Genomic DNA, 114,689 nt, shown 5'->3' on the forward strand with positions numbered 1-114,689 from the left:
CCGCCACCCGCAGCACCACCCTTCATCCCGAAGTTCGGGCCAAGCGAGGCTTCGCGGATACAGATCATCGCGTTTTTGCCGATGCGGTTCAGGCCATCGCCCAAACCGACGGTGGTGGTGGTCTTACCCTCACCCGCAGGGGTCGGGTTGATCGCGGTCACCAGAATCAGTTTGCCGTCTTCACGACCTTGAACCGAGTTGATGAAGTCCTGGCTGACCTTCGCCTTGTCGTGGCCGTAAGGCAGCAGATCGTCACTGGAGATGCCAATTTTCGCACCGATTTCCTGAATCGGCTTCTTGTTCGCCTCACGGGCAATTTCGATGTCGGATTTGTAGCTCATTGGGCAGGGTCCCTGATTGAATGCCGTGCGTGCCGACGCAATACGTCGGTGCTGATCAATCCATACCGTCGTGTACAATCGCAATGGATATGAATTCCGACATAATCATGGCGTGAAACGGCGTTGACCCAGTTCTGGCGCTGTTAGCGCAACATTCCGAGGCATATAAGGGTTCCCACGCGCGCTGATCCGGCACAAAAAGCGAGACGGAGTCGTTCAGCTTCAACGTTCCCGGACGTTCGATCCAGGCCGTGACGCCGCGACGGCCCCTGGCGGCGGGTTTGAACATCTTGCCATAGCCTGGAATGTCAGATTCGATTTCTTTCCCTGGATAGATGCAAGGGCGGTTCTCCATATCTACGGTCATCGTAAGCCCATCGGGGGCCTGCAGCCGCGATGAGGGCGGAATATGGGTAAAATCCGGTATTCCCTTTAGCACGATCGACGCCCCCAAATAGGCGGGGTCGAGCGTTTCCAGCCCCATTTCACTTGCGATCTCGTCCAGTTCTTCGGACGACAGAATCGTCAACTGACGCACATTTCGAATTTCAGTATCTTCGGGGTACAGGTTCTTCATACGCATACATGAGGCGCGATTGATCCCTGCGTGACGGGCGCCTGTTTCCCCGGCAAAATCAAGATCCAAACGATCGACCGGACGGGCGCGCAGCGAGCCACCTGACGGGACATGCCCCAACCAGACAACCTGCGCCGAATACTCGGTTTTTCGCATCACCGGCATGTGGGGCCTCGCTCCAAATTCCTGACAACGGCTCTTCGCACCGTACGTATCCCGACTGTGAAGTGAAGCAAAAAAGACCCGGGACAATGCCCGGGTCTGATGTACTTAAGCTGAAGGTTCCGGCTCCATCCCACCATCGGGCGGAGACTTCTTGACCTTTGTCTTGGGAATCGCCGTCACGCTGGGCGCGCTGCCCTCGTCGGGATTGTCACCATCATCATCACCCTCGCTGGGCGATTCACCGTTCATGACGCGCTTAATCTCGTCCCCGGTCAGCGTCTCATATTCCAGAAGACCCTGTGCCAGACGCTCCCATTCCTCGTTCTGTTCGGTCAGAATCTGGTGGGCGCGCTCGTAACCCTGCTGGATCAGACGCTTCACCTCTTCCTCGATCAGCTCTTTGGTATGGGCCGAAACCGAGAACCCGGCGGTATTGCCAGAGTATCCATCATGCGCCTCGGCATAGTCGATATTGCCGACCTTGTCCGACATGCCCCAGCGCATCACCATGGCGCGCGCCAATTGGCTGGCTTGCATGATGTCACCGGCTGGGCCGTTCGAAACATGGTCTTCGCCGTATTTGATCACCTCTGCGGCCTTGCCCGCCATGGTCATGGCCAACTTTTGCTCACATTCGTCACGGTGATAGTTCAGGCGATCCATTTCCGGCAGCGAAACAACCATGCCCAGCGCACCACCGCGTGGAATGATCGTCGCCTTGTAGACCGGATCACACAGCGGCAGGGTCAGGCCGACAACGGCGTGACCTGCTTCGTGATAGGCGGTCTTTTCCTTCTGATCCTGGGTCAGCACCATCGAGCGACGCTCGGCCCCCATCATCACCTTGTCCTTTGCATTCTCAAAATCTTCCATGGTGACAAAGCGACGGCCCACGCGCGCGGCCATCAGCGCGGCCTCGTTCACGAGGTTCGCCAAATCCGCACCCGAGAAGCCCGGTGTACCACGCGCGATGATGCGCAGATCGACATCGGGGCCCAGAGGTGTCTTGCGTGCGTGAACGCCCAAAATCTTTTCGCGGCCTTTGATGTCGGGGTTGCCGACGGTCACGTTGCGATCAAACCGGCCCGGACGCAGCAGCGCAGGGTCCAGAACATCCTTACGGTTGGTTGCAGCCAGAATGATCACGCCCTCGTTGGCCTCGAACCCGTCCATCTCGACCAGCAACTGGTTGAGGGTCTGTTCGCGTTCGTCATTACCACCGCCATAACCGGCACCACGATGGCGACCCACGGCGTCGATCTCGTCGATGAAGACAATACAGGGCGCGTTCTTCTTGGCCTGTTCGAACATGTCGCGGACACGGGATGCACCGACACCAACGAACATCTCGACAAAGTCGGACCCCGAGATGGTGAAGAACGGCACACCTGCCTCACCCGCAATGGCACGAGCCAGCAGCGTTTTACCGGTACCCGGAGGGCCAACCAGCAGCGCGCCCTTCGGAATCTTACCACCCAGACGGCTGAATTTCTGCGGGTTACGCAGGAATTCCACGATCTCTTCCAGCTCTTCCTTGGCCTCATCAATGCCCGCGACATCGTCAAAGGTGACGCGGCCATGCTTTTCGGTCAGCATCTTCGCCTTGGACTTGCCAAAGCCCATCGCGCCGCCTTTGCCACCGCCCTGCATCCGGTTCATGAAGTAAATCCAGACACCGATCAGCAGCAGGAAAGGCAGCAACGTGATCAGGAAGGACTGAAACCCGGATTGCTGCTGTTTCACCGCCTGAACGGGAATGTTCTCATCAATCAGCAGCTTGGTGACTTCGGCATCGGCGGGTTTGATGGTGACATAGGTCGCGCCGCTTTGCGTGGAATAGCGAATCTGTTCACCGTCCAGCGTCACATTTTTGACTTCGCCGCTTTCAACTGCGCTGACAAAATCGGAATAGGTTCTTTCATTGCTCTGAAGCGTTCCGCCCTGACCACTGAAGAAATTGAACAGTGCAAGGATCAGCAGAAACAGAACGACCCAGAAGGCGATGTTACGAGCGTTGCCCAAGGAATATCTCCCAAAAGATTTCGGCAGGTGCGGGTCTGCCGGTTTGCCCTATAAAATAGAGATGATTCAAGCATGTTCAATGCGATAAAAGCGAAGAGTAAAACTCGGGCCTTTGTGGGGCCATTTCGGCTGTCCAACCGTTGGAATAATCAACTAGGGGTGCAGCAAGCAGGTTTTCACCGCTCCACACGGCAGGCGAGGCCAAAAGCGCCATACGTGGTTTGCCCAATGCGCGCCATTCCGGCACCTGCGGCAAACCAGTCTCACCCAGCGCACGCACCTCGGCGCCCACGGCCCGAGGGCCGGACAGAACCCAGCGGTCATCCCAAAGCTTTTCCGGGGCGGTGATTTCTGTCGCCACGGCGTTTAGCTCTCTGCAAAACCACATTTTATCGCCGTGTGGGATCAACAAACAGCCCGCCAGAGTCAGGGTCTTTGCATCCCGAACGGCTGCCACAGCCTGATCCACCGCAGCCCCGCGCGGCGGATAGCCTGGTCCTGCGATCCACACGGTGATTCCAATGACCAGCCGCCGTTGAATCTCTGCCGGAAGCAGTTCAAAGCCGTTGCGGTCCACGCAAATGTCCCCGCTATCCACATCAGTAACTCGTCGTGCGGATTCCTGCGTATAATGCGCCAGTGCTTCACGCGCTTGTGCAAGATTTTCGGCCACGCGCGACAGCGATTGTGCAGAAATCCCCAGCGGTTCCAGCCCTGTCAGGGCTTCACGCGCTTTGATCCGGTCGAATTTGGTGTCTTGATTCGACGGATCCTCGATCCAACTTGCGCCGATCCGCGACAGGTAGCCGCGCAGGGTTTGCCGAGTGATTCCCAACATCGGGCGCAGCAGCGACACGCCGTTTTGGTCCCGCACCCAAGGCATCCCTGACAATCCTGTCACACCGGCCGCCCGACCCAACCGCATCAAAACAGTCTCGGCCTGATCATCGGCTGTATGTCCCAAAGCAATCGCCGATATGTCATTCCGGCTCGCCCAATCGGTCAACAATCGATACCGCGCCTGACGGGCCTGATCCTGCAGATTGCCTGTGCCATCCCACCCCTGCCACCGCAGCGTTTCGTGCGGGATATTCAATCCAGCGGCCTGTTCGGCCACGCAAATAGCCTCAGATGCCGATTCGGGGCGCAATCCATGATCCACGGTGGCAGCGAACAGATCGACCTGCTCGGCCTGAGCGATTTCATGCAACAGATGCATCAGCGCCACCGAATCCCCGCCACCAGACACGGCGATACCCAAACGTGGCGGCAGTCGGTCAGGCAGCCGCGTGCGGAGTTCAGATCGAAGTGTTTCGGCCTCGCCCGTCAAGAACAGCCCAGCGAAGCCATTTCCTGAGTGGCGGCGGATACTGTGGCCGAGGCCGGGAACCGCACGCCAACCTCTGTCAGGGTGATACAAGCCTGTTCGGTTTGTCCCAGACGCCCCAACGCGGCACCCAGTTCAAACAGGGCCTCGGGGGCAAACGCACCCTCGGAATCGCCGGTAAAGCTGGCCAGGAACGCCCGTGCGGCCTCTCGCGTGTCGCCCAATCCGTCCAGCGCCTGCCCGCGCTTCAAATGTGCTTCGGGCGCAAGCGGGCTGCCTGGATACGACGAATCGAACTGCGCGAACTGGTCGGCTGCGGCCTGAAAATCCCCTTCGGACAGGGCCAGCGCAGCAGCTTCGAAGTCTGATTGTTCGCCTATCGCCAGTTCCCCCTGCTCACTTACCGAAGAGGGCGTTGGTGAAATGGGTACCGCAGAACCGGCCGTAGCTCCTGAATCACCACCCAAGGTCGAGGTTTCGCCAAGCGTACTCAGATCTCCGCCTTCCAGTTCGACCAGACGGAACTCCAGGTCGCCGATCCGGTTGGTGCCATCGGTCACGACGTTCTGAACCCGCTGATTTAGCTGCTCGGTCTGGCTCGTGAGGCGTTGCAACTCGGCCTCGATCGCGTCGACCCGTTCCAGAATGGAACTGCCAGACAGGTTCGGCGCCGGAGATCCGGTCGTCGAAAACTCACGCTTTAGGCGTTGAATCTCCACGTGCAGCACTGTCAATTCCTGACGGATATCCGCCAGCGTCTGCTGATCCTGTGCTTGTGCCACACCGGCGGTCGCAATAACTGCGGCCAGAACCCATCCTGCAAGTCTCATCGTTTTACCCCAAGGTTGAACCGGTCAGCACCGTAACCGCGCGGCGGTTCTTGGAATAGCATTCCTCGGTGCTGCAAATCTCAATCGGGCGTTCCTTGCCGTAGCTGACTGTTGTCAGGCGGTTCCCTGCCACCCCGCGCGAGATCAAATAGTCGCGGGCCGCATTCGCCCGTTTCGCGCCCAGACCAAGGTTATACTCGCGTGTGCCTTGTTCATCTGCATGACCCTCGATAGTAGCCACGAAATCCGGGTTGGCCAAAAGCCAGTCTGCCTGCCCCTGCAAGACCGTTTGCGCCTGTGGCGTCAGTGTGGACTGATCCACTGCAAACAATACCCGGTCGCCAACAGTTTGCTGGAAATAGGCGGGCGAGCGCGGATCGCTGGGCGAGCCCGGCGCAATGGCACCATTTGCGCCATTTCCAAAACCGCCACCCAGTGCCGATGGATCGTTGTTGGTACAGGCGGCGATTACACTCAGCGCGCCTATAGCCAGAACTTTGCCCAATACGTTCATTTCAAGTGCCTCGTTGTTTTATCGGTTTATTGCCGTCTCTGTATCACAGTGCAGGATTTTTGTGAACTTTTCCAACCGCCTGCCCCGATCAATTCTGCAATGGCCCCCAAGACGGATCGCTGCCGCCATCCGGAGTGCGCACCGGATGCAAGTTCCGCCCCGAAATATCCACCGAATACAGCGTCGCCCGCCCGCTGGCCCCCTGCGTTTCGCGGGTGAACATGATGACGCGGCCATTGGGGGACCAGGTCGGCCCCTCATCAAGGAAGGATGAGGTCAGCAGTCGTTCTTCACTGCCATCCGTACGCATGACACCGATATGAAAACGGCCCTTGTTCTGCTTGGTAAACGCAATCAAATCGCCACGCGGCGACCAGACCGGGGTGCCATAGCGGCCTTGACCAAAGCTGATCCGTGTTGCCTCACCCCCATTGGCGGGCATGATATACAGCTGCGGTGTGCCCGAGCGGTCGCTTTCAAACACGATCTGCGAACCGTCCGGGGAATAGCTGGGCGCGGTTTCAATGGCCGTCGTATTCGTCAGTCGAACGCTTTGGCCCGAGGCCAGGTCCATCTTCCACAGGTCGGTATTGCCGCCCTGAATCAGCGAATAAACAATCGAGCGGCCATCGGGCGAAAAGCGTGGGGAAAAGCTCATCGTGCCTTCTTGCGTTTGCAATTCAGTTCTTTTCACTCGGTCGACGTCCAGAACATAGATGCGTGGCTGACCGGTTTCATAACTGGTATAGAGCAACCGATCGCCCGACGGCGAAAAGCGCGGGGCAAGGACGATGGCGGCACTGTCAGTCAGGTACTGCACGTTGGCTCCGTCATAATCCATGATCGCCAGACGTTTCAGGCGCTGATCCTTGGGCCCGCTTTCCGAAACAAAGGCCACGCGGCTGTCGAAATATCCGCCTTCTCCCGTGATGCGGCTGTAAACCTGATCGGCCACTTTATGCGCCATGCGCCGCCACCCTTCGGTAGTGCCTGCAAATTGCAGACCGTTGCCCAGTTCCTGACCCGAAAACACATCCCACACCCGGAATCGCACAGTCAGCCGGTTGCCCGAGACGTTCACAGCACCCGTCACCAGCGCATCGGCATTGATGGCTTTCCAGTCGGCAAACTGGACCGGCGCATCAAAACTACTGACCCGGCTGATGAATGCGTCCGATGAGATTTCGCGGAACAGCCCCGTACCGGTCAGGTCGGCGGCAACGACTCGAGAGATGTCGTTGGCATATTGCGCCGCGGCTGGCCCGTCAGGCACAAAATTCGGAACCGCAAAAGGCAAGGGTTCAATGATCCCCTGATCCAGTTCCAGACGCAGCGGTCCGCTCTGTGCGTATACCGGCGCTGTCATAATCGTCAGGCCAAGCAATAGGCTGGTCAGAAATCTCATCATTTGATCCGCATCCTCTCGGGATTGAATGTAATCTCAATATCTTGCCACTGAGCATATTTGTCAGCAGGCAGGTCGTAACCTTTGGCACCACAGCGCAATATTGCCCGTCTGGCGGCTTCGTAAGCTTGTTTGGCAGACGCCGTTGTTCCGCCCGAGCTATCGATCATACGCAGGCTACCGCCTTCCACCTTCCCTTCACGGGTCAATGAAAATCCAACGACTACAACCGTTTGCAAGGCATCCGTGGACAATGACCCAACGTTCCAACACTGTGACACAGCCAGACGCATTGCATCTTTCTCACCGCTTGTCAGTGGAGGACCAGAAGGCTCACTACTCTCCTGCAAAGCCTCGGCCAAAGCATCTTCAACGGCGCTTTCGTCAACTTGTGTTGGTGGCGTCGACTCCTGCTCCTCAGGTTCTGCCACTACCGGATCTGCCGGTGGCGCGGGTCGGTTTGGCCGCACCTGCGGTCGCGGGGACGTACGCGGAGCGTTCTCTTTGGTTTCCTCGGCTTCGGTCACGATCTGATCCGTGGCCTCTTCCGGAGCGGTTTGATCCTGCTGTTCCTGCTGGGTATCCGCACCCTCATCCAGCGACACAGCGGGCGTTTCCACTTCGTCCGGTTCCGCCTCGGGCGGTGGTGGCGCAATGGGTTCCGGTGCAACCTTGTCAGCGGGGCGCGGCTGCGCCTCGGGGCCCGGAGCCACGGGCAGCACTTCGGTCACTGGCTCGGGCTGATCCAGTGTCGGCGCTTCGTCGACCACTTCGGGTTCTGGCGGGGCCTCGACCGGTTCGGGTACGGGATCGGGCTCGGGTTCAGCTGGGGTCACAACCTCGGGTGGGGTTTGTTCTTCTTCAACCGGTGCGGGCGGTGTCACATCTTCGGTGGGCACTTCGGGCGGTTGCAGGGCAACGGGTGTCGACACCTCAGGCGCGGTGCGCTGTGCGGTCAAAGCATCGAACTGATCAACCGAGACCACCGACACCTCCTGCACAGCCATAGGCAGGGGTTCGGACCGGAACGTACCGCCGAAAAAAGCCCATCCAATCAAGACGACATGGGCAACAGCCGAGATCTTGGTGCCGGTATCCACCGCGCGGCCTCACTCTCCACCTTCGTCCAGGGCCGGCCCGCCGCTATCGGTCACAAGACCCACATTGGAAAACCCACCCGCATTCAACGCACCCATTACCTGCATCACCTGCGCGTAAGGAATCGCCCCGTCGGCCCGCAGGAACACACGGTCACTGCTGCGTTCTGCCGCAATGGCGCGCAGTTTGCCAATCAACTCTTCGCGCACCACGTCCGTCGTCTGGATCTGCACTCGTCCATCCGCGGTCAGTGTTACGGTCAGTGGTTCTTCGTTATCGCCGGGCAAGGCACTGGCCGCCGTTTTCGGCAGGTCTACAGGCACCCCCACGGTCAACAATGGGGCCGCGACCATGAAGATGATCAGCAACACCAGCATAACGTCCACAAACGGCGTCACGTTGATTTCGGCCATTGGCTGCGCCCGGCCGCGACGCCGCCCGCGTCTGCGCCCGTTCCCACCACCGTTTTGCTGAACTGCCGCGCCCATCGTTAGCTGTCCAATTGTCGCGACAGGATGGTGGCGAACTCGTCAGCAAAGGCTTCATACCCGCCAACGATCCGGTCACTATCCGCACTGAGCTTGTTGTAGAAAATGACCGCCGGGATCGCCGCCAGCAGGCCGAGACCCGTGGCCAGCAACGCCTCGGCAATACCCGGCGCCACAACGGCGAGGTTTGTGTTCTGTTGCTCGGCAATCTCGATAAAGGCGTTCATGATGCCCCAAACGGTTCCAAACAGACCAATAAACGGCGCGGTCGAGCCGACGGTCGCCAGAATAGGAAGGCCCTTTTGCAGCGTCTCAGCCTCTTTCGCGATGGCAACGTCCATGGATCGGTCGATCCGCGCCGTGGCCCCGGCGATCAGCCCGCCATCAGTGCGATGAGACCGCCGCCATTCGATCATACCGGCGGCAAAAATCTTTTCCGAACTGCCATCAGGCTGCGTTCCAATCTGTTCGAACAGCTCATCAAGGGGGTTCCCTGACCAGAAGCTTTCATCAAACACCTGGGCCTCACGTCGTGCCGCGCGGTAGTTGATCAGCTTTTGAATGATGATGCCCCAAGACCAGATAGATGCGCCGATCAGCATCAGCATCACCAGTTTGACGATAAAGGTCGCGCGGGCATACAGCCCCCACATGGAGAAATCGATCTCCTGCGCCAGCGCCAGCGTTTCAGCTTCCATGAACCTGCTCTTTGTTTTGCCTGTTGGCCGTTCGTTTGGCCTTGTTTTGCCAAACGCTAACCCAGATGGTGCTGAAAAGCCAACAGAACCACCCCAACGCCGCAATTTGTTACAGCAATGCGCGAATCTCTGCCGGAAGCCGCACCGGTTTGCCCTGTGCATTCATGCAAACGGCGGTGACAGTGGCACGAAAAATCTCGGTTTCGCCCCTTTTTACCAACTGCCCCATCGTAAGCCGAACGCCCGAGCGTGAAATGAAATGAGTTTCGATGGTCAACTCATCGTCGAACTTGGCCGGGGCCAGGTAATCCGCCTCAATCCGCCGGATGACCCAAACGATCCCATCATCGCGCATCGCATTTTGGTCATTGCCCAACCGGCGCACATAGTCCGACCGGGCGCGCTCGATGTATTTCAGGTAATTCGCGTGATAGACCACGCCGCCCATGTCGGTGTCTTCATAATAAACCCGAACCGAATAGATGTGCTTTTGCGGGTCGGTCATACTGGCATTCCATCCTGTTGAAATCTTTGGAACGGGGCAGGACATGCCTCACACAGATGCAGGCCAACGCGCAATCCCTATAAGGTTACAAAAAATCAGGTCACCCAACACTTGGTATCGAAATTTATCCCCTAGCTGGCTAGGCTGACCAAATAGAGGTTTGAATTTAAAGGGGATCCCATGGCCACCCCCCACCGAGAAGAGGGCAAATTCCCACTGCCCATCCTGCAGGGTATCGTGCCGATCAAACGGTCGTCCCTGCCGACTGAGGTTCTTGCCGGACTGACCTTTGCCTGTCTCGCGATCCCCGAGGTGATGGGCTACACCAAAATCGCAGGCACCCCTGTGGTGACGGGACTGTACACGATCCTGATACCGATGGCGCTGTTCGCCCTGTTCGGATCATCGCGACATCTTGTCGTGGGGGCGGATTCCGCCACGGCGGCCATAACTGCGTCTGCTCTGGCGGGTATGGCGGTGTCAGGATCTTCGGAATATCTGGCGCTGGCCTCTCTGCTGGCGCTGATGGCAGCAGTACTGTTGATTGCCGCGCGCCTGATCGGCCTTGGCTTTCTAGCCGATTTCTTATCTCGGACAGTACTGGTTGGCTTTCTGACTGGCGTAGGCATTCAGGTGGCCACGGGAGAGGTGCCCGGAATGCTGGGGATCGAGGCGTCGGGCCACGGAACGCTGGCCAAACTTCAGGGCTTGGTACAGCACTATGACCAGACAAGCTGGCCAACGATCGCGGTATCCTTGTCCGTTCTGGTCGTCGTCATTGGGTGCAAAAGTTTATCGCCCAAAATACCCGGCCCGCTGATCGCAATTTTGGGCATCATCCTTTGCAGTTGGACTTTCCAGTTCAGCGCGGCGGGCGTCACCGTGCTGGGCGCGGTTCCAGGCGGCCTGCCCGCCCTTTCAATCCCGGATGTGGATTGGAACTGGCCTCTGTTCAAGCAACTGACCCCTACCGCCCTGTCGATCTTTGTGGTGATCCTTGCCCAGAGCGCCGCAACCTCGCGCGCTTATGCGGCCCGGTACGAGGACAAGTTCAGCGAAAACACCGATCTTGTCGGGTTGGGTTTGGCCAATCTCGGCGCGGCCTTTACTGGCACTTTCGTCGTCAACGGCAGCCCCACCAAAACCGAGATGGTGGCCAGCGCCGGAGGCCGCAATCAAATCGCGCAACTGACGACGGTGGCGATTGTTCTGGTGGTAATCCTGTTTCTGACCGGGCCGCTTGCGTTCCTGCCAAATGCCGCGCTGTCCGCGGTAGTCTTCCTGATCGGTGTAAAGCTAATCGATTTGAAGGGCCTTGCTGCCATTTATCGGCAGGCACGGTCAGAATTCTGGATCGCGGTGGCCACAGCAGGTGTTGTGGTTCTGATCGGGGTCGAGCAAGGGATCATCTTTGCCATGGTTCTGTCGCTGATCGACCACACGCGCCGGGGGTACCACCCCAAGAACGCGATCATCGCCCAAAGCCCTGATGGCGGCTGGCATATAAGTCCCGTCACCACGTCAAACCAGTTCAAACCCGGCCTGGTGATCTATCGCTTTTCCCACAGCCTCTATTACGCCAACACGCAACGGCTGTCGGACGAGGTCGCTTCAATCGTAAAGGGGGCCGACCCCAAGTTGCGGTGGTTTTGCATCGAAGCTTCTGCCATTGATGATGTGGATTTCACCGCAGGTTACTCATTGCGAAATATCCACGGCTTGCTGCAGTCCAAAAACATTCGACTGGCTTTTCTGCTGGTCGAACCAGATGTCCGCAAAGAACTGGATCGCTACGGTGTCACCGATCTGGTCGGGCCTGACGCATACTTTGACACCGGCAGCGATCTAATTAAGGCGTTTCAGCACCAGAGCAAACCACCTGCCTAGGCTTTATTGCGGCGCTTGTAGCCGCGCAAACAGCCTCAGCGCGTGTGACGCATCCTGCGCAGCCCCGGGCAGGATCGGGTCATAGGCCGCGCGGATCACCTCGGCGATTTCGGGTCGCAGAACGGTTGTTTCCCCGGCAACAGCCAATGGGGATTGGGTCCGAAATGCGGTGTCCGACCAAAGCAAGATGGTCTGCACCACCTGGCTAAGCGCGAGTGTTTCCGCCGGAACCTTGGACAGTTCCTTGTCCATTCTCAGAAAAACAAAAGCCGCGCGGATCGCTCCGTCTTCTTCAAAGCGGAAAATCCGGTACTGGTTGGCATCCGCAGCCATCAGACGATCCACCAGGGGTGCCAGATCGGGGATCAGCCGATCCAGATCGGGAACCTCCAGCAGCTCTTGCCAGTCGCGGAAAAAGAACACCATGCAATTGGCACCTAGTTCCGGATCCGTTTCGGCCATCTTGTGCCCGGCCAATGCCACCACGGCCTCGATCGCGCCTTTGACGGTTGCCAGTGTTTCATCCTCAACACCAAAGACAATCGGCACGATGGGGCGCCCCCAACGGGCAAACAGAAACTCACCACTTTCGCGCGTAAACAGCGCCTCGATCTGATCGGGTGTCACGCCCTGCCCCTTTTCTGAATCAAATACGGCCGCCGGTGGCATAAAATCTAATGGTGCGTACTTCAACCAAACAGATCGCTCTGTCCCTTCGGCGCGGCCATGCCCAGATGCGTCCATGCCTTTTGCGCCAACATCCGGCCGCGCGGGGTGCGTTGGATTAGACCCTGTTGCAACAAGAAGGGCTCGATCACCTCTTCCAGCGAGTCGCGGCTTTCCGACAGCGCCGCCGACAGGGTCTCAATCCCCACCGGACCACCTGCGTAATTCTCGGCAATCAGCTTCAGATAGCGCCGGTCTGCGCCATCCAGCCCCAGATGATCCACGCTCAGCCGCGTCAAGGCCCCGTCCGCCAGTTCGCGCGTGATCCGGCCGTCGCCTTCGACAATGGCGAAATCGACAACTCGCCGCAGCAGCCGCCCAGCAATCCGCGGTGTTCCGCGCGAACGTCGCGCAATCTCGCGCGCACCGTCATCATCCGCAGGTGCCCCCAGTTTTCGGGCGTTGCGGGTGACAATCTCATGTAACTCGTCGACCGTATAAAACTGCAGCCGGGTCGGTATCCCGAAGCGGTCGCGCAGCGGCGTGGTCAGCAGACCCATCCGCGTGGTCGCACCGACCAGCGTAAAGGGCTGCAATTCAATCCGAACAGTCCGGGCAGCAGGGCCTTCGCCGATCACCAGATCCAGTTCGAAATCCTCCATCGCCGGATACAGCACTTCTTCGACCGCAGGGTTCAGACGGTGAATTTCGTCGATAAACAGCACGTCCCGCGATTCAAGATTGGTCAGGATCGCCGCCAGATCCCCCGCCTTGGCCAGCACCGGCCCCGAGGTCATGCGGAAATTCACACCCAACTCACGCGCCATAATCTGCGCCAGCGTGGTTTTCCCCAGCCCCGGAGGGCCGTGAAACAACGTGTGATCCATTGCCTCGCCCCGCTGACGGGCGGATTGGATGAAGATACGCAGATTGGCGCGTGCCTCGGCCTGACCGATGAATTCGTCCAGACCCTGCGGACGCAGGGCGCGGTCATTATCCTCGGGCATCGGCTCGGGCCGCAGGGTGGGATCTGCATCTACCATTCAATCACCCCTTCGGAGCAAGCAGTTTCAGCGCTGCTCGGATCAGATCAGCCTCACCCGCGTCAGGCAGGTTGGCTGCCGCTTCGGCCACGGCGGATGCCGCGTCAGACGGCCCATACCCCAGATTTGACAGCGCCGACAACGCCCCTGCCGAGGCCGCCGCAGCCCCCGAAGCCTGCTTCACCGCTCGCTTCGGCGCGGGTGCCGGTTCCGCCAGCTCGACAACCTCTAGCTCTGGGCCGTCCATTGCCTCGGTCACGGTTCCGCCCATGGCCATCACACCCGGCGCCTTGTCCTTGAGGTCCAGCACAATGCGCTGCGCGGTCTTTGGTCCGACACCCTTGGCCGCCTTAACCGCGCCCCAGTCGCCCAGAGCAATTGCACGGCTGACCCCATCGGGGCCCAAGGCCGAAAGGATAGCCAAAGAAACCTTGGCCCCAACCCCCTGCACCGAGCACAGCAGCCGGTGCCATTCCTTTTCGACCAATGACAGAAAACCATAAAGCTGCATAAGGTCCTCTCGCACCACCATGTCGGTGTAGATCGAGACCGCCTCACCCACCCCCGGCAGCGCCGCCATCGTCCGGTCCGAGCAATAGACGAGGTAACCCACGCCGCGCACGTCGATCAGCACGTGATCCGCCGCGCGATAATCTAGCCGCCCCGTCAGTTTCCCAATCATGCCCGCACCTCTTTCATGCGCGCCTGTGGCGCTGTGCCGTAATACGAATGACAGATGGCAATCGCCAGCGCATCCGCCGCATCCGCCCCTTTGGGCTGACACCCAGGCAGCTGTAGTTTGACCATGTGAAGTACCTGCTCTTTTTCGGCATGACCGACACCCACAACCGTTTTCTTGACCCGGTTGGGTGCATATTCCCCCACCGGCAATCCGGCCTGCGCCAGTGTCAGCAAGGCCACTCCGCGCGCCTGACCCAGCTTTAGCGTTCCGGCCCCGTCTTTGTTGACGAAGGTCTGTTCGATAGCTGCCTGATCAGGTTGATGCTCGGCGATGACCTCGACGATCTGATTGTGCAGCGACAACAACCGCTCGCCCAAATCGTCGCCGTCTGATTTGCACAAACCGTTGGCAACATGGGTCAGGCGGCTGCCATGTGATTCGATGACGCCCCATCCCAGGGTCCTTAGCCCCGGATCAATGCCCAGAATTCGCATGTCGTGCCTCGGCCTGCTCGGGTTTTTTGTGATCTTTGTTTCCGATTAGCACGAAGCGTGAACATTTTCCAAGCGAATTGACGCGAAGTCTGAAAACGACACACCTAACCCACCCGCGACAGCGCGGCCTGTTTGCGACAGCGAAATGCCTGAATTCGACACGTTTCATGACCGTTAAATGGCTAATAAATTAAGGCTTTTTTAGAAAGAACCACCCTTGCAAAAATTGCATAGGACACATGCAATTTCTGCTCTTGCGCGGCCAAATCCACGTCACTAGATGCCCGCTTAGTATCAAAACTGTAACACCAACCAGAAGGAAACAGGATATGGCTGCATTGGACACCACCCGCGCCACCACTGGCTCATTCGGCCTCGTCGGCCGTATCGGCGCAACTTTCGCATCGGTCGTAAACGCCGTCGCAGAATGGAATGACGCCCGTGTAACCCGCAACACGCTGAGCGGTCTGACTGATCGCGAGCTGGAAGATATCGGCCTGTGCCGCGGCGATATTGACGTCGTGGTGGAAGGTCGTCGGTAAGACGCAACCATCACTCATTCGCCCCTTTCCTCCCTTAGGGGCACAAAAGAACGCCGCGCATTTCACGATGCGCGGCGTTTCTTTTCAAAGCTGACCGAATTCAGCGAATGAGGCTATTGATATTCGTCGCCAAAAACTCTGACACGGGGTCAATCTGCATGACCCAGGCGCCGGCCTGTTCAACCGACGTACCCTGCGCCAGACTATCAACGCGATATTGATAGGCTGAAGCGCCAAGGCTGGTTAGCAAAAAGGTCTTGAATGCAAACAGCCCAGCAAGACAGATCAAAAGCAGCTTAGCCGGAACCGCAGATTTGACTCGCTGCGGTTTCATCACCACCAGGCCATCTTTGCGCATCGTGGCGCGATAGCCTCGGCTGAGCTTGGCGTGTTTCTTGTTCAGGCGATGAACGCGCTGACCAAATTCCAGTTGTTTTCCCGTCATGGCAGCCTCCAATAAACCGCCCCCGTAACCACGTCCTGACGGTAGTTACAGATTGCGACAAAAAAGAGGCAAGAATCCATGAAACTCCTGAAAATGGTCTAAATTACGCCCTGTTTGCTTAAGATTAGCGTTGTCCATTCACCAATCTCATCTCTTTTAGTCAAATTGAACCCGTTTTGTAGATAAACCGAGATCACATCATCGGCCTGCTCATTGAGGATTCCCGAAAGAATTGCATATCCTCCGGCCCGCAGATTCGCTCCGATTTCGGGGGACAAGGCAACCAATGGACCTTTAAGAATATTGGCAAAAATCAGGTCGTAAGGGGCGTGCGACTGCAGATCCGGGTGATCGAATCCAGCGGCTTCGATGCATTGAACCCTACCGGCCATATCGTTGGCTTTCAGATTGGCTTCGGCCACATCTACCGCAACCTGATCTATGTCGCTGGCGATGATATCACCGTCCCAAACCCGCGCGGCGGCCATGGCCAAAACGGCAGTCCCGCAGCCGATATCGGCAATTTTGGATGCCGTGAATCCATCGTCCAGCAGGAAATCCAGCGCCTTGAGACAACCCAAGGTCGTGCCATGGTGACCGGTGCCAAAGGCCATCGCGGCCTCAATCAATAGCGGGATGCGCCCTTCGGGCAGCTTATCGGCATCGTGGCTGCCATAGACGAAGAACCGCCCTGCCTCGACCGGGGCGAGTTCGCGGCGCACATGGGCAACCCAATCGGTTTCGGGCAGTTCCGAAACCACAAACGGCTTGGCCTCGAAGGCCGCGGCCAGAACGGCCAATGCGGTGTCATCGGGGGCTTCGGTGAAATAACCGCCAACTTCCCACAGGCCCGAGCCGTCCTCGACCTCGAACACGCCAACGCCCGTGGGTTCCGGGTCTAGCCGCTCCATCGCTTCGCCCAGACCTTCGGCGGCTTTCCTGCCGGTCAGAGTGGTAAGCGCAGTGAATGTGGGCATGGGGGCCTCCTGTCTCAGTTGAAACAGCGCCTAGGGCGTGGGCCCGCCAAGGTCAAGCAGTTGCACTTATTCTGCTGGGGCCGGGGCGTATTTCGACAGGATGGTTTCGTTGCCAGCCTCAGGATGGCGCGGGATCAGCAGCGATAAGCCCAGCGACACCATCGCCATCGCGGCGGCCAGTGCAAAGACCGCTCCAGGCGAGGCCACCCAAAGCAGGCCCAGCAACGCAGGCAGGAACACTGCCGCGATGTGGTTGATGGTAAAGGCCACAGCCGCCGTGGGCGCGATATCGGCCGGATCGGCGATCTTCTGGAAATAGGTCTTCAGCGCCAAAGCCAACGCAAACAAAACGTGGTCGATCACATAGAGGGTTGCGGCCAGTATGACGCCCCAGCCAAACCAGTAGATGCCGCCATATGCGGCGAACACGATGGCCAGACCGGCATATTCAAAGATCAGCGTACGCCGTTCACCGAACCGTGCCACCGCCTTGCCCAGCAACGGGGCGGCCATCATGTTGATCATCAGATTGATCAGATAGAGGCTGGTCAGTTCATGCACTTCAAATCCGAACTTCTCGACCATCATAAAGCCTGCGAAGACGACGAAAATCTGCCGCCGAGCGCCAGCCATGAACTGCAAGGCATAATACAACCAGTACCGGCGACGCAGGACCAGTTTCTTGGTCTGCGGCGTAGGCGCATCAAATTGTGGGAAAGCGAACAAGCAAAACAGCGCCAGCAGGGCCGTTGCTCCACCTGCCGCCATAAACACGAAGTTATAGGACAGATCGAACCGTTCCCAGGTCAGCACGATCAAACCATACACAACCGCCGTAGCTGCCGAGCCCATTGCAACCAGCCAACCCAGTACCTGCGGTGCGCAGTCCTTAGGCAACCATTGCAGTTGCAGCGATTGGTTGACGGTTTCGTAGTAGTGAAAGCCTATCGAGCTGAACAGGGTAACGAACAGCAGCCCGCCCAAACTTGGGAACCACGCCGTCACCGCCGTTGCCACACCCAGCATCATCAGCGAGATCATCGCCAGCACTTGTTCGCGGATAAAGATGATCACCGCGATCACGCCGATGGCAAGAAAGCCAGGAATCTCACGAACCGTGTGCAACAGGCCGATATCTGCACCGTCGAAATTGGCAACCTCGATCACGAAGTTGTTCAACAACGCGCTCCACGCGTTGAAGGCAATGGGCATGGTCAGCGCCATCACGAACAAAAGCGTGATGGGGCGGCGCCAGAACGGCAGGCTCTGTGCCTCAGCAAGGGGCATGGGTTTCAGCATGAGACCCCTCTACGCCCATTTATGCTGCTTGGCGAGAGGAAAGCTGCACATGCACAATCGCTCTGCGCCAGTGCAGAGTCAGTAAAAGCTCTGCGGGTCGATATCCACAGTCAGTCGGATGTCGCCTTTCAGGCGCAATGGGGCGATCCAACGGACGATAGCGTCTTGAATAGGCGCACCTTTCGGGGCTTTGACCAGCAGGCGTACACGGTGTCTGCCCCGGATACGCGCGATGGGCGCGGGGGCCGGGCCGAACACCTGCGCCCCGATCTCGCGCAGCGGTGCATCGTTTCGGGCCATGGTATTGCCGATGTCAAAGACAGGGCCGACCTCGGGGCCAGACAAAACGATCCCGGCCATGCGCCCGTAAGGCGGCACGCCAGCCGCCTGCCGCCCAGCGGCCTCGGCCTTCCAGAAACCTTCCTCGTCACCCGACAGGATGGCGCGGATCACCGGATGTTCTGGCTGAAACGTCTGTAACAACGCCTGCCCCGGCTTGTCCGCGCGCCCAGCCCGACCTGCGACTTGTCGCATCAACTGGAACGTGCGTTCGGCGGCGCGCAGGTCGGCGCCATGCAGGCTGAGATCGGCATCAATAACTCCCACCAAGGTCAGTTTGGGAAAGTTATGTCCCTTGGCTACCAACTGCGTGCCGATAATGAGGTCGGCATCCCCCTCGGCGATCTCCTCGATCTTGGCCTTCAACGCCCGCGCCGATCCGAACAGATCAGAGCTGAGCATCTCGATCTTAGCTTCGGGGAATGTCGCCTCGGCCTCTTCTGCCAACCGTTCGATCCCGGGCCCGACAGGGGCCAGCTTGCCTTCGACACCGCAAGAGGGGCAGGCGTCAGGCATCGGTTTGGTCTCACCACATTGATGGCACATCAGACGCTTGAGAAACCGGTGTTCAACCATCCGCGCATCACAGTGATCGCAGGCAATCTGTTCGCCGCACGCCCGACACAACGTCACCGGCGCATAACCGCGGCGGTTGATGAACAAAAGCGACTGCTCGCCCCTTTCGATCCGCTGCCGCACGGCCTGCCGCAAGCTTGGAGAAATCCACGTGCCCGGCTGCATCTGCTCAGCCCGCATGTCGATCGGCTTCATCTCGGGCAGTACTGCCGCCCCAAACCGCGATGTCAGGTCGAGCCGCTCATACTTCCCCGCCTCGGCATTGGCCCAGCTTTCCAGCGACGGCGTGGCGCTGGCCAGAATCACCCGTCCTCCGCAAATGGCTGACCGCAGAACCGCCATGTCACGGGCACTGTAATGTACTCCGTCTTCCTGTTTGTACGAGGTGTCGTGTTCTTCATCGACCACAACCAAACCCAAATCCCGAAACGGCAGGAACAACGCTGAACGCGCGCCCACGACCAGTTGCGCGTCACCCTGCCCGACCATCCGCCAAACCCGGCGGCGTTCGGTCATTGTCGCACCCGAGTGCCACTCGGCCGGGCGCGCGCCAAACCGCGCCTCAACCCGCGTCAGGAATTCGGCGGTAAGGGCAATCTCGGGCAACAACACCAGCGCCTGCCGACCCATCCGCAACGCCTCGGCCACAGCTTCCAGATAGACCTCGGTCTTGCCTGAGCCGGTCACCCCCTTCAGCAGTGTCGTGCCATAGTCGCCGGTTCGCTGACCGATCTGCAACTTTTCAACCGCTGCCGCCTGATCCTCGGTCAGGGTCTTGCCCGGCAGATCCGGATCCAAATGTGGATAGGGCAAATCGCGCGGGCTGTCCTCCTCGCGCACGGCACCCTGTTTCACCAAGCCTTTGACTACTGACGATGTCACACCAGCCTGTTCCGCCAATTCCTTCAGCGTAAATGCCAACCCGCCATAGTCCCGCAGAACCTCCAGAACACGGGTCCGCGCGTCGGTCATCCGGTCTGGCTCACCTTGTCCAAGGCGGTAAATCTTGCGCATTGACGGTGGATCACCCAGTCCCGGCGCGCGCGTCGCCAACCGCAGCATTGATGGCATCGGCGTCAGCGTGTAGTCTGCCACGCGCCCCAGAAACACGTGCATCTCTTCGCGCATCGGCGCAACCTCAAGCACGCGGATCACCGATCGGGCCTTGCTTAGATCAAAGCCGCCCTGCCCTGGCCCCCACACCACGCCTAGAACCTTGCGCGGGCCCAGCGGCACCTCGACAAACGCGCCCAGAAAACACCCGCCCTCGGGCGCCTTGTAATCCAGCGTCCGGTCCAGCGGCTGTGCGGTCAGCACGGCCACCAGCTCACCTTGGTCGAAATACTCCTGAGTGCTCAATGCATATCCTTGGGCCAGGGGGTTTCAGCATGGGTCTCTTTGAGGTAAAGGCATCCGCGACCAAGGCCAACCCATCAAAGGACTGCCCTCATGAAATTCTTCGTAGACACCGCCGAGATCGACGCCATCGCCGAACTGAACGATCTGGGCATGGTGGACGGCGTAACCACCAACCCCTCGCTGATCCTGAAATCGGGCCGCGACATTCTGGAAGTGACCAAAGAGATCTGCGACCTGGTCGACGGCCCCGTGTCCGCCGAAGTTGTTGCGACCGAAGCCGACGATATGATCGCCGAAGGCCGCAAGCTGGCCAAGATCGCGTCAAACATTGCCGTCAAAGTCCCGCTGACATGGGCCGGTCTGAAAGCGTGTAAAACGCTGACCGACGAAGGCCAGATGGTTAACGTGACTCTGTGCTTCTCAACCAATCAGGCGATTCTGGCTGCCAAGGCGGGTGCAACATTTATCTCGCCCTTTATTGGCCGTTTGGATGACATCAACCTCGACGGCATGGACCTGATTGCCGACATCCGTCAGGTCTATGACAATTATGGGTACGAGACCGAGATTCTGGCGGCTTCGATCCGCACCGTGAACCACGTGACAGATAGCGCCCGTATTGGCGCAGACGTGATCACCGCACCACCCGCCGTGATCAAAAAACTGGCCGATCACCCACTGACAGACAAGGGTCTTGAAACCTTTCTGGCCGACTGGGCCAAGACCGGTCAGAAAATCCTCTGATCCTGTAACGCACCCGCGCGGCGCCTTCTGGCGTCGCGCCCGGCCCAACTGCAGAATCTGATCTTCTGATCAGTGTATTGCAGGCGGGAGCTTTTCCGACACAGCCCAAGTTTAATTCTACTTTTGCCTGTATTTTTTCCAAGGCAAATGCACCAACCCGTGTTATAAGCCGCTCAACAAAAAAAGACCGGACGGGACATGAGCAGCAACACCAAACTCAAGGATAATCTCCGCGCCGCGATTCTGGCTGAACCGGACGCTGTGCTGGACGACAAGGATCTGATGCAGGCGCTGGTCGCAGCCAACGAACAGGCGCGCGGTGACAATGTCATCGACCTGCGCGGCATCGCCATGCAACGGCTTGAGGCGCGGCTGGACCGGCTTGAGGACACGCACCGTTCGGTCATCGCAGCGGCCTATGAGAATCTCGCTGGCACCAATCAGGTACACCGCGCCATCCTGCGCCTGCTGGAACCGGTCGAGTTCGAAGATTTTCTGCGCGCGCTAGGCAGCGACGTGGCCGAGATTCTGCGCGTCGATCACATCACGTTGGTTCTGGAAACAACAGTGATGCAGGAAGATCAGGCAATCGAAAAACTGGGTGGCGTGCTGACCGTGGTCGAACCAGGCGCGATCAACGCCTATCTCAGCCAAGACCGCGGCGGCCCCGCACGCGAGGTTGTTCTACGTCAGGTTCCAAATCCAAATCCCCGGATTTTTGGGGCTACGGCCAATCAGTTCAGGTCCGAGGCCTGTCTGAAATTGGATTTGGGCGATGGGCGCTTGCCCGGCATGATTGTCATGGCATCCAAAGACGCCAACCATTTCACTCCGCAACTGGGCACCGATCTGCTGTCGTTTTTTGCCAGTGTGTTCGAACGATCAATGCGCCACTGGTTGTCATGAGCCTGATCTCTCCGGCCTGTCGCGATGCGTTGCAGCATTGGCTGGACAGTCTGGGGGCGTTGGCCGGACGGTCTGAGAATACGCAGACCGCTTATCGCGGCGATATTACAGATTTCCTGTCCTTCATGACCCTGCACCACAGCGAGCGGCAGGGTCTGGCGGCGTTGGCGCGGATCACGGTATCCGACATGCGCGCCTGGATGGCCGATCAACGCGCGTCTGGCGTGGGCGCACGCTCGCTTGCCCGCAAACTTTCAGCCGTCAAAAGCTTTTATCGCTGGCTGTCCGAACGTGAGGGGTTTGAACCCACGGCCGTGCTGTCGACCCGCGCGCCAAAGTTTACCAAGAAACTGCCCCGGCCACTGGCCGAAGACGCCGCCCGCGCCATGATCGAAACGGTCGAGCTGCAATCGACAAGCGATTGGGTCTCCGCCCGTGACGTGGCGGTGGTCACGCTGCTCTATGGCTGCGGCCTGCGCATTTCCGAGGCGCTCTCACTGACCGGCGCAGATGCCCCCCTGCCGGAGACCCTGCGCATCATCGGTAAAGGCGACAAAGAGAGAATCGTCCCGGTTCTGCCCGCGGCCCGCGCAGCGGTGGACCATTACCTGCGACTTTGTCCGCACCTGCAGGCCAAGGACAAAGCACTGTTTCGTGGCGTGCGCGGCGGCCCACTGAATCCACGCGCGATACAGGGGGTAATGGCCAAGGCGCGAATGCAACTCGGCCTGCCTGCAACAGCCACACCGCACGCGATGCGACACAGCTTTGCCACACATCTTCTGGCCGCCGGAGGAGACCTGCGCGCCATTCAGGAATTGCTTGGACACGCATCGCTTTCGACCACACAGACATACACTGCTGTGGATACAGCGCGGTTGATGGAGGTCTACAACCGCGCCCATCCCAAAGCGTGATGTCTCTACATCGTAACGTTGGGTACTCACTCTAATCTTGCTTTTGGTTTGCATCTGCCGAATGCATCGTACATGAACCCTCCATGACTCTTAGATTCAAAGCCCTTTCCGTCCATCTGTTCACTGCCACAGGTGCTGTTTTCGCAATGCTGGCCATGTTGGCGGCCGTCGAAGAAAAATGGAGCCTGATGTATCTATGGCTGGTGGTCTCGTTCATCGTGGACGGCATCGACGGCCCACTGGCACGGCACTACCACGTCAAAAAGAACGCACCCGAATTTGACGGGGTGCTGTTGGATCTGATCATCGACTATCTGACCTATGTGTTCATCCCGGCCTTCGCGCTGTTCAAATCCGGTTTGATGGACGGCTGGACGGGTTGGTTCGCCATTATCGTTATCACCTTTGCCAGCGCGATGTATTTTGCCGACACACGGATGAAAACAAAGGACAACTCCTTTTCCGGCTTCCCGGGTTGCTGGAACATGTTCGTGATTGTCATCTTCGCGCTAGAGCCCAATTTCTGGGTTATCTTGCTGCTTGTGTCGCTGCTTTCGCTGGCGATGTTCCTGCCGCTGAAATTCATCCACCCAGTCCGGACCGAGCGCTGGCGCACAGTGTCGCTGCCGATGGCGTTTGCCTGGACCTTCTTTGCAGGTTGGGCGGCCTGGGTCGACTTTCACCCCGAAAGCTGGGCGCATTGGGGTTTGGTGATTACTAGCCTGTACCTGGTGTTCGCAGGAATTGCGCAGCAGATCATTCCACAGCGCAAGAGCGCAGATTACAAGACTTCCTGAACCTCAAACTCGGTCCCATTGTGGGTGAACACGTCACCCTCTTGCAGGCCAACCATGGCCAGATAAATCGGGCTTTGTGTTGAGATGCCCATGTAGGTTTTGCCGTCCACGTCGAACCGTGTGGTTGAAACGCAGACCACGAACCGGCGGTTGTTGAACTTGACGACAGCCCCGGGCTGTACCCTATCGGTGATGCTAAAATCGGTGTTTTCAATCACATCAATCTTGGCGTGATGGGCATGCACAGGGGCATCAAAAGCCGCCGCCAGATCCGCGTTCTCGCGCGAGGCCGCGATATCGTCCTTGTCATGCCCTTCCCGGTCATCCAGCTGAGAATCCTTCAGGAAAGCGTCGTAATGGGCCTGTGCCGTCGCCAATTCCTGTGCTTCCAATGACATCAGTTTATCAATGATGGCCTTTTTTCGGACGGCCGGGTCTGTTGAGGCAGTCATGCAATGCGATCCCTTGAATTCTCTATCTGATACAAGTTGAGCCTCAACCAGCCGGATTGCAACAGATTTCCGTGATCAGATCAGCAAGCCCGCCGCCCGTTCATGGCGCAGCAGGGCAACCTTGGTCTCTACCCCACCCTTGGCCGAGAACCCACCCAGACCGCCGGCCGACAGAACCCTGTGGCAGGGGATGATCACAGGGATGGGGTTACCGCCACAGGCCTGCCCAACAGGTTGTGGGGGCTGTCCAACTTCTTTGGCAATGTCACCATACGTTCGAGTTTCGCCGAACGGGATGGCATACATCACGTCGCAAATCTGCTTTTGAAAGGCTGATCCGGCGACGAAATATGGAAGATCAAACTGCTCTAACTGCCCAGCATCATAGGCTTCCATCTGTGCGGCTGCTTCTTGCAACAAAGCGGAGTCTGGTTGGTCGTCGTCACCGTCCCAGACAACGCGTGTGATTGCACCATCTGTCTCTTCAATTCCAAGGCGACCAAACTGGGTATCTACAGCAATCATAGGCATTACCGCAGCGTTTCAGATCGCCAGGCTGGGCGCAAGAAGAGAAAACCCCCGGCGTGTGGCCGGGGGTTCTAAGGTTAGCTCAGCGCCTCGTCGCAGCGTCCGCAGACGCCTTCATGGGCGTGGCGGCCCACATCAGGCAGGATTTTCCAGCAGCGCTGACACTTGTCACCCTCGGCCTTTTCGAACAGCACCGCGACGCCTTCGATTTCCGGCACGCGGAACGCCTCGGCCGGGGCCGGGTCGCCGGTGACGGTCAATCCGGACGTGATGCACATGTCATCCACGTCGAAGGTCGCCAGCAGGTCACGGGTGTCGTCATCCTCGACATGTACGATCGGGGCCGCTTCGAGGCTAGAACCGATCACCTTGTCCTGACGTTGGATTTCCAGCGCGGCGGTTACAGCTCGGCGCACACGGCGAACCTTGGCCATGTTGGTTTCCAGCTCCGTATCGCGCCACTCGGTGGGAGTATCCGGGAAATCCACCAGATGAACTGAACTGTCGTCGCCGGGGAACCGCTCCAGCCAAACCTCTTCCATGGTGAAGACCAGAACCGGGGCCAGCCATGTGGTCAGGCGGTGGAACAGGATATCCAACACGGTGCGCGCAGCGCGGCGGCGCAGGGTGTCGCCGTCGCAGTACAGCGCATCCTTACGGACGTCGAAATAGAACGATGACAGGTCAACGGTGGCAAAAGTGAAGACCGCGCTGAACACGCCCTGGAAATCGAAGGACGCATAGCCCTTGCGAACCTGCTCATCCAGATCGGCCAGACGGCTGAGAACCCAGCGTTCCAAACGTGGCATATCCGCCGGATCAACCCGATCCGCTTCGGTGAAGTCAGCCAGCGAGCCCAGCATGAACCGCATGGTGTTGCGCAGGCGGCGATAGCTGTCGGCGGTGCCTTTCAGGATTTCCGGCCCGATCCGCTGGTCAGCGGTATAGTCGGTCTGAGCCACCCACAGGCGCAGGATATCGGCACCGTATTGTTTGACGACCTCTTCCGGCACGATGGTATTGCCCAGCGACTTGGACATCTTGTTGCCTTTGGCGTCCAGCGTGAAGCCATGGGTTACCACATTGCGATAGGGCGCACGGCCCTTGGTGCCGCAGGCCTGCAGCATTGACGAATGGAACCACCCACGGTGCTGGTCAGTGCCTTCCATATAGACATCGGCGATACCGTCCTCGGTCCCATCTTCACGGTCTCGCAGAACGAAAGCGTGGGTTGAGCCGGAGTCAAACCACACGTCCAGCACGTCGAACACCTGATCGTAGTCGTCGGGGTTGGCGATACCGTCGAGGATTTTCTCTTTGAACCCGTCGGTGTACCAGATATCCGCGCCGTCTTTCTCGAACGCTGCTTTGATGCGGGCGTTCAGGTCATCGTTACGCAGCAGATAGTCCGCGTCAGTCGGTAGCGCGCCCTTCTTGGTGAAACATGTCAGCGGTACGCCCCAAGCACGCTGGCGAGACAAAACCCAATCCGGGCGCGCTTCGATCATGGAATACAGGCGGTTGCGACCGGTCTGCGGCGTCCATTTCACCAGTTCGTCGATGGACCGCAAGGCACGTTCGCGGATGGTGTCGCCCATCTCGCCCATGCCGTCATCCAGCTTGCGGTCGACCGAGGCAAACCACTGCGGCGTGTTGCGATAGATGATCGGAGCTTTCGAGCGCCACGAATGCGGATAGCTGTGCTTGATCTTGCCGCGTGCCAGCAGACCACCGACTTCGACCAGCTTGTCGATCACGGCCTTATTGGCGTCACCTTCGCCACCCTTGCGGGACAGGATGTATTTTCCACCAAAGAACGGTAGATCGGCGCGGAACGAGCCGTCATCCATTACATTGTAGGTGATGACCTGCTCAAGCATGCCCAGATCGCGGTAAAGCTCGAATTCCTCCATCCCATGCGACGGCGCGCAGTGGACGAAGCCTGTACCCTCGGTATCGGTCACGAATTCAGCGGCACGGAAGTCGCGGATGTCATCCCATTCGCCGTCGCCACCTTCGGCACCGGCCAGCGGGTGGGTCAGTTGAACATTGGCCAACTCATCCGTCGTCACGTCGCGAACGCGGGTCCACTGATCGTCGTTCAGACGGGCGCGGCCCAACACGTCAGCGGCAAGGTTGTCTGCCAGCAAGAACTTGTCGCCGACACTGGCCCAGCATTCCTCAGGTGCGCCGGTGACTTCGTACAGGCCGTAGGAGATATCCTTACCGTACACGACCGCCTTGTTCGACGGCATGGTCCATGGAGTCGTCGTCCAGATCACGACAAAAGCATCATCCAAGTCGCCTGCATTCACGACTTTGAACTTCACCCAGATGGTGAAGCTTTCCTTGTCGTGATACTCGACCTCAGCTTCGGCCAGCGCAGTCTTTTCGATGGGCGACCACATCACGGGTTTCGAGCCCTGATAGAGCGTGCCGTTCATCAGGAACTTCATGAACTCGTCCGCGATCACGGCTTCGGCATGGTAATCCATGGTGATGTAGGGATCGGGCCAGTTGCCGGTGATGCCCAGACGCTTGAACTCTTCACGCTGGATATCGATCCAGCCTTCGGCAAACTTGCGGCATTCCTGGCGGAAATCGACGATGTTCACCTCATCCTTGTTCTTGCCCTTCTTGCGGTATTGTTCCTCGATCTTCCACTCGATCGGCAGGCCGTGGCAATCCCAGCCGGGCACATAGCGCGCATCATGACCCATCATCTGATGGGACCGGACGATCATATCCTTGATCGTCTTATTCAGCGCGTGGCCGATATGCAGGTGGCCGTTGGCGTAGGGGGGGCCGTCATGCAGGGTAAAGGGCGTGCGGTTTTCTTTTTCACGCAAGCGGTCATAGACGCCGATGGTCTCCCACCGCTCCAGCCATGCGGGCTCGCGTTTGGGCAGGCCGGCGCGCATGGGGAAGTCGGTTTTGGGCAGGTTCAGCGTGTCTTTGTAATCAGGTGTCTGGATCGTGTCGGCGCACATTGGGGGCGTCCTTTGGATGATCTGGTCGTCTTATGGCTCGAAGCGGTCGGTGCGAAGTCTCAAACACCTTTGCCCGGCGTCTCAATGGGTCAGAGCGCCGGGGATATAATTCGAATAATGATGGCCATCCGGTCATACATGGCCGCGCTTATAGGACGCCCGCCCTCAATGGTCCAGAGGTTCCGGGTCCTGCGGCGAATGGCGCAGCTTGGCCCATCGGTTCAGCCATGCCAGCCCTGCCAATGCCAGGCCCAGCGCCAGCAGCGAGAACACCCGGATCAGCCCACCCAGGCCAGCGATATCGATCAGGAACACCTTGGCCACGGCCAGTCCGATCACCACCAGACCCGCCTTGCGCATCAGGTCGGATCGGCGCGCCAGCGATTGGTAGAACAGCACCGCACCAATCGCCAGCAGAGCCATGGTGTAGGTGTAAAGTTCGGGCTGTGTCACGCCGTTGCCTTCATACATCCCAGCGGCGCCCTGCCAAACATGGCGGATCATCAACCCCAGCCAAAGGGCGGCAAGTACACTGGTCAATCCCCAACTGGCACGCTTTAGCCAAAGCGGGGTTGCGTAAATGCGCCAGACCGAGAAACCGATAATCAGCGCAGGCAGCAGATAGGCCACCGCCAGCGTATTCAGAACCGGCGGTCCCAGAACCGGTGGCACGGCTGTGCCGAGCAGCGGGTTCGCCTCGACCACCGCCTGCGCCAGACGCAACAAGCCGTGGCTGGCAAAGAACGCGGCCAGCAGATAGCGGACGTAGTTCAGCTTACCCCCCAGCTCCAACCGCTGGACTTGCGCGAAGGCCAGAAGCAGCCAGATGATCGCCAGCAAGCCCAACCCCCAGTGGCTGTTGGTGGCGTTGCCTTCGCCAAAGCTTTGCAGCCAGCGCTCCAAAAGCAAGGACAGCAGAATGCCCCCGGTTGCCCAAGCCGCGCTTTCCAACAACAGGCCCGCCACCGGGCGATGCATCGGCCGCAGTAGCAACCACCCGATCACAAATCCCAAAGTGGCCCCGCCATACACTAGCGCCATCTCAGGCACCGGTGCATAGCTGGCCCAGGCAAGGCCCGGTGTCAGAACCAACCGAACGGTGACTGTAAATACGCCTGCCCAGATGAACCAAGTCATCGGTGGCAGATTGAATTGGCGATCCAGCGCCGCTGCCACCACGACCATCACAACCAGCGCAATGGTTAACGCGGCCGAGCTGAGAACAATGATGCAGGCAAAACTCAGGCAGGACAGGGCTGATATCGTAGCCAGCGCCGGACGCATCCGGTCCTCGCCATCCGCGCGTGCAAAGCGTTCCGCCAAAACGACCATCAGCACGCCCAGCGCAATTGCGTGCAAGGCCCAAGGGTATGCCCCGATGACGTGGGCCGGATGCCAGCCGACCTCAAGCGCGATGGCCAACGCGGGGGCAAACACCGCCGCTGCTCCGGCCCAGATTGCCGCGTATCTTTGCGCATTCATCGATCGCCATGCCGCAGTGATCGAAATCACCACGCCAAGGGCGATGAGAATGGTTACCACCCAAGGAAAGTCAGCCTCGGGCGTTTCTGCAAAGGTCTCGGCAAACTGGCGCAAAACGATCCCGTTGTCCAAGCCATGCATCAGGACAAACCAGACGAGACCAAGCGCAGGCAGTGCCGTAGCATCCTGCAACGCTTCCGCCCGCTGTGCCCACAACATCAATCCAAGGGTCATCCCGGATAGCAGAACAACGCCCAACCAGAACTCATCAACACTGTCCGCCCAGTGCAGCGACACAATCGCCGAGCTGACAGCGACCGCACCAAAGCCCAGTCGCGTCGGGAATTCCGGCCATGCATCGCCCTTTTTCCGGCTAACGATTTCGCAGATCATCGACCCGCCATGATTGGGCCAAACGCGCCGGACCGGAATTGCGATGGAGATCACAGCCAATGCCGTCACGCAAATCAAGTATGCGGCCTCGGTCAGGGGCGAAGACAACACCAGCAGTAGGCAGGTTGTGTAGGCCCCAAACAAGGTCAGGACCGAAATCCATACCCATCGCCGCACCGTGTCGATTCCCAGACCCAGAACAGCGATGACAACGAAATAGGCATACAGCCAGCTTGGGTTCTCTGACGTGCCACCAACCACGAAGGGGGCAGAAAACGCACCCGTTAATCCGACAGCGGCCAGCAAAGGGCCGTGAAACCAGCCCAAAACCAATCCCACCAGCGCAACCGCGACCATTGCGGTCAAAGCGACCTCGGGGCCGATCAGGTCATAAAGCTGCCGCGCGGCCAGAACGCCTCCGAACAGCGTGACCAGCCCAGCACCGGAAAAGACCGACGGCAGATAGGCAGTCGCTGTGCTTTCGTCATCACCATATCTGCGCCGAATGACCTCGCCAGCAACAATCAGCACTGCACCGAAAAGCAACGCCGCGATCACCCGAGCGAATGGCGGCAACAGCCCGCTTTCAACGCCGTACTGCACCAGAAATATCCCCGCCAGCGCCAGCGACAGGGCCGAGACCGCATAGAACCAGTTCTCGCGCAGCCAGATTGTCAGCGCGGCCAGACGATCCCCGCGGGAGACAACGGCTGCGGGTGGCGTTTGCTCGGCCACAGGTTTGACCGATTGCGCCTTGGCTGCAGACCATGGGGCAGGTTTTGATGCCCTGTCCGGCTTTTCGGTCGGTTTGCGCGGCTCAACCTGCTGCGGTTCCGGCGCATCGCTGCCAAGGGACAGTATTTGGCGCTCCAGATGCTCAACCCGACGACGCAGGCGTGTATGGTTGACTAACAGCACAATGATGGTGACCGGAATGGCCAGCACGATCAATCCGACAAGGACAAGAAGAGATTCCAATGGGTTCTCCGGGCGGTTTCGATGTCAGGCTACCCGAGGCGCACAGTCAGCAACAGCCAGAATTCCCGATAAATTGCTTGTCGGTCTTAATGGCTACACCCAACCAATCGACGGGCGGGCGATCATCAGCCAGATGATAATCAAAACCGACGCAAAGGCAGGAAATCCGCAAGCGAACCAGATGCGGAACAGACGGTGATAAGCCCAAGGCAGCGGCGCGTCCGCATCTGCAGAGGCCTGCGCCAACCTGCGCATTCGAACCTGAATCCACACCACCGGCAACCAAAACACCCCCGCAACCGCATAGAGCACCAGCGAGGCCAAAACCCAACCTTCGGTCAAAGGCCAGCCCAACCGCCATGCCAGCAATCCGCCTGTCACCGGTTGCAGTACAACCGCCGTTGCCGTGAACAGCAGATCGGCCAGCACCACGGTTCCTGCGGTCTGCGCGATGAACCTGGCGTCACCAGAACGATGCGCGATCAGCATGAAAAACGCGATGCCTGCCCCCGTGCCCAACAGGACGCAGGCGCCGATAGCGTGTAACCAACGCAGGATCAGGTCAGGGTCCATCAGCGGCTCTGCAACAGGGGCCAGGCGATAAGCGACAAGGTCATCGCCGGCAGGATTTTGATCAACGGGCCAAGCGGGTCCAGCCACAGGTCGGGTACGGTGAAACTGGCCGCCAGCAAATAGAACAAGGCCACCGCGACCTGCGCCAGACAGGCGCGCGCAGCCCAGGGTCGCCACAGGATCGCAAGCCCCAGAAAAATGTCGACCAATGACCAGAACAAAACGCTGGCAACGGCCATTCCGGTGCTCCACCCGGCCCCGGTCAGAACCGATGTAGCCTTAGGCAGACCAATCAGCCCGAAAAAGCCGGACAGCAGCCAGAACAGGCTGAGCGCGGCGACGACCAGTGGCATCAGCAAGGACATTCGCGCAACCAGCCGATGTTCACGGGCGCAAGTCAGGTCTGCATAAACCTGGGGCAAGGGTGCCAGTGACCGGCCTGTTGCGGCGCGATACGGTTCCGGATCACCAACCACACCCTCGCCCATCACGGTCATCGCATTGCTGCGCAAAGGCGAGCGCCAACCCAAATGGCCCAACGCATCAGCGCCGCGTGCGATTATGGCTGTAACAACCGCCGGCATTCTCACAGTGAATCGCGCTGCGGGAAAACCCATCCAGCGCCGTGTCTCGGCCAGGACCTCAGATAGTGAGGCGGGCGTGTCTTCGACCAGATCGTAAGTGCCCTGTGGGACCTCATCGGCCACGGCTGCGGTCACAGCACGGCACAGGTCCGACATGCCGACGCATTGAACCAAAACATGCGGATACGCGATGGGTTGTATCAAAGGAACCGCTGCCAGCATGCGCAGCAGCGCTGTTCCGCCATAATCGGATTGCCCGATCACCAGACCGGGTTTGAAAATCCAAAGCGGCACATCACAGGCCCGCAGCGCAGCGTCCCCAGCCGCCTTGGTGCGCATGAAATCCGTTTCTGCATCGAGGTCGGCACCAATGGCCGAGATTTGAACCACCGCAATGCCCCTTTGCGCGCAGGCTTGCCCCAAGGCCGCAATGGCGGTGTGATGCACAGCCTCGAGATCATCGGCGGGACCATCCTGTAATGCTCCTGCACAGTTCACGACACAGTCAACGTGCTCCAGATGCGCGACCCAGTCCTTGGGCTGCAGACAAGCCCGCAAATCGCCTTGCACCTGCGTGACATCCGGCAGAACCTGCACCCCGGTTTTCAAGTTACGCACAAAGGCCGCCACATGCGCGCCCTCGGCTTGCAGAGATCGCGCCACCGCAGCGCCGATAAAGCCATAAGCTCCTAAAACCAAGACATTTTTATTCTCAATCCGCAATGATTGCTCAACCCGATGAACCTGTTTGCGGCAGCGTAACCGTTGGCCAGCAATTAACCAGCCCTATGGGACCCACTGCGACAATCTTGGCCGTCAGGGGTGAAACAGCGAGCCGACAAGGTAAGCGATCAAGGCCGCTGCACCGCCGATCAAAAAGGTCTCGAGCCCGGACCGCCACCACGGGGACAGCGACCAATGGGCTTTGAAGGCCCCAATGGCAAAAAAAACTCCCATCGTCATGCAGGCCGAGATGGCAAAGGCATGATCGACCGATAAAAGGAATGGCAGCAATGGCACCATGCCCGCGACAAGAAAGGCGATGAAGGTCGCCATGGCAGCTTTGAACGGATGGGGGTCAACGCTGCCCAACCCGTATTCGCCTTCGACCATCAGGTTGATCCAATTGTCGTGGTTGGCGGTGATTGCATCGGTGGCGTCATCCAGAACGTCGCCCGACAGGCCCTTTTGGGCTAGTATCTCGCGCACCTCGCGGCGCTCGCCCTCCGGGTAAAGGCTGATGTGGCGTTCCTCGATGGCGCGGATGCGGCGGATGTTGTCCAACTCGGCCTTGGTGCCCGAGTAATTCCCGGCAGCCATGGAAAACCCGTCGGCCAGAACATTGGCAAGCCCCAGCGCCACGATGATGAACGGCGAAAGCCCCGCTCCGGCAACCCCGGCCACGATGGCAAAGGTGGTGACCGATCCGTCGATACCGCCATACACCACGTCCCGCAGCACCCCTCGCCCCGGAGGCGCATTGATCCGCGCGGCGATTTCCTGCTGGCTGTGTCCGTGATCGGTCATGGCTGGCTCCGGCTTTGTTATGCACACCAGCGGGCCACAGGACTTTGCGTCAGGTCAAGTTTTGGAAAACAACCCGCTGAGCGCGCGTTTGATCATCCCGCGCGTAGATGGCTTGTGCCGGTCGGAAAACGGCAGTGGTCGGCAAACCTCCATCGCAGCCACACCAACCCGCGCGCTGAGCGCGCCGTTCACCAGCCCCTCGCCAAACCGGCGCGACAGTTTACTAAGGACCGATCCGCCCAGAATAGGTTCCAGCAGATCATCACCCACGGCCACGGCCCCGGTCGCCACCAGATGCACGAACACTGCACGGGTCAGGCGCCAACTGCCCAGAAATCCAGCGCGTCCGCCATAAATCTCAGCAACCCGACGGATCATCCGTAATGAGGCCGCAAGCGCCGTCACAACATCGGCCAACGCTAAGGGCACCAGTGCGGTCACCGTGGCAACCTGACGGGCGGCGGCCTCGACCTCACGGCTGGCGGCAGCGTCCAGAGGGGCCAGCAATTCGTCCTCGGCCAAGGTCAGCAGGGTTGTGGCGTCGAATTGCTCTTCCATCCGTTCAGCCAGACGGTCACGGCCCCACCGGGTTTCTTCGCGCCCTTTGTAAAACGCGATCAGGCGGTTGGTGACTGCACGGGCCTGTGCCAAATCCGCCTCAGCCAACGCGGCATCTGCGGCGCGGCGCATCCCATCCACGCGGGACAAGCGCCCGATGGCTGCCAGCTCCCGTAGGGCGATGATCAGGGCGACCAGAACCAACGCACCGATCAGACCAGTTACAACCCAGCCCAATATCGGTGAGCGCAACAACAGCGAGGTGGCGAAATCCCATGCGGCAACAGAAACCACCGCGCCAATCACGGCCAGCGCCAGACCCCAAAACCATCGTGACAAAACCGAGGGTTTCCGCGCAGCCAAGCGGGCTGCCGCTTGCATCGCCTGACCTTGAGGTGGCTCAATATCGGGGACCGGCGGAGCCTGTGCTACGTCGGCGGCAGGTTCTTCCGTATCGAGATCAATCAGTACCGGACCTTTAGCCATCCGCCACCCCTTTCCGCCGCCAGACATATTTGATGTCTGGCAGATTTTCATCGTTATCGGCCCCGTCGCTGCGGGCAACTTCGGCAAAACCGTTGCGCTCATAGAACCGGCACGCCCCGTGGTTGGCCTGAAACGCAAAAAGGGACAGTTCGATCTGATCGGACTTGGCGTGGTCCAACAAGCGCTGTCCAATGCCTTGTCCACATTCTGGCGGTGTCAAATACAGGGAATGAACTTCTGTTTCATTGAGCGCAAGAAATCCCACAACGCCAGTATCGGTTTCAGCCACCGTGACCCACCCTAGATCGATCATCCAACCGCAAAAGGCGATGGTTTCAGCGCAGGTATGTAGCTCGGGCATCCAGTCGTTTTCGCGCGAAAAGCCGTGCAGGATCTCTCCGATCTTTCCGGCATCCGTGGTACGAGCGGGGCGGAGGGTCACGGTCACAGGCGGTCTCCGATCAGGAACTGCGTGGCGCGGTCCAGCCGGATATGGGGCGGGCCATCGCCCGGACGCAAGGTCAGATGCGCTGGGGCAAAGGCCATAAACCCAAAATCCTTATCCAACCAGTTTTCAGCCCCGTTTCGGGCCGGACCCAATAAATGCGCTGGGTCATCAGGCAGATCACCGGGATAAAAGGCCGCCTGTTTGCCGTTCAGCAACGTCCCACGCACACAGGGCAGGTCCGCCCCGTTATGCGTCCGGATTTCCTCGGTCGTGGCACGCAGGGCGGCCAGCGACAGCGCCGCCGTCTCGGCCCCGGCAAAGCTGGCCCGGTCGCGGGCATCGCGGGTCAGAGCCTCCATGATATGGGTTAGGCGAGGATGCTGCGTGTGGTGCAGGTGATCGGCCTTGGTGGCTGCGAACAGGATACGTTCAACCCGCTTGCCCAACAGCAACTGGCTGAGCCACGCATTGCGCCCCGGTCGAAAGGCCGACAGGATATCGGCCATCGCGCGACGCATATCCTCAACCGCTTGCGGCCCCTTGTGGATTGCGCCCAGCGCATCGACCAGAACCACCTGACGGTCGATCCGCGAGAAATGATCGCGAAAGAAGGGTTTCACCACTTGCGATTTATACGCCTCATACCGCCGCGCCATTTCGCGGTGCAGGCTGCGGCGCGGCGCGTGGCCCTCCACCGGCAATGGCGCAAAGGTCAGCACCGGAGAACCCGCCAGATCGCCGGGCAGTAGAAACCGCCCCGGCGTACAGTCGTAAAAGCCTGCATCCCGTGCGGCGTTCAAATACGCAGCAAAGGCTTTGGCCAACGCCTGAGCCGTGGGTTCGTCATGAACATCCGCAGGGTTTGCCACCCTGGCCTGCGTCAAATACGCGGCCGCTTCGGTCCGCGTTTCGATACGGTTTAAGGTTTCGGCTGACCAGGCCTCGTATGATTTATCCAGCAGGGCCAGATCCAGCAGCCACTCACCCGGATAGTCCACAATATCCAGATGAACCGTGCGCGGCCCCTGCAGACCCGCAAGCAACCCTGCCGGACGGGCCTTGAAGGAAAGGCGCAGCTCGGACACGGCGCGCGTGCTATCTGGCCAATGAGGCTGCGGCCCGATCAGCGCAGCCAAGTGGTTTTCATAATCAAAGCGCGGCACCGTATCGTCCGGCTGGGGTTGTAAGTAGACCGAATTGATGCGGCCCTCCTGCTGCGCGACCAATCCTGGCATACGCCCCCGGTCCAGCAGATTCGCAACCAGGGATGTGATGAACACCGTCTTTCCCGACCGCGCCAACCCGGTAACGCCCAGACGGATGACCGGTTCAAACAGAGTTTCAGACACGCGGTCGCCCACGGATTCAACACCGCGCACAAGACTGTCTGCCAGGGATGAGATGACCAAACTGTCGCCCCGCTTTTATCGTTTCGCTCAAGATAGGTAGAGGGCGTCGTACATACCAGCGCTTTCCAACCCTTGCCCCGTTTTGCAGGGCGGGTTACCAGCGGCCCATGCCTAGATACGCGCTGAAAGTCGAATACCAAGGGGAACCGTTTGCCGGGTGGCAGCGGCAAAAGGAATTGCCGTCTGTGCAGGGAGCAATCGAACAGGCCTTGTCGCGAATTCAACCCGGTGATCACACCATTGCTGCAGCAGGCCGCACCGATGCGGGCGTTCATGCGCTGGGTCAAGTCGCCCATTGCGATCTGGTCAAGGATTGGGACCCGTTCCGCCTGTCTGAAGCGCTGAACTATCATCTCAAGCCGCAACCGGTGGCCATCGTCAAAGCCGCACAGGTTGACGAAGACTGGCACGCCAGGTTTTCCGCGTTAGAGAGGCAATACCTGTTCCGCATCCTGATGCGTCGTGCGCCTGCGACCCATGACGCCGGGCAGGTCTGGCAGATCAATCACCAGCTGGATGTCGATGCCATGCAAGCCGGGGCGGATATGTTGATCGGGCAGCATGACTTCACCACCTTCCGCTCATCCATCTGTCAGGCCGCCAGCCCGGTCAAAACGCTGGATGAGTTGCGGGTTGAACAGGTCGATGGTTTCTCGGGACCTGAGATACATTTCCACGTCCGCGCCAGGTCGTTCCTGCACAATCAGGTGCGCAGCTTTGTCGGAACGCTGGAGCGTGTCGGTGCGGGCGCGTGGACGCCCGAAGATGTGTGTGACGCGCTGCAGGCCGCTGATCGCGCCGCCTGTGGGCCGGTATGCCCGCCGCAGGGCTTGTACCTAGCGCGGGTCGGGTATCCGGAACCGGTCTTCGGTTAAATCGTGCGCAGAAGCAAACCGCTGGCAATCACCGCTATCGTCAGCCCCGCCACCAATTCAATTGTCGGGGCCAGCACAGATGCAAACCTTGTGGCCGAGGCAGAGGCCAGCAATCCCCCGCGCAACCCGAACGACGTCCACCCGACCAGGGTCGTGACCATCGCCGTACCCAACGCCATGGCAAACGCCCCAGCGATGCCAACCATCGCGATCCCCATCTGCCATGTCAGGATCAGCACAAACAGCGCCCCAGTACAGGGTCGGGCCGCGATACCGGCAATCAACAACAACGCCTCGCGCAGGCTGCCGACCTGAGCAACCTCTTCCACTGAGGGGCCGTGGCGATGGCCGCAATCTGAACAGACATCGTGGTCGTGATGATGGTCGTGACCATGGTGATGACCTTGGTCTTGATGCGCTTGCGCTGTGTTACTGCGGTGTCTGCGGGCAAAGCTGCGAATGGCGCGAAACACCAGCCACAGACCGATCGCGGCGATGGCACCATAGCTGATCGGGGCCATGACCTGTTCGGTTGTTCCCACAAGGCTTTCGCGTGACATCTGAAACACCAAAACGCCAGCGTAAACCAGCACGACTGCTGTCACTGCCTGCCCCAGACTGGACAGCACGCTGATTGCGGATAACCGCCAAAAGGCGACCCGACGACCCAGCCCGTACCCGCCGATCAGCACCTTGCCATGACCTGGACCGATGGCATGAAAGAACCCATAGGCGAAACAAACCGTCAGCAGGGTGGCGACGGCCTCGGGCTGTTCTGCCCGTGCGGCGCGTAAGGATCGGGCGATCTGGTTCTGAAACTCGCGCTGCTCACCCGCCGCCCACGCGGCCAGACTGTCAAACCCACCGCTGCCCCAAAACCACAGAAGCAACGTAATGGCGATGGCAACCGGAACAATCAGGTATTTGGACATGAAACGAAAATCTCGGTCGCAAAGTTTTCCCCGACCAGCGGGATATCGTTTTCCTCAAGGTCGTAATCGGCGTCCAGTGTCAACAAAAAGGCCTGCATCTGCGCCAGCTGACCATCGATATCGGGGTCGATCCGATCCATCTGACAGGACGCAGGGCCACTCACCGTCACCGGGCGGGTCAGTTCATAGGCAATGTAGAACGTCTCATCAAAAGCCTTCGCCGTCAGCGAAGATGCAGACACCGCGTCTCCATCAACCGCGCGCAAATGGGTTGTCACGATACGACCATCTTCGGTGGTTGCTGTCGGTTCCAATGGGCCGGACAGCGACACGGGCACGCCATCTGCAAAGACAACCAGATCGCCATTGTACCCTTCGATCCACTGTGCGTCGAAACCGGCCAGGAATTTCTCTTCATTTTCAGTGAGAACTCCGTCGAAATCCTGATCCAATTTCATGTCTTCAAGTTGATACAACGAGTAAAGTTCATCATAAGCCCAGGTCACCCGCACATGGGTCAGTTGGCCGGCGTCATCCACAATGAACTCTAGCCCGGTGTCGATAAAGACATGCGGATGCGCCATGGCCGGAATCGGCAGGCAGCAAGTCAACAGGGTTACAATCCAACGCATGCGTGAAAGATAGGGCCTGCGTCCGCGCGCGGCAATGCGATTCAATCAGCGCCCGCAGAAACCGGCCAAAGGGTCATTTTGGCGGGAACAGAACCAGTGTTTGCAAGGCCGTACCGACAGGACCTTGCGTGTCATACAATACGGACTGGGACATTCCGATCCCCGACGGCTGCCAATGGCACAGTGATTCTGAGGCCAGCCAATCCGACCCCGGCTCGCGATGGATTTGCACGGTCAGATCGGTGTTCATGAACCCCATCTCGGTCGTCGGTGCGTTCCACGAGATGCCGTTGCCACAATCGGCCAGCGGGCACAGTACCTGAATCGGCGAAGGGTCCTCGCCCTCAATCAAAGCCGGGGTGCGCATCCAGACCGTCTTGGGACCGGCGCCCTGATTACCGTCTTTCGGGTACAGCACTTCTGAGTGGTTGGCGAAGCCCGGCAGACCGTGGCGTATCTCACCGATCGGAAATGGCCCCGTCACCGCATCTTCCAGCCGGGGTGGAGCAACCGTGACATTCGGGACCGGTCCCAGGTTACGGTGGGCCAAGTGCATCGTGGTCGCAGTGGCGCAGAGCGTGTCATCCAGATCGTGAACCGTTACCCGCGTGGTCGCCAGCGTCTTGGTGTGGCGCGTAGTCTCGGCAGCAACGCGCAGCCCTGCCAAGGGTTGTGGGCGCAGCAGATCGACCGTCAGGCGGGTCAGCATCTTTTCCGGTCCCACCTCGGTTTCCGCGGCACGCACGATCAGACCGCTGACAGGCCCGGCGTGGCAGTGATCGGCCGACCACGGCCCCCGGGCGGGGTCATTGCCCACAAAAGCGCCATCAGGGCGCAGATGAAAATAGGCCTGTTGGCTCAGGTCTTGTGTCCCGTTCATACGCTGCCTCAAAAGTTTTCTGTGCGTGTCTGGTCATCCGATCCGATGACCGGGCTTTACCTTGGGACAAAGAATGACTTAGCTGCGGCAACGATGTCCAGTTCAGTGACGGCACGTCATCACTGGCAAATTGAAGCAGAGGGGGGCGCGACATGGCGTTGCTGATCGAAACCGGGTTGTCCGACTGGATAAGCGACAACGACATCGCCCAAGACATTCGGCGGCTGCACCCGGACATAGATGTACGCACGCCTGAAACCCTTGGTGATCCGACCGAAATCACGATGGTCGCCGTCGTCGTGCTGTGCAACGATCACCCCAAGCGGCTGCCCAACCTGAAACTGGTGCAAAAACTGGGCGCCGGGGTCGAAACCATCGTCAGCAATCCGCACCTGCCCACGCATGTGCGTATAACACGGCTGAAACCGGACGCCCCCGCGCAGGGTATTGCCGAATGGTTCGTCGCTTATGTTCTGCGCCATCAACGACACATGACCTTTCATGAAAAGGCGCAAAACCGCGCGGAATGGACCCCCAGAGCACCACTCTATTCGCCAGACACCGTGGTAGGTGTGCTGGGTCTGGGCCATATCGGTGCCCGCAGCGCCAAAATGCTACGCGCCGTCGGGTTTCAGGTGATGGGTTGGAGCCGCTCAGCCAAGCAGATCGATGGGGTTACCTGCCTGCATGGCGACGCGGCTCTGCCAGAACTGCTGGGTCAGTGCGACCATGTCTGCGCGATCCTGCCTTCGACCCCGCAGACAATCGGTTTGTTCGATGCAGGGATGCTGGCGGCAATGAAGCCAGGTAGCCAGTTACTGAACGCGGGTCGCGGGGATCTGATTGAAGAAACCGCCCTGATCGTCGCGCTGGATCATGGTACACCCGGTCATGCGGTGCTGGACGTGACTTCGACCGAACCACTTCCGTCCGACAGCCCGCTCTGGACACATCCCAGTGTCACCATCACGCCGCACGTGTCGGGCTGGCATCTGGGAGAAGCGCTGGCTGATGTGGGCGAGAATTTCCGCCGCCTGAGCGCCGGAGGCCTTTTGCTGCACGAAGTCGACAGGACCCGCGGTTACTAGACCCAGATCAGGGTGTCAGGATCCAGTTTCCGCCTGCGTCGCGACACCGGCGGGTTCTGACCTCGCGAGTCTGATCCGATCCTTCGGGTCGAATGAAATGCTGCAGGTGTACGCAGTTGTCACGTACGTCGCGGACGCGAATCGTGCCTTTCGAACCGGTGGCTTCGTTCACCCAGGAACTTTCCTCACCCACCCGGGGTGTCGCGCCTGACAGCATCGCGTCAGCGGCTGTGTTCACAACCTCGAAATCTGCAGGTGTCAGCCCCATTTCTGCGATGATTCGGGAAAGCGGCTTGGCCTGCACGGTCGGGATTGCCGCCAGAACAACAACAGCTACAAATGTAGAAGAAATCCAGGCTTTCATGATCGCCTCACCTTGCTGAAATAGATTTGCATTCAAGACTATACCGGCAGCGAACGGGGGCCAAGCCCTGTTGGGCAAACGCTAAAACTATCCAGAACAATTCTTTTGACAGTCTAAGGCCGCTACTCGCATGGCATTCCATTCGTGGCGTTCGCCCGGCACAACTGAGTTACCCCGCACGAGTGCCCCTTATGGTGCGTGGGCGGACCGAAACAACCACGATCAACTGTGCAAAGACGCGAACCAGCAACCACCCCGCAACTGGCTAACCACTTACGCCGATTCAGTTTTTCCCGCGCAGGGGTTCACAGAAGCGCTTGAATCTGGTGAAATAGCACCGTTTTTAGCACTGGAGATTGTTCAATGGTACTGCGCGGATCCCTGCTGGCACTGGCAGCTGTAATTGGCCTGACGGCCTTAGAGGCGACCCCTGTAGTCGCCAAAGAGGAAACCAAATCGGTCTTCGTCATGAGCCGCACATGGGCCGTTACGCAGGTTTCGGATGCTCCGGTCGTGTACCGCGCCACGCGTGACAACAACAATCTGAACCCGTTCGGTCCGCCACCGCGCCTGCGCACCATTCAAGCTATGGCCGCCATTCAGGCAGCCACCGGATGCAAGCCTATCCGGGCCAGCATGTATCAAAACATCTCAGGCCAGTTCTTTTCGCAGGTCAGCTGCAATTGATCTTGCCGCGAAACGGGCATTGAGGTCAGCGCGGCCCACTGCCATAGCTTGCGCATGAAACTCGCAATCAATGGATTCGGTCGTATTGGCCGCACGATCCTGCGGCAGCTGCTGGCTTTGCCGTGGGGCAAGGATATTGAGCTGGTGCTGATCAACGATATCGCACCGCTGGAAACCTGTGCCTACCTGTTCAAATACGACAGCACGTTCGGCCCCTACTCTGGGCCTGTCGATACCGGCGACGGAACCGTTGTCATCGACGGTCACACAATCCCGGTGACCCACAGCCCCGACCTGTCACGAGTCGACCTGAGCGGCGTGGATGTCCTGATGGATTGCACCGGCGTCGCCCGTACCTCGGATGTTGCCAGCCAGGGGCTGACCGCCGGGGCGGGCAAAGTGCTGATCTCGGGCCCCTCGCCCGCAACCGAAGTCACGATCGTTCTGGGTGCCAATGAAGCGCAGTTGGGCAACGCCCGGATCGTTTCGAACGCGTCCTGCACCACCAATGGGCTGGCCCCACTGATCAAGGTGCTGGATGGAATCGGCGGCATCGCCTCGGCCCATATGACAACCATCCATTGTTATACCAACAGCCAACCCATGATTGACGCCCCGCGCGGCGATCTGGCCCGGTCACGCGCCGGCGCGTTGTCCATGGTGCCCACCACCACAAGCGCCACGCACTTGATTGATGAGGTCATGCCGCATCTCGCGGGTCGCATCTCGGGCGCGGCGGTGCGTGTCCCCACAGCCAGCGTGTCTGCGGTGGATCTGGTGGCGACGCTTGAACGCGGTATGTCCGCCACTGACTTTGAAGCCGAGCTGCGCAAGACGGTCGCGCAGTCTCCCATTCTGGGATGGACCGATCACCCGCTGGTGTCGTCAGATTTGCGTACACGACCGGAATCTTTGGTCATTGCAGGCCCCGAGACGCGGATGGTCGGCGACCGGCAGGTTCGCATTTTCGGCTGGTATGACAATGAATGGGGCTTTTCAGCACGTATGCTCGACGTCGCCCGCCTGATGGCACAGCCTTGAATTCGCGGAACCGCAGCGCGCGGGCCTGCCCGGGCGCTGCCCGGCCTAACGGATCACAAGAATCTTTGATGCGATGGGATCGGGCGGGAGGAGCCCGTCAATGCGTTCATGGGTTGGCGCCACATTACCACCCCGCAAACGGGGCTGACGGGGCACACAAACCGGTAATTTGGCATCTCATTCGATAAGTTCTTTCCCTGTGTGTAAACTGATGCTCTAACATGAACGGTATCAGCCGTTGTTTTTCATAAGACGGTGAAATTGATTTCGACTTGGGGCAGTTGGAGCCATTCGATGCGGGGAAGCAGGCCACAGGCCTTTGTGAAATATTGTCTGCTTGGCGTTATTGCCGCCGCTCTGCCCTCATCTCTGGCCGCGCTGGAAACATCCCTGTCCGCGCCCGGTGCGCCACAGGACGTGGTTGAACGTATCGAAGAAACCTCCTCGGTCCTGACGGCAGATGAACGTGGCTTGGATACCCCGCTCGAGGTTCTGTCTGCCGCCCTGTCAGATTACCGCACACTCGTTCAGATTCTGTATGACGAAGGCTACTTCAGCCCCGTCGTCAGTATCAAGCTGGATGGCCGGGAAGCGGCTGACATCAGCTCGCTAACCGTACCCAACACGATCAACCGAGCGGTTATCACGGTAAATACCGGACCGACCTTCACTTTTGGAACGGCTATCGTCGCCCCTGTTACGCCGGAGACAATCCTGCCAGAGGAGTTCGCTCCTGGAAAACTGGCCACGACCGGTGCCATCCAACAGGCGGCCTCGGCCGGGGTACAGGGCTGGCGGGACGCCGGTCACGCCAAAGCCCAACTTGAAGACCAAACCGTTATCGCTCGCCATGCGCAGAGAAAGCTGGATGCTGAAATCGACCTTGAACCCGGTCCGCGCCTGACCTTCGGCAAGATGTTCATCAAAGGCGATACAGATGTACGCCACCACTCGATCAACAAGATCGCCGGCTTTCCCTCGGGCGAGGTTTATTCGCCAGCGGATATACAGAAGGTCGGCACCCGCTTGCGTCGGACAGGCACGTTCAGCATCGTTTCGATCGAAGAACATGAAACGCCCAATCCCGATGGCACGTTGGATTTCGATGCAACTTTTGAGGACATGCCCAAACGCCGCCTGACCTTCGGGGTAGAGCTGGCCTCGAATGCTGGGCTGGATGTCACCGCGACCTGGACCCATCGCAACGTCTTCCGCCGCGCGGAACGGCTGCGGTTCGAAGCTGCTCTGCGCAATATCGGCGGAACCGAGGATTTGGACGGCCGCATTGGTTTGCGCCTTGATCAACCCGACCGGCTGGGCCCGGACGACAACACCTTTTGGAGCGCCCTGCTGGAGCGCCGCAACACTGACAACTACAACGTCTCAATTGCGTCGCTGGCTTACGGTGCAAGGCGCACCTTCTCTGATCGGCTTTATGCCGAAGCTTCAGCCGGGTTTCAGTGGTCGGATGCAGATGACGCCTATGGCAGCGGCCGCAAGTTCCGCTATTTCATTATCCCAACCCGGTCTGAATGGGACGAGCGTGACAGCAAGGTCAGCGCGACTCGCGGATTCTATCTGGATGCGCAAATCATGCCCTTTGTAGGTTTTTCCGGCACAGACACGGGCATCAGGCTGTTCGCCGACACACGCGCCTATACCAGCCTGGGCACGGGCGGGCGGCTCGTTTTGGCTGGTCGGGCTCAGATAGGATCGATCATCGGACCCTCGCCAAGCAATGTTACACCGGACTTCTTGTTCTTCTCGGGCGGGGCCGGAACCGTGCGCGGGCAGCCGTTCGAAAGCCTCGGCATTCCAGTCAACGGTGGTGAAGCAGGCGGCAAGTCCTTCCTCGGTCTGTCGGGAGAAGTCCGTGGCAAGATCACCGACACGATATCGCTTGTCGGGTTCTATGATTTCGGTACTGTGGACACTTCTTCTTTCATCGGCAGCGGTGCAGAATACCATTCCGGTGCCGGGCTTGGGGTGCGGTATGATCTTGGGGGGTTCGGCCCTCTACGCGTTGACTTAGCCCTGCCGGTTCAGGGCGACACTGGCGATGGTCTGCAATTCTATATCGGGATCGGACAAGCGTTTTGATACGGCAGTTTTCATATCCGGTTGTGACAACTGTGCTGATCCTGACAGCGCCGCCCGTACTCGCGCAAGAGGATGATGGCGGCGGCAGCATGCTGGAACGTTTCCTGCAGGACACTTTGTCAGGAGATGATCAGAACGTCACCGTCAAAGGGCTGCAAGGCGCGTTGAGCGCCCGCGCCACGATTGAAGAGATTACCGTGTCGGACGACGAAGGCGTCTGGTTGACCATCAAGGATGCCGAGCTGGACTGGAACCGGCTGGCTCTTATACGCGGTCGGTTTTCCGTCAATGCCCTGACCGCGCAGGAAATCGATATCGCCCGCGCGCCGGGCACAACCACCAAGGACACGCCTGCGCCGACAGCCGAGACCAAACCTTTCGAACTACCGGAACTGCCCGTTTCCATCGAGATCGGTGAAATCAGGATTGATGAGCTGTCACTGGGTAAACCTCTGATCGGGGTTGCCGCCGATCTGGCGGTGACGGGGAACCTGTCACTGGCCGATGGTACATTGGACACCAACCTGGATGTCACCCGCCTGGACCGCGGAGGGGATGAGGTGACACTGACCGCCGGGTTCCAGAACACCTCGCGCGAGATCAATCTGGACCTGCAGGTGAAAGAAGCCGCAGGCGGCGTGATATCAACTGCGCTGAATATTCCCAACAGCCCACCGATCGGCCTGTCGGTCACAGGCTCGGGCCCAGTGACCGATTTCACTGCTGATATCGCCCTGAGCAGCGACAATCAGCAACAGGTCACAGGGCAGATACAGCTGCGCGCCGCTGAAACCGGTGCGGCAGACGGGATCGCCTTTACCGCCGATCTGGGTGGCGACCTGACCCCCTTTATGGCCGAGGATCTGGACCCATTCTTTGGCCCGAAGACACGCTTGTTCGTGGACGGCCAAACCAAACCGCAAGGCGCGCTGGACATCCCCGATCTGGAATTGACCACCCAAGCCTTGGACCTAAAGGGTGAGTTGCAATTGGCCGAAGGCGGCACGTTGCAATTGGCGGCCTTGCAAGGCCGGATCACCCCGCCCGACGGAACAACGGTGGTTTTGCCTGTCAAAGGCGGCGAAACCTCGATTGAAGCGGCGCAGATTTCCGCATTGTTCGATCAGAAAAACGGCAATTTGTGGGATCTGAGTCTGACGGCGAATGCGTTTCAATCTCCGCAAGCGAAACTGGACACGGCCCGCATCACCGCGCAGGGTACGTTGGAACAGGGCACTTCATTCAGTGTAACGGGAGACCTTCAGGCCATCGTCGACGGGATCGATCTGAATGATCAGGCCCTGAACACGGCCTTGGGAGAGAACATCACGCTGGATGGGCAGTTCGATTACGGCAGCGATCAGTCGCTGAACCTGTCGGGGTTCGAACTGGTGGGAACCGACTATACCCTTGGGCTGGATGCGTTGATCGACGGATTGAATAGTGGCCTGACGGTTGACGGTTCGGCCACGCTCGAGGCATCGGACCTGTCGCGTTTTTCGGACCTGGCGCAGCTGGATCTGGGCGGTAGTGCCGCGGCCCGCGTTGACGGCACAGGCTCACCATTAGAGCGTAGCTTTGACGGCAAACTGGTGCTTGAGGGCAGCAAGCTGGTCACCGGGCGCGACGATATCGATCCCGTCATCAAAGGCGAAACCACCATCACATTGGATGCCAGCCGAGGCAGCGACGGCATCACCATTCGCGAGTTTGACCTGAACAGCGAAGCTGCGCAGGCAAAGGCCAGCGGCGAGGTCACGACACCTGACGGCAACCTGACCATTGACGGCAAGGCCCGCGTGAATGCGTCTGACCTGTCGGTCTTTTCCGGTCTGGCCAAGCGTGAACTGGGTGGCGCCCTGCGGGCGGAAATGGACGGCAAAGGCACCGTGCAGACTTTGGAATTCGACGGCACGGCCAGCGTGATCGGACAGGATATACAAACCGGCATGTCCGACATCGATCCGTTGCTGACCGGCAAGACCACGATAACCTGGGACGGGGCACGCACGACCGATCGGATTGAAATCCGCGAAGCGACGGTCAACGGTACCGCCTTAACTGCAAAAGTCGCCGCAACGGTGGATGACCCTACCGGAGAGCTTTCGGTTGACGGCACCGCCCGTGTGAACGCCCCAAATCTGTCGCTGTTCTCGGGGTTGGCCAAGCGGGATCTGGGCGGCTCGGTCACCGCGAATGTGCAGGGCAACGGAAATCTCGCCAATCGTGTCTTTGACGTTCAGGGCAATGTGGACGCTGACGACCTTCAGACCGGGATTGATTTGGTCGATAAATTGATCCAGGGCCGCACGACCCTGAACATTGATGCCGACAAAGACAACGACGGCATGGAAGTCCGTACATTTAGCCTGAGGGGCACTGCCCTATCGGCTACAGCATCGGGCAAACTGGACCGAGAGGCGGGTGGCCTGACCTTCTCGGCCCAGCTTGACGACCTGTCCCGTGTCATGACGTCGATGTCCGGCCCGCTGACGTTGGACGGGAATGTTGCCCCAACAGGATCGGGACTGGAAGGAGACATGCGCCTGAGCGGCCCGGACAGTTCCTATGCAGCCCTGACCGGAACAGTAGACACCGATGGTTCGGCCGATTTGGATTTCGACGCCAAGTTGAACAGGATCGAACGGTTCGCGCCCGAATTCCCTGGCACCGTTGCGGCAACCGGCACAGCCAAGCGCGACAACGGCGTCTGGACCATTGACGGGTCAGCCAATGGCCCGGCCGAGATCAACAGCACTATCGCTGGAACCTTCGATGAAAACAGCGGCGAGGCCGATCTGCGGGCGCAGGGTGGCATCAACCTGGGTGTCGCCAACATCTTTATCTCACCCAACAAGATCGAAGGATCGGCCCGGCACAATCTGCGGCTCAAGGGAAAGCCCGAGCTAAGTTCGCTCAGCGGTTCTATCACCACTTCAGGCACGTCAATTGCGATCCCTGAGATCGGACAGACAATAACCGGCATCAGCGGCTCGGTCGAATTGGCGCAGAGTCGCGCTAATATCTCGTTGAATGGTGGCATGCGCGCGGGCGGCACTTTTACCATCTCGGGGCCATTGGACCTGACACCGCCGCTGAACGCGAACATTGTTACGCGGCTCAATCAGTTGGTGCTAACAGACAAGCTTCTGTATGAGACCACTTTGAACGGTGAGATCGCCATGACCGGAGCGCTGGCGGGCAACAGCGCCATTTCCGGTCAGATCACGTTCGAGGAAACCAATATCAACCTCGCTGCCGCGGCTGGTGCCGTGGGCGCTGCACCGATCCCCGAGATCAGGCATGTCAATGAAAGCGCGGCTGGTTACCTGACACGGGAACGCGCGGGCCTTGTTGTCGAGGAAGGCGCGGAAAAAAGCGATTCACGTATCGCGCTGGATGTCAGCCTGCTGGCACCCAAGGCGGTTTTCGTGCGCGGCCGGGGTGTGAACGCCGAACTGGGGGGGCGGCTGAATATCGGCGGCACGACCACCGCAGTTATCCCATCCGGCCAAATCGAACTGATCCGGGGAAATTTCGACATTCTGGGCCGCAGGCTGGCCCTTACAAAAGGCATCGTGACACTGCAAGGCGACCTGACGCCGTATATCGAGTTCGCCTCATCCACCAGCACGTCCGATGGCACCGCCACAATCGAAATCGCGGGCCCGTTGGATGCGCCGGAGGTTGACGTTTATTCCGACCCTGAACGCCCAGCCGAAGAGGCGCTGGCCATGCTCTTGTTCGGCAACCGGTTTTCCGAAATTTCACCCTTTGTCATCGCCCAGATGGCGGCGTCTCTGGCGCAGCTCAGCGGTGCCGGGGGAGATGCAACCAAAGGGCTTCGCGATTCGACCGGCGTTGACACTGTGGATATTGGCGCGTCCGAAGGCGGTGCGGGCCGACTGGGGGCCGGCGCGTATCTGAGCGACAATCTCTACACAGATTTCACCGTCAATACCGAAGGTGACACCGAGGTGAACCTGAACCTTGACGTGTCGGACAGTTTTACTGTCCGCGGTTCAGTCGACGGGCGCGGAGAAACCGGGGTTGGCGTGTTTTTCGAACGGGATTATTAATCGCTGCGGCGGATGCCAATGGTGTGCCCAACCTGCGGCGCGGGGTCCAATGGTGCATGATCTTGAACCATCCGGGCCAACCGCGCTACCGCCCAGTCCGGATAAGGAGTGGAACGCCCGGTCGTATGACTGACGTTCATGAACAGCGCCTCTTGCGTCGCACAGAGTTCGCCATCATCGGACAGCATCTGTGCAAAGTAATGCCCCCGTTTCTGATCGGAATCCAACATCCGAAAGCGAAACCAGAACGGTTCGTCCTGCCTAATCTCGCGCAAAAAATTCATATGCGACTGCAGGATGTAAGGCCCCTGTCCCAACGCGCTGACCTGCGCCTCGCCCAGACCCAGATGGTCATCCATCAAGTGATCCAGCGCGCGATCGAAGGCCACGCCATAGAACCCCACATTCATGTGGCCGTTATAGTCGATCCACTCAGGCAAAACCGTGAACCCTCGTATCTCAATCGGGGCGTCATAGGGTCCATCGTGACCGCTGAGGGGGTTAGTCATTTGGATCTTCCTCGAATATTGCGACGGCACGGACAAAACCCGCCGAGGCGCCCTTGATCTTGAACGGAAAACACGAAATTTCGAAACCCGTTGGTGGCAGGTTCTCCAGATTGGTCAGTTTTTCCATGTGGCAATAACCGATATCCATCGACGCCCGATGACCTTCCCAGATGATCGACGGGTCGCGCGTCTCGGCATATTCCTGGGCTGTCAGCGCAAAGGGTGCGTCCCAGCTCCAGGCGTCTGTGCCAGTGACCCTTACGCCGCGTTGGGTCAGGTACAACGTCGCCTCGCGCCCCATACCGCAGCCTTTCATCAGGTAATCGGGTTGTCCGTATTGCGTACCGGCTGAGGTGTTCACGACCACGATATCCAACGGCTGCAAGGTATGCCCGATCCGCTTCAACTCGGCCTCGACATCGGCGGCAGACACCACATAACCGTCGTCGAAATGGCGAAAATCCAGTTTTACGCCGGGATTCATGCACCATTCCAGCGGCACCTCATCGATGGTTATCGCCCTCTCGCCATTATTCATGGTCGAGTGGTGGTGATACGGCGCGTCCAGATGGGTGCCGTTATGCGTGGCAATTTGCAGCCGCTCAATGGCCCAGCCTTCGCCGCCCGGTAGGTCCTGTTTTTGCAAGCCGGGAAAGAAGGACATGACCTGTTCTGCGGTCTGATCATGGGTCATGTATTCGATTTCGGGCAGCATGATTGGCGGGTCCGAAACGATCCCGGTTTCCAACGGAACGGAAAGATCGACGAAACGGCGGGTCATGTAAAACTCCTGCACCAGTGACGGCGACAGGGTTGGCTGCAAGTAACTTGCTGTCAAGGAAAGAAAAAAGGCGGCCCAATCGGCCGCCTTTCATGCTGCGTACGCAACAAGGTCATTCTGCCGCGACCGCGTCTTCGATTTTTTCAACCCGGATAGCCGAGAACTTGAACTCGGGGATTTTGCCAAACGGATCGATGGCCGAGTTGGTCAGGATGTTCGCCGCCGCCTCGACATAGGCGAAGGGGATGAACACCATGTCCTCGGCAATGGCCCGGTCCGCGCGTGCCATGATCTCGATCGAACCACGCCGTGTGGTCAGACGGATCATTTCGCCCGGTTCGATCCCCATCAGCTTGAGCGTTCGGGGGTTCAATGAACAGTTCGCTTCCGGTTCTACGGCATCCAGAACCTTAGCACGGCGGGTCATGGACCCGGTGTGCCAATGTTCCAACTGACGGCCGGTCGTGGCGATCATCGGATATTCGTCATCCGGCGCTTCGTCCGGTGGGATGACGCTGGCAGGGGTAAACCGCGCACGGCCATCGGCACGCGGGAAACCATCGCCAAACACAATCGCCTGACCCGGATCGGTTTCGCTGAGCGACGGGTAGGTGATCGTTTCTGTTTCCAGACGCTCCCACGTAATGTTGTCCAGCGATGCCATGGTCAGCTTCATCTCGGCAAAGACCTGAGACACATCCGTGTAATCCCAGTTCAAACCGATACGCTGCGCCAGTTCCACCGTGATCTTCCAATCCTCGCGCGCCTCACCCGGAGGCGTCACAGCGGGGCGCACCCGCTGCACCTGACGGTTGGTGTTCGACACGGTGCCGTTCTTTTCATACAGCGCCGAGGCGGGCAGGATGATGTCAGCATAGTTCGCCGTTTCGGTCAGGAAGATATCCTGTACGATCATCAGATCCAGCTTGGCCAGTGCCTCGCGCGCGTGACCCACATCCGGGTCGGACATGGCCGGGTTTTCACCCTGAATGTACATCCCCTTGATGTTGCCCGCGTAAGCCTGATCAATGATCTCGGTAACCGTCAGGCCCTTCTCGTTCGAGAAATCCTCAGAGTTCCATACGTTGTTGAACTTTGCGCGGATGTTGTCGTCAGTAACCGACTGATAATCCGGCAAGAACATCGGGATCAGACCCGCATCAGAGGCGCCTTGCACGTTGTTCTGACCGCGCAGCGGGTGCAAACCCGCGCCCGGCTTACCAACATTTCCGGTCATCAGTGCCAGCGAGATCAAGCAACGCGAGTTATCCGTGCCGTGGATGTGTTGGCTGACGCCCATGCCCCAGAAGATCAGACCGGCTTTGGCCTGCGCAAAGGTGCGGGCGACGCGGCGCAGCTGGTCCGGTTCAATACCGCAGATCGGCGACATCGCTTCGGGTGTGAACTGTCGCAGATGTTCTTTCTCGGCCTCCCAGTTCTCGGTCCAGCGGTGGATGTATTGGCTGTCATACAGCTCTTCCTCGACGATCACATTCATGATCGCATTCAGCATCGAGACATCCGCACCGGGGCGGAATTGCAGCATCTCATCCGCGAACTTGCGCATTCCAACGCCGCGCGGATCCATCACGATCAGCTTGCCACCGCGCTTGGTGAACTGCTTGAAATAGGTCGCTGCAACGGGGTGGTTTTCGATCGGGTTGGCCCCGATGATGATCGCCACATCCGCGTTTTCGATCTCGTTAAAGGTCGCGGTCACAGCGCCGGAGCCTACGTTCTCAATCAGGGCCGCAACCGACGACGCGTGGCACAGACGGGTGCAGTGGTCGACGTTGTTGTGGCGGAAGCCCTGACGGATGAACTTCTGGAACAGATAGGCCTCTTCGTTGGTGCATTTGGCCGAACCGAAACCGGCCACGCTGCGCGGGTCCTCGTCGCGCATCGCCTTCAGCTTGGTGGCGGCCAGATCCATCGCCTCTTCCCAGGTCGCTTCGCGGAAATGGGTCGATAGTTTTCCGGGATCGACGTTCAGGCCCTTGGCAGGCGCATCCTCGCGCCGGATCAGCGGTTTGGTCAAGCGGTGCGGGTGGTGGATATAGTCGAAGCCAAAGCGGCCTTTGACGCACAGACGGCCTTCGTTTGCGGGGCCGTTGATGCCTTCGACATACTTGACCTTGCCATCCTTGACCTTCAGCGAGACTTTGCAGCCAACACCACAGAACGGGCAGACGCTTTCGGTTTCAGAGTCGTAATCCTTGCTGTCCCCCTGTTGCTGATCGTCCAGCACGGTGGCCGGCATCAAGGCACCCGTCGGGCAGGCCTGAACACATTCGCCACAAGCTACGCAGGTCGAAGTCCCCATCGGGTCGTTCTGATCGAACACCACTTGCGAGGTATGGCCGCGACCGGCCATTCCGATCACGTCGTTGACCTGCACGTCACGGCAGGCGCGGACACAGAGGTTACAGTTGATGCAGGCGTCCAGATTGACGCGCATCGCAACGTGGCTGTCATCCAGCAGCGGGATCTTTTCGGCCTCTTTGGCCGGGAAGCGGCTGTCGCTGACATCGTTCAGCTTGGCCATGTCCCAGAAGTGGCTGGACACATCATGTGGCTGTTCGGGCTGGTCAGCGACCAGCAGTTCCATGACCATCGCACGCGATTTTTCGGCGCGGTCGGTGTCTGTCTTGACAACCATACCTTCCGAGGCAGGGCGGATGCACGAGGCGACCAGAGTGCGCTCGCCTTCCACCTCGACCATACAGGCGCGGCAGTTGCCGTCGGGTTTGTAGCCCGGTGCCGGCTTGTGGCACAGGTGCGGAATGACCAGTCCACGGCCATTGGCCGCGTCCCAGATCGTGGTGCCCTCGGGCACGGTGACGTCATCGCCGTTCAGGTTGAAGGTGACGGTCTTGGTTGGGCTTGCATCAAGCATGGCTCTGTCTCCCTCAGATTTCGTCAGCGAAGTGTTTCATGACCAGGCGGATCGGGTTCGGGGCCGCCTGCCCCAGACCGCAGATGGACGCGTCGCCCATGACTTGACACAGATCCTCCAGCAGGTCCTGATCCCACTTGTCGGCCTGCATCAGCTTGACCGCCTTTTCACAGCCCGCCCGGCAAGGCGTACACTGGCCACAGCTTTCATCCTCGAAGAACCGCAGCATATTCAGCGCCGCATCACGCGCGGTGTCTTGATCAGACAGAACCACCACGGCGGCCGAGCCGATAAAGGTGCCATGCGGTTGCAACGTATCAAAATCCAGCGGGATATCGTCCATCGATGCAGGCAGCAGACCCGAAGACGGTCCACCTGGCTGATACGCCTTGAAGGTCTGGCCTTCGACCATGCCACCAGCGGCCTCAATCACATCCAAAATGGTCGATCCGGCGGGCAGCAGATAAACGCCCGGCTTGGCCACCCGGCCCGAAACCGAATAGCTGCGCAGGCCCGTGCGACCGTTCTTTTCAGTGCTGTTGAGGCATTCCGGCCCTTCACGGCACACTTTGGTGACCCAATACAGCGTCTCAACATTGTGCACCAAGGTCGGGCAGTTAAAGACCCCAACCTGCGCCACGAACGGAGGACGATGACGCGGCAGGCCCTTTTTGCCTTCGATCGACTCGATCATCGCGGATTCTTCACCGCAGATGTAGGCGCCAGCCCCCCGGCGCAGGTCGATATAGCCTGGCTCAACGATCCCGGCCTCTTCCAGCGCTACAATCTCACGGCGCAGGATTTCCAGCACTGCCGGATATTCGTCGCGCATGTAAATAAAGCAAGTCTCAGCCTCGACCGCCCAAGCGGCGATCAGCATGCCCTCAAGGAAAACATGCGGCGTGCGTTCCAGATAGTATCGGTCCTTGAACGTGCCGGGCTCACCCTCATCGCCGTTCACAGCCAGATAGCGCGGACCTTCGTTCATGCGAACGAAGCCCCATTTCTTGCCGGACGGGAAGCCAGCGCCACCCAAACCACGCAGGCCCGAGGACAGGACGTCTTCCTGCACCTTCTCCCAATCGCCACCGTCGCGCAGCTCTTTCAGTTTGGCATAACCGCCGTTTTCGGCATAGGCAACGAAGGTTTCATAGTCGGGCAAATGGGCGTGGGTATCACCGGCAGCAATCGCGGCCTGCACCTTTTCCGGCGTCGCATGGTCGATATGGTTGTGACCGATCTCAAGCACGGGGGCCGTATCGCAGCGCCCCATGCAAGGCGCGCGGACAACGCGAACCTCGGACGCGTCCAGACCATCCTCAAGCGCCTTTTGCAATTGCTGGGCACCAGCCATTTCGCAGGACAAAGAATCACAGACCCTGATCGTCAACGCGGGCGGAGGGGCCTCGTCTTCTTTCACTACATCGAAGTGGGCATAGAAGGTTGCCGTTTCATAGATCTCTGCCTGCCCCACCCGCATTTCGACCGCCAAAGCGGCGATGTGGTCGGCGCTGATATGGCCGTGTGCGTCCTGAATCAAATGCAGGAATTCAATCAGCAGATCGCGACGGCGTGGGCGGTCGCCCAGCAGACGTGTAATTTCCGCCTGTGCCTCATCCGTGAATTGACGGCCTTTGGGCGTGTGCCGCCCCTTGCCTTTACCTGACTTCCAGACGCCCTTGGGTGCGCCTGATGGCTTGGTGTCTAATGGTGCCATGATGCCCTCCGATTGAGGCTCCGTGTCTCATCAGAATAGCATATCGTCAAATCGCATATTTCAATCGCACGATAACGACAGTTTATCACCGCAAAGACGTCACCACGGCACGCAGCGCTTCGACTGTTGGCAATTCGGGATCCCGTGTAAGGGTCGCAAGACAAATCGGCTTGCTGACAACGGGATCGACCAGTGGCAGCACCTTTGTTCCCTTAAGATCACCCAGCGCTCGCACCAGCACCCGAGGGACCACGGTGGCCGCCAACCCCTCGCGTGCCATGACCATCGAAGCGGTAAATCCACTGGTTTCGGCGACGACATCCGGGTGCAGGCCCTGTTCAGCGAAAATCCGGTCGAGGATGCGCCGGTTCTGCATCTGTGGCTCTAGCAGGCTGAGTGGGAATTCGGCCACACGTGCCCATGGTATGGGGCCGGTTTCATCCGTCATATGCGACGGCACCAGCAAGACATAGGTCTCTTCGTACAAGGGTTGCACCTGCCGCAGATCGGTCCCGATGCTATCCCCATAGGTGATGCCCGCGTCCAGACTGCCCTCGTCCAGACGGTGCTGGATCGCTGTGGCAGACATTGTCTCGATGCGCGTAATGATGCGGGGATGCGCATCCCGCAACCGTTTGGTCAGCCGCCCGGTAAAGGCAATCGCGGTCGGGATCACACCCAGTATCAGGGTGCCGGTGATCTCACCCTTGGCGGCCAGCACCTGCTGTTCCAGCGCCTTGGTGTCATCAAGGATACGCCGTGCCCGCTGGACGATCATCTCGCCCTCTTCGGTCAGGCCCTGAAACCGGTTGGCGCGGCGGACGATCGACACGCCCAAGCGATCTTCGAGGTTGCGGATACGCATTGAAAAGGCGGGTTGCGATATCCCGCATTCCTCGGCCGCTTTGGCAAAATGACGGTGCCGCGCCAAAGCGCTAAGCAGTTGCAGGTCACGGATTTCGATCATGCCGTTCTTCTTCTTAAGATCAGAAGCGCAGAGTAGCGTGTTTGCGGCCCGGTGAAAGCACAAGTTGCGATCCAGCGACCCGCAGACGGCACTTTCCGCGATGGCCCGGCGCGCGCTATCGTAAACTGGTGTCGACATGACTGACGGAGGAAGCCAATGACCAGACAGCTCACCGGCTTGGCAGGGCGTATTTTGACGTTAACAATACTACTGACAATTGCGGCAGGAGGAAACGTGATGGCTCAACAGAATGATAACTCCGCAGCAAAAAATCTGTCACGACAGGCTGTTGAAATGTGGGCTGCGGATTCCACTATTGACCGATCAATTTTCGCTGACGAGTATCAAAACCATCAGGCGCCATTGGCAACCGGTGGAACCGGAAGCGTCGATTTGGCCACCTGGACCGAAATTGTCGAAGCAAACCATAAAGCCTTTCCTGATTTAAAGGTCGAGATTTTTGGGCAGATCGCCGAAGGCGACCGGATATCCACCCATTGGCGCTTTTTCGGGACCCAGAAAGGCGCATACCTTGGTGTGCCCGCGACTAACCGGCCAGTAAACTGGACCGGCGTTCAGATCGACCGGATCGCCGATGGAAAGATCGCGGAAAGCTGGGTTGTCTGGGACTATTTCACCCAACGGCAGGAACTGGAATCCGGAAACTAACCCCGGCGTCTAAAATGCGCCCAGTCCCTGATGGACCGGGCACACAGAGACCTCTTAGGTGTTGAACAAGAAGTGCATTACGTCGCCGTCCTTGACGATGTAGCCCTTGCCCTCAGCCCGCATCTTGCCGGCCTCTTTCGCGCCCTGTTCGCCTTTTGCCGAGATAAAGTCGTCATAAGCGATGGTCTCGGCGCGGATAAAGCCTTTTTCGAAGTCGCCATGGATCACACCAGCAGCCTGTGGTGCGGCGGTGCCTGTGCGAATGGTCCAGGCGCGGGCCTCTTTCGGGCCGACGGTGAAATAAGTCTCAAGCTTCAACAGGTCATAACCAGCTTTGATCAGACGGTCGAGGCCGGGTTCCTCCAAACCCATCTCTTCCAGGAACATCTGCGCTTCGTCTTCTTCCAACAGGCTGATCTCTTCTTCGATCTTGGCGCTGATGATGACATGGGCATTGCCCTGCGCCGCGGCCATCTCGGCGACTTTCGCAGAGTATTCATTGCCGTCAGCTGCTTCTTCTTCGGACACGTTGCAAACGTATAGCACTGGTTTGGTGGTCAGCAGTTGCAACATCTTCCACGCTTTGGCGTCTTCGTCCGAGACCTCAACCAGACGCGCGGGTTTGCCATTTTCCAGCATCGCCTGCGCCTCGGCCAGCAAGCGTTCCTGCTGCTGTGCTTCCTTGTCGTTGCCTTTCAGCTTGCGCACCAGATTGGCGCGCCGCTTTTCGATGCTTTCCAGATCGGCCAGCATCAGTTCCGTCTCGATCGTGTCGGCATCGGCCACGGGGTCGACGCGGCCGTCCACATGGGTCACGTCACCATCTTCAAAACAGCGTAGCACATGGGCGATGGCGTCGGTCTCGCGGATATTGGCCAGAAACTGGTTGCCCAGCCCTTCACCCTTGGACGCGCCTTTAACCAGACCAGCGATGTCCACAAAGGTCATCCGTGTTGGGATGATCTGCTTAGAGCTGGCAATCGCCGCCAGCTTGTCCAACCGGTCATCAGGCACGGCCACGTCCCCCACATTGGGCTCAATGGTACAGAACGGGAAATTTGCTGCCTGAGCGGCTGCGGTTTTGGTCAGCGCGTTAAAGAGGGTCGACTTGCCCACATTCGGCAGACCCACGATTCCCATTTTAAAACCCATAGCGGCCTCCTGATGCCATTCGAGAGGTGCTTCTATGCAGGTCCGGATCAATGCGCAAGCCAGACTGCGGAAACGAGGAAAAGACCAATTTACAACATCACGAAATCGTTCGTCATTCGTGAACTTGCCCGGATTGAAATTGGCACACTAAGATCACCACGTAAGGTGTTGCAAACAAACATATAGTGAATGTGTAATATGAAGTTTACCTCTGCAATTTTCGCGCTGCTTTTGGCCGCGCCAGCAGCGCAAGCTCAATCCCTTGTCTTTGGCGCAGGATTTTCAGATTTCTCGGATAGCCAATCCGAGGACGAGGCTGTGTTCGCGCTCGAGTATCAGCATCGCCCCTTTCACGAGGCCTCCCGTTTTGCCGCTTCATGGGGTAGTGCCCTGACTGTGGATACCGCAGGTGATATTCATATCGGTATCGGCCTGATCGGAACCTACGGGTTTGCCGAGCGTTGGTTCGTCGAAGGCAGTGTCATGCCGGGGTATTTCTCAGAGGGCGAAGGCCGCAACGATCTTGGGGGAGAGTTCCAGATTCGCACCCTTTTGGGTCTCGGATACACCTTAGAAAGTGGTAACAAAGTGTCCTTGGCAATCACCCACAAATCCAATGCCAGCACACAGGATGACAACCCGGGTGTTAATTCGGCGCTGGTGCGATATCATTTCGCATTCTGACGGTATCCCGCGGGACCGGGATTGATTTTCGCGCAAAGTTTCTGCACATCAGGTCCAAACCTGACTGCAAGGACATCCGATGACCCGTATCGACGCCAAGTTCGCCGCCCTGAAGGCCGAAGGGAAAAAGGCTTTTGTCGCCTATATCATGGCGGGGGACCCCGACTATGAAACTTCGCTTGAGGTGGTCAAGGGCCTGCCGGGCGCTGGTGTGGATGTGATTGAGCTGGGCTTGCCGTTCACCGATCCCATGGCGGATGGCCCGACCATTCAGGCCGCAGGGCAACGGGCATTGGACGGTGGCATGACTTTGCAGCGGACACTGGACCTGGCCCGCGCCTTCCGTGAAACCGACGACACCACCCCGATTGTTCTGATGGGCTATTTCAATCCGATCTACAGCCGCGGCGTGGACACCTTTCTGGCCGATGCGCAAGCTGCCGGTATCGACGGTCTGATTGTCGTCGACCTGCCGCCGGAAGAAGATGAGGAACTGTGCCTGCCGGCCCAGGCCGCCGGTCTGAATTTTATCCGCCTGGCGACGCCGACCACCGATGACAAACGCCTGCCCCGCGTTCTGCAGAACACTTCCGGCTTTGTCTATTACGTCTCGATCACCGGCATCACCGGCGCTGCCGAAGCGCAAGCCACGAATGTCGGCCCCGAAGTGGCCCGGATCAAATCCGCGACCGACCTGCCCGTGATCGTGGGCTTTGGCATCAACACACCCGAGAAATCCAAGGCCATCGCCAGCGTTGCCGACGGCGCGGTTGTCGGCTCGGCCATTGTCAGCCAGATCGGAGCAGGAAAGCCCGTGGCCGAGGTTCTGGACTTTGTAAAAACACTATCCGACGGCGCCCATTCTGCCTGATCGACCAATCACAAGATCCAATAAAACAAAACCGCAGCAAGCCTCCGGCCTGCTGCGGTTTTTTTCGCGCCTCAGCCAATTGCGCCCTTGATGTTGCGCCAGTAGAACTACCTGACCGATCAATCAAAGGCGCTGCCTCATGCCCATAATCACCACTATCGAAGATCTTCGACGTATCTATGAACGACGGGTGCCTCGGATGTTCTACGACTATGCCGAAAGCGGTAGTTGGACCGAACAAACGTTTCGCGACAACAGTTCGGATTTCTCGGATATCCGCCTGCGTCAACGGGTGGCCGTGGATATGGCGGGACGATCCACCGCTTCGCAGATGATCGGTGAAGATGTGGCGATGCCGGTCGCGCTGGCGCCGGTTGGCTTAACGGGCATGCAGCACGCGGACGGCGAAATGAAGGCCGCCAAAGCCGCTGAAGAGTTCGGTGTGCCGTTTACCCTGTCGACCATGTCGATTAATTCAATCGAGGATGTGGCCGAGCACACGTCAAAACCGTTCTGGTTTCAGCTTTATACGATGAAGGATCAGGACTATGTCAGCCGCCTGATCCAACGGGCCAAAGATGCGAAATGCTCGGCCCTGGTCATCACGCTGGATTTGCAGATTTTGGGCCAACGGCACAAGGATTTGAAAAACGGCCTGTCTGCACCGCCAAAACTGACCGCGAAAACGATTGCGAACCTGATGACCAAGTGGTCCTGGGGCATCGAAATGCTGGGGGCGAAACGGCGCGAGTTTGGCAATATCGTCGGCCATGTCGAGGGTATCTCGGATGCGTCGTCCCTAGGTGCGTGGACGGCTGAACAGTTCGACCCCAGCCTCGACTGGGCAAAGGTCGAAAAGCTGATGAAACAATGGGGCGGCAAGGTCATCCTCAAGGGTATTCTGGATGCCGAAGACGCCAAAATGGCCGCGAAACTTGGGGCCGATGCCATTGTCGTCTCAAATCACGGCGGGCGTCAGTTGGACGGTGCGCTCAGCTCTATTCGCATGCTGCCGCAGATCATGGATGCCGTCGGCGGTGACATCGAGGTTCATTTGGACAGTGGAATCCGCTCGGGTCAGGACGTGCTGAAGGCGCTGGCTCTGGGGGCCAAGGGCACCTATGTCGGTCGCGCCTTTGTCTATGGGCTGGGTGCGATGGGTCAGAAAGGTGTCACCACTGCGCTGGACGTCATTCAAAAGGAACTGGACACAACCATGGCGCTATGTGGCGAACGCAATGTTGGCGATTTGGGACGTCACAATCTGCTGATCCCCGAGGATTTCGGCGGCCTCTGGCAAAATACACCGCCTGCGAGCTGACCCGCGGCTGGGCTGCGGACTTTACAGCCGCCGCCACTGTGTCATTCAGGCCAGATGAACCTGGAACCCTTTGTTCATCTGGCCCAAAATACCTCGGAGCGCGAGGCAGAGCCTCGCTAAAAAATTATTCGGGTGAACCCCTTTCCAAACCCAATGAATCGAGATAAGGACGCGGCTTCACGCGGGCATACAGCCTTGGAGGATGCCCGCCCTAACATTGGAGAATTTATCATGGCTGGAGAGATTCCTGATCTCGTAGCTCTGGAACGGACGGGGACAGGCAAGGGCGCCGCTCGTCAAGCACGCCGCGACGGCATGGTTCCGGGCATTGTTTTTGGTGGCGATAAAGAGCCGCTGCCGATTCAGATCCCGTTCAACGTCCTGTTCAAGCGCCTGAAAGCAGGCCGGTTCAAGTCGACCCTGTGGAACCTGAAGGTTGAAGGCCACGAAGACGTTCGTGTCATCTGCCGCGACGTTCAGCGTGACGTTGTCAAAGACCTGCCGACCCACCTAGACCTGATGCGCCTGCGTCGGACCACTAAGATCGCGCTGTTCATCCCAGTTGAGTTCATCAACGAAGAAGAAGCACCCGGCATCAAAAAGGGCGGCGTTCTGACCGTTGTTCGTCCGGAAGTCGAACTGATGTGTACCGCAGGTGACATTCCTGAGAAGATCATCGTCGATGTAACCGGCATGGAGATCAACGACGTTGTCACCATCTCGGCCGTGGACCTGCCCGCAGGCACTAAGCCGACCATCGACCGTGACTTCGTGATAGCCAACGTTTCGGCACCGACCGGTCTGGCGACCGACGACGATGAGGAAGAAGGCGAAGAAGTGGCAGTTGACGAAGTTGAAGTCGTCGGCCAGGAAGAAGCAGAAGAATAAGTCCGGACCCAACAATTCGGATTTGGAAACGGGGCCTTGATCGGGCCCCGTTTTCTTTTGGCGCATATGGGCTGGAAAACTAATGGCATTCCGTGCCATCAACCACCTGCTCATGTCGCAATGCACAAGGACGAGACTATGAAATTGTTTGTCGGATTGGGGAACCCGGGGTCGAAATACGCCCGCAACCGGCACAATATCGGCTTTTTGGCCGTTGATCGCATTGCCGAGGATCACGGCTTTGGGCCGTGGAAGTCCAAGTTTCAGGCCGAGATCTCCGAAGGTCGGTTAGGCCGCGAAAAGGTACTGCTGATCAAGCCGCAGACCTTCATGAACCGTTCTGGTCAGTCCGTGGGTGAGGCGATGCGGTTTTACAAGCTCGACTCGACCGATGTGACGATCTTTCATGATGAGCTGGACCTTGCCCCCGGCAAGGTGCGCGTCAAGGCGGGCGGCGGACATGCCGGGCACAACGGGCTACGTTCAATCCACGAACATATCAGCCCCGCCTATGATCGAGTACGGTTGGGGATCGGGCATCCGGGCCGGAAGGAAATGGTCTCTCCTTACGTCCTGGGCGACTTTGCCAAGGCCGACGCTGACTGGCTTGACGACGTGTTGCGCGGCGTGTCGGACGGTGCAGGCTATCTGGCCGACGGGGATGGCGGCAAGTTCATGAACGCCGTCGCCCTACGCACAGCCCCGCCCCGGTCGTCAAAGTCACCGGCCGAGGCGCCCAAAGCAACCGCCAAACCTGCTGCAGAACCAGAGGTCGATACGCGCTCGGCCATGCAGAAGCTACTGGACAAGTTCAAATAAGACGGGTGACCTTGCCGCAACGTCCCAATTGCACAACGGCTTTTGGCGCGTTCCAATGCAGCATGGATCGGGGAGGCGACATATGAGATCTATGTTGAAATGGGTGCTGCGCATCGTGTTGATGCTGGTGCTGGCAGCGGTCGTTGTCGGGTTCTGGAAACGCGAAGAACTGCAACGCCTTATGGCTGTGAACTCGTTATTTTCCGAGGAAAAGATCGTTCACAACTTCTCTCATATGAACGACGCTTTCCTGACGGTCGACTTGCCCCGTGGCGACGGGCCGACCTGGGAATTGCCTTACGGACCCGGCTTTGATCTGCCCGAGGATACCGATGCGTGGATCGAAGATCGCTCTGTAACCTCTCTGCTGGTGATGCAGGACGGGCAAATCCGGTTCGAAGAATACTATCTGGGCACGACGCCCGAGGATCGCCGGATTTCATGGTCGGTGGCCAAAAGCTATTTGTCCGCGCTTTTCGGCATCCTGTTAGCCGAGAGCGCAATCGACTCGCTGGACGATCCCGTGGTGAAATATGCGCCGCAGTTGGAGGGCACCGCTTATGACGGCGCGTCGATCCGCAATGTGTTGAACATGGCCAGCGGAGTTACTTTCGATGAGGATTATTTCGACCCCAATTCGGACATCAACCGAATGGGTCGTGTCATCGCCTTGGGCGGAGAGTTGGACGATTTCGCGGCCTCACTGCAGGATACGTTCGCCACGCCCGGCGAGACCTGGCAATACGTGTCGATTGACACCCATGTGATAGGAATGGTCATCCGCGGGGCCACGGGGCGCAGTGTGACAGATTTGCTGGTCGAAAAGATCATTCACCCCTTGGGCCTGGAACACGACGGCTATTACGTGACTGACGGTGCCGGAGTTGCTTTTGTGTTAGGTGGATTGAACTTCACCACGCGCGATTTCGCACGCTTTGGTCAGATGATCCTGCAAAATGGCGTCCATGAAGGCCAGCAACTGATCCCGGTCGACTGGATCACCGAATCCGTCCTGCCCAGCGCACCGACTGCGCCCGGCGAGATCGGCTATGGTTATCAGTGGTGGATTCCTCTTGGCGCGCATGAAGGTGAATTTCTGGCTCGTGGTGTGTACGGCCAGTACATCTATTTCGACCAGCCGCGCGGCGTGCTGATCGTCACAACCGGCGCAGATCGCCAGTTCCGCGATCCCGGCATCAACGAAGCAAACATAGAAATGTTCCGCAAGATCGCCCAAAGCCTGTAAGGTGGTCCTATGCAAAAACAAGACAGTATCAATGTATTGGGCGGCGTTCTCAGCCCCTGTTCCCGTGATCCGCTGACTGGTTTCTTTCGGGACGGGGCTTGCAATACCTGCCCCGAAGATCAGGGCAGCCACACGGTTTGCGCGGTGATGACGGCCGAGTTTCTGGCCTTTTCGAAATACGTTGGAAACGACCTGAGCACCCCGCGCCCGGAGTTCAACTTTCCGGGTCTGAACCCCGGTGACAGTTGGTGCCTGTGCGCCGCGCGCTTCCTGCAGGCCCATGACGAAGGTTGCGCGCCCAAGGTGCATCTTGAGGCGACCCATCAGCGGGCGCTTGAGATCATTCCGCTACGCCTTCTGAAAGAAAACGCCACTTCAGAGTAAGCGGACCGGCCCAGGAAACCCCGGACCGGCCCTTATTCGGGATCACTCCCGCAGTTTGACAAGGTCAGACATCAGCCCTTCGGTCCCGTTGTGAACCGTCAGCCGTTCGACTTTCCCCGCGATGGTTTCCAGAGCTTCCAGCTCTTTCAACCGCAGCATCATCGGGTTTTCCGCCATCACCTTCGCGGTGTTCAGTAGGGACCGCGTGGCGTTGGTTTCTTCCCGCCGCCGGATGACGTTGGCCTCAGCCTGTTTCTCGGCGGCGACCACGGCGGTCAGGATCTCCCGCATCTCCCCGGGCAGGATGACGTCTTTCAACGCGATCTCCCCCACTTCGATACCGATCCCGGCCATCTGTGTCCGCACCCGATCCGCGGCTTCGGTGTCGACGGTCACTTTCTCGGCAAGCAGCCGGTCCAGCGTCATCGCCCCCAAGGTCTTCCGGAACGCCAGTTGCAGCGCCCGGTGCAAGGCCTGATCGAAGTCCTTGACCGACCCTACCGCCGTGACCGGATCAATGACCCGGTAATCGGCAGACAGGTTGACCCGGATGGTAACCCGGTCCTTGGTCAGGATCTCTTGCCCTGTCACCTCATGGGTCCGTTGCCGCAGGTCGATCTGTTTAACCTCGACGTTTCGCCCCACTTTCCAGAAGGCATGCGCCCCAGGGTCCAGCTGATCCACCAGTACCCCGTCAACCGTCAGCAGCCCGGTATGCCCTTCGGCAACCTCGACCTGCGTCAGGTTCAGCCGCAGCCCGGCCCGAACCAACCGCTGAGCCGCCACTTTGGGAACAACCATGGTCTCGGTCAGCGCGTGATGCTCGACCTTCCACGGCCCTGCGGCCTTCCAGACCAGCGCCCGCGCTTCGGGGTTCAGCACCCGAACAGGGACCCCATCCCGCAGCAGAACCAGAACTTCGTCAGGCCCAGCCCGGAACTCGGTCAGATGCTTGGCAGCCAGCTCGGGCCGGTTCTGCATCAGTGCCCGTTCATAGGGCGACACGAAAAAGAGCTTCTCCAGATCGTGCAACTCGGTCAGCACATCCTTGCGCGGCAGCCGGTGTTTCCCGGCGCCCAGGATTGCATCGAACACCCCGTTGCGCAGGACCAGCATCCGCTGGGTCTCGGTCAGGGTCAGCCGCCGGTGGCCGGTCAGCCGGTCAATCAGATCTTGGAACAGTGTCATATCATTTTTCCTTTTCGTCTCGCTCTATCGTCGTCGCAAATGCGAACTCCTTTTCATGTTTTCAGTGGGTTGCACCCCGAACGGGTGACAGGTGTGAGGCCTTCGGACGAAGGCAGGAAAGATCCGAGCATCCCCCGCGCCATGCCCCTGCGCGGGAAGGTCAGAGAGAGGGGCGCGGGACCGATGCGCCGCCTTGCCCAAAGGGCTAAGCGGGGCACCGATCCGGCGGCACCGTCATCAGCCCTCCGGCCCAAGACCAGAGCAGCGAAGACCCCCTGCCCCGCCCGGCCTAAGCCTGACGTTGCGCGGTGTCACCCCTGCTGGGGAACACCCGGACCCTTATGATTTTGGACCGTTTTCACGGGCCGGCGTGGAAGGCCGGTGCTGACTTAACAGCTTTGTCAAATGACGGGATTCGAACCCGTTACACATCGATTTGCGGTCGATTGCTCTCACCAGAATGAGCTACATTTGGAGCTTTGGAAGGAATTGAACCTTCGCCTACAGATGGGAAACCTGCCGCTCTATCCAATTGAGCTACAAAGCATACCAATCCCCGGTTTCGGCCCTGGCATACGGTTTCGGCAGCGCCGTCCGCACCGAGAGAGTAATCACCTCTGCCCGCTAGGGTCCGGCCCGATGTGACCGGTAACGGCGGGTTTAGGCGAAAGGTCTGGATTCGCTCAATAAATTTCTGAAGGTCAAAATCGCACCTGTGGCGGTCACGCAACAAAGTTACCCAGTTGCGCAATATTTGAAAAGGCCTGTATCCAAAAACAAAGCGGCACACCCGTTTCAGGCGCGCCGCTCTTGTCAAAAATTTCAAATTTTATCGCTTGGTCAGTCTGCGCTGCGGCCTTCGGTATCCGACATGTCGAAGTTCAGATATTTGGCCACGGTCTGTACGTCCTTGTCGCCACGCCCACACATGTTCATGCAGATCAGGTGATCCTTGGGCAGCTCGGGCGCAATTTTCATCACATGCGCCAACGCGTGGCAGGGTTCCAACGCCGGGATGATGCCCTCGGTCGCGCAGCACAGCTGGAACGCTTCCAGTGCCTCTTTGTCAGTGATCGAGACATAGTTCGCCCGGCCAATGTCGTGCAGCCAAGAATGCTCGGGTCCGATACCGGGGTAATCTAAACCGGCCGAGATTGAATAGCCTTCCAGAATCTGCCCGTCATCATCCTGCAGCAAATAGGTGCGATTGCCGTGCAAAACGCCCGGACGCCCGCCGGTCAGCGAGGCGCAGTGCTCCATCTTCTCGTTCACGCCTTTGCCGCCGGCCTCAACGCCAATGATGTTGACGTCTTTGTCGTCGAGGAACGGGTAAAACAGGCCCATTGCGTTCGATCCACCACCAATGGCGGCAATGATCGTGTCGGGCAGACGACCTTCGGCCTTCATCATCTGTTCCTTGGCTTCCTTGCCAATGATCGACTGGAAATCCCGGACCATCGCCGGGTACGGGTGCGGACCAGCGACGGTGCCGATGCAATAGAACGTGTCCCGGACATTGGTTACCCAGTCGCGCAGCGCGTCGTTCATCGCGTCTTTCAGTGTCCCACGGCCAGAGGTCACCGGTATCACCTCGGCCCCCAGCAAGCGCATGCGGAACACGTTCGGGGCCTGACGCTGCACGTCATGCGCGCCCATGTAGACCACACATTTCAGACCAAACTTGGCGCAGACGGTGGCGGTAGCCACGCCGTGCTGCCCTGCCCCGGTTTCCGCGATTATCCGGGTCTTGCCCATGCGCCGCGCCAGAATGATCTGGCCCAGAACGTTGTTGATCTTATGCGCGCCGGTGTGGTTCAGCTCATCGCGTTTCAGGTAGATTTTCGCACCGCCCAGATGCTCGGTCAGGCGTTCCGCGAAATACAGCGGTGACGGGCGGCCCACATAATTCGCCCACAGATCGTCCATCTCAGCCCAGAAGGTGGAATCGTCCTTGGCCTTTTCATATTCCTCTTCCAGCGACAGGATCAGAGGCATCAGCGTTTCGCTGACGAACCGCCCGCCGAATATACCGAAACGGCCCTTTTCGTCGGGACCGGACATGAAGGAATTGAAAAGATCGTTGGCCATGGGTGTCTCCCTCGTCGTACCCGTTGTTCATAGGAGGTGACGACAGGATTTGCCATGGCAAAACGCATCATTCCGCCGCTTGAACATGCTGTGCCCAAATCTGTAACGCCTGCTGGTTGCTGGGCACGGCAATACAGGGAAAGTGATAGAACTGATTCACATCTGCCAGTCGATTGGCCGCTAGAACGACCTGGCGGTGGGGACCCGACTGGGCAAAGGTTAACATGGCTTCGAGGTCGTGCCAGACGCTTAGCGAGAAATACAGCCCCTGGTGTGGGAACACGCCAGCATGCAGGCACAAGGGGTCACCGCGCGCTTGTAGCAATGCCTGACGGGCGCGCCAGAAGAACTCTGGCCCATAGTACCATCGTTTCAATGAAACTCCGCCGATCGCCGCCAGCATGATTACGTCCTCCCCTATCGGGGATACGCAGGTGTTTGCCGATCAGATCACCGGGTCGCGTCGATAAAGGCCCGGACCAATGCCGAATCCTTGACGCCGGGTGCACCTTCGACTCCTGACGAGACATCCACCTGTCGCGCACCGGTCATGCGGATCGCCTCGGCGACGTTCTCGGGCGTCAGCCCCCCGGCCAGCATCCACGGACGTTGCCAGTATTTGCGTCCCGCCAACAAACGCCAGTCAAACGCCAGACCATTGCCACCCGGCAGTTCCGCGTTAGATGGCGGCTTTGCGTCGATCAGCAGCTGGTCGGCAACTTCGGAATAGAGATCAATCGCAGCAAGGTCTTCTGCCTCGGCCACGCCGATTGCCTTCATCACCGGCAAACCAAAACGGTCGCGAACCTCGGCCACCCGATCCGGGCTTTCCTTGCCGTGCAGTTGCAACATGTCCAGCGGTACATTGGCGACGATCCGGTCCAACTCCTCATCCGTCGCATTCACCGTCAGCACGACCTTGGCAACCCCGGCGGGCGCCAAATGGGCCAGTTCTGCGGCGGCTGGGATCTCAAGATGGCGGGGCGATTTGGGAAAGAAGACAAACCCGACATAGCGTGCGCCAGCATCCACCGCTGCACGCACGTGATCAGGGGCGGTCAGACCGCAGATTTTGACGGATACATCAGACATAAAAGGGCCTCAGCTGGCCTCGTCCAAAAGCGCCAGAACTTCGTCTTGCCCTTCGTTCTGCTTTTTCTTGAGCTTCTTGACTTCACGCTCAAGCTTGCGCACTTCGCTTTTCTTTGTGGACGCATCGCGGCGATGCTTATGCTCGCGCAGCCATTCCCACAGGAAACCGATGATCAGGCCCGCAACCACACCGCCCAGCACCACGACAAACAGCGGCAGCGACGTGCTGAGGTTAAAGCCCAAAAGCTCGGCAAAAGCTTCGGGCATCAGGGTCAGTTCAACCGTTTCGCGATTGGCCAGCGAGACGGAGATGAGAACGATCCCGAGGATCGCCAGAAAAGCATATCGAAGGTAGCGTATCATGCCCTAGGCTTTACCGTTCAATCGGTCCCTAAGCAACTTGCCAGTTTTGAAAAATGGAACACATTTTTCTTCGACCTGAACAGTTTCCCCGGTGCGCGGATTGCGGCCAACGCGCGCGTCGCGCTGTTTTACCGAAAAGGCACCAAAGCCACGCAGCTCTACGCGGTCACCGCGTGCCATGGCATCCGTCACTTCCTCGAACACGGTATTCACGATCCGCTCGACGTCGCGTTGATACAGATGCGGGTTTTCGTCGGCGATTTTCTGAATCAGTTCTGAACGGATCATAAGCGTTACCCTCCCAGGCGACCGGTTAGCCATCTCTATTTATTTGGACAGTATAGGAAAAAACCGTGATCGGGGGAACGTAAACTCTGTGTGCAAAGTCTTCATTTTCGCGCCAAGTCACGCGTTTTTTTGCTTGCGAGCGTGAAATTCACCGCAAAAGCGTGAACGACAGCCGGAATAAGCCCAAATTTTGGAACATATTGATTCGCAACAAAAACGGCCCCGCGCGGATACGCGGGGCCGTAAATTCGGCTAAGGCTGAGGCCCGGGCTTAGTCGCCCGATTTCAGCGCTGCACCCAGGATATCGCCCAGCGATGCGCCCGAGTCGGAGGAACCATACTGTTCCACGGCCTCTTTCTCTTCGGCGATCTCGCGTGCTTTGATCGACAGGCCCAGACGGCGGGTCTTGCTGTCGACGTTGGTGACGCGGACGTCGACCTTGTCACCAACCGAGAAACGCTCGGGGCGCTGTTCGGCACGGTCACGGCTCAGGTCCGAACGGCGGATGAAGGACTTCATGCCTTCGTATTCCACCTCGATGCCGCCATCTTCGATTGCGGTCACTTCGACGGTCACGATCGAGCCACGCTTCACGCCGCCCACGGCTTCGGCGAACTTGTCGCCGCCCAGGGCTTTGATCGACAGCGAGATACGCTCTTTTTCCACGTCAACTTCCGAGACAACGGCTGAAACCATGTCGCCTTTGCGGTAGTTCTGGATCGCATCCTCGCCACGCTCGTCCCAGGACAGGTCCGACAGGTGAACCATGCCGTCGATGTCGCCTTCGAGGCCAATGAACAGACCGAATTCGGTGATGTTCTTGACTTCGCCTTCGACCTCGGTGCCCTCGGGGTGTGTTTCTGCAAACACTTCCCATGGGTTGCGCTGAGTCTGTTTCAGGCCCAGAGACACGCGACGCTTGGCGCCGTCGATTTCCAGAACCATGACGTCGACTTCCTGGCTGGTCGAAACGATCTTGCCGGGGTGAACGTTTTTCTTGGTCCAGGACATTTCGGACACGTGCACCAGACCTTCGACACCGGCTTCCAGCTCGACGAACGCGCCGTAGTCGGTGATGTTGGTGACGCGACCCTGATGGACCGAGCCCAGCGGGTACTTGGCGGCAACCAGATCCCACGGATCTTCCTGCAGCTGCTTCATACCCAGGCTGATGCGGTGGGTCTCTTTGTTGATCTTGATGACCTGAACCTTGATGGTTTCGCCGATCGTCAGGATCTCGGACGGGTGGTTCACACGGCGCCATGCCATGTCGGTGACGTGCAGCAGGCCGTCAACGCCGCCCAGGTCAACAAATGCACCGTATTCGGTGATGTTCTTGACGACACCCTCGACGGTCTGACCTTCGGACAGGTTGCCGATGACTTCGGCACGCTGCTCGGCACGCGATTCTTCCAGGATTGCGCGGCGCGAAACAACGATGTTGCCACGGCGGCGGTCCATTTTCAGAATCTGGAACGGCTGTTTCAGACCCATCAGCGGGCCAGCGTCGCGCACGGGGCGAACGTCAACCTGCGAGCCGGGCAGGAACGCAACTGCGCCACCCAGATCGACGGTGAAGCCACCTTTGACGCGACCAAAGATTGCACCTTCGACGCGCTGGTCGTCGGCATATGCTTTTTCCAGACGGTCCCATGCCTCTTCACGGCGGGCCATCTCGCGCGAGATAACAGCTTCGCCACGGGCGTTTTCTGCGGCGCGCAGGTAAACTTCGACCTCGTCGCCTACAGCGATTTCAGGGGCTTCGCCGGGATTTGCGAATTCTTTCAGATCAACGCGGCCTTCCATTTTGTAGCCTACGTCGATGATGGCTTGGCCGGCTTCGATCGCCAGAACCTTGCCTTTGACAACAGAACCCTCTTCGGGTGTGTCCATTTCGAAGCTTTCATTCAGGAGGGCTTCGAATTCCTCCATGGATGCGTTAGCCATGTGGCGTCATTTTCCTTTACATACGTTTTTGCTGGCCGAGCGGTTGTCTCCGCCGGTCTTGTTTCATGGTGCCTGAATGCGTGATCCAGAACGCGCCCGAGCTAACAAACACAAAGGGCCGAGGTAACCCGGCCCTGCTCAGATACGTCATCCGGACGTTGACCGCCCTTGTTCAGACGCGTGCTCTATAGCGAGTCTGCTGAAGCACTGCAAGTCAAAGCCGGAAAGCGACCCAGTTGTCGCAAGTTGAAGTCCTCCGTCGGCGAAACGATGCTAGGCTCAATCCAGCGATCAAGGAGCAGACGATTTGAATTTTCTGGTCATTATTTCCGACGAACACCGTAAGGACGCGATGGGATGCGCTGGCCACCCGATCGTCAAAACCCCCAATCTGGACGCCTTGGCAGCGCGGGGTACGATGTTCACCTCGGCTTATACACCGTCGCCAATGTGCGTTCCCACCCGCGCCGCGTTGGCTACCGGAGAGTGGGTGCATACCACTGGTCACTGGGACAGCGCGACACCCTATGCCGGGCACCCGCGCAGTTGGATGCGTCAACTGCGAGACACGGGGCGCGAGGTCGTGTCGATCGGCAAGTTGCATTTTCGCTCAGCCGAGGATGACAACGGTTTCTCGCAGGAAATACTCCCCATGCATGTCGTCGGAGGAATTGGTTGGGCCGTCGGCCTGCTGCGCGAGAACCCGCCCGCGTATGATTCAGCCGCCGAACTGGCGGGTGATGTCGGCACCGGGTCCAGCACCTATACCGACTATGATCTGGATATTACCGCCGCATCTGAGGTATGGCTGACCGATCCGAAACGTCACGATGCACCATGGGCCGCCTTTGTGTCCCTGGTCAGCCCGCATTATCCGCTGACTTGCCCCGAGGAATGGTACGACCATTATGATCCCGCGGATATGGACCTGCCGGTGGGCTATGGCCACGGCCTCCCTGATCACGCAGAGCTGCAAAACATTGCGTCGTTCTTCAACTACGATGACTATTTTGATGAACAAAAGATGCGCGAAGCCAAGGCCGCATACTACGGGCTAACATCTTTCATGGACGATTGCGTGGGGCGCATCCTGACAGCTCTGACCCAAAGTGGTCAGGCCGAAAATACGGTCATCGTCTATGTTTCAGACCATGGCGACATGATGGGCGATCAGGGGTTCTGGACCAAACAGGTGATGTATGAGGCCAGCGCCGGGGTTCCGATGATCCTCGCCGGGCCCGGTATTCCCAACGGCAAGCAAGTCTCAACCTGTACAAACCTGACAGACATTTCAGCAACCGCGCGGGACGTCTGCGGTGTTCCTGATGATGCAGGCAATGCCGATCAACCGGGCGTTTCGCTTATCGATCTGGCCACGGCACCGGATGATCCCAACCGAACCGGGTTCAGTGAATATCATGACGGGGGGTCAAAAACCGGCAGCTTTATGGTGCGCTGGGACAAGTGGAAATACGTCTATTACGTTGGGCATGACCCCCAACTATTTGATCTTGCATCGGACCCGAATGAACAGACCAATCGCGCCACGGACAGAGTTAACGACCCCGAAGTTCAAGCGGCGTTGGTCGAAGGCGAACGCCGTCTGCGCGAAATATGTGACCCCGAAGAGGTCAACGCGCGTGCCTTTGAGGATCAGCGTAAGAAGATTGTCGAGCTGGGCGGAGAAGAAGCCTGTCGAACGGCCTTCGTCTTCAACCACACTCCAACCCCGTCCGAGCAAGAAAAACAGCGCGAAGGATCCGCGCTCTAGTTCAGAATTCCTCGCCTTTTTTTGAGAAGTTCGTATCAGCTCACATTGAAGGTCACCGCGCCCGAACTGATGCGCGCCGCCGCAATCGCGCGCCCAGAGCGTCAAAGAGCCATTCTGAGGGTAGAGAATATAACACTCCACCCTCTGTTTTACCTCAAGCGCCCTCGGTAGCGAACGCAAAGAAGGTCTAGAACAGTTGCAAATCCTTCGCGCCGCTTTGGATTTCGGCAAAGTTCGGCATGTTTTGGATCGGTACGGATGATGGCGCCGCGCCCGGCATCGTAACTGTCGGCTTCGTCGCCATTGTCTTGCCGAATGCTGGTCGCTGCAACTCCCCTCGGATATCATGCAACAGCATTTTGTGATCCGGCATTTTTGTGAGGATCTGCGCAAGATGTGCTTTCGCAGTCTTCATACCCTGGAACCAAATCTGTCGCTTTAGTGGCCGCAGACGATCACGGATGCCGGTCCCGTAACCGGTATCATAAACCTGTTTGCCCAATAGAACCGTTTGGTAAACGCGAAAGTTGAACAACGTCGCAAATTCGATGTCATGTTCCATTGGCAGACGATGCTGCCATAGCTCCAGGTTTTCCGCCAACCGATCCGGTATCTTCATCTCTGTCCGCGCATCGATCCAATACTGATCGTCAGTGCGGTTACCCAATCGATAGTGAAGACAGATGAACTCCAGAACCTCATCATAAAGCTTGTTCATCTGCCGGTTATACCGCGTCCGCAAGGATGGCTCGATGTCTCGCGTGGGCAAGTGTTCCGCAAACCACCGCACCGCATGATCGACCATATGTATCGCCGTACTCTCTAGCGGTTCAATAAACCCGCCGGACAGGCCGATCGCCAAACAGTTCTTAACCCAGGCATTGCGCACACGCCCGATGCGCATGGGGATCACGCGCGGCGTCGCGCCCTTGCCGCTGTCACCCAGCCATTTGAGGTATTCATCCGCCGCCTGATCATCCGTGCGATGCGCGGATGAGAACACATAGCCCGTTCCCACACGGTTATAGAGAGGCACCCGCCAGGTCCAACCTGCGCCGAGAGCGGTCGAGCGCGTGACGCTTTCAATCTTCTTTGGGTTGGGATGCTCGATCTGCAACGCCATGGCACGATCATTTGGCAAATAGTCCGAGTAATCCATAAACGGTTCGCCAAGCGCTTGGTTGATGATCAAGCCGCGGAACCCTGTACAGTCTATGACCATCTCGATGTCATGGCGGCCCTGGCGTTCCAACATCAGATGGCTGACATTGCCCTGTTCATCCAGTTCGACCGATTTCACCTCATCTTGAATATGCTCTACACCGCGCTTGGTGCAGACTTTGGTGAGCATGCCGGCAAATTTCACAGCATCCAGATGATACGCATAGCCAAACCGCTGTTCGTATTCAGGCTGCCCCAACTGCCGTGCGCCTTTGCACAGACGGGCCAGATCATCATGTGGTGAGATGGACCGCGTAAAATCCCGATCCCCATTGCCAAAGCGCAAGAAATACTCGGCTGTTTCCAACCCTTCCAACAATTGGCCATGCGCAAAGGGGTTCACATAATCGATGCGATTGCCTTTGCGGTCCTTGTTCCAGTTGCAAAACTTCACACCCAGCTTGAACGACGCGTTGGTTTCGCGAAAAAAGTCCCGCTCGGAAATACCCGCCTGACGGAGCGTGACCGGCATGCGCGGCACTGTCGCCTCGCCCACACCCACTGTCGCGATATTGGGGCTCTCGATCAGGCATATGCGAGGGCGATCCTTTTCCGCTGACGTGCGTGAAAGCACCATTTCCAGTATCAGCGCGGTCATCCACCCTGCTGTGCCGCCACCGACGATGGTGATCTTGCGCAAACGATTATTCATGTTTTTTTGTCCCTGTTGGCTCAAGGGATATTATAGCTACGTGCCCATTTTTTGTGTTTTGGACTTAGATCGCAGCTTTCCCTTATGGCGTATCGAAGACTATAACAGCTTTATTGCGTCCAGCTAGGGCCTATAGCACTGGGAATTTCAGGCCTATCGTACAGGATTGAGATCTGTGGAGTGGGCAGGTATCAGCACAGGCTCGAATCCTGAACGCTCGTCAAATCTCCTCACCTTTCTTCAGAAGATCTTCGATCAATTGTCGCTGCAATTCGTTGCTGTCACCGCCACCAAATTGAATCGCCCCTCCGGTGTAGGACGTGCCGTAAGTTGCAGCGATATTCACTGTCTGCGCCAAGCCAGAGATCAGTTGGTCCTTCTTCAAAGACGAAAGCGGATGAATGAATGTTGCCCAAACGATTCCGTTGGCAATCGCATAGCGCGCATCCAAAGCGGTGTCGAAATTGGCCTGCATCATTCTGTGCAATTCCTCTTTTGACAGTTCATCAGCACTACGAACCGCCACCATCGCACGCATGCGATCAGTGCTGATATCCGTGACGACCAGAACAGGCACATCCGACAGCGTCAAAGCAAAGCCCGGCCCCTGCGGCTGTGCCTCGGGATCAAGCGCAAAGAGGATCTTGCCCAGACGTTCATAGTCCATCGGTGGCTCGGTCTCAGGCGCATCTTGGGCCGCCAGACCTCCGGCCAGAAAAATCAACACTAGGGCTAGTCGGATCATGGCATCTCTCCTGCAGGCTACTCCCTTACAATAGGTACCTGCCTGGACCCTGACCAAACAAAGCTTAGTGAAGAGTATGTCGTGCGCCGCCACAAGTTTGAACGATCTGCAAGGTTTGCCGATCTTACTGCGATAGCCCGTTCAAAACACTGCCCCTAGCTTTGTTTCAGCGGTTGGCTCCCCCGCCGACCCGAACCTGAACAGGAAAGGAAAACACAATGAAATCTCTGGTTCTAACAACCCTGATCGCCACCTTGCCCCTGATCGCCGCGCCGGCCTTTGCAGCGGATGAGATCAATGTCTCGAACGGCATCTCGGCCGCGGGCGCGCCCTTGGCAGCACATGGCGTCGATCTGGTGGCCCTGGTCAACGAAGGTAACCCGGTCGAAGGGTTTGCCACCCATTCCTCGACCTACGACGGGGCATCGTACTACTTCACCAGCGCCGCCAATCTCGAGGCGTTCGAGGCCAACCCCACCGCCTATCTGCCACAGCACGGCGGGTTCTGTTCCTTCGGCGTGTCTGTCGGCAAGAAATTTGATGGCGACCCGGACCAGTATCTGGTCACAGACGGCAAGCTGTATCTGTTCCTGAACGCTGAAACTCGGGCTGCGTTTCTGAAAGACGTGCCAGCCACAGCAAAAACCGCTGATGATCAGTGGGCGCAGATCAAATCCGTCGCCGTAGGCGAGCTGTAATTACCTCTCCCCGCGGCGTTAGGACGTTGCGGGGCGTTTGCTTTCGACAAGAGCTACGGCCTGGGCCAAAGCAGCTTCGATACTCAGATCAGACGTATCCAACAGCACAGCATCTGCAGCAGGCTTCATCGGCGCAGCACTGCGTTCGGCATCCCGCACGTCGCGTTCGCGCACATCTGCAAGCACAAACTCTCGGGTCACATCAGCGCCCTTTGCGCGCAGTTCCAAAAAGCGGCGCTCTGCCCGCACTTCGGCACTGGCGGTAACAAACAGTTTCACTTCGGCCTCGGGGCAAATCACCGTTCCGATATCGCGCCCATCCAGCACAGCCCCCCCTGCCCGACGGGCAAAGGCGCGCTGGAAATCCACCAACGCCGCGCGCACCTCAGGGATCACTGCCGCTTTCGAGGCCGCCTGCGCAATCTCGGCCGTACGCAAATCGCCTTGTTTCAGTTCTTCCGCAGTCAATGCCTGCGCCGCCTCGATGGGGTCAGTCCCGTCCAGCGTTCGGCGCCCGACCGCGCGATACAGCAGCCCCGTATCCAGATGCGCAAAACCGAACAGCGCCGCCACCCCTTTCGAGATCGTCCCCTTGCCCGCCGCCGCAGGGCCGTCGATGGCGACGGTGAAACTCATGTGCGTTCGACCTTGGCACCCAGGGCGGCCATCAGCGGCTCGAAAATCGGGAACGAGGTCGCGATTGGCCCACCGTCATCCACGGAAACCGGAGACTTCGCACCCATCCCCATGACCATGAACGACATGGCAATGCGGTGATCAAGATAGCTTTCGCAGGTGCCGCCACCGGGGACGTTACCGATGCCCAACCCTTCGACCGACCACCATTCTTCGCCCTCGTCCACGGTCACACCATTGGCCCGCAACCCGCGCGCCATGGCGTCAATCCGGTCGCTTTCCTTGACGCGCAGCTCTTTCACGCCGCCCATCATCGTGGTGCCGTTGGCATTGGCCGCAACCACAGACAACACAGGATATTCGTCGATCATCGAGGCCGCGCGTTCGGGCGGCACATTGATCCCCTTCATATTCGGAGAGTATTTCGCGCGCAGATCAGCGACGGGTTCGCCGCCCTCTTCCCGCTCATTTTCGTACGTCAGATCCGCGCCCATTTCGCGCAATGTGGTGAACAGCCCCGCGCGGGTCGGGTTCAGGCCGATGCCCGGCACCAACACGTCAGAGCCCGGCGTGATCAATGCCGCACATACCGGAAAGGCCGCGCTGGACGGGTCGCGCGGCACAGCGATGACCTGCGGTTTCAACTCAGGGCGGCCGGTCAGCGTGATCACCCGGCCTTCATCCGTATCCTCGACGTTGATTTCGGCCCCGAAACCGGCCAGCATCCGTTCCGAGTGGTCACGGGTGGCCTCTTTCTCAATCACAACGGTCTTGCCCGGCGCGTTCAGACCGGCCAGCAGCACCGCGGATTTCACCTGCGCCGACGGCACCGGCACCTCATACCGCACCGGTACAGGCTCTGCCGCACCCACGATGGTCATCGGCAGCCGCCCGCCCGAGCGCCCAACCGATTGCGTTCCGAACAGTGCCAGTGGATCGGTGACGCGGGCCATCGGTCGCTTGTTCAGGCTTGCATCACCCGTGAAGGTCGCGGAAATCGGGCAGGTCGCCATCGCGCCCATGATCAGCCGCACACCGGTACCCGAGTTGCCGCAGTCAATCACCTGATCGGGCTCGGCAAATCCACCAACGCCCACGCCATGCACACTCCATTCACCGTCGCCGTGATCCGTGACCTCAGCCCCGAAGGCACGCATGGCCTTGGCGGTGTCCAGAACATCCTCACCTTCCAGCAGGCCCGAGATTCTGGTCTCACCTACCGCCATTGCGCCCAGGATCAGCGACCGGTGCGAGATCGACTTGTCACCGGGCACTTCTGCCGTGCCGGTCAGCGGGCCGCAGGGATGCGAGGTCATCGGGATGGGCGTGCCGTGTCCGGACATAGGGGCTCCTGTTTTCGCTATCAGTTCAAGGCGGATTAGCGAATTGGAGCCGGTTGGTCCAGCGGCAATCAGTCTTTGCGCCGGAAGGTCAGGTAATGTGGCGTCCGGCCTTCACGCAAAGCCTTTTGTTCATAGCGGGTGGAAATCCAGTCATCCCACGGTTCGCGCCAATCAGCGGGGCGTTCGGCCAGCCATTCAAACCCGGCACGTGGAACCTCCTCCAACGTCTGGCGGACGTAGTCGGGAATGTCGGTGGCAACGCGAAAAATCGAACCGGGCTTTAGCGTGCGGGCAAGTGGCTCCAGATGTTCCTGCGTCACAAAACGCCGACGGTGATGACGCGTCTTGGGCCATGGGTCAGGATACAAAAGAAACGCCCGTGAAATGCTGGCCTCGGGCAGCACATCGAACAAATCCCGCGCATCGCCGGGATGAACGGCCAGGTTTTCGACCCCGGCCTTGCGGATCTTGCCCAGCAACATGGCGACGCCGTTGATATACGGCTCGGCCCCAATGATACCGATATCGGGGTTGCTGGCGGCCTGATGGACTAGGTGCTCACCACCGCCAAAGCCGACCTCAAGCCAGACATCTTTACCGCCGAACAGTGCCTTTAGGTCCAGCGGATGACGTTCAGGATTCGCGTCCCAGTCCACTGCACCAGGCGACAAAGCATCGAGGTCTTCGTTCAGATACGTCTTTTGACTCTGCTTCAGGGCCTTGCCCTTAAAGCGGCCATAGAAGTTTCTGCGGGGGCGTTGGGGTGTCTGAGTGCTCATGGCGGTGCCCATACTGCGCAGGCGGGGTCAAAGCAAGGGGCGGTCGCGTCAGTTCTGCCGACACGCCGCCCCAAATTGCATTTCCTACAATAGAGCGCGCCCCCAAGGGCGCACCGTTTCATTGTGGAACGGTCAGACTGCCGACTTCAGAGCGTCGGTCAGATCCGTACGCTCCCAGCTGAAACCGCCATCCGCATCAGGCTGACGACCAAAGTGGCCATAGGCCGCCGTACGCTGGTAGATCGGCTTGTTCAGTTGCAGATGCTCACGAATACCGCGCGGTGTCAGATCCATCACCTTATCAACGGCTTTCTCGATATCCGCATTCTCCACCTGACCCGTTCCATGCGTATCCGCGTAGATCGACAGCGGCTTGGACACACCAATCGCATAGCTCAGCTGAATGGTGCAGCGCTCTGCCATGCCCGCAGCAACCACGTTCTTGGCCAGATAGCGCGCGGCATAAGCAGCCGAACGATCCACCTTGGTCGGGTCTTTGCCCGAAAACGCGCCGCCGCCATGCGGTGCGGCACCACCATAAGTGTCCACGATGATCTTACGCCCGGTCAGACCGGCGTCTCCATCAGGACCGCCAATCACGAACTTGCCGGTGGGATTCACGTGCCATTCGGTATCAGCGTTCAGCCAGCCGTCGGGCAGGGTTTCAGTGATATAAGGTTCGACAATGGCGCGGATGTCGTCCGAGCTCAGCAACTCATCCAAGTGCTGGGTCGACAGCACGATCGAGCTGACGCCGACCGGCTTGCCATCCCGATAGATCACGGACAGCTGCGATTTTGCATCCGGGCCCAGCGCGGGCTCAGACCCGTTCTTGCGCACCTCCGCCAAGCGCCGCAGGATCGCATGGGAATACTGGATCGGCGCGGGCATCAGCGCGGGGGTCTCGGTGGTGGCATAGCCGAACATGATGCCTTGGTCACCGGCGCCCTCGTCCTTGTTGTCCGAGGCATCCACACCCTGTGCGATATGGGCGGATTGTTCATGCAGCAGGTTCGTCACCTCGACGGTTTCATGGTGAAATTTGTCCTGCTCGTAACCGATATCCTTGATACAGGCGCGTGCGATCTCGTCGATGCGGCCCATATAGTCGTGCAGTTTTTCCTGATCAGACAGACCTACTTCGCCGCCAATGACGACACGGTCGGTGGTCGCAAAGGTTTCGCACGCCACGCGGGCTTCGGGTTCTTCGTTCAGAAATGCGTCAAGTACAGCATCCGAGATTCGGTCACAAACCTTATCCGGATGCCCTTCGGATACGGATTCCGAAGTAAAAGTGTAGTTCTGTCGGGACATGAAAGTGCTCCATTAAGATTTCCCCATCACGCCAGGAAGCCGTTGTGACGAGCATGCGAGGGGATACGCCCACACAAACACAGGGTCAATCGGTAATTATACATGCGCCCGCCGGGCGTTGCGCCAAAACAGCGCGAAGAGAGCCGCCAGTAGGACAAAGACCGGAACATCCCCATTCCTGGAGTACACCGTTGAGACAAACGGAGCAGGCAGATTTGCATCGAAAAATCCAGCCTGACCCAATGGAAGCGCCTGCGTGATGCGCCCCAAAGGGTCAATCATCGCCGACACGCCGGTATTGGCTGACCGCATCATCGGCAGGCCTTGCTCAATCGCGCGCATCTGAGCCTGGGCCAGATGCTGATAGGGTCCAGACCGTGTGCCGAACCACGCATCGTTGGTGATCTGCAACAGAAAATCCGCGCGCCCCGGCGCGGACAAAACATCCTGCGTGAACACGGCCTCATAACAGATCAACGGCAGCGCCTTACCCAGCTTGCCCGCATCCATCAAAGCTGCCCCGGGCCCAGCGCTGAACCCATTGCCGTTGGTCGCCGCCATGCCATAGATACCAAATTTTGCCATCACCTCGCCGAACGGTACATATTCCCCAAACGGGGCCAAGTGATGCTTGTCGTACAGACCCTGCTGCTGGCCCTTCTCATCCAGATAGATCATCGAGTTATAGATACGCGGTCCGTCACCACGCTGAATGCCCAGAAAAACCGGCGTGCCCTGCGCCGCATCGGCAATGGCATCCAGATAGGGCTGCGCGCTGCTCAGCCAGGCAGGTACCGAGGTTTCGGGCCAGACAATCAGATCGGGCCGAGGCTGCGCCGCAGTAAACTCTATCTGGCGTGCAAAGAACAAAGGCGCGTATTCGGGGTCCCATTTTTGATGTTGCGGCGCGTTCGGTTGGATCAGGCGCACGACATGATTGGTTTCCGTAACCGCCGGGCGCGCGGAGGCATAGCCCAGCGCCAAACAGGCCGCGCCTACTGTCAGTCCAAGCGGTAATGCAAATCCACCGCGTTGCGCCAGTGCCGCCCCCAAGGGCAACGTCGCCAACAGGGTCAATGCGCCCAAACCATAGGGTCCGACCAATGACAACAGCTGGGCCACCGGAGAGCCGACCCAAACCTGCGCCAGCCCCGCCCATGGAAATCCTGTCAGCACATAGCCGCGGGCCATTTCCGCCAGCGACACGGTCACAACCAGAAAAACAGCTTGTGTGATTGCGCCACCCGCAGGCCGCCGCGCGACCCGGAAGGCCAGCGCCCAGAACAATGCCAACCCTCCGGCCATGAAGATCAGGGCAAAGGGTGCCATCCAGGCGTGACGTTCCGCGTCCACCAAGAACGGCTCGACAATCCAGCTGAGACCATGTGCGAAATACCCGGTGGCAAAAGCCCAGCCCAGCCAGGCGGCCCTGCCCCTAGTCTCGGTTGACAGAAACAACGGCGCCAGCAGCACCAGAGCAACCAGCGTTGCCGCCCACACACCAAACGGGGCAAGGCCAAACGCCGCCAGCGCACCCAGCAGCGCCGCCAATGCACATTTCAGCCAAATGGACCAACCCTGTGCAGGGTTCATACAACGAGATCCGGCAACATAACGCGCAGACGCTTGATCCGGCGTGGATCGGCGTCGATCACCTCGAATTCAGGGCCTTCGGGATGCAAGACAACCTCACCCCGTGCGGGCACCCGGCCTGATAGCATAAAGACCAGACCGCCCAGAGTGTCGATCTCTTCCTCATCCACGTCCTCGTGACTGGTCAGCGAGCGCCCGATTTCAGCCTCGAACTCTTCCAACGGGACGCGGGCCTGAACGATGTAACAACCCGGCTTGTCCTGAACCCAAAGCTGATCTTCATCCGCGTCATGTTCATCCGCGATTTCACCCACGACCTGTTCGATCAGATCCTCAATCGTCAGCAGCCCGTCGACACCACCATATTCGTCGATCACCAACGCCATATGGCGACGTTCCGTCTGCATCTTGGTCAGCAGAACCCCAATCGGCATCGAAGGCGGAACGAACAGCAACGTCCGCAGCATCTTGACCAGATCGAATTCACTGGACCCACCGTTGAATCCGTGGGTTAGGGCAAAGTCCTTTAGGTGGACGAACCCCAAAGGCGTGTCCAGCGTGCCCTCATACACCGGAATCCGCGACAGACCGCTTTCGCGGAACACCTTCGCCAGCTCATCCTTGGTAATTGTTGAAGGAACCGAGATGATCTCGGCCGTTGGGATGGCCACGTCCTCAACCCGCATCCGCCGCAGGTTGATCATGCCGCGCGGCTGTGCCTTGTCGACCTCATGACCGTTGGTCACCTGGCTTTTCTCATCCTCGCCCTGCGGCGAAAACGCATCCACTATTCGAGAAAAGAAACCGGCTTTCTCTTTACTATCTTCACCGCTGTTCCTGGTTTGCGCGCCCTGCGCCGCCATAGAACTGCCGTCTGTCTCGCCCATAATCCTATTCCAAATAATCGGCCTTGATGGCCCGTCTACATATTATATGGGTCATCGATACCCATTTTGCCAAGTATAGCGACCTCAACCGTTTCCATCAAAGTGGCGTCGGTGTCACGAATGTGATCATAGCCCAGCAGATGCAAGGTCCCGTGAATGATCAGGTGCATGACGTGATCATTCATTGATTTCCCTGCCTCATCCGCCTCGCGCGCGCAGGTGTCGTAGGCAATCGCAATGTCCCCCAACGGGATTTCACCGGTGAAATCCGGCTCAGGCGGCGTCGGGCTCTGCCCGGGTTCCTCGGCTGCCAAATCCTCGGCGGGCCAGCTGAGCACATTGGTCGGTGTGGGCTTTTCCCGAAACTCCGCATTCAGTTCGGCGATGTGCGCATCATCACAGGCCAAAAGGCTGACTTCACACAGGTCAGCGTCCAAACCGCAATAGTCCAACACCGCCTGAATAGCGCGCATGGCCAAGGGCTCCAGCCCCTGCCAACGTGCGTCTTCAATTGTCAGTTCAAGGTTCATATCACCACGCCCAAAGCCTACGGCCTTGGACGACTACCCCGTCTCACGGCCCGAGTCGGCCTCATACGCTTCGATAATGGCGGCGACAAGCGGGTGGCGGACCACATCCTTCGAGGTGAAATAGTTAAAGCTGATATTTGGGATCGTTTTCAGCAATCGCTCCGCGTCTTGCAGCCCCGACTGAACCCCGCGCGGCAGGTCGACTTGCGAGCGGTCACCTGTGATCACCATGCGACTGCCCTCACCCAGACGGGTCAGGAACATTTTCATCTGCATGGTCGTAGCATTCTGCGCTTCATCCAACACCACAAACGCATTGGCCAGGGTTCGCCCGCGCATGAAGGCCAGAGGAGCAATTTCGATTCGTTTTTCCTCGATCAGCTTGGCCAGTTGTTTGCCGGGCAAAAAGTCATTCAGCGCGTCATACAACGGCTGCATGTACGGATCGACCTTGTCTTTCATGTCACCGGGCAGATAGCCCAACTTTTCACCGGCCTCGACCGCGGGGCGGCTGAGGATAATTCGATCCACATGCCCACCGATAAACATCGACACGCCAGCGGCAACAGCCAGGTAGGTCTTACCCGTGCCTGCGGGACCGATCCCAAACGCAAGTTCATTTTGGAACAGCGACTGAACATAGGCCTTTTGCGCGTCTGTGCGCGGCTCGACCAGCTTTTTGCGGGTCTTGATCTCAACCGTGCCGCCCTTGAACATCTCAAGCTGATCACCGTCGCGGCTGCCGGTTTCTTGTTCCGATCCGCCCATCCGCAATTCGCGATCCACATCGGCGGCCTCGACGTCGCGCCCACCTTCCAGACGGGTGTAAAGGGCCTGCAGCACCTCTATCGCCTGCTTCTGAGCGTCTTCGTCACCCATGACAACCAACTGATTGCCACGGCGCACGATCTGGACAGACAGCTTCGTTTCGATTTCGGTCAGGTTGCGGTCATACTCGCCGCACAAATCAATCAACAACCGATTGTCAGGGAATTCAACAAACGCCTCACTTTGGGGCATGTCATCTTGCGGTGGGGTAAGGGCACCGATGGCCAATCCGTTCTCCTGTCTTGGCGTTTATACCCTGAGCGTAGACAACATTTCTCGGTGGGCGCAAGCCACAGTTTCAATTTTTCCCAAACAGATGGTAAAACCGCCGAAATCAGACGCAGCCGAGCACCACCCCAATCGCGGACAGCTTCAGAAGGTGTAATTCAATCCAAAACGCAAACCACGGTAGCGAGGGGTGGATTTTGTTGAGAACCCGTTGTCGAATTCAACCTCGCGCGAGTCGAATTGCACGTATTCAAACTCACCCGTGATCGACCAGTTGTCGTTCAGACTGTGTTCTGCACCGATACTGGCTGAAAACCCATTTCGAGAGTCACTGTCTTCAAAGGATTGAACCGTGCCGCCCGTGGACAGGCTGCTTGACGTTGTGATGTCACCCTGCACGTACCCGACCGAGACAAAATACAGAACGGTGCCGCTCTTGTTGGTCAAACCATTGCGAAAACGTAGGGAAATAATGTCCGAAACCTCAGATCCGCCAGTAACAGCTACAGTGCCAATATCCATCGACACCTCATCGTCGATCTTTCCGAAGTCATAGCCGAGTTCGAACCCATAAACATAATCCCGGCCGCCGATTGCCGGCAGAACACCACGCCAACCGCCACGGATACCACCGTAGCCGCCACTCAGGTCCAGCTCTCCGATTTCGAAAAGATCCGTCTGGGTACGCAGTCCGAATCGGTCCGTGCCACCCGATGCATAGGCCCCGCTCAGGCCCAGATAGAACGCGCTAACGTCGCTGCCCAAACGCTTGGGACTGACAACCGGGGGATCCGTCACCCCCTGTTCAAGGTTACCCGCCACCGTTGCGCTGGAAAAAAGTGAAAGCACCAGCACCGCCGGAAAAACAAACCGGCCGTTTGGCCCAAAGAAACGTGTTAGGAATTTCACTCGTACCCTCCATCGTCCTGGCCCGAAAACAGGGTCAGCACCGACCTGAATTTTAGGAAACAGAAACCCTTTTCCCCAAATACGTCCGGCTTTTGTCCGAACATAGTTACCGGCGATAAATCAAGGGTTAATTTTTGGAACAATTACCCACTATGGCTTTCAAACAGCACTTTGGGGGGGCATCAGATCAGCTCACCGGCCAGCGAATTTGCCCCTGAGGCGGTGATTTCAACACCTCGCAATTCTCCGACCGCGACATCGGCGTCAGACACGTGAACCGAATGTAAATACTCGGATTTCCCGACCATCTGGCCTGGCAGCCGTCCAGATTTTTCAAACAGAACCTTAACCTTGCGCCCTACCATTGCGTCCTGAATTTCCCGCTGATGCCGCGTGATCAGGGCCTGCAGACGCTGAAGACGGTCATCCGCCGCATGAGGATCAACCTGAGGCCGCTCGGCTGCAGGCGTTCCCGGACGTGTCGAGTATTTGAAGGAATAGGCATAGCCGTATTTGACCTCTTCCACCAAATCCATGGTGGCCTGGAAATCCTCTTCGGTCTCTTCAGGGAAGCCAACGATGAAGTCCCCAGACATCACGATATCGGGCCGCGCAGCGCGGATACGTTCGATCAGGCGCAGATAGCTTTCGGCGGTGTGGCTGCGGTTCATGCGTTTGAGGATTCGGTCCGAGCCTGACTGTACCGGCAGATGCAGATACGGCATAAGCTTCTCGCAGGTTCCGTGCGCCTCGATCAGGTCGTCGGCCATGTCATTGGGGTGCGAGGTGGTAAAGCGGATGCGCTCCAACCCATCAACCTTGTTCAACTCCCAAATCAGCCCGGCCAGTGTCATGTCTCCGTTTGCACCAGCCCCGTGATAGGCGTTGACGTTCTGACCTAACAGAGTGATCTCACGCACACCGCGTTCAACCAGATCTTGCGCCTCGCGGATAATACGATCTGCGGGTCGGCTGACTTCGGCACCGCGGGTATATGGCACCACGCAAAAGGCACAGAACTTGTCACAGCCTTCCTGCACGGTCAGAAACGCCGTCGGGCCACGCTTGGCCTTGGGACGGTTTTTGAGCTTTTCGAACTTGTCCTCTTCGGGGAAGTCCGTGTCCAGCGCCTTGGCACCGGTGCGCGTCTTCGCCTCCATCTCGGGCAGGCGGTGATAGCTTTGCGGCCCCACAACCAGATCGACCAGAGGCTGACGGCGCATAATCTCATCGCCCTCGGCCTGTGCCACACACCCCGCCACACCGATCTTGAGGTCAGGCTTTTCCGCTTTTAGGCCCTTAAACCTGCCAAGTTCGGAATAGACCTTTTCGGCTGCCTTTTCCCTGATATGGCAGGTGTTCAGCAAGATCATGTCGGCATCATCGGGGCTTTGCGTTTCCACATAGCCCTGCCCACCCAGCGTCTCGGACATGCGTTCGCTGTCGTAGACGTTCATCTGGCAACCGTAGGTTTTGATATACAGCTTTTTGGGTTCCGACATGGGTATGGCCTTTGCGCTGACGGGATCGGCGTCATCTATACCCTACGAACGCCGCTTGCAATGCCGGGGCGGATACCCGATTTTGACAGCAGATTCCAGCAAAGTGGAACCGGACAGGCAATGCAATACGACTCTCTCGACGATTTCCTCACCTCAGGCAAATCCGCCCTGGCCAAGGGCCCTGTCGCGCTGATCTTTGTTGAAGACAATGTCGAGGTCGACAGCACGCTCCGGCACCATCTGCATCTGGGCTTTAAGTCCGTGATTGCCTTCATGCCGCAGGATTTCGCACTGGGTTCTGAATTGTCTGACCGCATCCACAGGGTCACCCTGACCTGCGTACCCAGCACAGTTGCATTCGACACAATCAACAGGATCCTTCAGGCCGCGCCGGGTATCTGGATGTATTACTGCTATAACGCCGAGTACCTGTTCTTTCCGTTTTGCGAGACCCGCACGGTGGGCGAATTGCTGGCCTTCCACGCCGAGGAACGCCGCGACGCGATGCTCAGCCATGTCGTCGACCTTTATGCTGATGACCTGAACACGTTTCCAAACGGCGTCGCCCCGGATCACGCCATGCTGGACAGCACAGGGTATTACGCCCACACCCGCCATGACGCCGAAGGCCACCCGATCGAGAGGCAGCTCGACATGTCCGGCGGCCTGCGCTGGCGGTTCGAAGATCACATCCCCTATGAGCGCCGCCGCATCGACCGGATTGCTCTGTTCAAATCGCGCAAGGGGCTGGAATTGCGGCCCGACCACACCTTTAACGAGCCGGAATACAACACCTATTCCTGCCCTTGGCATCACAATATGACGGCAGCCGTGTGTTCGTTCCGCGCCGCCAAAGCGTTGAAGACCAACGCCGGGTCCACCTTCGACATTCCAAGTTTCTGTTGGCACAACTCGGTGCCATTTCAGTGGAAATCCGGCCAATTGCTCGAACTCGGACTGATCGAATCGGGCCAGTGGTTTTGAGCTCGCTCTAGCGTCGTAGCAGCACCGGGAACCAGTCCTCGCGCAGGCGTTGACCGGGCGTCATGTCATGGCCAGGGTACGGCGGTGAAGTCCGGCCTGGACGCTCCACATACCGTGCATCATCCCCGACCAAACGCAGCGAAAACGCCCGACGGCGGCTGTCTGATTGGTTACCGCGCGCGCCGTGCAGCGTGCGATAATTGAACGCCACTGCATCACCCGGCTCCATTTCGAATTCCACAACCTTCATGCCCTCGGCATCCGGGTCCGGAACGGGAATGTACTGGCCTTCGTCGGGGAAGAACCCTTCTTCCGATACCCAGCGGGTCGGCAACACCTCTTTCTCCCAACGGTGTGACCCCGCCACGCAGCGCAGCGTCGCTTTTTTAACCGGGTCGAGCGGCGACCAGAAGCTGATGGTCTGCTGCCCCTCGACAAAGTAATATGGACCATCCTGATGCCACGGTGTCGCCATTGAGGTACCGGGCTCTTTGACCAGAACGTGATCGTGAAACATCTGCACGGTTTGGGACTGCATCAGATCCGCTGCAACCTCGGCCACCGGAGAGTTTTCGATTACATCCCGGAACTGATCAATCCGCGACCAGTTGCAGTAATCGTCAAAGAACAGACCGGTCTCGCCCTGTTTCTTGTTTTCTGACGCGTACGGGCCGGGTTCGGCCATATTCGCGGCAACGCCTTCGCGCAGCGTTTCGACGTGCCCGGTATAAAGCCCCCTGATCAGGACCACGCCGTCCTGCTGGAAAGTGTCGATCATCTCTTGCGTGACCAGAGGGTGCGTCATGTCAGTCTCCGTGCCGTAGGGTTGTGTGATCTGCACATGACAAAGTCCTCTGTTCAAGTAATATCTTTCAAAGGTAGACTTAACTTCATGTTATATATTTCCCTGCGCCAATATGAATATGTCTGCGCCATCGGGCGGCATGGCAGCCTGTCCGCCGCCGCACTGCACCTGAATGTCTCGCAACCTGCGCTGTCCAACGCGTTGACGCGGGTCGAGGAACAGCTGGGTTATCCCCTTTTCGCCCGCAGGCGCGGAGCAGCCATGGCGCTGACACCACAGGGCCGCAGTTTCATCGATGAGGCCGAGGCGCTGCTGGCCAGTGCCGCCCGGTTGGAAAATGCCACTGATAGAGATGTGGGTAAGACGCGGTTGCGGCTGGGGTGTTTTGTTGATCTGGCGCCCTTCCTGCTTTCACGCGCCTTGCGCCAGTTGCGTGTGCAGATGCCGGACGTTGCAATCACCTACAGGGTGGACAGTTTCGAAGGGCTGATCTCGGGCCTGATTGACGGGCGGATTGACCTTGCCCTGACCTATGGGCTCAGCATGGATGCAGGTTTTACCCAGCAGACGCTGTTCACAAGCACGCCGCATGCTCTGCTGGCGCCGGATCATCCCTTGGCCGCACACAGCGACGTTTCCCTTCAGGACCTGGCGGCCTACCCGCTGATCCTGTCAGAGGAAGGGTTGTCGGCACAGCATGTATTGGGGCTGTTTCGCCAGATCGGGGAAAACCCAACGGTCGCACATCGCGCGGCCTCGTTGGAAATTCAGCGCAGCCTTGCGGCACATGGCGAAGGGGTTGCGATCAGCTATGCCAATCCCCCCGCCCATACCAGTTATGATGGGATGCCCTTGCTAAGCCTGCCCGTTTCGGACCCATTTACGGCAGAACCCGTGGTGCTGGCACGACATGGCACTGGCCCCTCGGACACGCAGATTGCGACCGCCGAGCAGGCCCTATCTGATCTAAAACCGTAAGATTATTTTTTTCGCAGGCGGATCACGACGTCGACCGATGCGATTTCAACCCCTTCGGGTGCCTCGGGTAAGCGCTGAATCACCAATTGATCCGAGGGCGCATCGCTTAGGCGGCTTTCATCCTCCCAGAAAAAGTGGGGGTGATCATGGGTGTTGGTGTCGAAATAGCTTTTAGACCCATCCACCGTGATTTCCTGCAGCACCCCGGCGTCGCAAAACGCGCGCAGGGTGTTGTAAACGGTCGCAAGCGAAACAGCATCGCCGTTCTTCTTGGCCGCATCAAACAGGCTTTCGGCTGTGACATGACGATGTTTACCGTCGCCCACCAGCAATTCGGCCAAGGCAACGCGCTGACGCGTCGGGCGTAATCCTGCGTCAACCAACCAGGAAGTCGCTATGTTTTGGCTCTGAGGTGTCATGAATCCGATACCTGTTCTTTTCTGAACTATATATAAGTGTTCCGGCCAGGCAATTTCAAATGAAATTCATTCGCAAAGAATGCCCTGAACACAACATGATGTGGGCGACCGCTCTTGCAGGACCTTGCATACGGGTGCTAGGTGAGGCCAGATTAGATAAACGGACCCCTGGCAGGAGAGGCGGCAGAATGGCCCAATTCCCGAGCAGCTTTGACAAAGACGATCTGCTGAAATGCGCCCGTGGCGAGTTATTCGGCCCCGGTAACGCGCAGCTACCTGCTCCGCCGATGCTGATGATGGACCGCATCACCGACATTTCGGAAGATGGCGGTGCGCACGGAAAAGGCCATGTGCTGGCCGAATTCGATATTACCCCGGACCTGTGGTTCTTTGACTGCCACTTCCCCGGCAACCCAATCATGCCTGGATGTCTTGGGCTGGACGGTCTGTGGCAGCTTACCGGCTTCAACCTGGGCTGGCGTGGCTGGAAGGGGCGCGGCATGGCCGTGGGCGTGGGCGAGGTCAAACTGACCGGCATGGTGCGCCCGGACCGGAAAATGCTGACCTACAAGATTGATTTCAAGAAAGCGATCCAGACTCGCCGTCTGACGATGGGCGTGGCAGATGGTATCGTCGAAGCGGACGGCGAAATGATTTACGACGTCAAAGATATGAAAGTCGTTCTGTCCGAAGCCTAAGCCGGACTGGCTTGAAATAAGGAGCACGCACATGCGTCGAGTAGTTGTCACCGGTCTGGGGGTTGTCTCTTCCATCGGGAACAATGCCGAAGAGGTTCTGGCCTCACTCAAGGCCGGTAAATCCGGCATAGTGGCCAATGAGCAGATGGTCGAACATGGCTTTCGCAGCCAAATCGCCGGATCGCTGGATATTGATGTATCCGAGCATGTAGACAAGCGCACCCTGCGCTTCATGGGGCCCGGCGCGGCCTATGCCCATATTGCCATGACCCAGGCAATTGCAGATTCAGGCCTGACCGAGGATCAGGTTCAAAACCCACGCACCGGGCTTGTCGCCGGATCGGGCGGCCCGTCGACCAGCGCCATGCTGACCGCGCATCAGACGGTGCTGAAAACCGGCGCAACCAAGCGCATCGGCCCCTTTGCGGTTCCGAAATGCATGTGTTCGACGATTTCCGCGAACTTGGCAACCGCGTTTAAGATCAAGGGCATCAACTATTCGATCACCTCGGCCTGTTCGACCTCGTTGCATTGCATCGGCAACGCGGCCGAACAGATCATGCTGGGCAAACAGGACGTTATGTTCGCCGGCGGCGGTGAAGAACTAGACTGGACCCTATCCTGCCTGTTCGACGCGATGGGCGCGATGTCCTCGAAATACAACGACTCGCCCGACAAAGCCTCGCGCGCGTTCGACCAGAATCGCGACGGGTTCGTGATTTCGGGCGGCGGCGGCATCGTCGTGCTTGAGGATCTGGAGCACGCGCTGGCCCGCGGCGCCAAGATTTATGCCGAAGTGACCGGCTATGCCGCGACCTCGGACGGCCACGACATGGTAGCCCCGTCTGGTGAGGGTGGCGAGCGCGCGATGCGTCTAGCCCTGTCGACACTTCCCGAAGGCCGCAAGGTCGGATACATCAACGCCCACGGCACCTCGACCCCGGTCGGCGACGTGGGTGAGGTTGAGGCCGTGCGCCGTATCTTTGGCGAAGGCAACGTGCCCCCGATTTCATCGACCAAGTCGATGACGGGCCACGCACAGGGTGCCGCAGGCGCGCTTGAGGCGGTGTTCTGCCTGCTGATGCTGCACCATGATTTCATTACTCCGTCGATCAATGTCGACACACTTGCCGAAGGCATCCTGCCCGGTGAAATTGCAACTCAAGTAGTTGAAAACGCAGGCTTGGACAGCGTGATGACCAACAGCTTCGGCTTTGGTGGCACCAACGGGTCCATGGTTCTGTCAAAGTATAACGGGTGAATACGATGTCGGATACTCTCAAGGGCAAACGCGGCCTGATCATGGGCGTGGCAAATGACCGCTCGATTGCATGGGGCATTGCCAAGGCCATGCACGAAGCCGGCGCAGAACTGGCGTTCACCTATCAGGGCGAAGCGTTCGGTAAGCGGCTGGAGCCATTGGCGCAAAGCCTGGGCAGCGATTTCATGGTGGATGCGGATGTCACCGACGACGAATCTTTGGACCGTGCTTTCGATGAGCTGGGCGCGCGCTGGCCTAGCATCGACTTCGTAGTTCACGCGATCGCCTATTCGGATAAATCCGAACTGACCGGCCGGTTTCTAAACACCACGCGGGCGAATTTCAAACACTCCATGGATGTGTCTGCCTATTCGTTTATCGAGGTTGCGCGCCGCGCTTACCCGTTGATGAAGGACAATGGCGGTTCACTGCTGACGCTGACCTATCAGGGTTCGAACCGGGTCGTGCCGAACTACAACGTCATGGGCGTGGCCAAGGCGGCGCTGGAATCGGCGACCCGCTATCTGGCCAATGATCTGGGCCCCGAAGGCATCCGAGTGAACGCCATCTCACCCGGCCCAATGAAAACGCTGGCAGGTGCGGCCATCGGCGGTGCGCGCAAGACCTACAAGTTCTGCGATCAGAACGCACCGATGCGCGCGAACGCAACGCTCGAAGCCGTCGGTGGCACCGCAGTTTACCTGACTTCGGACGCTGGGGCCTGCACTTCGGGTGAGATCATTCGGGTAGACGGAGGGTTCCACGTTCTGGGCATGCCACAACCCGATCACATGTGACCTGATCTTTCCCTGTCCGCGCCAAGATTTAACCATCTTTTCCGGGCAGTGATAGCGGCATGAGCAAAGCAGAACAAATCATCGCCACCACCACACGGGCATCCCGGCGCAAATCGGGTTTTCTGGGGCAACGCGGCCGGATCGCATTGCTGGCCCTGACCACGCTGCTGATGCTGTTTGTGTTCTTCACACAGGCAGAAGTCCGCACCACTCTCACAACCTGGACCAGCCTGATTTCAGGCTGATCCATCACGCTGGCCCACGGTTGTCAGTTGATAGAAACAACCTCGATATCAAAAATCAGATCCTGCCCGGCCAACGGGTGATTGGCGTCCAGCGTGACGGTTGCGTCATCCACCTCCACCACCGTCACAGGTAGTGCCTGCCCATCCGGTGTTTGCATCTGTAGCTGAGTGCCAGGCTCAAGCGGGATGTCATCCGGTATCCCTTCGCGCGGGATCTGCTGCCGCATCGCCGGATTGATCGGGCCATAGGCATCCACGCAGGCAATCTCGACCCGTTTTTTCTCACCCGTTGTCAGGCCGGGCATAGCCGTATCCAGACCGGGAATGATTTGACCGGACCCAACCACAAATTCCAGCGGGTCGCGCCCTTCGGAACTGTCGAACACGTTTCCGTCCAGCAAAGTACCCTTGTAATGGATGCGAACCGTGTCGCCTTGTTTGATCTCGGTCATAGGTGGCCTCCGGCCGTTAAGAAATTGAGCGGCCAACCCTAGGGGGTAACGCGCTATTGTAAACCCTCCCCCCTTTTGTGCCTGCACCACTTGTGCCAACCTGCGCGCGAATGAGGGAGGGGAATTGATGCCGATCACCACTTGCGTATTCGATGCCTATGGCACGCTGTTCGACGTTGCCGCCGCCGCGCGGCAAGCCGCATCCGAGCCCGGGTTCGAGAAGCTGCAACAGAAATGGCCCGAATTGGCAAATCATTGGCGGCTGAAACAGTTACAATACACTTGGCTGCGCGCGATCACCGATGCCCATGCCGATTTCTGGGATGTCACGCAAGACGGGCTGGACTGGGCGTTGGACGCCACCGGGCTTGAGGGCGATCCCACCCTGCGCCAACGTCTGCTGGACCTGTATTGGGAATTGCAGGCCTATCCGGAAGTGCCCCAGATGCTGACCGCCCTGAAAGAGGGCGGTCTGAACACCGCGATTCTGTCCAACGGGTCGCCGCCCATGCTGGATGGTGCGGTGCAATCGGCAGGAATCGGCGGCGTACTGGACGACGTGCTGTCAGTCGAAAGTGTTGGCGTCTTCAAACCTCATTCCAGTGTTTACGATCTGGTGCAGCAGCGTTTCGACTGTGCCCGTAACGAGGTACTTTTTGTCAGCTCGAACGGGTGGGACGCCGCCGGGGCCAGCGGGTACGGGTTCGTAACCGCCTGGGTTAATCGTGCAGATGAGCCAATGGATCGCTTGCCATGGACGCCCGCACATGTTCTGTCCGACCTGACAACGATCCCTCAACTGGCCGGAGTTTAATGGCTTTTTTCACCACGTCTGATGACAGGCGCCTTTTCTTCGATGACATCGGTGCCGGTACTCCGGTGCTGTGCCTTGCTGGGCTGACCCGCAACAGCCAGGATTTCGCGTTCCTGGCGCCACATATCACCGATGTGCGGATGATCACGATGGATTACCGGGGGCGCGGGCAATCGGATCATGACCCGGACTACATGAACTATAACATCGTTCGCGAATCCCTTGATGTGATCGAACTGCTGGATCATCTCAGATTGGACCGTGCGGTTGTCTTAGGCACTTCGCGCGGTGGGTTGATTGCCATGGCGCTGGCCGTCAGTCATCCCGAACGGCTGTCCGGGGTGATCCTGAATGATGTCGGCCCTGTGATCGACCCTGTAGGTATTGCCAAGATCATGGATTATGTAGGCAAACAGCCGACTTCAAAAACCTATGACGAGGCCGCGAAAATCTTACAGCAGGTGATGGAACAGCAATTCCCCGGGGTTTCGCTGGACATGTGGCGGCAGCAGGCGGAAATCCAATACGAACTGACCGACGATGGCCTGACGTTGCGCTATGATCCGGCCTTGCGCACTGCATTACTGGAACAAGCCGCTGCGGGCAAATTTCCGGATTTGTGGATGTTCTTCGAAGCTTTGCGCGATGTTCCGACAGGTGTCATTCGAGGCGCAAATTCGGATGTTCTCGGCAAGGATACGCTGGTCGAGATGCACAAACGTCACCCCGATCTTATCTCGGCAGAAATACCGGATCGCGGCCATGTGCCGTTTCTGGACGAACCGCAGTCTTTAGCCCTTATGCGCAAAGTATTGGATACCGTATGAGCACTTTGGAGATGATCGAAGCCGCCGCCGATCGGCTGCGGGGTCACGTTCGGGAAACACCGCTGCTCACCTCGCCGTTTCTGGATGACCTGGCCGGTCGTCGGGTGCTGGTAAAGCCCGAATGTCTGCAACATACGGGCAGCTTCAAGTTCCGTGGCGCGTGGTCGGCGATCTCGGCGCTGAATGCACAGGACCGACAGCGCGGCGTGATCGCCTATTCCTCGGGCAATCACGCGCAGGGCGTGGCTTTGGCGGCAGCACGGCACGGCATTTCGTCAGTGATCATCATGCCCTCGGACGCGCCCCAGTTGAAGATCAACAACACGCGCGCACTGGGGGGCGAGGTCGTCCTGTATGATCGCGCAAACGAAAGCCGCGAAGAGATTGGCGAATCCCTGGCCACCGAACGCGGCCTGACCCTGATCCGCCCTTATGATGAACCGCAGGTAATCGCCGGTCAGGGCACCACCGGGCTGGAGCTTGTTCGGCAGGCCGCCGAAATGGGCGTTAAGCAAGGCGATGTTTTGGTCTGCTGCGGTGGCGGCGGGCTGAGTTCAGGGATCGCGCTGGCGTTGGAAGGTCACGCACCCGGTCTGCGCGCCCGCCCCTGTGAGCCCGAAGGGTTCGACGACGTCAAACGCTCATTGGCCAGCGGTCAGATTCAGGCCAATGCTGAAACTGCGGGCAATATCTGTGACGCGATCCTGACGCCGCAGCCCGGGCAGATTACCTTTCCAATTCTCAGCCGCTTGTGCGGTCCGGGCCTGTCGGTCACTGAAGAGGAAGCCATGCGTGCGATGGCTCTGGCCTTTCTGCGTTTGAAAATCGTGCTAGAACCGGGCGGCGCGGTATCGTTGGCTTCTGCCCTTTTCCGCAAGGAAAAAATCGAAGGCGACGCGGTGATCGTCGTGGCCTCGGGGGGCAATGTGGACCCGGAAGTCTTTGGAAAAGCGCTGGAATTCCTGACCTGACATTGATCAATGTTTGGGTCAACCTGATTCCTTAAAGTATGACGACAGGGGATTGTGTCATGCAGATCGCAGATATTGGAGAAGTGCAGCTGCACTATCGCGTCGATGGTGATCCAAACGGCGCGCCCATTGTTTTTGCCAACTCGCTAGGAACCGACTTGCGTCTTTGGGACGCGATGCTGCCGCATCTGCCTGCCGGTTTACGGATCATTCGCTATGACAAGCGCGGGCATGGCCTGTCGTCACAACCGCCCGCCCCGTATTCCATGGGCGCGCTAGTGCGCGATGCCGAGGCATTGCTGGATCTGTTGGACGTTCGCGATTGCGTCTTTGTCGGCCTGTCCATCGGCGGTTTGATTGCGCAGGGATTGGCGGTAAAGCGTATGGATCAAATCCGCGCGCTGGTCCTGTCGAACACCGCCGCCAAGATCGGCATCCCTTCAATCTGGCAGGACCGTATGGATGCGGTGCGCCAAGGCGGTATCGAAGCGCTGGCCGATGCGACGATGGAACGGTGGTTTTCCAAAAGTTTCCGCTCAGAGCCGGAACACTTGCTGTGGCGCAACATGATGGTGCGACAGCCCGTTGACGGTTATCTAGGTTGCTGCGCGGCGATTTCGGGCACGGATTTCTACACCCCCACCAGCGGTTTGCGCCTGCCGACGCTGGGCATTGCCGGCAGCGAGGACGGCTCGACCCCTCCGGATCTGGTGCGCGAAACCGTTGAACTTATCCCTGGCTCGAAATTCGAATTGATGCGCCGGGCCGGTCACCTGCCTTGTGTTGAACAACCGGCGGAATACGCCGCCCTGCTGCGTAATTTTCTGACCGATATTGGACATATTTGAAGGAGCACTGTTTTGGCAGATTTTCTGTTGATCCATGGATCGTGTCATGGCGCATGGTGCTGGCGTGATGTCATTCCCGCCCTGACGGCACTGGGTCACACGGCGCGCGCAATTGACCTGCCCAGCCACGGCTCGGACCCGACACCGATTGTCGATGTCACGCTGGACAGTTGCCGCGATGCAGTTCTTTCGGCTTCGACTCCGAAAACGATCCTCGTTGGCCATTCCTGGGGCGGCTATCCAATCAGCGCCGCCGCCGAGGCGGCTCCGAACGCAATGCGGGCCCTGATCTATCTGTGCGCATATGTTCCGCAAGACGGCCTTTCGATGATTGAGATGCGCAAAAGGGCACCGCGCCAACTGGTCGTTGATGCCGTCGAAAAATCCACCGATTGCCTGTCCTACACGTTCAGGCCAGACATGGTGCAAGATTTGTTTTATCACGATTGCGCACCTGAAACCCTACCCTATGCCCTTGCGCGCATGTGCCCTCAGCCCATCGCACCGCAGGAAACCCCGCTGTTCGTTGCAGATAATTTCGCGCGCGTCCCCAAGGCTTACATCACCGCGACGGACGACCATACGATCCCAAGGGAATACGAAGAACAGATGAGCCACGTCGCGCCCGAAGGTTTGCGGACATCGATCAACAGTTCGCATTCTCCGTTCTTCTCTCATCCCCGCCTTCTGTCCGAAATCCTGGATGATCTGGAACAAAAATTACCGGCGGCATGACCTGACGTTACAGGTGCTTCACAGGTGAACGAAGCGTGATAGGGTCCGGGCGAATCTCGCGAGCGGTTTCTATGCGTCTACCTTTTCTCTTCGTACTCGGCACGGTGATGATCGACGCCATGGGCATCGGTCTGGTATTGCCCATCATGCCTGAGCTGATCATCGAGGTTCAGAGCGGCACTTTGGCCGACGCAGCGATCTGGGGCGGTGTGCTCAGCACCGCCTTTGCCGCGATGCAATTCGTATTTGGGCCAATTCTGGGCAACCTATCCGACGCCTATGGCCGGCGCACTGTGCTGTTGGTGTCCTTGTTCGTCATGTCGCTGGACTATGTGGTGATGGCGATTGCCGGCAGCATCTGGTTGCTGTTGGTCGGGCGCATCGTGGGTGGCATCACCGCGGCCACCCATGCCACGGCGGCGGCGTTCATGGCTGATGTCTCGAAACCGCACGAAAAGGCGGCGAATTTTGGCCTGCTGGGTGCCGCCTTCGGGGTGGGGTTTGTGCTGGGCCCAGTTATCGGTGGGTTGCTGAGCGAATACGGAACCCGCGCGCCTTTTTGGGCGGCAGCCGCCTTGTCTGCGCTGACTTTTCTGGCGGGCCTTCTGGTCATGCCGGAAACGGTGACCGACAAAACCCGCCGGGCCTTCAGCCTGCGCCGCGCCAATCCGGTCAATTCTTTGCGTGCCATCGCATCCTTACCCGGCATCCGCCCGATGCTGTGGGTCTATTTCCTCTACTCGGTGTCCATCTACGTTTACCCCGCAATCTGGGCCTATTTCACAACCGAGCGCTTTGGCTGGTCACCTCAAATGATCGGTCTGTCACTGGGCGTGTACGGGATCGGCATGGCCGCTGTACAAGGTGGCCTGATCCGCCCCGCGACCCGGTACTTGGGTGAGAGGGTAACGATCATCTACGGTATGGCTTTCGAAGTGGTCAGCTTTCTGCTGTTGGCTTTCCTGACCAATGGCTTCATCGCTCTGATGCTGATCCCGATTACCGCAGTCGGTGCGGTGGTGACCCCTGCCCTGCAGGCCCTGACATCCCGCGCAACCCCGGATTCGCAACAAGGTGAGTTGCAGGGTGTGCTGACCTCGCTGCACGCGCTGTCGATGGTGATTTCGCCACTGGTGATGACTAGCGTGTTCGCTCATTTTGCCAATCCTGACGCGGCGATCTACCTGCCCGGCGCGCCATTCCTGCTGGCCCTGGTTTTGATGGTCGTCGGATTTGCCTTATTTTTGCGATCGCGCCCTGTCGTGGCGTAACAACGACGCCTGGATGACGGTTTCCGTCTTGCGACATGCAGTTTCCCGCGCCACCGTGATCAAAAGGGAGTGAAGGACCACATGCAAACCATCAAAGCCGCCGTCTGCCGGGCGTTTGACGAACCTCTGGTCATCGAAGACGTCTTGCTGGCACCGCCGGGCGCGGGCGAGGTCGAAGTGACACTTGAGGCCGTGGCGATCTGCCATTCCGATATCACCTTTGCTAGCGGGGCATGGGGTGGGCATTTGCCTGCCGTCTATGGCCACGAAGCCGCCGGAGTGATCACCGCGATTGGCAACGAGGCCGGGGGTTTCAAGGTTGGCGACCCAGTAGTTGTTACCCTAATCCGCGCCTGCGGGTCCTGCCCGTCTTGCGCAGGCGGCCAGCCAACCATCTGCGAAACGCCTTACGACACCGTCAAAGGACCGTTGCAGACAGTGGACGGTGGTCCCTTAGATCAGGCGATGGCTTGCGGTGCCTTTGCCGAAAAGGTTGTCGTCAGCCACCGGCAAATCGTGAAACTTCCTGCTGAGATGCCGAAAGACGTGGCCAGCCTCCTGTCCTGCGGAGTGATTACCGGGGTTGGTGCGGCGGTGAATGCCGCGAAGCTACGCCCTGGTCAGGATGTGGTGGTCATCGGCGCGGGTGGTGTCGGGTTAAACGCCATTCAGGGGGCCCGTATCGCTGGGGCCCGTCGGATTGTGGCCGTCGACATGACCGAGGAAAAGCTGGACATCGCCATGGAATTTGGCGCGACGCATGGCGTGCTGGCCAGTCAGGATCAACCGTGGAAAGCCGCCTTCAAGGCACTGGGTGGGCGCGGCGCGGATGCGGTTCTGATCACCGTCGGTGCAATTCCGGCCTATGATCAGGCCCCGCGTTATTTGGGTCGGGGCGGCCGGGCGATCATGATCGGCATGCCGCATTCGGGCGATATGTCCAGCTATGAACCAGTGGTTCTGGCCGCGCTGGGTCAGGGCATGGTGGGTTCGAAAATGGGCGACGTGGTCATTCAGCGCGATATCCCGTGGATGATCGACCTGTATAAACAGGGGAGGCTGAAACTGGACGAGCTGATCTCGGGCCGGTGGTCCCTGGATCAGATCAACGAGGCAATCGAAGACACCAAAACCGGATCCGCCAAGCGCAACGTGATCCTGTTCGACAGGGGCTGACGCCATCCAAGGGGAGGACACCGGATGAAACTGCAGGACCTCGACATCATCGTTACCGCCCCACCTGCGCCGGGCTGGGGTGGACGGTACTGGATTTTAGTCAAAGTGACGACAGATACCGGGATCACCGGCTGGGGGGAATGTTATGCTTCATCCGTCGGTCCCGACGCGATGCAGCACGTGATCCGGGACGTGTTCGAACGGCATATGCTGGGCGAAAATCCCGAAAACATCGAGTTGATGTTCCGCCGTGCCTATTCCAGCGGCTTTACTCAGCGTCCCGATCTGACTGTCATGGGCGCGTTTTCGGGGCTTGAAATTGCCTGTTGGGACATTCTGGGCAAGGATCGTAACCGCCCGGTCTATGCCTTACTGGGTGGGGTGATGAACCAGCGCATCCGGGCCTACACCTACCTTTACCCCCTGCCGCAACATGATCTGTCCGATTTCTGGACTTCACCCGATCAGGCCGGTGAGTGCGCGGCCGAGATGGTACGGCGGGGATTCACCGCGGTGAAATTCGACCCGGCAGGCCCTTACACGATCCGCGGCGGGCATATGCCTGCGATGTCCGATATCTCAATGTCGGTCGCGTTCTGCAAAGCGATCCGCGAAGCCGTGGGGGACAGGGCCGACCTGCTATTTGGCACCCATGGTCAGTTCAACACCGCAGGCGCAATCCGGTTGGGTCAGGCGTTGGAACCCTACTCTCCGCTGTGGTTCGAAGAACCCACCCCCCCCGACATGATCGAGGATATGGCCCGCGTCGCCCGCAACGTCCGCATCCCTGTCGCGACCGGAGAACGTATGACCACCAAGGCCGAATTCGGCGCGGTACTGCGTGCCGGGGCTGCCGAAATCCTGCAACCCGCCCTTGGCCGCGCTGGTGGCATATGGGAGATGAAGAAGGTCGCTGCCATGGCCGAGGTGTTCAATGCCCAAATGGCACCGCATCTATATGCCGGACCAATCGAGTGGGCCGCAAATATCCATCTGGCCGCGTCGATCCCAAATCTGTTGCTGCTGGAGACCATCGAAACGCCTTTCCACGATCAGCTGATCAAAGGCACTTTGCGTGTCGATGATGGTTTCGTGACCGCCCCAACCACACCCGGCCTTGGGATCGAGGTGGACGAGGACCTGGCCCGTGCGCATCCCTACACCAGCGACGGGCTACATTTGCAAATGCAGGAAGAACCTTGCGACTATGTCAATGGCAACGCCTTTCAAGGGGGTGCGCCAGCGACCGAGGGGTGACAACCAAACCGGTTTCAGGGCATATTGGTCCAACCATATTGCGAACAAACAGGCTGCGTGTGACCCCCAAAGCCCAAGACACCGAAGGCGCACATTCTGAAAACCCCGCGGACATGAAAGAAAGCGCCGCGCGGGCTGCGGCGTTTCTGAAAACACTGGCCCATGAAGGCCGGCTCATGATCCTGTGCCATCTGGGCGACGGCGAAAAATCAGTGGGTGAGTTAGAGGACCTGCTGCAAATCCGGCAGGCCGCCGTCAGCCAGATGCTGGCCCGGTTGCGGCAGGAACGGCTGGTGTCCACGCGAAGAGACGGCAAGACCATCTATTACTCGCTGCAGGACGGCAACACCGCGCAGGTCATCGGGCTGCTTTACGAATTGTTCTGTAAGCCCAAGATCTAGTTCGAAACGTACCCAGCGATCACCTGCATCAGCTTGAATGCGGTAGCGGCATCGTTTTCGACCACCGCCAGGAATTCCTCTTCCCCGATCCGCAAGCAGGACAGTTCCGTCTCGGCAATCATGCTCAGGGCGCGGGGCTCCTTGCGGATCAGCCCCAGTTCCCCCACCAGTGCCCCCGGCCCCACTTTTGTGATCAGTTGATCCGGGCCTTCAATCTGCGGCAGGTACAGCCCGGCCTCGCCTTCAAGCACCACATAGGCCCCATCGGTGGGTTGGTCATCTTTCAGAAACACAACCTCGCCCGGCTTGGCATCGAACCAGCGCGCACCAAAGGCCAGCAGGCGCAACTGCCTGCGGTCAAGACCGGAAAACAGCGGCGTCTGTTCCAATGCGCGCAGCTTGCGCGCCAGATCGGCTGAGGCGGCGCTATCCTCTTCCACGGCATCATACCCTCCGTCCGAGACCACACGACCTTGCCGGATTTCGACAAACATGTCGAATACATCCGGATTTTCGAACTGGTCGTTCAGATAGATAACTGTCGTGTCGGGCAGCAACTGACGCAGGTTTTTGTAAACAGCAACTTGTGTCGCCATGTCATAGCTGGCGAGCGCGTTTTCCAGGATCAGGATGTCCGGCTTTTTGATCGTCGCGCGGGTAAAGGCCAGTGGTTCGGCAAAAACGGCAGGCAAGTTCTGACCACCGATTGCGACCGGGACGTCATAAATCAGTTCGACCACCAGCGGGCGCGCGCCATTTTCGTCCAGCACATCGACAATCAGCTTACGCGCCTCGTCCGAACGACCGCCCCCGATCTGACTGACTTTGCCGAACAGGGCGTTTTCCATAACGGTCAGACCCGGCGCAAATGCCGTTTTGTCCAGCGAGACGAAAACGTCATGCAACCGCCCCAGCAATTTCTCGGAATGGCTGTGACGTAGTTCGAGGATTCGGTTCTTTAACTCATCGGTAAAGGCAGGCCCAATCTGTTCCGCCGAAATCACGAATGGCACCGCCAGCAGATTGGCCAGTTGTTCGTCATCCAGACCGGATACGCCCTCATTCCTGGTCCGCTCGACCAGTTCCAGCGCGGCCTCATAGGTTTGCGCCTCAAGTCCCAGCTTGCGGAACAGCGGGTGGTCGGTGCCGTCCAGACCAAAGATCTGACGCAGCATCTCGATCACATCGCGGGTCAGACCAACCAGTGTTTCGTCCAACCCCAACTCGCGCAGTTGTCCCAAAAAGACGGTTTGACGCGCCAGCAATTCCTGCGTGACCGGCACACGCGGCGTGGCGAACAGCAGGTTTTCCACCACCGGCAAGGCCGGGTTGTAAGTATCGCGATCAAACACCAAAGCTTGTTGCTCCAGCCCAGCCTTTTGCACTGCCTGCTGGACCAAGGGGCGCAGCTCGACCAGTTTGCTGGCCAATTCCGGGTGTTCAACCGGATCAAACACTTGCTCTGATCCACGCTGGAACAAAGCCGCCCCCGACCCCATGCCGTCAATCAGGTGCAACCACCAATCGCGCAGCGCGTCGGGGCTGTCCAACCCAGCCTGAGACGGGTCAAGCCACTCGGCATCATACGGATCGGCGCTGTTGCCTGCGCGTTGGGTCTCAGCAAAATCAGGGTCGTCGGACTGCGTTGTCAGCGGCCTCTGACGCATCGGCATCATCACATTGTCGCCCAACGTCCCCTGAAACATAACTGGGCGTGACGAGGCGTAGCCGATGCGCGCGGCCACCACACTTTGATGCAGGTTCGACAGGTTTTCGCCACCAATCTCGACCCGACCCGCGCTGGGCAGAATTTCCCGCGTCAGCAACTCAGCAACGGCGCGCCGGTCCTCTTCGCTGGGGGCCGCAATCCCAACAGTTTGTCCGCCCTTAAAGGTAAGGTTCAGATCATCCAAAACCTGATTGCCATCCATATCCCGAACCGAGACCCGATCCAGCGCGATATCCCCATTCAGATGTGGTCGCGTTTCGGGCTCGCCTTCGAACAGCTTTTCATCGGGCATTCCTGGCGGGGCAAAACGTTCGATCACCACGTCCCAGCGCAGCGACATGTCCTGCGTCTGGTTGTAGTAGGTCAGCAGCTCTTTCCAGGGCGAGCTCAGGTCCTTATACGCCGCCAACGCCGCCACCAGCGCCCCCAATGAGACCGAGCCCTGCAACACCAGAAGGCCGCCAATCAAATAGAACATGAACGGCGTCAGTTGCGAGATGAAGTTGTTGATGAACTTCATAAAGAACTTTTTCTGGTAGATCTCGAAGCGAATGCCATACAGCCGCCCCAATTGATCCGAGATCATCGCCCGGCGATAACGCCAGCCGCCATTGGCACGCAAGGTCGAAGCCCCGGCCGCATTCTCTCCAATCTGCGCGGCCAGCACGCGAACTTCCTGAATGCGTTTCTTGTTCAGTAAGTTGATCTGACGCTGCAGCTTGGGAATCAGCCACGCCTGCAGCGGTATCAAGGCCACAGCGGCCAGCCCGAACCAGACGCTTTGCAGGAACAGGAACGACAGGATCGTGATCATCTGTCCCGCCTGCAGAACCGGCTGGCTGATCGCATCGCCCATAAGCCCACCCATAGGCTCGCTTTCGGCGGTGATCATCGACACCATTTCGCCCTGGCTGACCCGCTCGAAATACGGTTGGGGGAAACGCAGGGCGCGGTTGATCAGCTGATAGCGGAACCGGCGCAGCATCCGTTCGCTCAGCACACCCTTCATGGTGTTGATGCGCATCTTCATCAGGCCATGCGCCAGCACCGCCAGTAAGAACGCGCCGCACAGAATAATCAGGAATGTGGTTTGCGGTACCTGATACCCCAGAACATCCACAATCGGGCTGGCTGCACCAATGGCATCGTTGATAATGCGCTTGGGCAATTCCAGTGTCAGATACAGCAGCGGGAACAGCGTTGACGTCACGGCCAGCAGAATTAGCTGATCGCGTTTTGAGTACTTCCAAATAAACCGGAAAATCGAACGTTCTATGGATCCTGCCCCTGTTTTGAATCACCGATCCGATCTTGAAGAAATTGCGGCGCATCCAACACGCTGAATTTACAGCATTCGTGACCACTGACGCAAATAGTTTCCAGTTTGCACATTAATTCGCCATGTGTGATCTAGTTTATTTGCGCCGCACCAGTTTAGCCCCTAGAGTTCGCTTTAGGACGATATCGGGAGAAACAATTTGACCGCCAGCTTGGGCGCAGTGTTGTTGATGCTCTGCTTGTTGCAGATCAAACATATGTTCGCGGATTTCTACCTTCAGACACCCAAAATGCTATCGGGTCGTGGTGAGTATCTTCACTGGGGTCGCGCGCAACATGCCGGCGTACATGTTATCGGATCCGTTATTGTCTTTGTGCTGTTCGGTGCGCCTTGGGCTTTTATTCTTATTATTGCCGCCCTGGAATGGTTCGTACATTTCAACATCGATTTTGCCAAAGCCAGGTATTCTGACAAGAAAAAACTGATGCCAACACAGGCTGCTTTTTGGCGCGCTGCGGGTCTGGACCAGTTGATGCACAACCTGACCTATATCGCGATGGTCTGGGCCTGGGCGAAATTCGCCACCTGATCTGTTGGCCGTTTCAGGCGAAATCTATCAGGGCTGACGCGCGATAGGCTGCCAGCCATTGCTGGTCCAACGCATCAAGCTTGCTAGTGTCGAACCTGTCCGCAACTTCCCAATACCGCCCCGAGGGCACGTGATACCCCAGCTCCTTTTCCGACTGGACAATGGTCTGCATCGCGTCGGTTTCGGGTAAGTCGTCTTTTTCAAGATCACCGATCTCGACGGACGGAAACAGCAGGCGGCTCTCCCCTTTTGACAGCCTGACGACCTGGCATCCCTGCTCTGCACCAAACAGCGCCAGGCGCGCCGATTTAGCCTCGAGCGACCGCAAAGTGATATCCGCACGCAAAGGATCAGCCTGACCGGTTCCGTAGAAATGCGTCTTCCCGGTATCCGGGTAGATCATGTCACAGCCGAAAAAGGCCAGCACCGCAGGCCTTAGCGCCGCCAAGGCCCAATAGCCCGCGGTAAACGCCATCGTTCCGCCAGCGTAGACAAACCCACCAAACCCATTTTGCGCCGGTACATAGTCCTGCGCCGTGATGATCCGCTGATGCGGGGCAAGTCCAGTTGGATGGTTTGTTATCGGGAAATCTTCGGGGTGGATCAGCATGTCCCAATCTGGCCGGATGCGCCAGGCGTTATTGATCGCGACAATATGGGTAAAGGGATCGCGCGCCCAGCCTTGCGCGGCCAAGGCGCCGGGCGCGCTGCCCAGTATCAGAACTCGGTTCGATGGTTCAGTCATCCAGGACCCCACAAACGGTTCCTGGAAAGACTAGAGCAGTTTTGCAGGCAGGCTAGCCCAGAACCGAAAAACTGCTTTCTTCGTTGATCGGACGTTTACGCGAGTAGAACCCAACATCGATCATCCGCTTGATATAGGGCAGCTCGAACTGCAGTGGCTGCGCATCGTGATCCGCCCCACCCTCGCAATAGTCGATCAGGGCCGTCATCATCTTTCCTGCGATCGGCGCGTTCTTGTACTGGTTTCCACTGGTGCCGCAGGCCATGTAGAATCCCGGCAGGCTGGATTTGTCATAGATCGGAATCCAATCGGTCGACGCATCATACAGATCAACCACCCCACGGGTTTTGGACGGGATGCCAAGGCTGGGCACCCGCTGGGCATAGCGCATCGCCTGTGTGGTCCACTGGTCGGTGAAGTCGTGATTGTAGTGCACGTCATCCTCGCACCACTGATGCGGATCGCATTCGGGATCTTCTGAACCCACGAGGATATGATTGCCATGTTCAGGGCGGCAGTAACACGCAATATCGCTATCCGACACAATAGTACCGTCATTTTCGAAATCGAATCCCTCGGGCGCGGGGACGTGAACCACTTCCTGTCGCAGAGGGCGGGTTTCGATGGTCATGTCATCCAATACGCCAGCCATCTTGTTGATAATCGCTGATCCCGGTCCAGCGACATTTACCACGACCTTGGCGCGGATTTCCTCGCCCGAGGCCAGTTTGACCCCGGCCACGCGACCACCTTCCGTCAGAATTTCGACCACCTCGGCCCCGGTGCGCACTTCTGACCCATGCTGTTTGGCGGCATCCATCAGGTTCTGCGCCGACAAGGCCGGGTCGGTAACGTATCCGGCCTGCGGCCAGAACACGCCGCCCTGCATCTTGCGCCCGTTCGGCTGGCCAAATTCCGGGTCCTCCATGCGTTTGGGCGGGGTGAAGCTGTCCAATGAATAAACCGGCAGACGCTCCGTGATTTTTTCAGGCGACCAATCTTCGAACGGGCAATCCAGATCCGCACTGTTTTTCATGTGCTTTTCCAGCATCCCGTTGGCTTCGGTCTTCATCACCAGACATCCGGTTTCACGAAACTGCGCCAGATTGGCATCTGCTGGCAGGCCCAGATATTCGGCCCAGTCGCGCCAATAGTGATAGCCTTCCCACGCAAAGGCCGTGCCATCAAAGGTCGAATAATGCATCCGGATGATCGCGCAGGACCCGGCGGTCGAGCCGTGACCGACCTGAGCATTGCGGTCCAACGACAGAGTTTTCCACCCGGCCTTGGCCATCTCGAACGCGATGGCCGCGCCGATGACACCCGTGCCAATGATAATTGCGTCTGGTTGACTCATTCTGTTGCTCCCTCCCAATAGCGCTTTGAATAGGCACTGAATTCTTCGACTTCTTCGGGCCTGGGTTCGACTCCGGTGAAGACGTAAAGGTAATGCGACACCAGCGACAGCCGCGTTTCCATCGGCTCATTCAACTGCGCCAGATCGTACCCGATTTGCATGTAGTACAACACGCGCGCGCGGGTTTCGGCCTCGATCTCGGGATACCCATACCGCGCGAACATGGCGTGCAACGCCTCAAGCCGCCGCGCGTCCGATTGATCCAGGGCTCGTCGCACCTTGCCTGACTTGCGTGCCCAGTCGCGCACGGCGAAATCCAGCGCCGTATCGAAGAGGTCCGTGTTCACCACGCAGCGATGCACATTGCAAACCGCAGCGGTGATGGTATCGGCAGGTTCTTCGGCCTGCGCAACCAGCGCCGCCGTATTGGTTGCCTGCCAGCGAGCCAGCAGCGCGTCCAGCAATTCCTGCCGGGACTTGAAATACCAATAGAAAGATGATCGCGACACGGCCATCCGCTCGGCCAGGTTCAGAACCTTGATCTGGTCCACCCCGTCCGAGATCAGCACGTCCATCGCCACGTTCAGCCAGTCGTCGCGCGTGACCTTGATGTTGCCGACCAGCGGTTCGGCCTTGGGATCGTCCCTATGCAGGATCGGTTTTGTGTTCATTCAACTCTCCGGCGGTGCGCCGCCTTCAGCCGTACGGCGTGCGATGAAGTCCTGCAGGTCACCCAACCTGTCGCTGTCCCCGGCAGGGGCTTTGAAATCGTTCAGGATGGTCTTCCAAACGTCCGTTGCACGGTGATTGGCGTCGATTGATCCGCGCTCGGTCCAGGTGCCAAAATTGGCATAGTCATGCACATGGGGCTCGTAGAATTCGGTATTGTAGCGCTCCATCGTCTGGCTGGAGGCAAAGAAATGCCCGCTGGGTTCAACCTCTCGCAGGGCGGTGTCATAACCGATCTCGGCCGTGCCCGCTTGTGCGCCAGCACACAGCTCGGCCACCATATTCAGCACTTCGGCGTCACAGATCATCTTTTCGAACGAGACCGTCAATCCACCCTCCAGCCACCCGGCCGAATGGATAATCACCGTGGCCCCGGCCATCAGACACCCCCAAAGGCCAAACTGATTTTCATTCGCGGCCTGAACGTCGTTTACATTCGACGCCGACCCGGCGGCGGACCGCCACGGAAGGCCCAGATGCCGCGCCAACTGCCCCGCCGCCAGAGACGCCTGGAAATGCGAAGGCGTCCCAAACGCTGGAGCCCCCGATTTCATGTCCACGTTGCTGGTGAAGGTCCCATAACACACCGGCGCGCCGGGATTGGTTAGCTGGGTCAGGGTAACCGCTGCCAAAGCCTCGGCATGAGACAGCGTAATCGCCCCGGCCACAGTAATGGGTGCCATCGCCCCCATTAGCGTGAACGGCGTGACAATCGACATCTGACCGTGGCGGGCAAAGTCGATTAGACCTTGCGCCATAGGGATATCCAACGTCCGCGGACTGTTGGTATTGATGATCGTATAGCTGTGCGGGGTGGCGCGGAATTCATCGTCCGGCAGGCCACGCGCAGTGGTCAGCATCTCAAAGCAATCCATCACCTGCGGCGTTCCGCGAGAGTAGAAGAACGGGAACTTGTCAGTCAGCTCCATCTGCGCCTGCGTGGTGAAATAGTGACGCAGGTGGGTCGGCACGTCCTGTGGTTCGACCTGCGGGGAGATCATCTGGAACACATCAAAGTGGTGCGTAAGTTTCAAAAAATCCAGATAGTCCTGCCCCGTCGCGGGGCGACGACCCTTTTCCAGATCGGTGGCATTCGGAGCCCCTGCCCCTGGTTGAAACACGAGACTGCCCAGTTCCAGCGTGAAATCACGACGGCGCGCGCCAGCACGGCAATTGATGGACTTGGGGGCTGACGCTATGGCGGCCTCAACGATCTCTCGACCGATGAAGACCATTTCACTGTCTTCCTCTACCCGTGCGCCTGCCTTGTCGAATATTCGGCGGGCCTCGGGCAGCAGAACCTTAATCCCCAGCTCCTGAAGCGTCCGCAGGGCGGTTTCGTGCATATCGGCGATCTGATCCGCCGGGAACACCTCCATCACCGGGAACGGGTTGCGCAGCTGGCGGTAATTCACATCGCGGCTTGGGGCAGGCGCGGCGTCTGCACCGCGTCCACGACGCCGCCTGCCGCGCTCGGATGTTTGCGAGATCACCATCAGCCCCTCATCGCCTTACCGTTCGGATCGTATGGGGACGGCGCGATCACACGCGCGGGACGTTCAACGCCAACCACATGCACAGACAACTCGGTGCCTGGGGCAGCCTTGTCGCGGTTGACCAAAGCCATTGCCAGCGACTTGCCGGTATAGTGCCCATAGCCGCCCGAAGTTACGAAACCCACTCGGTCTTCGCCCGACCAGATCGGCTCGTACCCGCTGGCGTCAGCGTCCAGCGCGTCTATTTCCAGCGTTACTTGCACTTGCGCCGGGCCGTTTCCGTCACGCTCGGCAAATGCGGCGTCTTTGCCGACGAAATCCTTATCCCAGTCGATCCAGCGATCCATTCCTGTCATCCCCGGCGTGTAGGCCTGGGTGAACTCCGCCGACCAGATACCAAAGCTTTTTTCCAGCCGCGTCGACAGCATCGCGTTGAAGCCGCATTCGCGAATACCTTCATCCGCCCCGGCCTCAAGCAGCATCCGGCGCAGCGCAATATGATCGCCATAACGGCAGTTGATCTCATAGCCTTTTTCGCCTGTCACCGACATACGCGCGACGCGGGCGCGAACGAGGCCGATATCAAATTCATCGCAGCCCATGAACCCAAGACCCGAGATATCCTGTTCCGCCAGTTTCTCGACCACTGCCTGCGATTTCGGCCCTACCACAGCGAAACCACAATACTCTTCACCCAGATCACGGATATTGACGCCGTCGATCATGTGATCGTCGAACCAGCGCATGTGCCAGGCGCGCAGATAATAGCTGCCCATGATCCACCAGGTGTCGTCGCCCCAGTTAAGAACGGTCAGATCCCCTTTGAGCCGCCCGTCTTCGCCCAGCATCGGGGCCAATTTGGCACGACCCGGCGCGGGGAGTTTCGATGCCATGACCTTATCGAGCCAAACCTCAGCATTGGGGCCGCTGACCTCGAACCGCGAAAAGCCCGAGATATCCAACAGGCCGACGCCTTCGCGGATCACCTTGCATTCCTCGGCCACGATGTCGTGAGCGTTTGATCGTTTGAGCGTCGGTGTTTCCTCAAACCCTTTCGGCGCGAAATACAGCGGCACTTCCATATCCCAGCTAACACCCCATTTGCAGCCGGCCTCTGTCATTGCGTCATGGGCGGGCGCCATCTTCAGCGGACGGCCCGCGGGCAGTTGCTCATTCGGGTAGGTCATTACGAAACGGCGGGAATAGAACTGCCCGGTGGTTTCGCGGATATAGCGTTTGTTCTGCGCGAAATCACCATACCGCGCCACGTCCATCGGCCATGCATCCGCCTCAGGCTCGCCATGGATCATCCACTCGGCCAATGTTTTGCCAACGCCGCCGCCCTGCAAGAACCCGGCCATCACTGCGCAGGCCGACCAATAACCGCGCTTGCCCGGAACGGGTCCGACCAGCGGGTTACCATCTGGCGAGAAAGTAAACGCCCCGTTTACCCATGTCTTGATCCCCACGTTCTGAATCGAGGGGTATCGCTCAAAGCCCAGCGTCAGTTCGTTTTCAATCCGATCCAGCTGTTCTTGGAACAGCTCTTCGCCGTAATTCCACGGTGCGCCGTCCATGGCCCAGTGTTCGTGATCAATCTCGTAGATACCAACAAGGATGCCCTTCTGGTCCTGCCGCATATAGGTGAAGCCTTCGAGGTCGACGGTCATCGGCATCTCGAAATCCGCCTGCGCCACTTCGGGCACCGTGTCGGTAATCAGATAGTGGTGTTTCAGCGGCGAGACCGGCAGTTCGATGCCAGCCATGCGGCCCACCTGTTTGGCCCAAAGCCCAGCCGCATTGACCACATGTTCGCAAGTGATCGTGCCCTTGTCGGTCACCACCTGCCAACCATCCGCGGTTTGGATCAGCTCCTCAACCTTGGTTTCCTCGTAATACTCGGCACCACGTTTTCTGGCCGCCGTTGCATAAGCCTGCACCGTGCCGGTCGTGTCGATATAGCCCTCGCGGTCCGCCCACATAGCACCCAGCACGCCGTCGGTGGACATGATCGGGCAACGGCGCTGCGCCTCTTCCGGAGACAGCAACTCGCAATCCTCAATGCCGATAGACTGAAAAATACGGTAGTTCGCCTGTAGCCACTCCCACCGTTCGGGCGTTCCAGCCAACGTCAGGCCGCCGGTCATGTGCATACCGATATTCTGACCCGATTCCTTTTCAATCTCACTAAGCAGATCGATGGTATACGCCTGCAGCGAGGCCATATTTGGGTCAGCGTTCAACGCATGAACCCCTCCGGCAGCGTGCCAGGAAGACCCCGATGCCAACCGCCGCCGTTCCAGCATCACCACATCCGTCCAGCCGAACTTGGCCAGGTGATACAGAACCGAGGCGCCCACAACGCCGCCCCCGATAACCACAACACGGTACTGAGATTTCATCCTGCCCTCCCAACATGGCTTGGGCAGAACGCTAGACCCACTGTTCACTTCTGTCTAGACATTTCTGTACAGTTCTACCCGCACCAGATTGTTGGACGAATTTCTCTGGTTTAAAGCTGCGCGCTGGGCCGTGTGCTGACCTTTTCGAACCAAGTCAGCGTTGCCGAATTTTCCTGCGGTATTCGCGTCTTGATCACTCGGGCAAAGTCAACAAAGACAAATGTTGAGATGTCAGCCAGCGTAAACTCAGACCCGGCGATATAGGGACTTTCCGCCAATCGCCTTTCCAACAGATCGAAAAAGTATCCAACCCGCGCGGCACCTCGTTGCGCCAGTTCAGGAATCTGAGCGTGATTCACCGGACCGGGAATCGCCCTGTCGGCAAAGGCGGGATGCGTGTTCCGTAAAGTTTCGCCAATGGGCGCCCCGCCTTGCTGTTCAACGATACTGTTCCACATCAAAACCAGCCCTTTTTCATCCGGGGTGCGCCCCATCAAAGGCGGCTCGGGAAATCGGGCCTCGAGATAGGCCGCGATGCCAAGGTTCTCGGTCAGTGCCGTACTCTCATCAGTGATCAGCACAGGAAGGGTCGCGTTCGGGTTGATCGCTTTGAACGCATCGCTCAGCTGTTCGCCTTTGCCGATCGAGACCTCGCGGGTTTCGACCTCTAACCCTTTTTCCGCGATTAACATACGAGCCCGGCGTGGGTTCGGGGCGGTCTTGCAATCGTAGAACAGCATGGGATGCTCCTGTGTCTCAGCGACGATAGACGAAGCACCGGCCCTGAACCGCACCGGGCGGCAAAGGCAATTCAGTCAGTTCGTCGAAATACATCCGATCACTGGAGACCATCAAACCACCTTCTGCGAGCAGAGGTTGGATCAACGGTGAAACAAATCTGGCAAAGGCGTCGTTCTTTTCTCGGTTATGCCCGCCAAGGTCCGCGTGGATCAGGCTTGCAGTGGCACCGAAACGCGCCAGCGCGGCGGGCAGCGTTTCGCGCACATCGCCCAGAATCACCCGATCCTCGGGGGGCGTTGAATCTGGGTGGGACGCCACCGCGCGCTCAAACACGTAAACGGGGCGGTCTTTCACGTATTGCGCCATGTGATGATAGGTGCGCCCATTGCCCAAACCCAATTCAAAGACAGGCCCCGCCATGCCACGCGATTCGGCAATGGCAAAATCCAGACAGGCGCGTTGCGACACCATGCGGTCAATGAACAGATCGAGTCGGCTTTGATCGTCGGGCACGGGGAAATCTCTCCTTGATATCAGTCGATTTGCCAGATGGGGTCGACATGGCCCGTGATCGCAAATCCTCAAGACTTTGTGTAGACAAATTGGTGTCAGTTTCACGTTTCCGCGACATTTCACCCCAAGAACGGGTTTGACTACCCCGCCCCAACCGCGCGAGACTGCGTCAAAAAACACGGGGAGTTGATCAAGCCGATGCCGACCTACGGCCCAACGGGTGGAATACCCGCATGACAGCTTTGTTGTCTGTCCGCGATTTGAGCATCGGTTTTGGTGCGGGCAACCCCGTTGTCAAAGGCGTCAATTTTGACGTCGAGGCGGGGCAGACACTTGCGCTGGTCGGCGAATCCGGTTCTGGCAAGACTATCTCGTGCAGGGCGGCGTTGCGGATTTTGCCACGCACCGCGCAAATTCGCAGCGGGACAATCATTCTGAATGATTCCAAAGGCACAGAGGATCTGACCAAGATTAGCGAAAAGCAGATGCGCGGCATTCGCGGCAACCGCGTTTCGATGATCTTTCAAGAACCGATGCGATCCCTGTCGCCGCTGCACAAGATCGGCAATCAGGTCAGCGAGGTTCTCTGGCTGCACCGTGGCGCCTCCGAGGCGCAGGCCCGCAAAGAAGTTTTGACTCAGTTCGAGCGCGTTGGCTTTCCCGATCCCCAACGTGCATATGATTCTTACCCGTTTGAATTGTCGGGTGGCATGCGCCAACGCGCCATGATTGCGATGGCGATGGTGTCCAAGCCGGAATTGTTGATCGCGGACGAGCCGACAACCGCGCTTGACGTGACGACACAGGCGCAGGTTCTGGGCCTGATCAAGGAATTGCAACGCGAAACCGGCATGGCACTGATCCTTGTCACCCATGATCTGGGCGTGGTCGCCAATATGGCAGAACAGGTCGTCGTCATGCACAAGGGCCGTGTGATGGAATCCGGGGCCGCCGCCCCGATCCTGACCTCACCCGCGCATCCTTACACGCAGCAATTGTTCAACGCCGCACCCGAGATTCCGGACGAAGACTCAGTTGGGATACCGATGCCCGACGAGGATCTGATCCTACAGATCAAGAACGTCTCAAAAACTTACACCTTGCGATCCAGCAAGGGTTGGAAGGGTGAACAACTGATCCATGCCTGCCGTGGCGTTGACATGAAGCTCGCACGCGGCAAGACGCTGGCCGTGGTCGGCGAAAGCGGCTCGGGCAAGACCACGGCTGCGCGTATCGCGTTGGGCGCCGAACTTCCCGATCCCGGCGGCGAGGTTCTGTTCCGCACCTCGCCAACCGAAGACCCTATTACCGTCCACCACATGACCCGCGCCCAGCGCACTGCGTTTCAGCGCAAGGCGCAGATGGTGTTTCAAGACCCCTACAGTTCACTCAGCCCGCGCATGCGCATTCAGGATGCGATGACCGAGCCGTTGGAGATTCACAAGATCGGCACCGCATCTGAACAGCGTGACAAAGCCGCCGAGATGCTGCTGCGGGTTGGGCTGAACGCCGACATGCTGAAACGCTATCCTCATGCCTTTTCTGGTGGTCAGCGACAGCGCCTGTCCATTGCCCGCGCCATGATGCTGGACCCGCAGCTGATCGTGTGCGACGAGCCTACATCGGCTTTGGATGTCTCGGTTCAGGAACAAATCCTGACACTGCTGGAAGATTTGCAGGACAGTTTGAACCTGTCCTACTTCTTTATCTCTCACGACCTTGCCGTTGTGGCGCGCATTGCCGACGAGGTTGCCGTGATGCGCCGCGGGCTGGTCGTTGAACAGGCCCCGCCCGAGACCCTTTTCTACAATCCCCGCCACCCGTACACCAAGGCGCTGATTGCCGCCCAGCCAGAACCTGACATCAACCGCCCAATCGACCTGAAATTGGTTGCTTTGGGCGCAGGTTCGCCGGACAGTTGGGATGACGCCTTC

108 protein-coding genes, 1 tRNA gene and 1 riboswitch (1 of these 110 running past the window's edge) are annotated in these 114,689 nt (G+C 58.7%); of the genes, 39 read left to right on the top strand and 70 right to left on the bottom strand.

The window, feature by feature from the left end; genetic code table 11:
• From ACR0DL_RS19730 to ybgC, 11 genes are all read right to left on the bottom strand, one after another.
• On the bottom strand, positions 1–341 hold a 341-nt coding region (locus ACR0DL_RS19730; protein ID WP_480690424.1), incomplete at its 3' end, for a formate--tetrahydrofolate ligase.
• Between the two features lie 55 nt (positions 342–396).
• Positions 397–1,083 (bottom strand): MOSC domain-containing protein, encoded by a 687-nt coding sequence (locus ACR0DL_RS19735; RefSeq protein WP_480690865.1) that lies wholly within the window; start codon positions 1,081–1,083, stop codon positions 397–399.
• Positions 1,084–1,188: 105 nt separating this feature from the next.
• Entirely contained in the window at positions 1,189–3,105 is a 1,917-nt protein-coding gene (gene ftsH, locus ACR0DL_RS19740; RefSeq protein ID WP_170362401.1) for an ATP-dependent zinc metalloprotease FtsH, read from the bottom strand.
• A 76-nt stretch (positions 3,106–3,181) separates the two neighbouring features.
• Positions 3,182–4,435: a tRNA lysidine(34) synthetase TilS gene (tilS, locus tag ACR0DL_RS19745; RefSeq protein WP_480690867.1), complete on the bottom strand. Its 1,254-nt coding sequence runs from the start codon at positions 4,433–4,435 to the stop codon at positions 3,182–3,184.
• Entirely contained in the window at positions 4,432–5,262 is an 831-nt protein-coding gene (ybgF, locus tag ACR0DL_RS19750) for a tol-pal system protein YbgF (protein ID WP_480690869.1), read from the bottom strand. The genes tilS and ybgF overlap by 4 nt, the downstream gene beginning before the upstream one ends.
• Before the next feature lie 4 nt (positions 5,263–5,266).
• Positions 5,267–5,776: a peptidoglycan-associated lipoprotein Pal gene (pal, locus tag ACR0DL_RS19755; protein ID WP_170351705.1), complete on the bottom strand. Its 510-nt coding sequence runs from the start codon at positions 5,774–5,776 to the stop codon at positions 5,267–5,269.
• A gap of 88 nt (positions 5,777–5,864) precedes the next feature.
• Entirely contained in the window at positions 5,865–7,184 is a 1,320-nt protein-coding gene (tolB, locus tag ACR0DL_RS19760; RefSeq protein WP_170351706.1) for a Tol-Pal system beta propeller repeat protein TolB, read from the bottom strand.
• Positions 7,181–8,281, bottom strand: a complete 1,101-nt coding sequence (locus ACR0DL_RS19765) for an energy transducer TonB (RefSeq protein WP_480690871.1) — start codon at positions 8,279–8,281, stop codon at positions 7,181–7,183. Before ACR0DL_RS19765 ends, tolB begins: the two co-directional genes overlap by 4 nt.
• Positions 8,282–8,290: 9 nt before the next feature.
• Positions 8,291–8,767, bottom strand: coding sequence for a protein TolR (gene tolR / locus ACR0DL_RS19770; RefSeq protein ID WP_170351708.1), 477 nt, complete (start codon positions 8,765–8,767; stop codon positions 8,291–8,293).
• Positions 8,768–8,769: 2 nt separating this feature from the next.
• Positions 8,770–9,465 (bottom strand): protein TolQ, encoded by a 696-nt coding sequence (gene tolQ, locus ACR0DL_RS19775; RefSeq protein ID WP_170351709.1) that lies wholly within the window; start codon positions 9,463–9,465, stop codon positions 8,770–8,772.
• 109 nt (positions 9,466–9,574) lie between these two features.
• Complete coding sequence (gene ybgC / locus ACR0DL_RS19780) at positions 9,575–9,970, bottom strand: tol-pal system-associated acyl-CoA thioesterase (protein ID WP_170351710.1); 396 nt, start codon at positions 9,968–9,970, stop codon at positions 9,575–9,577.
• 180 nt (positions 9,971–10,150) lie between these two features.
• On the opposite strand from ybgC, the gene ACR0DL_RS19785 reads away from it, so the two are divergent.
• Positions 10,151–11,857 carry a SulP family inorganic anion transporter gene (locus ACR0DL_RS19785; protein ID WP_480690873.1) on the top strand — a complete coding sequence of 569 codons (1,707 nt, stop codon included), beginning with the start codon at positions 10,151–10,153 and terminating at the stop codon, positions 11,855–11,857.
• Positions 11,858–11,860: 3 nt separating this feature from the next.
• Here ACR0DL_RS19785 and ACR0DL_RS19790 read toward each other — a convergent pair whose 3' ends face one another.
• From ACR0DL_RS19790 to ruvC, 4 genes are all read right to left on the bottom strand, one after another.
• On the bottom strand, positions 11,861–12,484 hold the full coding sequence (locus ACR0DL_RS19790; protein WP_170351712.1) for a hypothetical protein: 624 nt from the start codon (positions 12,482–12,484) through the stop codon (positions 11,861–11,863).
• Between the two features lie 62 nt (positions 12,485–12,546).
• Positions 12,547–13,566 (bottom strand): Holliday junction branch migration DNA helicase RuvB, encoded by a 1,020-nt coding sequence (ruvB, locus tag ACR0DL_RS19795; RefSeq protein WP_480690875.1) that lies wholly within the window; start codon positions 13,564–13,566, stop codon positions 12,547–12,549.
• A gap of 4 nt (positions 13,567–13,570) precedes the next feature.
• Complete coding sequence (gene ruvA / locus ACR0DL_RS19800) at positions 13,571–14,248, bottom strand: Holliday junction branch migration protein RuvA (RefSeq protein ID WP_170351713.1); 678 nt, start codon at positions 14,246–14,248, stop codon at positions 13,571–13,573.
• On the bottom strand, positions 14,245–14,742 hold the full coding sequence (gene ruvC, locus ACR0DL_RS19805; protein WP_170351714.1) for a crossover junction endodeoxyribonuclease RuvC: 498 nt from the start codon (positions 14,740–14,742) through the stop codon (positions 14,245–14,247). The genes ruvA and ruvC overlap by 4 nt, the downstream gene beginning before the upstream one ends.
• A gap of 329 nt (positions 14,743–15,071) precedes the next feature.
• Between ruvC and ACR0DL_RS19810 the strand changes: the two genes are divergently transcribed.
• Positions 15,072–15,284, top strand: coding sequence for a DUF1127 domain-containing protein (locus tag ACR0DL_RS19810; protein WP_170351715.1), 213 nt, complete (start codon positions 15,072–15,074; stop codon positions 15,282–15,284).
• 100 nt (positions 15,285–15,384) lie between these two features.
• On the opposite strand, the gene ACR0DL_RS19815 is transcribed toward ACR0DL_RS19810, so the two are convergent.
• The 4 genes from ACR0DL_RS19815 to ACR0DL_RS19830 all read right to left on the bottom strand — a co-directional run bounded on the left by ACR0DL_RS19815 (position 15,385) and on the right by ACR0DL_RS19830 (position 20,279).
• Positions 15,385–15,729: a hypothetical protein gene (locus ACR0DL_RS19815; RefSeq protein ID WP_170351716.1), complete on the bottom strand. Its 345-nt coding sequence runs from the start codon at positions 15,727–15,729 to the stop codon at positions 15,385–15,387.
• A gap of 98 nt (positions 15,730–15,827) precedes the next feature.
• Positions 15,828–16,706 (bottom strand): 50S ribosomal protein L11 methyltransferase, encoded by an 879-nt coding sequence (locus tag ACR0DL_RS19820; protein ID WP_480690877.1) that lies wholly within the window; start codon positions 16,704–16,706, stop codon positions 15,828–15,830.
• 66 nt (positions 16,707–16,772) lie between these two features.
• A complete protein-coding gene (locus tag ACR0DL_RS19825; protein ID WP_480690879.1) occupies positions 16,773–18,005 on the bottom strand; it encodes an MFS transporter in 1,233 nt (410 codons plus the stop codon).
• A gap of 78 nt (positions 18,006–18,083) precedes the next feature.
• Complete coding sequence (locus ACR0DL_RS19830; RefSeq protein ID WP_480690881.1) at positions 18,084–20,279, bottom strand: primosomal protein N'; 2,196 nt, start codon at positions 20,277–20,279, stop codon at positions 18,084–18,086.
• A gap of 90 nt (positions 20,280–20,369) precedes the next feature.
• Here ACR0DL_RS19830 and fsa point away from each other — a divergent pair, with 90 nt between their 5' ends.
• The 4 genes from fsa to ACR0DL_RS19850 all read left to right on the top strand — a co-directional run bounded on the left by fsa (position 20,370) and on the right by ACR0DL_RS19850 (position 23,643).
• Positions 20,370–21,023 carry a fructose-6-phosphate aldolase gene (fsa, locus tag ACR0DL_RS19835; RefSeq protein WP_170379048.1) on the top strand — a complete coding sequence of 218 codons (654 nt, stop codon included), beginning with the start codon at positions 20,370–20,372 and terminating at the stop codon, positions 21,021–21,023.
• Between the two features lie 198 nt (positions 21,024–21,221).
• Entirely contained in the window at positions 21,222–21,929 is a 708-nt protein-coding gene (locus ACR0DL_RS19840; RefSeq protein ID WP_480690883.1) for a DUF484 family protein, read from the top strand.
• Positions 21,926–22,846 (top strand): tyrosine recombinase XerC, encoded by a 921-nt coding sequence (locus ACR0DL_RS19845; protein WP_480690885.1) that lies wholly within the window; start codon positions 21,926–21,928, stop codon positions 22,844–22,846. Before ACR0DL_RS19840 ends, ACR0DL_RS19845 begins: the two co-directional genes overlap by 4 nt.
• Before the next feature lie 83 nt (positions 22,847–22,929).
• On the top strand, positions 22,930–23,643 hold the full coding sequence (locus ACR0DL_RS19850) for a CDP-alcohol phosphatidyltransferase family protein (RefSeq protein WP_170362412.1): 714 nt from the start codon (positions 22,930–22,932) through the stop codon (positions 23,641–23,643).
• On the opposite strand, the gene ACR0DL_RS19855 is transcribed toward ACR0DL_RS19850, so the two are convergent.
• The 10 genes from ACR0DL_RS19855 to ACR0DL_RS19900 form a co-directional block, all read right to left on the bottom strand.
• Positions 23,628–24,095: a hypothetical protein gene (locus tag ACR0DL_RS19855; protein WP_170362413.1), complete on the bottom strand. Its 468-nt coding sequence runs from the start codon at positions 24,093–24,095 to the stop codon at positions 23,628–23,630. The two genes, ACR0DL_RS19850 and ACR0DL_RS19855, sit on opposite strands and share 16 nt — an antisense overlap.
• Before the next feature lie 75 nt (positions 24,096–24,170).
• Positions 24,171–24,626, bottom strand: coding sequence for a methylated-DNA--[protein]-cysteine S-methyltransferase (locus ACR0DL_RS19860; protein WP_170414218.1), 456 nt, complete (start codon positions 24,624–24,626; stop codon positions 24,171–24,173).
• Between the two features lie 74 nt (positions 24,627–24,700).
• The gene (gene ileS, locus ACR0DL_RS19865) at positions 24,701–27,613 is read right to left on the bottom strand and encodes an isoleucine--tRNA ligase (protein ID WP_480690888.1); all 2,913 of its coding nucleotides are present in this window, start codon (positions 27,611–27,613) and stop codon (positions 24,701–24,703) included.
• Positions 27,614–27,778: 165 nt separating this feature from the next.
• Positions 27,779–30,466: a DUF2339 domain-containing protein gene (locus ACR0DL_RS19870; RefSeq protein WP_480690890.1), complete on the bottom strand. Its 2,688-nt coding sequence runs from the start codon at positions 30,464–30,466 to the stop codon at positions 27,779–27,781.
• Between the two features lie 93 nt (positions 30,467–30,559).
• Entirely contained in the window at positions 30,560–31,039 is a 480-nt protein-coding gene (locus ACR0DL_RS19875) for a DUF2269 family protein (RefSeq protein ID WP_480690892.1), read from the bottom strand.
• Positions 31,039–32,322, bottom strand: a complete 1,284-nt coding sequence (locus ACR0DL_RS19880) for an SDR family oxidoreductase (protein ID WP_480690894.1) — start codon at positions 32,320–32,322, stop codon at positions 31,039–31,041. Before ACR0DL_RS19880 ends, ACR0DL_RS19875 begins: the two co-directional genes overlap by 1 nt.
• A gap of 117 nt (positions 32,323–32,439) precedes the next feature.
• Complete coding sequence (locus tag ACR0DL_RS19885) at positions 32,440–33,150, bottom strand: VIT1/CCC1 transporter family protein (protein WP_170362417.1); 711 nt, start codon at positions 33,148–33,150, stop codon at positions 32,440–32,442.
• A gap of 54 nt (positions 33,151–33,204) precedes the next feature.
• Entirely contained in the window at positions 33,205–34,194 is a 990-nt protein-coding gene (locus tag ACR0DL_RS19890) for a YcjF family protein (protein WP_170399232.1), read from the bottom strand.
• Positions 34,187–34,642, bottom strand: a complete 456-nt coding sequence (locus tag ACR0DL_RS19895; RefSeq protein ID WP_170362419.1) for a GNAT family N-acetyltransferase — start codon at positions 34,640–34,642, stop codon at positions 34,187–34,189. The genes ACR0DL_RS19890 and ACR0DL_RS19895 overlap by 8 nt, the downstream gene beginning before the upstream one ends.
• Complete coding sequence (locus ACR0DL_RS19900; RefSeq protein ID WP_480690897.1) at positions 34,639–36,051, bottom strand: YcjX family GTP-binding protein; 1,413 nt, start codon at positions 36,049–36,051, stop codon at positions 34,639–34,641. Before ACR0DL_RS19900 ends, ACR0DL_RS19895 begins: the two co-directional genes overlap by 4 nt.
• Positions 36,052–36,158: 107 nt before the next feature.
• Here ACR0DL_RS19900 and truA point away from each other — a divergent pair, with 107 nt between their 5' ends.
• A complete protein-coding gene (truA, locus tag ACR0DL_RS19905; RefSeq protein ID WP_480690899.1) occupies positions 36,159–36,926 on the top strand; it encodes a tRNA pseudouridine(38-40) synthase TruA in 768 nt (255 codons plus the stop codon).
• Here truA and ACR0DL_RS19910 read toward each other — a convergent pair.
• The 3 genes from ACR0DL_RS19910 to ACR0DL_RS19920 form a co-directional block, all read right to left on the bottom strand.
• Positions 36,923–37,858, bottom strand: a complete 936-nt coding sequence (locus tag ACR0DL_RS19910; protein WP_480690900.1) for a nickel/cobalt transporter — start codon at positions 37,856–37,858, stop codon at positions 36,923–36,925. The genes truA and ACR0DL_RS19910 overlap by 4 nt on opposite strands.
• Positions 37,843–38,490, bottom strand: coding sequence for a DUF1007 family protein (locus ACR0DL_RS19915; protein ID WP_170379019.1), 648 nt, complete (start codon positions 38,488–38,490; stop codon positions 37,843–37,845). Before ACR0DL_RS19915 ends, ACR0DL_RS19910 begins: the two co-directional genes overlap by 16 nt.
• A 73-nt stretch (positions 38,491–38,563) precedes the next feature.
• Positions 38,564–39,370, bottom strand: a complete 807-nt coding sequence (locus tag ACR0DL_RS19920) for a thioesterase family protein (protein WP_480690902.1) — start codon at positions 39,368–39,370, stop codon at positions 38,564–38,566.
• A 152-nt stretch (positions 39,371–39,522) separates the two neighbouring features.
• On the opposite strand from ACR0DL_RS19920, the gene ACR0DL_RS19925 reads away from it, so the two are divergent.
• The gene (locus ACR0DL_RS19925; RefSeq protein ID WP_480690904.1) at positions 39,523–40,458 is read left to right on the top strand and encodes a 2-hydroxyacid dehydrogenase; all 936 of its coding nucleotides are present in this window, start codon (positions 39,523–39,525) and stop codon (positions 40,456–40,458) included.
• Positions 40,459–40,465: 7 nt separating this feature from the next.
• Here ACR0DL_RS19925 and ACR0DL_RS19930 read toward each other — a convergent pair whose 3' ends face one another.
• Positions 40,466–40,822, bottom strand: a complete 357-nt coding sequence (locus tag ACR0DL_RS19930; RefSeq protein WP_480637452.1) for a hypothetical protein — start codon at positions 40,820–40,822, stop codon at positions 40,466–40,468.
• 363 nt (positions 40,823–41,185) lie between these two features.
• Between ACR0DL_RS19930 and ACR0DL_RS19935 the strand changes: the two genes are divergently transcribed.
• The 4 genes from ACR0DL_RS19935 (at position 41,186) to ACR0DL_RS19950 (ending at position 48,729) form a co-directional block, all read left to right on the top strand.
• On the top strand, positions 41,186–41,509 hold the full coding sequence (locus ACR0DL_RS19935) for a hypothetical protein (RefSeq protein ID WP_170351739.1): 324 nt from the start codon (positions 41,186–41,188) through the stop codon (positions 41,507–41,509).
• 54 nt (positions 41,510–41,563) lie between these two features.
• Complete coding sequence (locus ACR0DL_RS19940) at positions 41,564–42,550, top strand: type I glyceraldehyde-3-phosphate dehydrogenase (protein WP_480690906.1); 987 nt, start codon at positions 41,564–41,566, stop codon at positions 42,548–42,550.
• A gap of 294 nt (positions 42,551–42,844) precedes the next feature.
• Positions 42,845–44,650 (top strand): autotransporter assembly complex protein TamA, encoded by a 1,806-nt coding sequence (locus ACR0DL_RS19945; RefSeq protein WP_480690908.1) that lies wholly within the window; start codon positions 42,845–42,847, stop codon positions 44,648–44,650.
• 32 nt (positions 44,651–44,682) lie between these two features.
• Complete coding sequence (locus tag ACR0DL_RS19950; RefSeq protein WP_480690910.1) at positions 44,683–48,729, top strand: translocation/assembly module TamB domain-containing protein; 4,047 nt, start codon at positions 44,683–44,685, stop codon at positions 48,727–48,729.
• Here ACR0DL_RS19950 and ACR0DL_RS19955 read toward each other — a convergent pair.
• From ACR0DL_RS19955 to ACR0DL_RS19975, 5 genes are all read right to left on the bottom strand, one after another.
• Positions 48,726–49,238 (bottom strand): thioesterase family protein, encoded by a 513-nt coding sequence (locus tag ACR0DL_RS19955; protein WP_480690912.1) that lies wholly within the window; start codon positions 49,236–49,238, stop codon positions 48,726–48,728. The two genes, ACR0DL_RS19950 and ACR0DL_RS19955, sit on opposite strands and share 4 nt — an antisense overlap.
• Positions 49,231–50,019: a cyclase family protein gene (locus ACR0DL_RS19960; protein WP_480690914.1), complete on the bottom strand. Its 789-nt coding sequence runs from the start codon at positions 50,017–50,019 to the stop codon at positions 49,231–49,233. The genes ACR0DL_RS19955 and ACR0DL_RS19960 overlap by 8 nt, the downstream gene beginning before the upstream one ends.
• A gap of 112 nt (positions 50,020–50,131) precedes the next feature.
• Complete coding sequence (gene fdhF, locus ACR0DL_RS19965) at positions 50,132–52,915, bottom strand: formate dehydrogenase subunit alpha (protein ID WP_480690916.1); 2,784 nt, start codon at positions 52,913–52,915, stop codon at positions 50,132–50,134.
• A 13-nt stretch (positions 52,916–52,928) separates the two neighbouring features.
• Positions 52,929–54,632 carry an NAD(P)H-dependent oxidoreductase subunit E gene (locus tag ACR0DL_RS19970; RefSeq protein WP_480690918.1) on the bottom strand — a complete coding sequence of 568 codons (1,704 nt, stop codon included), beginning with the start codon at positions 54,630–54,632 and terminating at the stop codon, positions 52,929–52,931.
• Positions 54,633–54,717: 85 nt separating this feature from the next.
• Positions 54,718–55,599, bottom strand: coding sequence for a LysR family transcriptional regulator (locus ACR0DL_RS19975; RefSeq protein WP_170399292.1), 882 nt, complete (start codon positions 55,597–55,599; stop codon positions 54,718–54,720).
• A 237-nt stretch (positions 55,600–55,836) separates the two neighbouring features.
• On the opposite strand from ACR0DL_RS19975, the gene ACR0DL_RS19980 reads away from it, so the two are divergent.
• Positions 55,837–56,268, top strand: coding sequence for an ester cyclase (locus ACR0DL_RS19980; RefSeq protein ID WP_480690920.1), 432 nt, complete (start codon positions 55,837–55,839; stop codon positions 56,266–56,268).
• A 54-nt stretch (positions 56,269–56,322) separates the two neighbouring features.
• Here the strand turns inward: ACR0DL_RS19980 and ychF are convergent, their stop codons facing one another.
• Positions 56,323–57,420 carry a redox-regulated ATPase YchF gene (ychF, locus tag ACR0DL_RS19985; protein WP_170351748.1) on the bottom strand — a complete coding sequence of 366 codons (1,098 nt, stop codon included), beginning with the start codon at positions 57,418–57,420 and terminating at the stop codon, positions 56,323–56,325.
• Between the two features lie 198 nt (positions 57,421–57,618).
• On the opposite strand from ychF, the gene ACR0DL_RS19990 reads away from it, so the two are divergent.
• From ACR0DL_RS19990 to ACR0DL_RS20020, 7 genes are all read left to right on the top strand, one after another.
• Complete coding sequence (locus ACR0DL_RS19990; protein ID WP_170351749.1) at positions 57,619–58,104, top strand: acyloxyacyl hydrolase; 486 nt, start codon at positions 57,619–57,621, stop codon at positions 58,102–58,104.
• Positions 58,105–58,183: 79 nt separating this feature from the next.
• Positions 58,184–58,975, top strand: a complete 792-nt coding sequence (gene trpA, locus ACR0DL_RS19995) for a tryptophan synthase subunit alpha (RefSeq protein WP_170378995.1) — start codon at positions 58,184–58,186, stop codon at positions 58,973–58,975.
• Between the two features lie 139 nt (positions 58,976–59,114).
• Positions 59,115–60,296 carry an alpha-hydroxy acid oxidase gene (locus ACR0DL_RS20000; protein WP_480690922.1) on the top strand — a complete coding sequence of 394 codons (1,182 nt, stop codon included), beginning with the start codon at positions 59,115–59,117 and terminating at the stop codon, positions 60,294–60,296.
• A 231-nt stretch (positions 60,297–60,527) separates the two neighbouring features.
• Positions 60,528–61,184 (top strand): 50S ribosomal protein L25/general stress protein Ctc, encoded by a 657-nt coding sequence (locus tag ACR0DL_RS20005; protein WP_170351752.1) that lies wholly within the window; start codon positions 60,528–60,530, stop codon positions 61,182–61,184.
• A 138-nt stretch (positions 61,185–61,322) separates the two neighbouring features.
• Positions 61,323–62,003, top strand: a complete 681-nt coding sequence (pth, locus tag ACR0DL_RS20010; protein WP_170399171.1) for an aminoacyl-tRNA hydrolase — start codon at positions 61,323–61,325, stop codon at positions 62,001–62,003.
• Positions 62,004–62,085: 82 nt separating this feature from the next.
• On the top strand, positions 62,086–63,249 hold the full coding sequence (locus ACR0DL_RS20015) for a serine hydrolase domain-containing protein (RefSeq protein WP_480690924.1): 1,164 nt from the start codon (positions 62,086–62,088) through the stop codon (positions 63,247–63,249).
• A gap of 9 nt (positions 63,250–63,258) precedes the next feature.
• Positions 63,259–63,633 carry a DUF2237 family protein gene (locus ACR0DL_RS20020; protein WP_480690926.1) on the top strand — a complete coding sequence of 125 codons (375 nt, stop codon included), beginning with the start codon at positions 63,259–63,261 and terminating at the stop codon, positions 63,631–63,633.
• 42 nt (positions 63,634–63,675) lie between these two features.
• On the opposite strand, the gene ACR0DL_RS20025 is transcribed toward ACR0DL_RS20020, so the two are convergent.
• The 8 genes from ACR0DL_RS20025 to rpsA form a co-directional block, all read right to left on the bottom strand.
• Positions 63,676–64,821, bottom strand: coding sequence for a slipin family protein (locus ACR0DL_RS20025; protein ID WP_480690927.1), 1,146 nt, complete (start codon positions 64,819–64,821; stop codon positions 63,676–63,678).
• 400 nt (positions 64,822–65,221) lie between these two features.
• A tRNA-Cys gene (locus ACR0DL_RS20030) sits at positions 65,222–65,296 on the bottom strand.
• A gap of 365 nt (positions 65,297–65,661) precedes the next feature.
• Positions 65,662–66,909 (bottom strand): tryptophan synthase subunit beta, encoded by a 1,248-nt coding sequence (trpB, locus tag ACR0DL_RS20035; RefSeq protein WP_480690929.1) that lies wholly within the window; start codon positions 66,907–66,909, stop codon positions 65,662–65,664.
• Between the two features lie 67 nt (positions 66,910–66,976).
• A complete protein-coding gene (locus ACR0DL_RS20040; RefSeq protein ID WP_170399161.1) occupies positions 66,977–67,312 on the bottom strand; it encodes a hypothetical protein in 336 nt (111 codons plus the stop codon).
• Between the two features lie 47 nt (positions 67,313–67,359).
• Positions 67,360–68,001 (bottom strand): phosphoribosylanthranilate isomerase, encoded by a 642-nt coding sequence (locus tag ACR0DL_RS20045; RefSeq protein ID WP_480690931.1) that lies wholly within the window; start codon positions 67,999–68,001, stop codon positions 67,360–67,362.
• A 9-nt stretch (positions 68,002–68,010) separates the two neighbouring features.
• A complete protein-coding gene (locus tag ACR0DL_RS20050; protein ID WP_170362442.1) occupies positions 68,011–68,364 on the bottom strand; it encodes a lipopolysaccharide assembly protein LapA domain-containing protein in 354 nt (117 codons plus the stop codon).
• Positions 68,365–68,367: 3 nt separating this feature from the next.
• Entirely contained in the window at positions 68,368–68,652 is a 285-nt protein-coding gene (gene ihfB / locus ACR0DL_RS20055) for an integration host factor subunit beta (RefSeq protein WP_037310872.1), read from the bottom strand.
• Positions 68,653–68,923: 271 nt separating this feature from the next.
• Positions 68,924–70,600, bottom strand: coding sequence for a 30S ribosomal protein S1 (gene rpsA, locus ACR0DL_RS20060; RefSeq protein ID WP_010438032.1), 1,677 nt, complete (start codon positions 70,598–70,600; stop codon positions 68,924–68,926).
• A gap of 307 nt (positions 70,601–70,907) precedes the next feature.
• Between rpsA and ACR0DL_RS20065 the strand changes: the two genes are divergently transcribed.
• A complete protein-coding gene (locus tag ACR0DL_RS20065; RefSeq protein ID WP_480690934.1) occupies positions 70,908–72,371 on the top strand; it encodes a sulfatase family protein in 1,464 nt (487 codons plus the stop codon).
• Between the two features lie 187 nt (positions 72,372–72,558).
• Here ACR0DL_RS20065 and ACR0DL_RS20070 read toward each other — a convergent pair whose 3' ends face one another.
• Together ACR0DL_RS20070 and ACR0DL_RS20075 are read right to left on the bottom strand one after the other, a co-directional pair.
• Positions 72,559–74,244 (bottom strand): tryptophan halogenase family protein, encoded by a 1,686-nt coding sequence (locus ACR0DL_RS20070; protein WP_170351761.1) that lies wholly within the window; start codon positions 74,242–74,244, stop codon positions 72,559–72,561.
• Between the two features lie 220 nt (positions 74,245–74,464).
• Positions 74,465–74,989, bottom strand: a complete 525-nt coding sequence (locus tag ACR0DL_RS20075; RefSeq protein ID WP_170378974.1) for a hypothetical protein — start codon at positions 74,987–74,989, stop codon at positions 74,465–74,467.
• 218 nt (positions 74,990–75,207) lie between these two features.
• Between ACR0DL_RS20075 and ACR0DL_RS20080 the strand changes: the two genes are divergently transcribed.
• On the top strand, positions 75,208–75,687 hold the full coding sequence (locus tag ACR0DL_RS20080) for a YHS domain-containing (seleno)protein (protein WP_170351763.1): 480 nt from the start codon (positions 75,208–75,210) through the stop codon (positions 75,685–75,687).
• A gap of 18 nt (positions 75,688–75,705) precedes the next feature.
• On the opposite strand, the gene ACR0DL_RS20085 is transcribed toward ACR0DL_RS20080, so the two are convergent.
• The 10 genes from ACR0DL_RS20085 to miaB form a co-directional block, all read right to left on the bottom strand.
• Positions 75,706–76,323, bottom strand: coding sequence for a (d)CMP kinase (locus ACR0DL_RS20085; RefSeq protein WP_170351764.1), 618 nt, complete (start codon positions 76,321–76,323; stop codon positions 75,706–75,708).
• Positions 76,320–77,666: a 3-phosphoshikimate 1-carboxyvinyltransferase gene (gene aroA / locus ACR0DL_RS20090; RefSeq protein WP_226688942.1), complete on the bottom strand. Its 1,347-nt coding sequence runs from the start codon at positions 77,664–77,666 to the stop codon at positions 76,320–76,322. The genes ACR0DL_RS20085 and aroA overlap by 4 nt, the downstream gene beginning before the upstream one ends.
• Positions 77,667–77,734: 68 nt before the next feature.
• Positions 77,735–78,445, bottom strand: a complete 711-nt coding sequence (trmB, locus tag ACR0DL_RS20095) for a tRNA (guanine(46)-N(7))-methyltransferase TrmB (protein WP_170378967.1) — start codon at positions 78,443–78,445, stop codon at positions 77,735–77,737.
• Positions 78,446–78,577: 132 nt separating this feature from the next.
• Positions 78,578–79,759: a methionine adenosyltransferase gene (gene metK, locus ACR0DL_RS20100; RefSeq protein WP_480690937.1), complete on the bottom strand. Its 1,182-nt coding sequence runs from the start codon at positions 79,757–79,759 to the stop codon at positions 78,578–78,580.
• 5 nt (positions 79,760–79,764) lie between these two features.
• Positions 79,765–79,813: riboswitch (SAM-SAH riboswitch) on the bottom strand.
• Between the two features lie 42 nt (positions 79,814–79,855).
• Positions 79,856–81,352 carry an apolipoprotein N-acyltransferase gene (lnt, locus tag ACR0DL_RS20105; protein WP_480690939.1) on the bottom strand — a complete coding sequence of 499 codons (1,497 nt, stop codon included), beginning with the start codon at positions 81,350–81,352 and terminating at the stop codon, positions 79,856–79,858.
• Positions 81,349–82,239, bottom strand: coding sequence for a hemolysin family protein (locus tag ACR0DL_RS20110; protein ID WP_480690941.1), 891 nt, complete (start codon positions 82,237–82,239; stop codon positions 81,349–81,351). Before ACR0DL_RS20110 ends, lnt begins: the two co-directional genes overlap by 4 nt.
• 35 nt (positions 82,240–82,274) lie before the next feature.
• Positions 82,275–82,769, bottom strand: a complete 495-nt coding sequence (gene ybeY, locus ACR0DL_RS20115) for an rRNA maturation RNase YbeY (RefSeq protein WP_480690943.1) — start codon at positions 82,767–82,769, stop codon at positions 82,275–82,277.
• Between the two features lie 33 nt (positions 82,770–82,802).
• Entirely contained in the window at positions 82,803–83,825 is a 1,023-nt protein-coding gene (locus ACR0DL_RS20120) for a PhoH family protein (RefSeq protein ID WP_170362451.1), read from the bottom strand.
• 144 nt (positions 83,826–83,969) lie between these two features.
• On the bottom strand, positions 83,970–84,734 hold the full coding sequence (locus ACR0DL_RS20125) for an outer membrane protein (protein ID WP_170351772.1): 765 nt from the start codon (positions 84,732–84,734) through the stop codon (positions 83,970–83,972).
• Between the two features lie 182 nt (positions 84,735–84,916).
• Positions 84,917–86,236 (bottom strand): tRNA (N6-isopentenyl adenosine(37)-C2)-methylthiotransferase MiaB, encoded by a 1,320-nt coding sequence (gene miaB / locus ACR0DL_RS20130; RefSeq protein ID WP_480690945.1) that lies wholly within the window; start codon positions 86,234–86,236, stop codon positions 84,917–84,919.
• 120 nt (positions 86,237–86,356) lie between these two features.
• Between miaB and ACR0DL_RS20135 the strand changes: the two genes are divergently transcribed.
• Positions 86,357–87,220, top strand: coding sequence for a hypothetical protein (locus ACR0DL_RS20135; RefSeq protein WP_480690947.1), 864 nt, complete (start codon positions 86,357–86,359; stop codon positions 87,218–87,220).
• Between the two features lie 7 nt (positions 87,221–87,227).
• Here ACR0DL_RS20135 and ACR0DL_RS20140 read toward each other — a convergent pair whose 3' ends face one another.
• Positions 87,228–88,025, bottom strand: coding sequence for a phytanoyl-CoA dioxygenase family protein (locus ACR0DL_RS20140; RefSeq protein WP_170517688.1), 798 nt, complete (start codon positions 88,023–88,025; stop codon positions 87,228–87,230).
• A gap of 87 nt (positions 88,026–88,112) precedes the next feature.
• Here ACR0DL_RS20140 and ACR0DL_RS20145 point away from each other — a divergent pair, with 87 nt between their 5' ends.
• Positions 88,113–89,003, top strand: a complete 891-nt coding sequence (locus ACR0DL_RS20145) for a LysR family transcriptional regulator (protein ID WP_170351776.1) — start codon at positions 88,113–88,115, stop codon at positions 89,001–89,003.
• 2 nt (positions 89,004–89,005) lie between these two features.
• Here the strand turns inward: ACR0DL_RS20145 and irrA are convergent, their stop codons facing one another.
• Positions 89,006–89,422, bottom strand: a complete 417-nt coding sequence (gene irrA / locus ACR0DL_RS20150; protein WP_170351777.1) for an iron response transcriptional regulator IrrA — start codon at positions 89,420–89,422, stop codon at positions 89,006–89,008.
• A 188-nt stretch (positions 89,423–89,610) separates the two neighbouring features.
• Between irrA and fabA the strand changes: the two genes are divergently transcribed.
• Genes fabA through ACR0DL_RS20170 form a run of 4 tightly spaced genes read left to right on the top strand, consistent with a single transcriptional unit; the run spans position 89,611 to position 92,423 of the window.
• On the top strand, positions 89,611–90,120 hold the full coding sequence (gene fabA / locus ACR0DL_RS20155) for a bifunctional 3-hydroxydecanoyl-ACP dehydratase/trans-2-decenoyl-ACP isomerase (RefSeq protein WP_480690949.1): 510 nt from the start codon (positions 89,611–89,613) through the stop codon (positions 90,118–90,120).
• A gap of 31 nt (positions 90,121–90,151) precedes the next feature.
• Positions 90,152–91,381 (top strand): beta-ketoacyl-ACP synthase I, encoded by a 1,230-nt coding sequence (fabB, locus tag ACR0DL_RS20160; protein ID WP_170351778.1) that lies wholly within the window; start codon positions 90,152–90,154, stop codon positions 91,379–91,381.
• A gap of 5 nt (positions 91,382–91,386) precedes the next feature.
• Positions 91,387–92,178, top strand: a complete 792-nt coding sequence (locus ACR0DL_RS20165; protein WP_170351779.1) for an enoyl-ACP reductase FabI — start codon at positions 91,387–91,389, stop codon at positions 92,176–92,178.
• Between the two features lie 59 nt (positions 92,179–92,237).
• Positions 92,238–92,423: a hypothetical protein gene (locus ACR0DL_RS20170; RefSeq protein ID WP_480690951.1), complete on the top strand. Its 186-nt coding sequence runs from the start codon at positions 92,238–92,240 to the stop codon at positions 92,421–92,423.
• A 23-nt stretch (positions 92,424–92,446) separates the two neighbouring features.
• On the opposite strand, the gene ACR0DL_RS20175 is transcribed toward ACR0DL_RS20170, so the two are convergent.
• On the bottom strand, positions 92,447–92,875 hold the full coding sequence (locus tag ACR0DL_RS20175; protein ID WP_170378947.1) for an FKBP-type peptidyl-prolyl cis-trans isomerase: 429 nt from the start codon (positions 92,873–92,875) through the stop codon (positions 92,447–92,449).
• A 127-nt stretch (positions 92,876–93,002) separates the two neighbouring features.
• Here ACR0DL_RS20175 and ACR0DL_RS20180 point away from each other — a divergent pair, with 127 nt between their 5' ends.
• The 9 genes from ACR0DL_RS20180 (at position 93,003) to ACR0DL_RS20220 (ending at position 101,175) form a co-directional block, all read left to right on the top strand.
• Positions 93,003–93,689 carry a haloacid dehalogenase type II gene (locus tag ACR0DL_RS20180; RefSeq protein ID WP_480690953.1) on the top strand — a complete coding sequence of 229 codons (687 nt, stop codon included), beginning with the start codon at positions 93,003–93,005 and terminating at the stop codon, positions 93,687–93,689.
• Positions 93,689–94,516 (top strand): alpha/beta fold hydrolase, encoded by an 828-nt coding sequence (locus ACR0DL_RS20185; protein ID WP_480690955.1) that lies wholly within the window; start codon positions 93,689–93,691, stop codon positions 94,514–94,516. The genes ACR0DL_RS20180 and ACR0DL_RS20185 overlap by 1 nt, the downstream gene beginning before the upstream one ends.
• Entirely contained in the window at positions 94,513–95,487 is a 975-nt protein-coding gene (locus ACR0DL_RS20190) for a threonine ammonia-lyase (protein WP_480690957.1), read from the top strand. The genes ACR0DL_RS20185 and ACR0DL_RS20190 overlap by 4 nt, the downstream gene beginning before the upstream one ends.
• A 59-nt stretch (positions 95,488–95,546) precedes the next feature.
• Positions 95,547–96,335, top strand: a complete 789-nt coding sequence (gene pcaD / locus ACR0DL_RS20195; protein WP_425081441.1) for a 3-oxoadipate enol-lactonase — start codon at positions 95,547–95,549, stop codon at positions 96,333–96,335.
• Positions 96,336–96,347: 12 nt separating this feature from the next.
• Positions 96,348–97,070, top strand: coding sequence for an alpha/beta fold hydrolase (locus tag ACR0DL_RS20200; RefSeq protein WP_480690959.1), 723 nt, complete (start codon positions 96,348–96,350; stop codon positions 97,068–97,070).
• 71 nt (positions 97,071–97,141) lie between these two features.
• Positions 97,142–98,341, top strand: coding sequence for a TCR/Tet family MFS transporter (locus ACR0DL_RS20205; RefSeq protein ID WP_480690961.1), 1,200 nt, complete (start codon positions 97,142–97,144; stop codon positions 98,339–98,341).
• A gap of 81 nt (positions 98,342–98,422) precedes the next feature.
• Complete coding sequence (locus ACR0DL_RS20210; RefSeq protein ID WP_480664274.1) at positions 98,423–99,517, top strand: Zn-dependent alcohol dehydrogenase; 1,095 nt, start codon at positions 98,423–98,425, stop codon at positions 99,515–99,517.
• Positions 99,518–99,541: 24 nt separating this feature from the next.
• Entirely contained in the window at positions 99,542–100,774 is a 1,233-nt protein-coding gene (locus ACR0DL_RS20215; RefSeq protein ID WP_480690963.1) for a mandelate racemase/muconate lactonizing enzyme family protein, read from the top strand.
• 113 nt (positions 100,775–100,887) lie between these two features.
• Positions 100,888–101,175 (top strand): ArsR/SmtB family transcription factor, encoded by a 288-nt coding sequence (locus tag ACR0DL_RS20220; RefSeq protein WP_170351829.1) that lies wholly within the window; start codon positions 100,888–100,890, stop codon positions 101,173–101,175.
• Here the strand turns inward: ACR0DL_RS20220 and ACR0DL_RS20225 are convergent.
• A complete protein-coding gene (locus ACR0DL_RS20225; RefSeq protein WP_480691020.1) occupies positions 101,172–104,168 on the bottom strand; it encodes an ABC transporter transmembrane domain-containing protein in 2,997 nt (998 codons plus the stop codon). The two genes, ACR0DL_RS20220 and ACR0DL_RS20225, sit on opposite strands and share 4 nt — an antisense overlap.
• Before the next feature lie 244 nt (positions 104,169–104,412).
• On the opposite strand from ACR0DL_RS20225, the gene ACR0DL_RS20230 reads away from it, so the two are divergent.
• On the top strand, positions 104,413–104,772 hold the full coding sequence (locus ACR0DL_RS20230; RefSeq protein ID WP_438826472.1) for a DUF3307 domain-containing protein: 360 nt from the start codon (positions 104,413–104,415) through the stop codon (positions 104,770–104,772).
• 13 nt (positions 104,773–104,785) lie between these two features.
• Here ACR0DL_RS20230 and ACR0DL_RS20235 read toward each other — a convergent pair whose 3' ends face one another.
• The 7 genes from ACR0DL_RS20235 to ACR0DL_RS20265 all read right to left on the bottom strand — a co-directional run bounded on the left by ACR0DL_RS20235 (position 104,786) and on the right by ACR0DL_RS20265 (position 112,755).
• On the bottom strand, positions 104,786–105,517 hold the full coding sequence (locus tag ACR0DL_RS20235; RefSeq protein ID WP_480690965.1) for a hypothetical protein: 732 nt from the start codon (positions 105,515–105,517) through the stop codon (positions 104,786–104,788).
• A 52-nt stretch (positions 105,518–105,569) separates the two neighbouring features.
• Positions 105,570–106,874 (bottom strand): NAD(P)/FAD-dependent oxidoreductase, encoded by a 1,305-nt coding sequence (locus ACR0DL_RS20240; RefSeq protein WP_170362467.1) that lies wholly within the window; start codon positions 106,872–106,874, stop codon positions 105,570–105,572.
• A complete protein-coding gene (locus tag ACR0DL_RS20245) occupies positions 106,871–107,545 on the bottom strand; it encodes a TetR/AcrR family transcriptional regulator (protein ID WP_170351793.1) in 675 nt (224 codons plus the stop codon). The genes ACR0DL_RS20240 and ACR0DL_RS20245 overlap by 4 nt, the downstream gene beginning before the upstream one ends.
• Entirely contained in the window at positions 107,546–109,099 is a 1,554-nt protein-coding gene (locus ACR0DL_RS20250) for a trimethylamine methyltransferase family protein (protein ID WP_480690967.1), read from the bottom strand. It abuts the gene before it with no gap.
• Entirely contained in the window at positions 109,099–111,501 is a 2,403-nt protein-coding gene (locus ACR0DL_RS20255) for a GcvT family protein (RefSeq protein ID WP_480690969.1), read from the bottom strand. Before ACR0DL_RS20255 ends, ACR0DL_RS20250 begins: the two co-directional genes overlap by 1 nt.
• Before the next feature lie 110 nt (positions 111,502–111,611).
• On the bottom strand, positions 111,612–112,241 hold the full coding sequence (locus ACR0DL_RS20260; RefSeq protein WP_480690971.1) for a glutathione S-transferase family protein: 630 nt from the start codon (positions 112,239–112,241) through the stop codon (positions 111,612–111,614).
• A 16-nt stretch (positions 112,242–112,257) separates the two neighbouring features.
• Positions 112,258–112,755 (bottom strand): class I SAM-dependent methyltransferase, encoded by a 498-nt coding sequence (locus ACR0DL_RS20265; RefSeq protein ID WP_480690973.1) that lies wholly within the window; start codon positions 112,753–112,755, stop codon positions 112,258–112,260.
• A 233-nt stretch (positions 112,756–112,988) separates the two neighbouring features.
• Here ACR0DL_RS20265 and ACR0DL_RS20270 point away from each other — a divergent pair, with 233 nt between their 5' ends.
• Positions 112,989–114,689 carry the 5' portion of an ABC transporter ATP-binding protein gene (locus ACR0DL_RS20270; RefSeq protein ID WP_170351798.1) on the top strand. It continues 72 nt past the right edge of the window, so 1,701 of the gene's 1,773 nt are visible here — the first part of the coding sequence; its start codon is at positions 112,989–112,991; its stop codon lies beyond the right edge, outside the window.

The organism is Ruegeria sp. BB5, from assembly GCF_056539405.1.

What these genes read in the sequence shown, in the direction of transcription:
- ACR0DL_RS19935 (WP_170351739.1), top strand. Translation starts at nt 41,186, where the DNA reads ATGGTACTGCGCGGATCCCTGCTGGCACTGGCAGCTGTAATTGGCCTG.
- ACR0DL_RS20215 (WP_480690963.1), top strand. Translation starts at nt 99,542, where the DNA reads ATGAAACTGCAGGACCTCGACATCATCGTTACCGCCCCACCTGCGCCG.
- ACR0DL_RS19825 (WP_480690879.1), bottom strand. Translation starts at nt 18,005, where the DNA reads ATGCTGAAACCCATGCCCCTTGCTGAGGCACAGAGCCTGCCGTTCTGG.
- ACR0DL_RS19840 (WP_480690883.1), top strand. Translation starts at nt 21,222, where the DNA reads ATGAGCAGCAACACCAAACTCAAGGATAATCTCCGCGCCGCGATTCTG.
- aroA (WP_226688942.1), bottom strand. Translation starts at nt 77,666, where the DNA reads ATGTCCGGACACGGCACGCCCATCCCGATGACCTCGCATCCCTGCGGC.
- lnt (WP_480690939.1), bottom strand. Translation starts at nt 81,352, where the DNA reads ATGAACCCTGCACAGGGTTGGTCCATTTGGCTGAAATGTGCATTGGCG.
- fabB (WP_170351778.1), top strand. Translation starts at nt 90,152, where the DNA reads ATGCGTCGAGTAGTTGTCACCGGTCTGGGGGTTGTCTCTTCCATCGGG.
- ACR0DL_RS20230 (WP_438826472.1), top strand. Translation starts at nt 104,413, where the DNA reads ATGCTCTGCTTGTTGCAGATCAAACATATGTTCGCGGATTTCTACCTT.
- ACR0DL_RS20020 (WP_480690926.1), top strand. Translation starts at nt 63,259, where the DNA reads ATGCAAAAACAAGACAGTATCAATGTATTGGGCGGCGTTCTCAGCCCC.
- fsa (WP_170379048.1), top strand. Translation starts at nt 20,370, where the DNA reads ATGAAATTCTTCGTAGACACCGCCGAGATCGACGCCATCGCCGAACTG.
- ACR0DL_RS20050 (WP_170362442.1), bottom strand. Translation starts at nt 68,364, where the DNA reads ATGATACGCTACCTTCGATATGCTTTTCTGGCGATCCTCGGGATCGTT.
- ACR0DL_RS20205 (WP_480690961.1), top strand. Translation starts at nt 97,142, where the DNA reads ATGCGTCTACCTTTTCTCTTCGTACTCGGCACGGTGATGATCGACGCC.
- irrA (WP_170351777.1), bottom strand. Translation starts at nt 89,422, where the DNA reads ATGACACCTCAGAGCCAAAACATAGCGACTTCCTGGTTGGTTGACGCA.
- ACR0DL_RS20140 (WP_170517688.1), bottom strand. Translation starts at nt 88,025, where the DNA reads ATGACGCACCCTCTGGTCACGCAAGAGATGATCGACACTTTCCAGCAG.
- ACR0DL_RS19990 (WP_170351749.1), top strand. Translation starts at nt 57,619, where the DNA reads ATGAAGTTTACCTCTGCAATTTTCGCGCTGCTTTTGGCCGCGCCAGCA.
- pcaD (WP_425081441.1), top strand. Translation starts at nt 95,547, where the DNA reads ATGCAGATCGCAGATATTGGAGAAGTGCAGCTGCACTATCGCGTCGAT.
- ychF (WP_170351748.1), bottom strand. Translation starts at nt 57,420, where the DNA reads ATGGGTTTTAAAATGGGAATCGTGGGTCTGCCGAATGTGGGCAAGTCG.
- ACR0DL_RS19850 (WP_170362412.1), top strand. Translation starts at nt 22,930, where the DNA reads ATGACTCTTAGATTCAAAGCCCTTTCCGTCCATCTGTTCACTGCCACA.
- ACR0DL_RS20170 (WP_480690951.1), top strand. Translation starts at nt 92,238, where the DNA reads ATGAGCAAAGCAGAACAAATCATCGCCACCACCACACGGGCATCCCGG.
- ruvB (WP_480690875.1), bottom strand. Translation starts at nt 13,566, where the DNA reads ATGGTAGATGCAGATCCCACCCTGCGGCCCGAGCCGATGCCCGAGGAT.
- ACR0DL_RS19915 (WP_170379019.1), bottom strand. Translation starts at nt 38,490, where the DNA reads ATGCGTTGGATTGTAACCCTGTTGACTTGCTGCCTGCCGATTCCGGCC.
- ACR0DL_RS19875 (WP_480690892.1), bottom strand. Translation starts at nt 31,039, where the DNA reads ATGGACCCTGACCTGATCCTGCGTTGGTTACACGCTATCGGCGCCTGC.
- ACR0DL_RS19925 (WP_480690904.1), top strand. Translation starts at nt 39,523, where the DNA reads ATGGCGTTGCTGATCGAAACCGGGTTGTCCGACTGGATAAGCGACAAC.
- ACR0DL_RS19735 (WP_480690865.1), bottom strand. Translation starts at nt 1,083, where the DNA reads ATGCCGGTGATGCGAAAAACCGAGTATTCGGCGCAGGTTGTCTGGTTG.
- pal (WP_170351705.1), bottom strand. Translation starts at nt 5,776, where the DNA reads ATGAACGTATTGGGCAAAGTTCTGGCTATAGGCGCGCTGAGTGTAATC.
- ACR0DL_RS19920 (WP_480690902.1), bottom strand. Translation starts at nt 39,370, where the DNA reads ATGAACGGGACACAAGACCTGAGCCAACAGGCCTATTTTCATCTGCGC.
- ACR0DL_RS19930 (WP_480637452.1), bottom strand. Translation starts at nt 40,822, where the DNA reads ATGAAAGCCTGGATTTCTTCTACATTTGTAGCTGTTGTTGTTCTGGCG.
- ACR0DL_RS20235 (WP_480690965.1), bottom strand. Translation starts at nt 105,517, where the DNA reads ATGACTGAACCATCGAACCGAGTTCTGATACTGGGCAGCGCGCCCGGC.
- ACR0DL_RS19955 (WP_480690912.1), bottom strand. Translation starts at nt 49,238, where the DNA reads ATGACTAACCCCCTCAGCGGTCACGATGGACCCTATGACGCCCCGATT.
- trpB (WP_480690929.1), bottom strand. Translation starts at nt 66,909, where the DNA reads ATGGCCAACGATCTTTTCAATTCCTTCATGTCCGGTCCCGACGAAAAG.
- miaB (WP_480690945.1), bottom strand. Translation starts at nt 86,236, where the DNA reads ATGTCGGAACCCAAAAAGCTGTATATCAAAACCTACGGTTGCCAGATG.
- tolB (WP_170351706.1), bottom strand. Translation starts at nt 7,184, where the DNA reads ATGATGAGATTTCTGACCAGCCTATTGCTTGGCCTGACGATTATGACA.
- ACR0DL_RS19945 (WP_480690908.1), top strand. Translation starts at nt 42,845, where the DNA reads ATGCGGGGAAGCAGGCCACAGGCCTTTGTGAAATATTGTCTGCTTGGC.
- ACR0DL_RS20070 (WP_170351761.1), bottom strand. Translation starts at nt 74,244, where the DNA reads ATGAATAATCGTTTGCGCAAGATCACCATCGTCGGTGGCGGCACAGCA.
- ACR0DL_RS19815 (WP_170351716.1), bottom strand. Translation starts at nt 15,729, where the DNA reads ATGACGGGAAAACAACTGGAATTTGGTCAGCGCGTTCATCGCCTGAAC.
- ACR0DL_RS19960 (WP_480690914.1), bottom strand. Translation starts at nt 50,019, where the DNA reads ATGACCCGCCGTTTCGTCGATCTTTCCGTTCCGTTGGAAACCGGGATC.
- rpsA (WP_010438032.1), bottom strand. Translation starts at nt 70,600, where the DNA reads ATGGCTAACGCATCCATGGAGGAATTCGAAGCCCTCCTGAATGAAAGC.
- tolQ (WP_170351709.1), bottom strand. Translation starts at nt 9,465, where the DNA reads ATGGAAGCTGAAACGCTGGCGCTGGCGCAGGAGATCGATTTCTCCATG.
- ACR0DL_RS20145 (WP_170351776.1), top strand. Translation starts at nt 88,113, where the DNA reads ATGTTATATATTTCCCTGCGCCAATATGAATATGTCTGCGCCATCGGG.
- ACR0DL_RS19890 (WP_170399232.1), bottom strand. Translation starts at nt 34,194, where the DNA reads ATGGCTAAAGGTCCGGTACTGATTGATCTCGATACGGAAGAACCTGCC.
- ybeY (WP_480690943.1), bottom strand. Translation starts at nt 82,769, where the DNA reads ATGAACCTTGAACTGACAATTGAAGACGCACGTTGGCAGGGGCTGGAG.
- ACR0DL_RS20080 (WP_170351763.1), top strand. Translation starts at nt 75,208, where the DNA reads ATGAAATCTCTGGTTCTAACAACCCTGATCGCCACCTTGCCCCTGATC.
- ACR0DL_RS20240 (WP_170362467.1), bottom strand. Translation starts at nt 106,874, where the DNA reads ATGAGTCAACCAGACGCAATTATCATTGGCACGGGTGTCATCGGCGCG.
- ileS (WP_480690888.1), bottom strand. Translation starts at nt 27,613, where the DNA reads ATGTGCGCCGACACGATCCAGACACCTGATTACAAAGACACGCTGAAC.
- ACR0DL_RS19885 (WP_170362417.1), bottom strand. Translation starts at nt 33,150, where the DNA reads ATGACCGATCACGGACACAGCCAGCAGGAAATCGCCGCGCGGATCAAT.
- ihfB (WP_037310872.1), bottom strand. Translation starts at nt 68,652, where the DNA reads ATGATCCGTTCAGAACTGATTCAGAAAATCGCCGACGAAAACCCGCAT.
- ACR0DL_RS20260 (WP_480690971.1), bottom strand. Translation starts at nt 112,241, where the DNA reads ATGCTGTTCTACGATTGCAAGACCGCCCCGAACCCACGCCGGGCTCGT.
- ACR0DL_RS20250 (WP_480690967.1), bottom strand. Translation starts at nt 109,099, where the DNA reads ATGGTGATCTCGCAAACATCCGAGCGCGGCAGGCGGCGTCGTGGACGC.
- fabA (WP_480690949.1), top strand. Translation starts at nt 89,611, where the DNA reads ATGGCCCAATTCCCGAGCAGCTTTGACAAAGACGATCTGCTGAAATGC.
- ACR0DL_RS20015 (WP_480690924.1), top strand. Translation starts at nt 62,086, where the DNA reads ATGAGATCTATGTTGAAATGGGTGCTGCGCATCGTGTTGATGCTGGTG.
- ACR0DL_RS19855 (WP_170362413.1), bottom strand. Translation starts at nt 24,095, where the DNA reads ATGACTGCCTCAACAGACCCGGCCGTCCGAAAAAAGGCCATCATTGAT.
- ACR0DL_RS20045 (WP_480690931.1), bottom strand. Translation starts at nt 68,001, where the DNA reads ATGTCTGATGTATCCGTCAAAATCTGCGGTCTGACCGCCCCTGATCAC.
- ACR0DL_RS19860 (WP_170414218.1), bottom strand. Translation starts at nt 24,626, where the DNA reads ATGCCTATGATTGCTGTAGATACCCAGTTTGGTCGCCTTGGAATTGAA.
- ACR0DL_RS20220 (WP_170351829.1), top strand. Translation starts at nt 100,888, where the DNA reads ATGAAAGAAAGCGCCGCGCGGGCTGCGGCGTTTCTGAAAACACTGGCC.
- truA (WP_480690899.1), top strand. Translation starts at nt 36,159, where the DNA reads ATGCCTAGATACGCGCTGAAAGTCGAATACCAAGGGGAACCGTTTGCC.
- ACR0DL_RS20040 (WP_170399161.1), bottom strand. Translation starts at nt 67,312, where the DNA reads ATGCTGGCGGCGATCGGCGGAGTTTCATTGAAACGATGGTACTATGGG.
- tolR (WP_170351708.1), bottom strand. Translation starts at nt 8,767, where the DNA reads ATGGGCGCGGCAGTTCAGCAAAACGGTGGTGGGAACGGGCGCAGACGC.
- ybgC (WP_170351710.1), bottom strand. Translation starts at nt 9,970, where the DNA reads ATGACCGACCCGCAAAAGCACATCTATTCGGTTCGGGTTTATTATGAA.
- ACR0DL_RS20075 (WP_170378974.1), bottom strand. Translation starts at nt 74,989, where the DNA reads ATGATCCGACTAGCCCTAGTGTTGATTTTTCTGGCCGGAGGTCTGGCG.
- metK (WP_480690937.1), bottom strand. Translation starts at nt 79,759, where the DNA reads ATGTCCCGACAGAACTACACTTTTACTTCGGAATCCGTATCCGAAGGG.
- ACR0DL_RS20005 (WP_170351752.1), top strand. Translation starts at nt 60,528, where the DNA reads ATGGCTGGAGAGATTCCTGATCTCGTAGCTCTGGAACGGACGGGGACA.
- ruvC (WP_170351714.1), bottom strand. Translation starts at nt 14,742, where the DNA reads ATGCGAATTCTGGGCATTGATCCGGGGCTAAGGACCCTGGGATGGGGC.
- ACR0DL_RS20110 (WP_480690941.1), bottom strand. Translation starts at nt 82,239, where the DNA reads ATGGGCGAGACAGACGGCAGTTCTATGGCGGCGCAGGGCGCGCAAACC.
- ACR0DL_RS19785 (WP_480690873.1), top strand. Translation starts at nt 10,151, where the DNA reads ATGGCCACCCCCCACCGAGAAGAGGGCAAATTCCCACTGCCCATCCTG.
- ACR0DL_RS19910 (WP_480690900.1), bottom strand. Translation starts at nt 37,858, where the DNA reads ATGTCCAAATACCTGATTGTTCCGGTTGCCATCGCCATTACGTTGCTT.
- ACR0DL_RS19810 (WP_170351715.1), top strand. Translation starts at nt 15,072, where the DNA reads ATGGCTGCATTGGACACCACCCGCGCCACCACTGGCTCATTCGGCCTC.
- pth (WP_170399171.1), top strand. Translation starts at nt 61,323, where the DNA reads ATGAAATTGTTTGTCGGATTGGGGAACCCGGGGTCGAAATACGCCCGC.
- ACR0DL_RS19940 (WP_480690906.1), top strand. Translation starts at nt 41,564, where the DNA reads ATGAAACTCGCAATCAATGGATTCGGTCGTATTGGCCGCACGATCCTG.
- ACR0DL_RS20025 (WP_480690927.1), bottom strand. Translation starts at nt 64,821, where the DNA reads ATGACACTGTTCCAAGATCTGATTGACCGGCTGACCGGCCACCGGCGG.
- fdhF (WP_480690916.1), bottom strand. Translation starts at nt 52,915, where the DNA reads ATGCTTGATGCAAGCCCAACCAAGACCGTCACCTTCAACCTGAACGGC.
- ACR0DL_RS20165 (WP_170351779.1), top strand. Translation starts at nt 91,387, where the DNA reads ATGTCGGATACTCTCAAGGGCAAACGCGGCCTGATCATGGGCGTGGCA.
- ACR0DL_RS20185 (WP_480690955.1), top strand. Translation starts at nt 93,689, where the DNA reads ATGGCTTTTTTCACCACGTCTGATGACAGGCGCCTTTTCTTCGATGAC.
- ACR0DL_RS20210 (WP_480664274.1), top strand. Translation starts at nt 98,423, where the DNA reads ATGCAAACCATCAAAGCCGCCGTCTGCCGGGCGTTTGACGAACCTCTG.
- trpA (WP_170378995.1), top strand. Translation starts at nt 58,184, where the DNA reads ATGACCCGTATCGACGCCAAGTTCGCCGCCCTGAAGGCCGAAGGGAAA.
- ACR0DL_RS20175 (WP_170378947.1), bottom strand. Translation starts at nt 92,875, where the DNA reads ATGACCGAGATCAAACAAGGCGACACGGTTCGCATCCATTACAAGGGT.
- ACR0DL_RS19980 (WP_480690920.1), top strand. Translation starts at nt 55,837, where the DNA reads ATGGCTCAACAGAATGATAACTCCGCAGCAAAAAATCTGTCACGACAG.
- ACR0DL_RS19975 (WP_170399292.1), bottom strand. Translation starts at nt 55,599, where the DNA reads ATGATCGAAATCCGTGACCTGCAACTGCTTAGCGCTTTGGCGCGGCAC.
- ACR0DL_RS20085 (WP_170351764.1), bottom strand. Translation starts at nt 76,323, where the DNA reads ATGAGTTTCACCGTCGCCATCGACGGCCCTGCGGCGGCGGGCAAGGGG.
- ybgF (WP_480690869.1), bottom strand. Translation starts at nt 5,262, where the DNA reads ATGAGACTTGCAGGATGGGTTCTGGCCGCAGTTATTGCGACCGCCGGT.
- ACR0DL_RS20255 (WP_480690969.1), bottom strand. Translation starts at nt 111,501, where the DNA reads ATGAAATCTCAGTACCGTGTTGTGGTTATCGGGGGCGGCGTTGTGGGC.
- ACR0DL_RS20180 (WP_480690953.1), top strand. Translation starts at nt 93,003, where the DNA reads ATGCCGATCACCACTTGCGTATTCGATGCCTATGGCACGCTGTTCGAC.
- ACR0DL_RS19970 (WP_480690918.1), bottom strand. Translation starts at nt 54,632, where the DNA reads ATGGCACCATTAGACACCAAGCCATCAGGCGCACCCAAGGGCGTCTGG.
- ACR0DL_RS19820 (WP_480690877.1), bottom strand. Translation starts at nt 16,706, where the DNA reads ATGCCCACATTCACTGCGCTTACCACTCTGACCGGCAGGAAAGCCGCC.
- ACR0DL_RS20135 (WP_480690947.1), top strand. Translation starts at nt 86,357, where the DNA reads ATGCAATACGACTCTCTCGACGATTTCCTCACCTCAGGCAAATCCGCC.
- ACR0DL_RS20000 (WP_480690922.1), top strand. Translation starts at nt 59,115, where the DNA reads ATGCCCATAATCACCACTATCGAAGATCTTCGACGTATCTATGAACGA.
- ACR0DL_RS20245 (WP_170351793.1), bottom strand. Translation starts at nt 107,545, where the DNA reads ATGAACACAAAACCGATCCTGCATAGGGACGATCCCAAGGCCGAACCG.
- ACR0DL_RS20190 (WP_480690957.1), top strand. Translation starts at nt 94,513, where the DNA reads ATGAGCACTTTGGAGATGATCGAAGCCGCCGCCGATCGGCTGCGGGGT.
- ACR0DL_RS19845 (WP_480690885.1), top strand. Translation starts at nt 21,926, where the DNA reads ATGAGCCTGATCTCTCCGGCCTGTCGCGATGCGTTGCAGCATTGGCTG.
- ruvA (WP_170351713.1), bottom strand. Translation starts at nt 14,248, where the DNA reads ATGATTGGGAAACTGACGGGGCGGCTAGATTATCGCGCGGCGGATCAC.
- trmB (WP_170378967.1), bottom strand. Translation starts at nt 78,445, where the DNA reads ATGAGCACTCAGACACCCCAACGCCCCCGCAGAAACTTCTATGGCCGC.